Raw genomic sequence first — 107,076 nt, 5'->3', positions numbered from 1 at the left:
GACACGCCGGCGCCGCCGATGCTCTCCAGCGTGCGCTCCTGCCGGGCGGCGGGCACGGCCGCCTTGGGGGCGTTCGCGCCGAAGGTGAGGATGAGCGGGATGGTGGCGCCGAAGTCCTGCTCGGCCAGCGCCGTCACGTCGAACAGCGCGGGGTCGAGCCGGCCCGGCACCAGGCTCGCGACGTCGTCGGGGATGACGGTGACGCCGCGCTCGGTCTCCATCACCTGGAAGGTGGGCACGGAGCCGTCGGCGCGCCGGGCGGGCGTGACGGTGACCGCGTGGTGCCCGCCGTCCACGTCGCGCACCTGCACCCGGTCGCCGGTGATCAGGGTGATCTCGTCGCTCGCCGCCGCGGCCGTGAAGGGCCCGGCGCTTTCGGCGTACGCGGCGGGCGCCGCGAGCAGCGCGGCCGCCATGACCGTGGGGAGCGCGAGCGCCGACCCCCACTTCAACCGGCTTAAGCCACGCAGCATGGGACGACCTCCAGAGAATCGGTAAGCACGAATACCGGATTTCTAATGGTCCCGAACTGCGGTGTCTATGAAATGGGAGTGGCCACATCCTGACTTGTCGTGAATCCGCCAGCTACCCCTTCGTCGCGCCGCCGAGGTTGAACGACCCCGCGAGGTACTTGTTGACCGCCACGTAGAGGATCACCGCGGGCGCCGTGTAGAGGATCGAGAACGCGGCCAGCTGCCCGTAGGCGACCTGCCCGTACTGCGAGAAGAACGTGTAGATGGTCACCGCGGCCGGCTGCTTCTCCGGCGCGTCCAGCAGCACGAACGGGGCGAAGAAGTTGCCCCACTGCCCGACGAAGACGAAGATCGCCACCACCGCGATGCCCGGCGCCATGAGCGGCCCCACCACGGCGCGCAGCGACTGCACCCACCCGGCGCCGTCCACCCAGGCGGCCTCCTCCAGGCTGACCGGCACGCCGTCCATGAAGTTCTTCATCATCCAGATGGAGAACGGCAGCGAGCTGGCGGTCAGGAACAACACCATCGCCGGCACCGAGCCGTACAGGTTGAACCGGAAGAACATGGCGTAGACCGGCACCAGGATCGCCGTCATCGGCAGGCCCGTGGTGAACAGCAGCGTCAGCATGAAGTGGCGGCGGTAGCGCAGCTGGTAGCGCGAGAGCGGATAGGCCGCGAGCCCGGCCACCACCACCGTCAGCAGCGCCGTCGAGCCCGAGATGACGACCGAGTTGATCAGCGGGAGCACGATCGTCTCCCAGGTCAGCACGGCCTTGAAGTTGTCGAGGGAGAAGGTCAGGGTCGGCGCGGCGGCCAGCGTCGCCTCCGGCTGCACCGAGGCGATGAGCACCCAGATGAAAGGCCCCAGGAACGCCAGCACGATCACCAGCAGCGACAGCGTGGCCGCGCCCCTCGCGGCGAGTCTGGTCATGCGTCCTCCACCTTGATCAGACGCAGGTAGATCAGCGAGAACAGGGCTCCGATGACCAGCATGACCAGCGCGATGGCCGAGCCGTAGCCGATCTCGAAGTAGCGGAACGCCTGCTCGTACATGTAGAGCGGGGTCGTCTGGCTGGCCGTGCCAGGACCGCCGCCGGTCAGGGCGTAGATCAGCCCGAAGCTGGCCAGCGTCTGCAGCGTGATCAGCATGAGGTTCGCCATGATCGAGCGCCGGATCAGCGGCAGCGTGATGTGCAGCAGCCGCTTGCCGGGACCCGCGCCGTCCACCGCCGCCGCCTCCACGAGGTCCTTCGGCACCTCCGACAGCGCCGCCGAGTAGACCAGCATCGAGAACGCGGTGCCGCGCCAGACGTTGGCCAGGATCACCGCCAGCATCGGCGCGGTGTAGAGCCACTCCTGCGAGACGCCGAGCACGGTGTTGAGCGTGCCCTCCTCGGCGAGGAAGGAGAACCAGCAGGCCGCCGCCACGATCTCGGGCATCACCCAGGCCGCGATGACCACGCCGTTGACCGTGCTGCGCGTCACCCTGCCGCGCCCGCGCATCAGCAGCGCGATGATCAGGCCCAGCGTGTTCTGGCCGATGACGGCCGAGCCGATCACGAAGACGAACGTGAGCAGGAACGAGTTGATGAAGTCCGGGTCGTCGAAGAGCTTGACGAAGTTGTCCAGCCCGACGAACTGCGAGTTCACCGAGGCCGAGCCGGTCAGGGTCTCGTTGGTGAACGCGATGTAGACGCTCCACAGGATGGGCCCCGCGAGGAACAGCGCCAGCAGCACCAGCGCCGGGCCCAGGGGCAGCAGCCAGCGCATGACCCGCCGCCGTGACGGGCCGCCCGCGGGCGTGCCCGTCACGGGCGGGGACGGCGCCGTGGCGACCGTCATTTGGCGACGACCTTGTCGGGGCCTCCGACCGCGCCGGGCAGCGCCTTGGCGTAGGCCGCGGTGGCCTCCTCAGGCGTCTGCGAGCCGGTGGTGACGGCCTCCATGGCCTCCTGGATCTGCGCCGACACCTTCGGGTACGCCTCGTAGGCGGGCCGGTAGTGCGTCACCTCGGCGAGCTCGGTGAAGAACTTCACCGACGGGTTGTCGGCGGTGTACTTCGGGTCGGCCGCGACGTCCTTGCGGACGGCCAGGTCACCGGTGCTCACGGAGTACGTCATCGCGTTCTCCTTGTTCATCGCCACCGTGATGAAGTCGAACGCCTCCTGCTTGAGCTTGGTGTAGGAGCTCATCGCCATGACCCAGCCGCCCGACATGCTGACCGCGCCGGGCTCCTCGCCGTTCTGCGTCGGCATGGCCGTCCAGCCGATCTTCTCCTGCCAGGCGGGCCACGGCTTGGTGCTGGTCTCCTTCCAGGCCGACGGCGTCCAGGCGCCGTCGAGGGAGATGCCGATCTTGCCGGACGGGAACCACTCGTGGTTGACCTTGTCGGCGAGCTTGGCGTTGTGGGCGTCGGCCTGCTTGGGGCCGAGCTCCTCGCGGTAGATCGTGTTGATGAAGGTCAGCGCGTCGGTGAAGTTCTTGCCGCCGCTCACCCACTTCTGCTGGGCGCTGTCGTACAGGGTGCCGCCGGGGGTGCCGTACAGGAGCATCTCGAAGCCCTGCATGGTGGACGCCTCGCCGTGGATCTTCGTGGAGTACATGCTGAAGGGGACGGCATCCGGCACCTTCTGCTTGATCGTGCGGGCCGCGGTCAGCACGTCGTTCCAGGTCTTCGGCTCCCACGGCACGGGCAGTCCCGCCTTGGCGAAGACGTCCTTGTGGTACCAGAGGCCGCGCGTGTCGGTGCTGATCGGCACGCCGTAGATCTTGCCGTCGGCGCCCTTGGCGGCCTCCTTGACCGAGTCGGGGAACTGGGAGCTCCAGTCGGGCCACTTGGTCAGGTATTCGTCGAGCGGGGCCAGCTTGCCCGCGGCGACGTCGGCGTTCACCTGGAAGGTGTCGTGGTAGTAGATGTCGGGCGCCGAGTCCGCCGAGCGGTTCAGCAGCGCCAGCTTCGTGTAGTAGGCCTCGTTGTTGCCCTGCACCCCGGTCAGCTTGATCGTGACGCCGGGATGGCTGGATTCGTACTGCTTCTTCGCGTCCGTGAGCATCTTCTCCAGGTGCGGCCACGTGGGCTCGACCTTGTAGAGGACCTCGAGCTCCTTGGTTCCTGAGGCTTCTTCGGCGGCGCCACCGCCGCAACCGGCTGCTGTCAGCGCTGTCAACAGCAGGAGGGAACCGGCCAGCCTACGTGTCATCACGGCCTCCCCTTGTTTCCTTTGGGTTGCGGAGAACGTAAGTCTTTTTGATTTACTAAGTCAACACTTTGTGGTGATATGACTCACATGCAGCAGGGCACCAACCTGCCCAAGGTCGGCAGCTACAACCGGGCCGTGGTGCTGGAGGCCATCCAGGCCTCCGACGGGATCAGCCGCGTCCAGGTAGCGTCCGTGACGGGGCTGACGGCGCAGACGGTGTCGGTGATCGTACGCAGGCTGCTGGAGGAGGGCCTGGTCGTCGAGGACGGCTCGGCGCCGTCGCGCGGCGGCAAGCCGGCCACCATCCTGCGGGTCGACGCCGGCGCCGGCTACGCGGTCGGCGTGCACTTCGACCCCAAGGCGCTGTCGTGCGTGCTGGCGGACCTGGCGGGCCGCCCGGTCGCCCGGCTTCACCTGCCCGTGCGCCCGCGGGCCAGGCCCGACGCGGTGGTCAGGCAGATGGCGCGGGCGGCCAGGCGCATCCTGCGCGAGGTGGGGGTGCCGGACGGCAAGGTGCTCGGGGTGGGGCTGGCCTGCCCGGGGCCGCTCGACGGCGACGGCGTGATGGTGAGCCCGCCCCGGCTGCCGGCGTGGGCCGGCACGCCGATCAGGGAGTTACTCCAGGAGTACACCCGCTTCCCGGTGACCGTCGACAACGACGCCACGGCGGCGGCGATCGGCGAGAGGTGGGCCGGCATCGCGCGCTCCGCGCCCAGCTTCGCCTACCTCTATCTCGGCACCGGCATCGGCGGCGGGCTGTTCCTCGACAACCAGGTCTACCGCGGTCGCTCGCTCAACGCCGGCGAGTTCGGGCACATCACCGTCGAGCCCGACGGGCCCGAGTGCTACTGCGGCAACCGGGGCTGCGTGGAGGCGGTGTGCTGCCCGAGCGCGATCGAGGCGGCCTCGGGCGGCGCCGACCACGCCGACGTCTGCGCGGCCGCGGCGCGCGGGGAGCCGGCGGCGCGCGCGGTGATCGAGCGGGTGGCCGACCGCCTCGCCGTGGCCGCCGTCAGCGTGGTGAACATGCTGGACATCGACCTGCTCGTGCTGGGCGGGCCCGCGCTGCGCGACGTCGGCGGCATCTACCGGGAGGCGATCGCGGCGGCCGTGGCGGGGCGGACGATGGCCAGGCGGCTGCACGCCGTACGGGTGGAGACCTCACCGATCGCGGCCGACGCCGCCGCGATCGGTGCGGCCTCCCTTGTCTTCCACGCCACCTACGCCCCCCGCCTCGGCACGCTGCTCAGCGGCTGAACCCGCCGGACGCTCAGGCCCGCCTCACGCGCGGCCGGGCCCCGGCGCGCGGTTTCCCGGCGCCGGGCTCTGCCAGTGCGGGCTCAGGCCCGCTTCATGCGCAGCGTGACCAGCTCGAACGGGCGCAGGCCCACGGCGATCTCGTCGCCGGGCCGCTCGGGCTCGCCCGTCGGCCGCTCCAGCAGGTCGGTCGTGACGACCTCCGCGACGGGGAAGCCGGGACGCAGCGTGGCGCGGGCCCGGCCGCCGCGCGACTCGTGGAAGCGGACCACCACGTCGCCGCTGCCGTCGTCGGCCAGCTTCACCGCGGTCACCACCACGGCGTCGTCGTCCACCGTGACCAGCGGCTCGACCGGCGCCGAACCGGGCACGCGGCGCTCGGGCTGGTTGATGAAGTGGCCCTCGCGCACGGCGTCGCCGATCGCCGCGCCCGGCACCAGCGCATGACGGAAGCGGTGCGCGCCCTGGTCGGTCTCGGGGTCGGGGAAGCGCGGCGCGCGCAGCAGCGAGACGCGCAGCGTGGTCGTGGTGCCGTGCTCGTCCACGTCGCGGGTGACGTCGTGGCCGTAGGTCGAGTCGGTCACCATGGCCACGCCCCAGCCGGGCTCCTCCAGGTGCACGAAGCGGTGGTTGCAGGCCTCGAACTTGGCGGCCTCCCAGCTCGTGTTGGTGTGGGTGGGGCGGAAGGTGTGGCCGTACTGGCTCTCGGAGGCGTACCGGTCGGCGCGTACGTCGAGGGGGAAGGCCAGCTTGAGGAACTTCTCGCTCTCGTGCCAGTCGACCTCGGTGTCGATCTCCAGCCGCCCCTCGGCGAGCGTGAGCCGCTGCACCATCGACGAGGCCCCGAACGAGCGCTCGACCACCACCGTGACCCCGTCGAGGCGCACGTCGTCCGCCTCCGTCAGGTCGGTCACCGTGTTGCGGTAGAACTCATCCACGTCCCAGGCGTCCCACTTGTTCGGGAAGTCCGGGTGCAGCTGCGGCAGGCAGGCCGCCCGCCCGGGCGCGACGCTCTCGCGCCCGGCCCGCAGGTCGCGGGCCGACACGACCAGCCCGCGCCCGTCGATCTCGACCCTGAGCAGCCCGTCGTCGAGCACGAACCCGCCCTCGGGCCGCGGCGCCGCCTGCACGGCGGCGGCCGGGCTCTCGGGGGCGGCACCGCCCGCGGGCACGCCGCGGCGGGCGTGCGGGGCGCCGTTGAAGACCAGCGTGCCGCCGGACGGCTCGCCCGCCAGCGCGCGCTGCGCGGTGCCGATGATGCCGTCCAGCTCCTCGGTCACCAGCTCGTACGTCCTGCGCGCCTCCCGGTGCACCCACGCGATCGAGGAGCCGGGCAGGATGTCGTGGAACTGGTGCAGCAGCACCGTCTTCCACAGCCGGTCGAGCGCCTCGTACGGATAGTCCGCCCCCGCCCGCACGGCCGCCGTCGCCGCCCACAGCTCGGCCTCCCGCAGCAGCGCCTCGCTGCGCCGGTTGCCCTGCTTGGTCTTGGCCTGACTGGTCAGCGTGGCCCGGTGCAGCTCCAGGTAGAGCTCGCCCACCCAGACGGGCGGGGCGGGGTACTCGGCCTCGGCCTTGTCGAAGAACTCGGCGGGCGTCTCCCACGTCACGGTGGGCGAGCCCTCCAGGTCGCGGACGCGGAGCGCCCTGGCCACCATCTCGCGGGTGGTGCCGCCGCCGCCGTCGCCGTGCCCGGTCGGGGCCAGCGAGTGCCTGGCCACGCCCTTGTCCTTGAAGTTGCGGGCCGCGTGCGCCAGCTCGCCGCCGCGCAGGGAGGCGTTGTAGGTGTCGATGGGCGGGAAGTGGGTGAAGATCCTGGTCCCGTCGATGCCCTCCCACAGGAAGGTGTGGTGCGGGAACGTGTTGGTCTGGCTCCACGAGATCTTCTGGGTGAGCAGCCGCTTCGACCCGGCCGCCTTGATGATCTGCGGCAGCCCGGCCGCGAACCCGAACGTGTCGGGCAGCCACACCTCCTCGTTGTCCACCCCGAACTCGTCGATGAAGAAGCGCTTGCCGTGCACGAACTGCCGGGCCATCGCCTCGGAGCCCGGCATGTTCGTGTCGGACTCCACCCACATGCCGCCCGCGGGCACGAACCGGCCGGTCGCCACCGCCTTGACGACCTTGGCCCACACCTCCGGCCTGTGCTCCTTCAGCCAGGCCCACTGCTGGGCCTGCGACATCGCGAAGACGAAGTCGGGGTCCTCCTCCAGCAGCGTGGTCATGTTGGAGGCGGTGCGGGCCACCTTGCGCACGGTCTCGCGCAACGGCCACAGCCACGCCGAGTCGATGTGGGCGTGCCCGACGGCGCTGATCCGGTGCGCCGACGGCACGGCCGGCGCGGCCAGGACACCGGTCAGCTCGGCCCTGGCCGCGGCGGCGGTGCCGTTCACGTCCTGCAGATCGACGGCGTCCAGCGCGCGCTCGATCGCCCGGAGGATCTCCCAGCGGCGGGCGCCCTCGACGGGCAGCTCCTGCATCAGCTCGCCGAGCACCTCCAGGTCCATCACCAGGTCCCACACCGTCTTGTCGAAGACGGCGAGGTCCATGCGGGCCAGGCGGTAGAGCGGCTCGGTGCCGGCCGTCTCCTTGTCGCCCAGCCGCGTCGGCAGGAAGGGGTGGTAGTCGAGGATGACCGGGTTGGAGGCGGCCTCGATGTGCAGGCGCACCTCCTCGCCGCCCTCGGCGGGGCCGGCGATGCGGACCCACTGCTGGCGGGGGTTGAGGCTCTTCACGGGGGTGCCGTCGGGCCGGTAGACCAGCCCCTCGCACTGGAAGCCCGTCTTGTCCGGGTTGAACCCGAGGTCGAGCACCGCTTCGACGATCTTGCCCGTCCACTCCATGGGGACGGTGCCGCTCACGGTGAACCAGCTCGTGCCCCACGGCGGCCCCCACGGCGTGCCGACCGCGATCGGCTCGCGCGGCGCGGCCAGGCCCTTGGCCACCGGTACCGGCTCGCCCGGCGCGTGCCACACGCCCACCTCCAGCGGCACCGACTCGGGATAGACCGCGGGGCGGATCCGCTCGGTCAGTACGCGCTTGAGACGGGCTTCGACCAGGGTGCGGTCGTCATGCATCAGGCAGGCTCCTCAGCAGATGGAGAACGGCGGGCCGCTGGCAGGGCGGGCACCAACAGCACGTTATGCATCCCCATCATTTCCGGCAAAGCCACCCCCTCTTCTCAAAAGGGGAGAGAATCCCCTGGGGCGGTTACCGGTGCCGGGCGGGCAGTCGGGCAGGCCCCAGGGGATCCCCGATCAGGCGCAGGTGTAGCCGGAAGGCGTCTGCGTGTTCCCGTTCGGACGGTTCACCTGGAAGCCGAACGTGGTGCCGGCGTTCGGCGCCAGGTTGCCGTTGTAGCCGGCGTTCCTGGCCGTGACGGTCTGCCCGCTGACGGTCACGGACGCGTTCCACGAGCCGGCCAGCGTGTGCCCGGAGGGGAGCGTGAAGGTGACGGTCCAGCCGTTGATGGCCGAGGTGCCGGTGTTGGTGACGGTCACCGGCTGGACGACGTAACCGTTCTGCCACTGGGTCTGCACGGTGCCGGTGGCGGTGCAGCCACCGCCGCCGACGGGACCCTCGGACGTCGTGAACGTGGCGGTCGGCGAGTTGCCGGACAGGTTCCCGGCGCCGTCACGGGCGCGCACGTAGACCTGGTACTGCGTCTCCGGCGTCAGCCCGGTCAGGTTGATCGAGGCGGTCGTGCTCTGCCCGAGCAGCGTGTCCGTGGCGCCCTGCTCGCGGTAGACGTTGTAGCCGGCCAGGCCGCTGCCGCCGCTGTCGGTCGAGGCGCTCCAGGACAGCGTCGCCGAGTTGGAGGTGACGTTGCTCGACGTCGGCGTGCCCGGCGTGGTCGGCGGCGTGGTGTCGTTGCCGCCCGTGCCGGCCGCCAGCGCGTCGTGCACGGCGGTGTAGGAGCCCTTCTTCTGGTAGTTCTCGTCGTAGATGAGCGCCGCGCCCTGGCCGCTGAAGGTGTCCGGCACCCACGAGTACTTGTCGGTGAAGCCCCAGATCGTCACGCCGGCGCAGGCCGTGACCGCCAGGCAGGCGTTGACCACGTTGCGGTAGTAGGTGGCCTGGGTGGCGTCCTTGGAGGAGTCGCGCGGCATCTGCATGCGGATGTCGAGCTCGGTGATGCGCACCTGGACGCCGAGCGCGGCGAAGCGCTCCAGGTTCTGCTGGAGGTCGTTCGGGAAGCCGTACTGGATGGCGAGGTGGCCCTGGAAGCCGACGCAGTCGACCGGCACGCCCTGCTGGCGCAGCGAGGAGACCAGGTTGTACATCGCGGTGCTCTTGGCGTTGATGCCCTCGACGTTGTAGTCGTTGATGCACAGCCGGGCGTCGGGGTCGGCGGCGCGGGCGGCCCTGAAGGCGTCGGCGATGTAGCTCTGGCCGAGCGTGTTGTACCAGAACGAGCTCCGCATGCTGCCGTTCTCTTCGAACACCTCGTTGACCACGTCCCACGAGACCACGGCCGGGTTGTCGGCGTAGCGGCCGACGACCTGCGAGATGTGGTTCTGGATCGCGCTGCGCATGGCGCCGGCGCCGAGACCCTGCACCCAGCCGGGAGTCTGCTGGTGCCAGATCAGCGTGTGGCCGTGGACCTGCTGGTTGTTCTGCGTGGCGAAGTCGACGATCGCGTCGGCGCCGGAGAAGTTGAACTGGTTCTGGCTGGGCTCGGTGGCGTCCCACTTCATCGCGTTCTCGGCGGTGATCTGGTTGAACTCCGTGGCCGCGATGTTGCGGTAGGCGGTCTCGTTCGACAGAGGGCTGGTGGCGAGCGCCGCACCGATGAACTTGCCCTTGGAGGCCGCGTGCGTACGCAGCGGCGCCGATGCTTCCGCCGGGACGGTGGGTAGGAGGAAGGTCGCGAGTAACCCCACTAACGCGAGAGGTCTGAGGAGCGAGGACGAACGCACGGGCATCTACCTCCGGAGGCAGGCACTCGATTCCGAAAGTTTCGGCCCCGATGGGACCATGGAGCAGACGGTATTGACATGCGCGCGAGCGGGTCAACCAGGCGCTCGGGCCGGGGCCAAATGAGCAGTTGGCGGGCAGAAAGTATCGGTACATCCGTGAAACTTTCATCCACGTAGCGCCGGAGATCGGGCGTCTAGCGCACGTACCGGCCGGTCGGTACTGTGATTGTCCGGAACAATCGTCCACTGCGGGAGTACTGCGGATGACTCTTTCGCACGCCCAGGTCCAGGCCCAGCTCACCGGTCCCGGCCAGCTCTTCGAGATGGAGGAGATCGGCGAGACCGGCGTACGCACGTGGAAGCACGCCCCGCCGCACTACCGGGCCCTGCTGGAGATGAGCAGATTCCACGGCGACAAGGTCTTCCTCGTCTACGAGGACGAGCACATCACCTTCGAGGACCACTTCCGCCGCGTCGCCGCCCTCGCCCGCCGGCTGGTCGAGGACTACGGCGTGAGCAAGGGCGACCGGGTGGCCGTGGCCATGCGCAACTACCCGGAATGGGTGATCTCCTTCTCGGCCGTGCTGGCCGCCGGGGCCATCGCCGTACCGCTCAACGCCTGGTGGACGGAGGCCGAGCTGGCCTACGGCGTGACCGACTCGGGAGCCAAGGTGCTGATCGCGGACGGTGAGCGCGCGGTCAGGCTGGCCTCGACCGGCGTGCCGATGATCGTCACCAGGGGCGACGTGCCGGACGGGGCGCGCGCGTTCGACGACGTGCTCGGCGAGATCCGGGCGGACGTCTCCCTCCCCGAGGTCGAGCCGGCACCCGACGACCCCGCGACGATCTTCTACACCTCCGGCACGACGGGCAACCCCAAGGGCGCGCTCGGCAGCCACCGCAACATCGGCCAGTCCCCCATGACCGTCGCCTACGGCCTCATGCGCGCCGTCGCCCTGGCCGGCAAGGACGTCGGCACGGCGGCGGGCACCCGCAGGATCACCCTGCTGACCGTGCCGCTCTTCCACGTCACCGGCTGCTTCTCGGCGATGACGACCACGATGTTCAGCGGCGGCGGCCTGGTGCTGATGTACAAGTGGGACCCGGAGAAGGCGCTGCAGCTCATCGAGCGCGAGCGGGTCACCGCCATGATCGGCGTGCCCACCAACGCCTGGCAGCTCATGTCGCACCCCGACTTCGGCAAGTACGACCTGTCCTCGCTGTCCACCCTCGGCTACGGCGGCGCCCCCGCCCCGCCCAAGCTGCTGGAGCGCATCAGGACGAACCTGCCCGACCGCGCGCCCTCCAACGGCTACGGCATGACCGAGACCAGCGCCCTGGCCATCGGCAACGGCGGCGCCGACTACCACGCCAGGCCCGACAGCATCGGCCTGCCCTCGCCCGTGGTGGACGTGCGGGTCGTCGACCCCCTGGGCGACGAGCTGCCCCGCGGCGAGGTCGGCGAGCTGTGCGTACGCGGCCCCAACGTCATCCTCGGCTACTGGAACAAGCCGGAGGCGACCGCGCAGACGTTCGTCGGCGGCTGGCTGCACACCGGCGACCTGGCCAAGATCGACGAGGACGGCTTCGTCTACATCGTGGACCGCGCCAAGGACATGGTGATCAGGGGCGGCGAGAACGTCTACTGCGCCGAGGTCGAGGCCGCCCTGTTCGAGCATCCGGCGGTGGACGACGCTGCCGTGATCGGCGTACCGCACGACGAGCTGGGCGAGGAGGTCGGCGCCGTGCTCCGCCTGGCGCCCGGCGCCTCGCTCACGCCGGACGAGCTGCGCGAGTTCCTGTCCTCCAGGATCGCCAAGTTCAAGATCCCGGTGCACGTCTGGTTCCGCGAGGGCGAGCTGCCGCGCAACCCCGGCGGCAAGATCCTCAAGACCCACCTGCGCCGCGAGATCCTCGGCACCTGACCCGCTCCCGCGACGGCTCCCCGGTGTGCTTCCGGGGAGCCGTCGTCGTGTGACGGCCTTCACACCATCCGCGTTCCCCCTGCTCGGACGGCCCTTCCGGGCTCCCGCTTACCCGCCGGGTAATCGCGGCACCTACCCGCGTCCTGACATCGTTCCCGGTGTCAGCACGACGTGGTCGCCGCGAAGGAGCCCGACATGACCGCCCTGCCCATCACCACCGACCGTACGAAGTTCCTGCGCCTGACGCTGGCCGCGGACGCCGCCGTGACGGGCGTCAACGGGCTGGCCTACCTCGCCTTCGCCGGCCCCGTCGCCGCGCTGCTCGGCCCGGACGCCGCCGCGCTGCGCGGCATCGGCGCCTTCCTCCTGGCGTACGGCGCCGCCGTCGCCGTCCTCGCCACCCGCCGCGACATCAGCCGCACCGGCACCAGGGCCGTCATCGCCCTGAACGTCGCCTGGACCCTGGGCAGCGTCGCCGCCGTCGTCACCGGCGCACTCGGATTCACCACGATCGGCGCGGTCTGGGCCGTCGCCCAGGCCCTCGTGGTGGCCGTCTTCGCCGAACTCCAGCTCACCGGCCTGCGCAAGAGCCGCTGACCCTTCCCCGCTGACCCTGCGATAAGGAGACAAAGATCATGACCCTCATCGACCGCTACCTCGCCTGCTGGAACGAGACCGACCCCGAGGCGCGCGCCAAGGCCGTGGCCGAGCTGTGGACCGAGGACGGCACCTACACCGACCCCCTCGCCGACGTCACAGGACACGCCGCCATCGCCGCCGTGATCGAGGGCGCGCAGTCCATGTTCCCCGGCCTCGTCTTCACCCCGGGCGACCTGTACGACAGCCACCACCACGTCGCCCGCTTCACCTGGCACCTCGGCCCGGAGGGCGGCGACCCCGTCGCCACCGGCTTCGACGCGGTGGAGCTGGACGAGGACGGCCGCATCCGCAGCGTCCTGGGCTTCCTGGACAAGATCCCGTCCTGACCACCCTCGCGACGACCTCCGGGAGCCTCCCGGAGGTCGTCGAGTCGTCGCCGGGGGCCTTGCCGCATCGACGGTCAAATTGATTTGCCCACGCCGGCCGCCATCACGGACAATTGCCACTCGTGCCATCAGCATTGAAGCGCCTGCTCCGCCACCTCGCGCTCGACCTCAGCCCGCTCCGCGACTCCCGCGACTACCGGTTGCTCTTCGGGTCCGGCGTCATCACCATGTTCGGCACGCTGATCACGATGGTCGCGGTGCCGTACCAGATGAAGCAGCTCACCGACTCCTACCTCGCGGTGGGCCTGGTGAGCCTGGCGGAGTTCGTGCCGATGGTGGTGTGCGGGCTGTGGGGCGGCGCGATCGCCGACGCGCTCGACCGCCGCAAGATCATCGTGATGAGCGAGCTGGGCCTGCTGGTCACCTCCGCCGCGCTCATGCTCAACGCGATGCTGCCGAGCCCGCAGATCTGGGTCCTGTACGTCGTGGGCGCGGTCTCCACCGGCATCGGCTCGCTCCAGCGCCCCAGCCTTGAGGCGGTGATGCAGCAGGTCGTCAGGCACGACCAGCAGGCCGCCGCCGCCGTGCTGTCGAGCCTGCGCTGGAACTTCGGCGCCATCGTGGCCCCCGCCCTGGGCGGCCTGATGATCGCGTCGTGGGGCGTCACCTCCGCGTACGTCCTCGACACGCTGACCTTCCTGCTGTCGATGTTCCTGCTCTGGCGGGTCAGGTCGCTGCCCCCCGCCGAGAACGCGGCGCCCGCCTCGATCAAGTCGCTGGTCGAGGGCATGCGGTACGCGATGAGCCGCAAGGACCTGGTGGGCACGTACCTGGTGGACATGGCCGCCATGGTGTTCGCGATGGCGAACGCGCTGTTCCCGTTCCTCGCCGAGGAGCTGCGGGCGCCGCAGGCGCTCGGGCTGCTCTACTCGGCCTCCGCGGTCGGCGCGCTGATCGCCTCGCTCACCGGCCGCTGGACGGCCCGCGTACGCCGCCACGGCCTCGGCGTGATCGTGGCCGCCGCCTTGTGGGGCGTCGCCGTGGCGCTGACCGCCGTGGCCCCGAACATCTGGCTCATCGTCGTCTGCATCGCGTTCGCGGGCGCCGCCGACATGATCAGCGGCATCTTCCGCATGACCATGTGGAACCAGACCATCCCGCCCGAGCTGCGCGGCCGCCTGGCCGGCATCGAGCTCCTCTCGTACGCCAGCGGCCCCATGCTGGGCAACGCGCGGGCCGGCATGATGGCCCAGCTCGGCGGCACCCGCTTCGCACTCGGCGCGGGCGGCGTGCTGTGCGTGGCCGCCGTCCTGAGCCTGGCCGCCGCGCTGCCGAAGTTCCGCCGCTACGACGCCACGACCGACGAACACGCCCTGGCGGAGAAGGCCCGCCGCGAAGCCGCCACCTTCGCCTGACCACTGAGGCCGGCTGACGAGGCGGGCCGGCCCTGCGGTCAGCCCGCCTCCCGCCACCCGTCGTACCGCTCGACCAGCTCATCGACCTTGCCCAAGGCCGCGCCGTCGAGCCCTTCGACCACGACCACCCACTGAGCGTCCTCGGCATCGTCCTCCCCCGCCAAGGTCTCCCGCACCACCCGCGGCACCCCCACCTCCGGAAACCACTCCCCCAGCGTCTCCGCCACCTCCTCGGCATCCTCCCGCTCGCCGAACACCAACAGCTCCACCATTCCATCCCTCTCAGGCGCTTAACCGTGTCTTGACTTTCACCTAGCGTGATCACAATAGGTTGGTAGCGTTCAACCATGACTGCTGAAGCGGTGATCGAAACGATGACACCTTCCCCGCTGCCCGACTGGGTCTTTCCGCCACCGCAGGGCTTCACAGCAGAAGATCTCGATCACATTGCGGATTTGCCCGCGCACACAGAGCTGATCGATGGAAGCTTGGTCTTCGTGAGTCCCCAAGCCGCCTTCCACATGCGGGCCGTGTCGCTGCTCGAAGCCGAGCTCCGGCGCGCCGCACCGCATGACGTGCGCGTTCGCCGCGAGATGAGCGTGATCCTCGCCAAGGACCAGCGGCCCGAGCCGGACCTCTGCGTCGTGGTGGCGGAGGCGGTGCGCAGCGGTAAGGAGACCTACTACCGGGCCCAGGACGTCCTGCTCGCCGTCGAGGTGGTCTCGCCCGAATCCGTCACCCGTGACCGGCAGCGCAAACCGGAGCTCTACGCCCAGGCCGGCATCCCGCACTTCTGGCGGGTCGAGGAGGATGCGGGCAAGCCGATCGTCTACGCCTACGAGCTCGACCCGGCGATGCGCTCCTACGCGCGTATGGGCGTGCACCGCGACAGGCTGAAGGTGACGGCCCCCTTCGACCTCGACGCCGATCTCGCCGCGATCGACCGCATCTGATGCCGAAAGGGCCGGTGCGGCGTCGCACCGGCCCCCTGGAAAGACGGGTCAGCCGCGGAGCTGGGCGCCCACGCGGTCGGCGGCCATGGCCACCGCCGCGTCGCGGGCCGCCGTCGTCTCCTCGACGGTCAGCGTACGGTCGGGCGCACGGAACCGCATCGAGTAGGCGAGCGACTTGTTCCCCTCACCCACCTGCTCACCCGCGTAGACGTCGAACAGCCTGATCGACTCCAGCAGCTCCCCCGCCCCGTCGCGCAGCGCCGCCTCGACGTCGGCGACCGGCGTGAAGTCGGGCACGATCAGCGCGACGTCCTGGGTGGCCACCGGGTAGGCGGACACGGCGGGCGTATCGACAGGACCCGGCATGGCCGCCTCCAGCCGCGACAGCTCCAGCTCCATCGCCGCGGTGCGGGCCGGCAGCCCGTACGCCTCGATGACCCGCGGGTGCAGCTCACCGGCGTGCCCCACCAGCGTGTCGCCCACGTAGAGGGCGGCGCACCGGCCGGGATGCCACGGCTCGTGCTGGTCGGCGCTGATGGACAGCTCAAGCCGCGCCTCGGCGGCGACCAGCCGGGCCGCCTGCACGGCGTCGGCCCACGAGGCCGCCCGCCCCGCGCCCCACCAGCCGGACCGCTCGAACTCGCCGGCCAGCACGACCGCGACCCGCAGCGGCTGGTCGGGCAGCGCCGACTCGATGGTGGCCAGCTCGTCGGCGGTGGGCCGCCGCTCGACGCCGAGCACGGGAGCGGCCTCGGGCGCGTCCTCGCGGGGCCGGTAGACGGCGCCGGACTCGAACAGCGCGACGTCGGTGAAGCCGCGCCCGACGTTGCGTACGAGGGTCTTCAGCAGCCCCGGCAGCAGCGTCGTCCGCATCAGCGGCTCGTCCTCCGACAGCGGGTTGGCCAGCCGCGCGGCGCGGCGGCGCGCGTCCTCGGCGGGCAGCTGCATGCGGTCGAAGTCGTCCGGGCTGATGAACGGGTAGCTGAGCACCTCGACGTAGCCGCCTTCGGCCAGCGCCCGCCCGGCCCGCCGGCGCAGCCGCTGGCCCTCGGTGAGCCCGGCGCCGGCCGGGGCGGAGGGCAGCACCGACGGGAGGTTCTCGTAGCCCTCCAGCCGGATGACCTCTTCCGCCAGGTCGTTGGGGTCGGTCAGGTCGGGCCGCCAGGACGGCGGGGTCACGGTGATCATGTCATCGCCGGAGACGGCCAGCCTGGCGGCCAGCTCGCCGCCGGTCACCACGCCGGTCGGGGCGACGCCGCCCTGCCGCACGGCCGGGTCGGCGCCGTCGGTGACGACGCAGCCGACCTGCCGCAGGCGGGTGACCACCGTCTCCTTGGAGTAGGGGACGCCGGCCACCCGGCCCGGGTAGCCGGCCGGGATCGCGATGCGCGCCGGCGACACCTCGACCTCGGCGTGCGTGACGCCGGGCGGCACGGTGGCGCCGCCCAGCTCGGCCAGCAGCCGCACGGCCCGCCACGAGGCGACGAGCGGCAGCTCGCGGTCGACGCCGCGCTCGAACCGCTTGGACGCCTCGGAGACCAGCCCGTGCCGCCGGGACTCGCGGGAGATGCCGGTGGCGGAGAAGTGGGCGGCCTCGATGACGATGTCGGTGGAGGAGCCGGAGATCTCGGTCTCCAGGCCGCCCATGGTGCCGGCCATGGAGATCGGCCCCGACTGGTCGGTGATGAGGATGTCGTCGGGGTCGAGGTCGCGTACGACGTGGTCGAGCGTCTCCAGCCGCTCGCCCGCCGCGGCCCTGCGGACGACGATCTCGCCGGTGAGCTTGCCGCGGTCGAAGGCGTGCAGCGGCTGCCCGAGCTCCAGCATCAGGTAGTTGGTGATGTCGACGGCCAGCGAGACCGGGCGCATGCCGGCCCGGTGCAGGCGTACGCGCATCCACAGCGGCGTCTGCGCCTCCGGGTCGAAGCCGTGCGCCTCGCGCAGCACGAACCGGTCGCAGGCGGTCGGGTCGGCGATCGAGGCCGGCCACGAGGGCCCGGTCTCGGCGGGCACCTCGACGTCGGCGGGGTCGCGGAAGGCCACCCCGAACGCCGTGGCCACCTCGCGCGCCACGCCGCGGATCGACAGCGCGTAGCCGATGTCGGGGGTGATCTCCAGCTCGATGACGTCGTCGCGCAGGCCGAGCAGCTCGACCACGTCGGTGCCGATGGGCGTGCCCTCGGGCAGCACCATGATGCCGCTGTGGTCGTCGCCCAGGCCCAGCTCGCGCTCGGAGCAGATCATGCCCTCGGACATCCGCCCGTACGTCTTGCGCGCCCCGACCTCGAACCCGCCGGGCAGCACGCCGCCGGGCAGCACGACGGGCACCCGGTCGCCGGCGGCGAAGTTCGTGGCGCCGCAGACGATCTCGCGCGGCGTCGCCTCGCCCACCTCGACCTTGCAGTGCCTGATCGGCTTCTTGAAGCCGGTCAGCTCTTCGACCTCGAGCACCTCGCCGACGACGACGTTCTTGACGTCGTGGCCGTGGGAGGTGATCGACTCGAGCTTGAGCCCGGCGGCCGTGAGCTTGTCGGCCACCTCGTGGGCGGTGACCGCCGGGAGATCGACATACTCCCGCAACCAGGAAAGCGGGACCCTCATCAGATCTCCATTCCGAACGGGAGCGTGAAGCGCACGTCTCCCTCGACCATGTCACGCATGTCCTCGGCGTTGTGGCGGAACATCAGCGTCCGCTCGATGCCCATGCCGAAGGCGAACCCGGAGTAACGCGCCGGGTCGACGCCGCACGCGATGAGCACGCGCGGGTTGACCATGCCGCAGCCGCCCCACTCGATCCAGCCCTCCGACTTGCAGGTGCGGCAGGGCGGGTTGCCGGGCACCGCGGAGGCGCCGCGGCAGACGAAGCACTTGAGGTCCATCTCCGCGGACGGCTCGGTGAACGGGAAGTAGTTGGGCCGGAACCGCGTCGTGATGCCCTTGCCGAACATGACCTCGGCGAACCGGTCGAGCGTGCCCTTGAGGTGGGCCATGGTCAGGCCCTCGTCGACGGCCAGGCCCTCGGTCTGGTGGAAGACCGGGGTGTGGGTGGCGTCGAGCTCGTCGGTGCGGAACGTCTTGCCCGGCGAGATGACGTAGACCGGCAGCTCGCGCTGGAGCAGCGCCCTGATCTGCACCGGCGAGGTCTGCGTGCGCAGCACCATGCCGGAGTCGGTGGAGCCGACGAAGAACGTGTCGTGGTCGGAGCGCGCCGGGTGGTCCTTGGCGATGTTGAGAGCGTCGAAGTTGAACCACTCGCCTTCGAGCTCGGGCCCCTCGGCCACTTCGTAGCCCATGGCGACGAAGGCGTCGGCGATGCGCTCCTGCAGCGTGGTGAGCGGGTGGCGGGCGCCGCGCGGCCGGCGGTCCCACGGCAGGGTGACGTCGACGGCCTCCTCGATGAGGACGCGGGCGTCGCGTTCGGCCTCCAGCTCGGCCTGGCGGGCGGCGAGCGCCTCGTTGATGGCCTTGCGGGCCGCGCCGACGCGCTTGCCGGCCTCGGCGCGGGCGGCCGGCGGCAGGGCGCCGATCTCGCGGTTGGCCAGGGCGATGGGCGAGCGGTCACCCGCGTGCGCCAGCCTGGCCTGCTTGAGTGCGTCGAGGTCGCCGGCCGCCTTGATCGCCTCGATGGCGTCGGCCTCCATCCGGGACACCTCGTCGGCATGCAACGGTGTCACCTCGACGGGATCGTAGTCAGACAAGAGTGAGCTCCGTATCCAGGGCTTGAGCGGAAAAGAGTCTAGTGGGACCCGCCCACCGGGCCCGAACGCGGCGACTAGACGCCGGCGAAGTCGGGGGTGCCGGTGGGCAAGGTAAATCGGAACTCAGCCCCGCCCTCGGGCGCGCGCTGCACCGTGATCGTGCCGCCGTGCGCCTCGACCAGGCCCTTGACGATGAACAGGCCGAGCCCCGTGCCGCCCCGGCGGCGGCTGTTGCCGCCCCGCCAGAACTGCCTGAAGACGCGCGGAGCCAGCGCGGGCTCGATGCCCTCGCCCTCGTCGCGCACCGACACGGCCACTCCCCATTCGATGGACTCGATCTCGATCGTCACAGTGCCGCGCCCGTGGCGCAGCGCGTTTTCCACCAGGTTACCCAGGATCTGGTCGATCTTGTCCTGGTCGAGCCACATCTCGGGCAGCTCGTCGTCGGCGATCAGCCGGAAGCGGTTCTCCGCCTCGCCAGCCGCGACCCGGCCCGCGATGAGGCGGCGCGCCCTGGCGGGCAGATCGACGACCTGGCGGCGCACCTCGAGGCGCCCCGACTCGATGCGGGAGACGTCGAGCAGCTCGGTGATGAGCCGCGTGACGCGGTCGGCGTCGTTGTTGACCGTCTCGAGCATGACGAGCTTCTGCTCGTCGGTGAAGCGGGTCCACTTCGCCAGCAGCGTGGCGGTGAACCCCTTGACGCTGGTCAGCGGCGAGCGCAGCTCGTGGGCGACGGTGGAGACCAGGTCGGCGCGGCTGCGCTCCAGCCGGGAGCGGGCGCCACCGTCACGCAGCGTGATCGCGACGCGCTCGACCTCGCCGCCGCGCTCCGGCTCGCGGACGAGCCTGGCCGCGACGTAGAGCTCCTGCCCGCCCGGCAGGTGCAGCGGCCGCTCCGGCACGCGGGTGCGGATGCGCAGCCCGCCCTCGGGGTCGAGCGCCTTCCACCAGTCGCGCCCGTCGTGGTCGCGGAACGGGTAGACGTCGTTCATGTGGCGGCCCACAGCGCGCTCGGCCGGGATGCTCGTGAGCCGCGCGGCGGCCCGGTTGACGGCCAGCACGCGCCCATATCGGTCGGTCACGATGAGGCCGTCGGGGAGATCGTCGATGGCTATCGTGCACGCGGCCGCGACTACTCGCCCGTCGGTGTCTGCGCCGTGCACGCCTCGCCTCCTCCGCCTACAACGCCGACAATAGCGGGTTTCCCGTCGCCTAGGGCACCCGCTGCGCCCTGGCCGAGGAGTAAAGGCATACCGCCGCGGCGGTGGCCAGGTTCAGACTTTCAGCCTGTCCGTAGATGGGCACTCTGACCACATCATCCGCTTCGGCGAGTATTTCCTCCGGCAGTCCCCAGGCCTCGTTTCCGAAGATCCACGCCGTCGGTCCCGAGAGATCGACGTCATCGAGCGTGTGCTTGCCCGCGCCGTCGGCCGCCAGCACGCGCAGGCCCCGCTCCCTGAGTTGACGCACGGCGGAGCCCACCGGTGCACCGATCGTGACGGGAAGATGGAAAAGGCTGCCGACGCTGGCGCGTACGCACTTGCCGTTGTACGGGTCGACCGACGCGTCCGTGAACACCACCGCGTCCGCTCCCGCCGCGTCGGCCGCCCGCATGACGGTCCCCGCGTTGCCCGGATCGCGGACGTGCGCCAGCACCGCCACCAGCCGCGGCTCGCCCGCCAGCGCCTCCTCCAGCGGCACGTGCACCAGCCGGCAGACGGCGACCAGCCCCTGCGGCGTCACGGTCTGTGACAGCTCGGACATGACCTCGCCGCTCGCCCGGTGGACGGGGACGCCCTTGAGCGTGGCCTCGGTGATCAGCTCGGGGTGGCGCAGCTCGGCCTCGGCCGTGCTGAACAGCTCCAGGGTCACGCCGTCGAGCTTGAGCGCCTCGCGCACCGCCTGCGGCCCCTCGGCCAGGAACTTCCTGTCCTGCTCGCGGAAGGCCCGCTTGGTGAGCCGCCGCGCGGCCTTGACCCGCGGCGATCTCACGTTGGTCAGCTCGGACCCGGCCATCGTCTCCCCCAGTCGTACGGACGCCTGCGGCCCACCGGTTCGCGTGTCCGGCCGGTGCAGACAGCAAAGGGCCCACCGTCATCGGTGGGCCCCTCGTTCAAATCAAGCGCTTCAGCTCGCGGCCGGAGCGTTCACGTTCGCCGGGAGCGCCTTCTTGGCGGCCTCGACGAGCGTGGCGAAGGTCTGGCCGTCGTTGACCGCGAGGTCGGCCAGGATCTTCCTGTCGACCTCGATGTTGGCCAGGCGCAGACCCTGGATCAGGCGGTTGTAGGTGATGCCGTTCTGCCGGGCCGCGGCATTGATGCGCTGGATCCACAGACGACGGAACGCGCCCTTGCGGTCCTTACGGTCCCGGTAGGCGTACGTCATCGAGTGGAGCATCTGCTCCTTGGCCTTGCGGTAGAGCCGCGACCGCTGGCCACGGTAACCGCTCGCCCTATCGAGGACGACCTTGCGCTTCTTCTTGGCGTTGAGCGCCCGCTTCACGCGTGCCATGTTTCTTCTCCCCGGGGGTTCGCGCTACTTGGCGAGCAGCTTCTTGATCTTCTTGGAATCGGCGTCGGAAAGGACGACCTCGTTCTTGAGACGGCGCGTCAGCGTGGACGACTTCCACTCGTTGTAGTGCGCGCGGTTGGCACGGCGACGCTTGATCTTGCCGGTGCCGGTGAGCCGGAACCGCTTCTTCGCACCGCTGTGCGTCTTCATCTTCGGCATGTCGCCGTCTCTCCTCGTTTCGGTCGTGCCGGTGGCCGGGCCGGTGCGTGTCCGGCCCGGTCGCGGCGTCTTCGTCTGCCGGTGGCTGCTGGGGTGCTGTAAGGCTAACCCCAACTGCGGGTCACTCTTCCGGTGGGGAAGGCTCCTCGCCGCCACGCTGCGCCTTGGCTGCGGCCTTTTCGGCCTTTGCCTCGGCCTTCTTCTTGTGCGGACCGATCACCATGATCATGTTACGGCCGTCCTGCTTGGCGTGGGACTCCACGAAGCCGAGCTCCTGGACGTCGTCCGCCAGCCGCTGCAGCAGCCGGAAGCCGAGCTCCGGCCGGGACTGCTCGCGTCCGCGGAACATGATCGTGACTTTGACCTTGTCCCCCGCCTTGAGGAACCGCACCACGTGACCCTTCTTGGTCTCGTAGTCGTGCGGGTCGATCTTCGGCCGGAGCTTGATCTCCTTGATGATCGTGTGCGCCTGATTCTTGCGCGCCTCGCGCGCCTTCATCGCGGACTCGTACTTGAACTTGCCGTAGTCCATGAGCTTGCACACGGGCGGTCGAGCCGTGGCCGCGACCTCGACGAGGTCGAGGTCGGCCTCCTGGGCGAGCTTCAGCGCGTCATGAATGGAGACGATGCCTACCTGCTCGCCGTTCGGGCCCACGAGGCGAACCTCGGGAACTCGGATACGCTCGTTGATGCGGGGCTCAGTGCTGATGGGGCCTCCTAGGTTTGCGATCCCTACGTGCTCGTCGTATCGGGGCTTCTCACATGAACGCGAAAAGCCCCGCACGTCGCGCATGCGGGGCCACTGAGCTCTTTGGCTTTCGTGGCCTCGAGCTCCCCGGAGTAGTCCGGCGTGATCCTGGACCCGGCCACCTCGCGGCGACTCAGGTGGGAGGGAGACCTCCGCTTGCGCGTCCAGCAAGGCATGCCGGACCGATCAGAGAGCTACATTACCACAACACCGAAGCCTGCTCGAATCTTCCCCGTAGCGCGCAGGTTCGGCGGCGGAGCAACCCGCCTCGCCTGCAGCGGGCATCAACCCATGATGCGGAGATTCAGCGCCGGAGCAGCTCACCTCGCCTGCAGCGGGCATCAATCCCATGGCGCCGAGATTCAGCGGCGGAGAAGTTCCGCCTCGCCGGCGGCGCGCATGGCCTCGACGGGTACGTCCGTCACGCCGGTCATCAGCTGCACCTGGCGTACCGCCTGGTGCAGCAGCATCTCGAACCCGCCGACCACGATGCCGCCCGCGGCCCGCACGGCCGTCGCCGCGGCGGTCGGCCAGGGCGCGTAGACCACCTCGAACAGGGCCGGCACGCGCGCCAGCCGGCCGGCGAAGGCGTCGGCGGCGCCGCTCGGCAGCGTGGAGATCACCAGGTCGACGTCGATGCGGGCGTCGAGCTTGGCGAACGTCTCCACCGCCAGCGCCACGCCCAGCCGCTCGGCCACCGCGGCCGTCTCCCCCGCTCTGGCGGGGTCGCGGACCAGCAGCGTCGCGGAGTAAAGCCCGAGGCCGCGCAGCGCCGCCAGCGCGGAGGCCGCCGTAGCGCCGCCGCCCAGCACGGTCGCCGAGCGCGGCGCGGGCACCCCCGCCTCGGCCAGAGCCCGCTCGATGCCGTAGACGTCGGTGTTGTCGCCGTGGCGCCGCCCGTCGCGGAAGACCACCGTGTTGGCGCCGCCGACCTCGACGGCCAGGTCGGAGACCGTGTCGAGCAGGGGCAGCACGGCCCGCTTGAGCGGCATCGTGAGCGACAGCCCCGCCCAGGCGCGGCCGTCGTCGCCGCCCTGCCCGCGTACGGGGGTCAGCTCGGCCAGCAGGCCGGGCAGCCGGGCCTCGTCACACTCGAACGCCTCGTAGCTCCACCCGTCGAGCCCCATCGCCCGGTAGGCGGCCCGGTGCAGGTGGGGCGAGAGCGAATGGCCGATGGGCGACCCCATCACGGCAGCTCGCATCACGCATGTCCTTTCCAACCACGCAGCACCTTACCGCCGCCCGCCACACAACCCGGACGCGCCACGGCGCGCGGGGAAAACGTCCACCAGCCCCACCGGCTCGCGGCCCACCGGCTCGCGGCCCACCGGCTTGCGGCGCCCGCGCAGCGCGTTGCGGGCGCGGGCGCCTTGGACGGTCAGCCGCCGCAGCCGCCGTTCGCCTTGCACTTGGCCACGAGCGCGTTGTGCTGGGCTTCCGTGGTGGCGAACTCGGTGACCTGGCTCTTGGGGTCGGTGGCGACGAAGAACAGCCACGGCCCCTTGGCGGGGTTGAGCGCCGCCTCGATGGCGTGGTCGCCGGGGTTGGCGATGGGCCCCGGCGGCAGCCCCGGGTATTTGTACGTGTTGTACCGGGACTTGGTGTTCCGCGTCTCGGCGAAGGTTGCGTACGTGCCCTTCTTCTTCAGCGCGTACATGACCGTGCTGTCCATCGACAGGTTCATCGGCAGCTCGAGCCGGTTGTAGATGACACGGGCGATCTTCGGCATGTCCTCCTGCCGGCCCGCCTCCGCCTGCACGATGCTCGCGATGGTGATGAGCTCGTGCGGCGTGAAGCCGAGGTCCTTGGCGCCCGACTCGATGTCGTACTTCTCGGCCGTCTGGTTGTAGCGCTTGACCATGGCCGCCAGGATCTGCTTCGGCGTCGAGTTGGGCTGGAACTCGTACGTGGCCGGGAAGGCGTACCCCTCCAGCTTGCCCTTGGCATACTTCGGCAACTCCAGGCTCTCGACGTCCTTGGCCGCCGCGTTGAACTGCTCAAGCGGCTTGCCGGTCTTCTCCGCGAGCTGCGAGAGCGTCTGGGACAGCCGCAGGCCCTCGGCGATGGTGAAGGTGTCGCGCAGCCGCTTGTCGTGGTCGAGCATCTCGACGGCGCTGGCGGCGGACATCCTCTTGCGCAGCTTGTACTCGCCGGGCTGCAGTGAGCCGCTCTTCTTCGCGTTGGCGATGGCGTTGGTGAACGCTCTGGCGCTGGCCACGACCCCCTGCCGCTCCAGCTCCTGCGCGACGTCGGAGGCGCTCTGGCCGTCCTTGATCTCGATGACGACCTCGCCGGAGCCGGCGCCGGTGTAGTCATCGGGAGTGAGCGCGTCGTTGGCCCATCGGTAGCCGAAGTAGCCGCCGCCGCCGAGGATGCCGGCCAGGACGATGAAGGCGAGCATCGGCGCGAGGAAGCCACCCCGGTTGCGGCGCCGGCGACGGCGGCGTCCGCCGCCGCGTCTGCTGCCGCCACGGGAGCGGCGCCGAGGCGAACCTTCGTCGTCCTCGGGGCCGAGCAGAGTGTTCAGATCGAGATCGTTCATAGCTGCGCTGGCCAATCTCCCGGCACTGCCCGCCAGGCGTCAAGCGGAACTGCCCAACCGGCTGGAGTCACCGAGCGAAACGGGGGAATCCGCCGGACGCACCACTCCGACCGACGGGGATCACTCTGGGTAGCCATGCTAGGGGACGGAAAGAGGACGCATGCCCCGTTTTGGGGCTTTTGCGCGGGGACAGTGCGGGTCCCAACGAACATCAGCGTGTCCCGAGGTTCTTGTTCAACTCTTCCCGGTATCTCACGAACTCGCTCTCTTTGTTGGTGAATTTGGTGATTCTATGCGCGGGATCCGTGGTAACAAACCAGTGCCAATCGCCTTCAGCCGGGTTCAGGGCCGCCATCAGTGCCTTCTCGCCCGGATTGGCGATGGGGCCTGGGGGCAGCCCTTTGTGCCGGTAGGTGTTGTAGGGAGAGTTCACCTTGGTGTCGCTCTCCGTGACTGCCAGCGTCCGCCGGTTCTGCGCGTACAGCACCGTGCTGTCGATCTCCAACGGGGTGCCCTTCGCCAACCGGTTGTAGATCACCCTAGCGATCTTCGGGTAGTCCTCGTCAGTGCCGCCCTCGGCCTGGATCATGCTCGCCACCGTGACCACTTCGAGCGGCGTCAGGTTCACCTGCGCGGCCTGCTCCTCCAGGCCCACGTGACGGGCCGCGGCCTCGAACCGCTCGGCCATCGCCGCCAGCACGTCCACGGCGGTGTCGCCGGGCTCGATCTCGTACGTGGCGGGGAACAGGAAGCCCTCGAGCCCGGGAGCGTACTTGGGCAGGCCGACGAGGGCCTTGTCCACCTTGCGCAGTTCCTCGACCGGCAGCCCGGCCAGCTTGGCCAGCCGGCTGAACACCTCCTGCACCCGCAGTCCCTCGGGCACGGTCACCCGCCGCACCACCCGCGAGGCGGGCTTGAGCAGCAGGTCGAGCGCCGCCGCCGCGGCCATGCCCTTGCGCAGCCGGTAGTGTCCCGGCCGCAGCCGGTCGCTCACCGCGCGCTGCTCGGTCACGTTCACGAACGACTGCGCGCTCGCCACCACCCCTGCCTCGGCCAGCGCCGCCCCGATCGCGTACGCGCTCGACCCCGGCGTGATCCGCACCGTCACCGCGCCGTTGCCCGGCCCCTCGAAGTCATCAGGACTCAGGTACGGCTTGACGACCGTGATGGCCCCCACACCCATCGCCAGAACCCCGGCCAGCAACCCAGCGGACAGCACCCCCACCTTCCGCAAAGCCCTCCGCCGCCCCGCAGCCACACCGTCCCCAGCGGCCTCCTCGGAAGGGGAATGGGAAGGAGGCCGGGAAGGGGGCTGCTCATCGGAGGCGCTCCCCCGCTCGGCCCCCGCCTCCGCTCCCGCAGCCGCCCGCCGCTCAGACCCCGGCTCCGCCCCAGCGGCAACCCGCTCCTCGGGGCCCGGCTGCGCAGCGGCTGCAGCCTGCCGATCGGGCTCGGCCAGCCCGTCTCGACCGGCCTCGGGCGCGGGCCGCTCCTCGTGGCCGGGCCGGGCCCCGGGCGCGGTTCGGGCCTCGGGCTCGGGCTCTGGCTCTGTGCTGCCGGGCAGGTCATCGCCGTCCTGGAAGGGGATCATGTCGCCGAGGTCGTCCTCGTCGCCCGGTGTCCTGTTCATGCGACCACCTCATCGGACACCCGATCGGAACGCTCCAAAGAGCTGCGGACAGCGGCCTCGGGACGGCACGTCCCGGCAGAGTCACTCGCCACGCGGCGCCGCGCGTTCCCGGAGGACCGGTGTGCGTCTCGGAAAAAGTGGCGGGCGTGCTCGGAAGAGGGCAGCGTGAAAGTGGTGGCCCGAGCAGCGGGCCACCCGTCACGGGATGTGGGCGTGGGCGCGTTCATGAGGCAGGTCCGTCGGCCGCGCGGGGCGGTTCGACGGGCCTGCCTGGTGGTCTCTCCGTGGCGCGCTCGGAGTCGAGCGCGTCCTGCAGCAGCACGACGGCCGCCGCCTGGTCGACGACGCCGCGCTGCTTCTTGGCCCGCACGCCGCTGGCCCGCAGGCCCTGCTGCGCGGTGACCGTGGTCAGCCGCTCGTCGAACAGGCGGACGGGCGTGGGAGCCAGCCGCACGGCGAGCCTGGCGGCGAACTCGCGCGCCAGCCCCGCGGCCTGCCCCTCACGCCCGGACAGCGAGGTGGGCAACCCCACCACGACCTCGATCGCCTCGTGCTCGGCGGCGATCGCGGCGATGCGGTCGAGGTCGCCCTTGCCCCGCCGCACGGTTTCGACCGGCGTGGCCAGCAACCCGGACGGGTCGCTGCGCGCCACGCCGATACGTACAGAACCGACGTCGACGCCGATCCGTGAACCGAACCTCATGTCAGCCGAGCTGCCCCACGATCGCGTCGTCAACCAGGCGCAGCGCGTCGCCGATCGCCTCCGGTCGTGTGCCGCCGCCCTGCGCGACATCGTCCTTGCCGCCACCGCCACCCCCAAGAGCCTTGGCGGCGACGCCGACCAGCCGTCCGGCCTTGAGCCCCCGCTCGCGTCCCGCCTCGTTGACCGCGGCAACCACCACGGGCCGGTCGGAGGGGACGCCGACGATCACCATGACCGCCGGCCGGTCGGCCGGGAACCTGCCGCGTACATCAAGCGCGAGCTTACGCAGGTCATCGGCGCCGGTGCCATCAGGCGCGCGGTGTGTCACGACGGAGACGCCGCCCAGGTCACGGGCCTGCGACACCAGCTCGCCCGCCACCTGGAGCACCTGGGCGGAGCGCAGCCGCTCCAGCTCCTTCTCGGCGGTGCGCAGCCGGGTGACGATGCCCTCGATGCGCTCGGGCAGCTCTTCGCGGCGCGCCTTGAGCTGCTCGCTGAGCTGGTTGACCAGCACGCTCTCGCGGGCGAGGAAGCGGAAGGCGTCGATGCCGACGAGCGCCTCGACGCGGCGCACGCCCGCGCCGACCGACTGCTCGCCCAGCACCTTGACCAGGCCGAGCTGGCCGGAGCTGTGGACGTGGGTGCCGCCGCACAGCTCGCGGGAGTAGTCGCCGATCTCGACCACGCGGACCTCGTCGCCGTACTTCTCGCCGAACATGGCCAGCGCGCCCATCGCCCGCGCCTCCGCCTGGGAGGTGTAGAAGGCGTTGACCTTGAGGTCGTTGATGAGCACGGCGTTGACTTCGTCCTCGACGTCGCGCAGCACGCTCGGCGGCACCGCGCCCGCCGCGGTGAAGTCGAAGCGGAAGCGGCCGGGGGAGTTCTCCGAGCCGGCCTGCGCCGCCGTCTCGCCGAGCGCGTTCTTGAAGCCGCGGTGGACGAGGTGGGTGGCGCTGTGGCTGCGCGAGATCGCGCGGCGCCGCTCGATGTCGATCTCCGCCTGCGCCTCGTCGCCTACCCGCAGCTCACCGCTGCGGATCTTGCCGCGGTGCACGATGAGGCCCTTGAGCGGCGACTGCACGTCGACGACCTCGACCTCGGCCCCACCCGTACGGATGACGCCCTGGTCGGCGAGCTGGCCACCGCCCTCGGCGTAGAACGGGGTGCGCTGCAGCACGACCTCGACCGTGCTGCCCGCGCCCGCCGCGGGGACGGGCAGGCCGTCGACGAGGACGCCGACGATGCGGGTGTCGGCCTCGGTCTCGTCATAGCCGAGGAAGTCGACCTTGCCGGCGGACTCCAGCATCTGCCCGAACACGGAGATGTCGGCGTTTCCGGTCTTCTTCGCCGCCGCGTCGGCCTTGGCCGCCGCCCGCTGCTCCTTCATGAGCCGGCGGAAGCCCTCTTCGTCGACCTTGAGGCCGTGCTCGGCCGCCATCTCCAGCGTCAGGTCGATGGGGAAGCCGTAGGTGTCGTGGAGCTTGAACGCCTGGTCGCCGGGGATCGTGGTGCCCGACTTGCGCTTGGTCTCCTCGACGGCGACGTCGAAGATCGCGGTGCCGGTGCGCAGCGTGCCGAGGAACGACGCCTCCTCGGCGTCGATGACCGCGTGGATCTGCGGCGCGTCGGCCTTGAGCTGGTCGTACTGCTCGCCCATCACGTTGATCGCGACGTCGGTCAGCTCGTGCATGTAGCGCTCGTCGCCGGAGCCGAGCAGGCGCAGGTTGCGGATCGAGCGGCGCAGGATGCGGCGCAGGACGTAGCCGCGGCCCTCGTTGCCGGGCAGCACGCCGTCGGCGACCAGCATGGTGCCGGTGCGCACGTGGTCGGCGATGACCCGCAGGCTGACGTCGGCGCGCTGGTCGCGCCCGTAGCGGGTCTTGGTGAGCTCGGCCGCCTTGTCGAGGATCTTGTAGGTGGTGTCGATCTCGTAGATGTTGTCGACGCCCTGCAGGATCGCCGCCATGCGCTCGAGGCCCATGCCGGTGTCGATGTTCTTGCTCGGCAGCTCGCCGGAGATGTCGAAGTCGGTCTTGGCCCGGACCGCGCTCAGCTGGTATTGCATGAACACGAGGTTCCAGACCTCGAGGTAGCGGTCCTCGTCGGCGACGGGGCCGCCCTCCTTGCCGTATTCGGGGCCGCGGTCGTAGTAGATCTCGGAGCAGGGGCCGCCCGGGCCGGGCACGCCCATGTGCCAGTAGTTGTCCTCGAGGTCGCGGCGCTGGATGCGGTGCTCGGGCAGGCCGACCTTGTTGCGCCAGATGTCGTACGCCTCGTCGTCCTCGAGGTAGACCGTCGCCCACAGCTTGTCCTCGGGGAAGCCGAAGCCGCCGTCGGACTCGGACCTGGTGAGCAGCTCCCACGCGTAGGGGATCACCTCGGCCTTGAAGTAGTCGCCGAAGGAGAAGTTGCCCAGCATCTGGAAGAACGTCGCGTGCCTGGTGGTCTTGCCGACCTCGTCGATGTCGGGCGTGCGGACGCACTTCTGGGCGGTGGCGAGCCGTGACCCCGGAGGCCTGCGCTGCCCCAGGAAGTACGGCTTGAACGGCACCATACCCGCGTTGACCAGGAGAAGCGTCGGGTCCTCAGCGATCAGGCTGGCCGAGGGCACTATGGTGTGCCCACGCTCCTCGAAGAAGCGCAGGAAGCGGCGCGCGATCTCTGCCGACTCCATGGTGGCCATCCTTTGCTGTAGTCAGTCGTGTTGTCGTGTTCGTCGAGCCGCCCGCCGTCGGCGGGCGAGCGTCATCCGGCGTTTTCAGCCTTGTCGAGGCCGAACCGGGCGCGCAACTCGGTTTCGCGCTCCGCGGCCTCGCCGAGCGCGTCGTGAGTAAAGTCTCTCACCTGCCGGAGCATGCCCGCGGCGCCGTCGGCCGTCCGCCGGGCGACGTGGTCGGGGTGGAGGGCCTGCAGGCGGCGCATCACCCAGAAGGCGAGGAACGCGCCCAGCGAGACGTAGAACATGCGTCTGATCATCGTGCGCGCTCCTGAACGCGGCGCCCGTTCGTGCGCACGGGGCGGCGCGGCCGGCGGGCCTCGATGGCCCTGCGCAGGCCGTAGCTCAGTGAGGACACCTTGATCAGCGGGCCGGTGAAGATCGTCTGCGTGACCGCGCTCAGCTTGGCCGCGTGGCCGCTGACCTGCTTGACGTCCTTGGCGATGGCCTCGACGGCGACGAGCTGCCTGTTGGTCTCGTTGACCGTCACGCTCACGTCGTCGAGCAGCGGCGCCAGGCGCTTGTTCAGGTCGGAGACCGCCTTGGTGGTCTCGTTGAGCAGCCGGGCGAGCTTGACGAGCACCATGGCCATGACGCACACCAGGACCACCCAGCCCGTGGCGGCGATCAGCCCGGCGACCTCTCCAGCGGTAAGCATCCGCGCATCTCCCTACGTACGCTGGGCCGGAACGTCAAGACCCTATCGCGTTCGGGTGACAACGTTAGTGCGGACAGCTCCCCCGATCAGGCAGCCACGTCGGCTCCCCGGGTCCGCGCCGCCGCTCGCATGAGGGCGCGCGCGGCCCGGATCTCGGGCGCCACCAGCCGTTCCGGCATCGCCATGGCCGCCGCGCGCAGCGCCTTGAGCGCCGCGCCCGCCGCGTATCCGGCCGCCGCGTCGCCCGGGCAGCCGTACATGCTCCTGGCCCAGCCGGGCAGCGTGGCGAACGCGAGCGCGCCGACGGCGGGCAGGGTGCCCGGCCGGAGCGAGGGCGGTGGGGTGACGACGAGGCGCAGCAGCTCGCGTGCCTCGTCGGTGGCGTACAGGTGGGCGCGCATCCCGGTGAGGTGGTCGTCCAGCTCGCCTGCGGTGCCCGGCACGTCGGTGAGGCCGGCGAGGGACGCGGCGCGGCGCTGCTCGGCCACGTACGCGTCCCGCTCCCCCGCCGTCAGCGCCACCCCCGACAGCCGGGCGACCTCCAGGTGGGACGCCACTTCGGCGCAGTGCACCCAGCGCAGGTTCTCCGGCTCGTCCAGCCGGAACAGCGTGCCCGTCGCGGTGTCGAGCCCGATGAGGCGGGCGTGCACCTCGCGGGCCCGCTCGTACGCCTCCTCGGCCTGCTCACGCGTCCCGAACGTGCGCAGGGCGACGAAGCCGAGCCGCCGCCGCAGCCGCTCCCTGACCGCCTCGGCGTCGTCGAGCAGGTGATTCTGGACGATGCCGCGGATCGTGCGCGGGTGGAGGGCCTGGAGCTGGAAGGCGCGTACGGCCGCCGGCCAGGCGGGCGTCTCGGTGTGGACGCGCCAGGTGATCGATCGGGGCCCGAACAGGCCGCCGCCGGGGGTCACGGTCGGCTTCACAACGATCGTCATTCCCCGTGATCGCGGGACTTAGTACCACTTTGGACGATTCGCCGGCGAAGGTGTCATGACCCCCTGAGGAAGTCGCGGATCTTCGCCCACCGCTCGGCCACCGGCGCCTCGGCCCCATGGCGGGTCGGCTGGTAGTAGCGCCGCTCGCGCACCTGATCGGGCGCGTAGTCCTGGCGCACGAGCCCGTGGTCGTAGTCGTGGGGGTATCGGTAGCCGTCGCCATGGCCCAGCTTGGCGGCCCCGGCGTAGTGGGCGTCGCGCAGGTGGCCGGGCACCTGGCCGATCAGCCCCTTGCGGACGTCGCCGATCGCCGCCCCGATGGCCTTGACGACGGCGTTGGACTTGGGCGCGGTGGCGCAGTGGATGACCGCGTGGGCCAGATTGATCTGCCCTTCGGGCAGCCCGATGAGCTGCACCGCCTGCGCGGCGGCCACGGCGGTCTGCAAACAGGTCGGGTCGGCCAGGCCGACGTCCTCGGAGGCGAAGATGACGATGCGGCGGGCGATGAAGCGCGGGTCCTCGCCGGCCTCGATCATGCGGGCGAGGTAGTGGAGCGCCGCGTCGGCGTCGGAGCCGCGCATCGACTTGATGAACGCGCTGATGACGTCGTAGTGCTGGTCGCCCTGCCGGTCATAGCGTACGGCGGCCTTGTCGACGGCCTTCTCCACCACCTCCACGGTGATGTCGTCGGCCAGCAGCGCCGCCGCCTCCAGGTAGGTGAGCGAGCGCCGCGCGTCGCCGCCCGCCAGGCGCACGAGGTGGTCGAGCGCCTCGGGCGCGAGCGTGTTGCGCCCGCCGAGCCCGCGCGGGTCGGACACGGCCCGCTCCAGCACCGCCCGCACGTCGTCGTCGGTCAGCGACTCGAGCGTGAGCAGCAGCGAGCGGGACAGCAGCGGCGAGATGACCGAGAAGAACGGGTTCTCCGTGGTGGCGCCGATGAAGGTGACCCAGCGGTTCTCCACGGCCGGCAGCAGGGCGTCCTGCTGGGCCTTGTTGAAGCGGTGCACCTCGTCGACGAACAGCACGGTCTGGCGGCCGGTCATGCCGAGCTCGCGGCGCGCCGAGTCGATGGCGGCGCGGACGTCCTTCACCCCGGCGGAGACGGCCGAGACCTCGACGAAGCGGCGCTTGGTGACATTGGAGACCACGTAGGCGAGCGTGGTCTTGCCGGTGCCTGGCGGCCCCCACAGGAACAGCGACATGGGAGCCTCGCTCTCGACCAGGCGCCGCAGCGGGGTGCCCGACCCGAGCAGATGCCGCTGGCCGATCACCTCGTCGAGTGTGCGCGGACGCATGCGCACGGCGAGCGGCTGCGGGGTGGCCGCCTCGGCCGCCGAATCGAACAGGCTATCCACAACGCGAGATTACACGCTGCGGCGGGCCCGCTAGGACCACACGGCCCTGGCTCCCGAGTCCCCGGCCAGGAAGACGTAGGAAGCGGCCACGGCGGCCAGCACGACCGTCAGCGCCGCGAGGACGACCGTGACGGGCCGGCCGAAGCGGTCGCCCGGCAGGGAGTCGCGGGCGGGGCGGGAGGCGTACACGAGGAGCAGCGCGGACGCGCCGAGCCCGAGCACGGACAGCAGCAGCGGCAGGGCGAAGCCCTCGTGCGCGGAGATGCGCGCCGCCATCTCGCCCTCGACCTCGCCGAACCTGGCCTCCTTGAGGCTCTCGCCGCTCTGCCTGGCGACGAACACGGCCGCGGGCGCCGCCAGGGAGAGCAGCACGACGGCCCACGCGGTGGAGGGGCGCCAGCGGGGCACGAGCGCGTACGCGAGCGCCACGACGACGAGCAGCGGCGTGAGCACGACGGCGAAGTGGACGATCAGGGGGTGGGCCGGAAGGCCGAGGATCTCGTCGAACATGGGGACTCCTTGGTTCTCCTTCACTTACGGTCCGCGCCGCCTGCTGGTTCGCGGCCTCAGCGGTCGCTTCGCTCGGCTTTCGCCACTTACGTCCGTCACATATCGAAGGCCGGTAGCATTCGCGGAGTTGTTTGGTCATACCTTGGCAAAGACGAGAGGACATAGCGGTGAGCGGCGACGACCGCCAGAGCGAAGAGGACCGCCAGAAAGAGCTGGCGCGGGAGCACAAGGAACGGCAGGCGAAGCGCGCCGCCGCGCAGACCGCCAAGGCGAGGCGGAACACCTTCATCGGCGCGGCCGTGGCTGTCGTCGTGGTCGCGGGCGGCGTCTTCGCGGCGACCACCTTGGTCGACAACGAGCCCGACGAGGCTTCGGCGCAGGCGAGCCCCTCGGCCAGCGCCAGCACCCCGGCGACGCCCCAGACGCCCACGCCGACCAGGACCGGCCCCGTGACGTGCAACTACAAGCGGGACAAGTCGGTGCCCAACAAGTTCGTGGGCCTGCCGCCCAAGAAGCCGAACTTGAAGCTCAAGAAGATGACGATCGAGCTGAACCGCGGCAACGTCGTCGTCGACCTGATGACGAACGAGGCGCCGTGCGCGGTCAACTCGCTGAACTTCCTGTCGCGCAAGAAGTTCTACAACGACATGAAGTGCCACCGCCTGGTGACGCCCGAGGTGTCCGGCGTGCACATGCTGCAGTGCGGTGACCCGCTGGCCAAGGCCGACGGCAAGAACCCGACCGACGGCCAGGGCACCGCGGGCTACGTCTACGGCGACGAGAACTTCGAGATCCCGGTCGGCAAGGGCGTGGTGTTCATGACCCAGCCGGGTGAGTCGGCCGGGCAGAACAACAGTCAGTTCGCGATCTCGCTGTCCAACGAGAACATGCAGATCGGCGCGGGCTACTCGGTCGTCGGCATGGTCAGCGAGGGCATGGAGATGCTGGAGGGCCTGGCCACCAGCCCCAAGGACCTCATCGTCAACGAGGCCGACATCACCGGCGACGGCGGCACCACCGCGCCGCGCAAGCCGGTCGTCATCAAGCGCATCACCTTCTCCTGACACGCGGCCCTCGCCGGTATGTGAAAACGGCCCGGGCGCCCCTTCGCGGGGCGCTCGGGCCGTCCTCGTTCGCGGGACTACGCCTGCTTGGGCGCGGCGTCCACGCCCGCCTCCTTGCGCTGCTCCGTCGTGATCGGCGTGGGCGCGCCGGTCAGCGGGTCGAAGCCGGAGGCCGTCTTCGGGAACGCGATCACGTCGCGGATCGAGTCGCCGCCCGACAGCAGCATGCAGATGCGGTCCCAGCCGTAGGCGATGCCGCCGTGCGGGGGCGGGCCGTACTTGAACGCCTCGAGCAGGAAGCCGAACTTGCTCTCCGCCTCCTCCTTGGAGATGCCGAGCACGTCGAAGACGCGCTGCTGCATCTCGGCCCGGTGGATACGGATCGAGCCGCCGCCGATCTCCATGCCGTTGCAGACCATGTCGTAGGCGTAGGCCAGCGCCTCGCCCGGGTGGTCCTGGAAGTTGTCGGCCCACTCCGGCTTCGGCCCGGTGAACGGGTGGTGCACGGCCGTCCAGCCGCCCTCGCCGTCCTCCTCGAACATGGGCGCGTCGACGACCCACAGGAACGACCACTGCGACTCGTCGATCAGGTCGCAGCGCCGGCCGATCTCCAGCCGGGCCGCGCCGAGCAGGTCGCGGGCGGCGCTCTTGGCGCCGGCGGCGAAGAAGACGGCGTCGCCCGGCTGCGCGCCGACCTTGCCGGCCAGCCCGGACAGCTCCTGCTCCGACAGGTTCTTCGCGACCGGGCCGCCGAGCGTGCCGTCCTCCTGGACGAGCACGTAGGCCAGGCCCTTGGCGCCGCGCGAGCGGGCCCACTCCTGCCAGCCGTCGAGCTCCTTGCGGGTCTGCGAGGCCCCGCCTGGCATGACGACGGCGCCGACGTAGTCGGCCTGGAAGACGCGGAACGAGGTGCCCGAGAAGTAGTCGGTCATCTCGACGAGCTCCTGGCCGAAGCGCAGGTCGGGCTTGTCGGAGCCGAAGCGGGCCATCGCGTCGGCGTACGTCATGCGCGGCAGCGGGGTCGGCAGCTCGTAGCCGGCGATCTCCTTCCACAGCCGGCCGATCAGCTTCTCGCCGACCTCGATGACGTCCTCCTGGTCGACGAACGACATCTCGACGTCGATCTGGGTGAACTCCGGCTGCCGGTCGGCCCGCAGGTCCTCGTCGCGGTAGCACTTGGCCAGCTGGTAGTAGCGCTCCAGGCCGGCCACCTGCAGCAGCTGCTTGAACAGCTGCGGCGACTGCGGCAGGGCGTACCAGTTGCCCGGCTGCAGGCGCACCGGCACCAGGAAGTCGCGCGCGCCCTCTGGCGTGGAGCGGGTCAGGGTGGGCGTCTCGACGTAGACGAAGCCGAGCTCGTGCATCACCTCGTTGGCGAGGTAGGTCGCCTTGGAGCGGGTGCGCATCGCGTTGGCCACCTGCTGCCGGCGGATGTCGAGGTAGCGGTATTTGAGCCGCGCCTCCTCCGACACCCCCACGTTGCCCTCGATCGGGAACGGCAGCGGCGCCGACTCGCTCAGCACCTCGACCGTGTCGGCCACCACCTCGATGGCGCCGGTGGGCAGCTCGGGGTTCTCGTTGCCCTCTGGCCGCACCCTGACCTTGCCGACGACCTGCACGCAGTATTCGGCGCGCAGGTCGTGGGCGTGGTCCTCCTCGCGGAAGACCACCTGCGCCGAGCCGGAGGCGTCGCGCAGGTCGATGAAGACGACACCGCCGTGGTCACGGCGGCGCGCCACCCATCCTGCGAGCGTCACCTGCTGCCCGGCGTGCTCCTCGCGGAGCGACCCGGCGGTATGCGTGCGGATCACTGCACTTTCCCTTCATGCGGATGAGTGAGGGGAGGCAGCGGCCCTGGCTCGCCGGTCACTGCACCTTCCCCTTCAAGACGTCGACGACCTTGGCCAGCGGCACCTCGGTCTGCTCGGCGGTGGCCAGGTCCTTCACTTGCACGGCCTCGGCGGCCAGGTCACGCTCGCCCAGGATCAGCGCGAACGCGGCGCCCGAGCGGCCGGCGCCCTTCATCGCGCCCTTGAGCCCCTTGCCGCCGAAGGCCATGTCGGCGCTGAGCCCCGCCGCGCGCAGCTCGTCGATGAGCAGGAACATGCGGCGCCGGGCGTCGTCACCCAGCGGGACACCGTACACCTGCACGCGCTCGTGTGCCGCGTCGTCGCCGAGCAGGCCCTCGGCCTCCATGGCCAGGAACGTGCGGTCGACGCCGAGCGCCCAGCCGACGCTGGGCAGCGGCGGCCCGTCGAGCATCTCGCTGAGCCCGTCGTAGCGGCCGCCGCCGCCGACGGCCGACTGCGAGCCGAGCCCGTCGTGGACGAACTCGAACGTGGTGCGGGTGTAGTAGTCGAGGCCGCGCACCAGGCGCGGGTCGTCCTCGAAGGCGACGCCGGAGGCGTTCAGCAGGGCGCGCACCTCCTCGTGGTAGGCCCGGCACTCGGCGCACAGGTGGTCGACCACCAGCGGCGCATCGGCGAGCTGGGCCTGCACCTCGGGCCGCTTGTCGTCGAGCACCCGCAGCGGGTTGATCTCGATGCGGGCCCTGGTGTCGGCGTCGAGGTCGAGCCCGCGCAGGAACTCCTGCAGCGCGGCGCGGTAGGCGGGCCGGCAGTTCTTGTCGCCGAGCGAGTTGAGCAGCAGCCGCACGTCGCGCAGCCCGAGGGAGGCGAAGCCGCGCGCGCCGAGCACGATCAGCTCGGCGTCGAGCGCGGGGTCCTCGGCGCCCAGCGCCTCCGCGCCGACCTGCCAGAAGTGGCGGTAGCGGCCCTTCTGGGCGCGCTCGTAGCGGAACTGGCTGCCGGAGTACCACAACTTCACCGGCAGCTGCCCGATGTGCAGGTTGTGCTGGAGCACCGCACGGACCACCGAGGCGGTGCCCTCGGGGCGCAGCGTCAGCGAGCGGCCCGCCTTGTCGGGAAAGGTGTACATCTCCTTGGAGACGATGTCGGTCGACTCGCCTACGCCCCTGGCGAACAGCTGGGTGTCTTCGAAGACCGGCGTCTCGATGTAGCCGTAGCCGGCGAGGCGCAGCGGCGCGGCCAGCGCCTCGCGTACGGCGAGGACCCGCTCGGAGCGGGGTGGCAGCCAGTCGAAGGTGCCTTTCGGTGCTTGGAAGCTCATTAGATCCCTCGTGTGGGACCGGCGTGCGGCGCTGCTTCCTTGAGATATGGGTTGGTCGCGCGCTCGCGGCCGATCGTGGTCTGTGGTCCGTGGCCCGGCAGGACGACCGTATCGTCCGGCAGCGGCAGACACTTGGTAGCCAGGCTGCTCAGGATGGTCGCGTAGTCGCCGCCGGGAAGATCGGTGCGGCCGATGGAGCTGGCGAACAGCAGGTCGCCCGAGAACATGATCTCGTCGTCGGGCAGCCGGAAGCTCACCGACCCCCTGGTATGGCCTGGCGTGTGATCGACCACGAGCTCCAGCCCCGCGAGCGGCAGCACGGCGCCGTCGGACAGCTCGCGCACGTCGTCGGGCTCGCTCAGCGTGAGGCCGCCGAACAGCGACGCGCTGGTGTCGGACCAGCCCGCGGCCGGGTCGCTCAGCAGGTGGCGGTCGTCGGGGTGGATCCAGGCGGGCACGTCGCGCGCGCCGCAGACGGGGGCCACCGACCAGACGTGATCGAGGTGGCCGTGGGTGAGCAGGACGGCGACGGGCTTGAGCCGGTGCTCGCGCAGCAGCTCGTCGACGCCCTCGACGGCGTCCTGACCAGGATCGACGATGACGCACTCCTCGCCGGCCGCGGGCGCGACTACGTAACAATTGGTCTGGAAGGCCCCTGCGGGGAAGCCGGCGATGAGCATCTGCCTCAGGTGATCTCGTCGAAAAGCCAATGGGAATGTAACCGAAGGGTACCGGTGCGGGTCGCCGGGCTGCGAATCATTACCCGTTGGCCGATACGATTCGCCCACCTCAGTTGATTGACTATGGGAGGCAAAGCGGTGGCCACGGGGAAGGACCGGCAGAAGCAGCTGGCACGCGAGCACTACGAGCGGCAGATGCAGCGCCGCATCGAGCGTGAGCAGAAGGCCAAGCGCACGGCGATCATCGGCTCCACCGCGGGCGTGGTGGTCGTGGTCGGCGGCATCGTGGCCGCGGTCGCGCTGCTCGGGGGCAACGACCCGGGCACGGAGGCGGCCGCCTCGCCCTCCGCGACGGCCGCGCAGACCGCTCCGGCGTCGCAGAACACGGGGCCGAAGCCCTACGACGCGGCGACGGGCACGTGCGACTACGTCAAGGACACCTCAGGCGGTCAGGTCAAGGACGTCGGCATGCCGCCGGCCAAGGTCAAGACCGAGCCCGCCACGAAGAAGATGACGATCGACACCAACCTCGGTGAGATCGTCGTCGAGCTGAACAACGCCAAGGCTCCCTGCACCACCAACTCGCTGGAGTTCCTGGCGAAGAAGAAGTACTACGACGGCAGCAAGTGCCACCGGCTCGGCAGCGAGAAGTTCCCCATGCTGCAGTGCGGCGACCCGACCGCCAAGGCCGACGGCAAGAGCCAGGACGGCTCGGGCGGCCCCGGTTACGTCATGGCCGAGGAGAACCTCCAGGGCGCCCAGTACAAGCGCGGCGTGATGGCGATGGCCAAAACCTCCGCGCCGGGCAGCACGGGCAGCCAGTTCTTCCTCGTTTACGGCGACATCGGCCTCACCCCGGATTACACGCCGGTGGGTACGATCACCAAGGGGCTCGACATCCTGGACAAGGTGAACAAAGCAGGCGTGATCGCCGACGCGGGAGATGGGACAGGAGCACCTAAGCAAACCGTCGAAATCAAAGACGTGACAATCGCCGGCAAGAGCTGACGTAATACAAACTAGGGACGAAGTAGTCCCGAAGGGTCTGATGGATAGTGCGGGAGGACACGGTGAGCACCGACCCGTGGGGCCGGGTAGACGACGACGGCACCGTCTACGTGCGTACGGCTGAGGGAGAGCGGGCCGTCGGCTCCTGGCAGGCCGGTGAACCCGAAGAGGCACTGGCCTACTTCCATCGCAAGTACGACGAGCTGGCCGGTCAGGTCCAGCTCCTCGAACAGCGCGTCAGGGGCACCGACCTCGCTCCGGCCCAGGCCGAGGCCGGCATCGCCAAGCTGCGCGAAGCCGTGGCCGAGGCCCACGCCGTCGGCGACCTGGCCGCGCTGACGGCCAGGCTCGACGGGCTGACCGAGCTGGTGGCCCAGCGCCGCGAGGAGGTCAAGGCCGCGCGCGAGCAGGCGCGGGCCGAGGCCAGGACGGTCAAGGAGCGGATCGTCGGGGAGGCCGAGCGCATCGCCGAGGAGACCACCCACTGGAAGTCGGGCGGCGAACGGCTGCGCCAGCTCGTGGAGGAGTGGAAGGCGGCCGACCGCATCGACCGCGCCACCGAGGCCACGCTGTGGAAGCGGCTGTCCGCCGCCCGCACGGCGTTCGCCAAGCGGCGCAAGGCGTACTTCGCGGGGCTCGACGAGCAGCGCGAGGGCGTGCGCGCGGAGAAGGAGCGCATCGTCGCCGAGGCCGAGTCGCTGGCCGGCTCCACCGACTGGGGCCCCACGGCGGCCGTCTACCGCGAGCTCATGCAGCAGTGGAAGAACGCGGGGCGGGCCTCGCGCGAGGCCGAGGACGAGCTGTGGGGCCGCTTCAAGGCCGCCCAGGACCAGTTCTTCCAGGCGCGCTCGGCGGTGTTCGCCGAGCGTGACGCCTCGCTGGCGGCCAACGCGGTGGTCAAGGAGGAGTTGCTGGCCGAGGCCGAGAAGATCCTGCCGGTCACCGACGTGCGCACGGCCAGGGCCGCGCTGCGCAGCATCCTCGAGCGCTGGGAGGCCGCGGGCCCCGTGCCGCGCGACCAGCGCGACCGCCTGGAGGGCGGGCTGCGCCGGGTGGACGAGGCCGTGCGCAAGGCCGAGGACGCCGAGTGGAAGCGCTCCAACCCCGAGGCCAGGGCGCGCGCCCAGAGCACCGTCGACCAGCTGCGCACCTCCATCGAGCAGCTGGAGAAGCGTCTGGACAAGGCGCAGGCCGCGGGCCGGGCGAAGGACGTCAAGGAGGCCGAGGAGGCGCTCACCGCCCGCCGTTCCTGGCTGGCGGAGGCGGAGCGCACGCTGGCCGAGTTCAGCTGATCCGGCGCGGGGTCCCTTCTCACGAGGGCCCCCTCGCCGGTCGCCATGCGGGCCGCCGTCGCCGAATCGGGCGGCGTGCGGCGGGGCCCGCGATCTAGGCTGTGCGGCATGGATCCCGTCACCGCCGCGCGCGCCTTCGTCGAAGAGACGTTCCCGGGAGCCCTGTACGCCTTCGTCGGCGGCAGCGTGCTCACCGAGCGCCGCACCAGCACCTCCGATCTCGACATCATCGTGGTGCTCGACGGTCTCGACCGCCCCTACCGCGAGAGCCTGCGCTGGCGTGACTGGCCGATCGAGCTGTTCGCGCACAGCGAGACCAGCCTGGCGGCCTACATCGAGCGCGACTTCGCGGCCCGCAGGCCGACGCTGGCCCGCATCTGCTCCGAGGGCGCGGTGCTGACCGACAGGACCGGCGGCCGGGCCAGCGACCTGCAGGCGGCCCTGGGCGAGCGGGTCTCGGCCGGTCCCGGGGGTCAGCCCGCCGGGCAGTCGGAGCGGGCCCGCTACGTGCTGTCCGACCTGCTCGACGACCTCGCCGGCGCCACCGACCCGGGCGAGGCGGCGTTCATCGGCTGGGAGGTCGTGCAGGCCACCGCGAGAGCGGCGCTCGGCGCGGGCGGCAGGTGGCAGGGCACCGGCAAGTGGCTGCTGCGCGAGCTGCGCGCCCACGACCCCGAGCTGGCCGACGAGCTGCTGAAGGTGCACGACGACCCCGTACGCCTCACCGCCGTCGCCACGCGCGTGCTCGAACGGGCCGGAGGACGCCTCTGGGAGGGCTACCGGGATCAGGGTGACCCCTTCCACCAGACCCTGCGTCACGTGGCCGCAGGAGAGCTCTCCGGCGAGACGGCGCAGAGCTCCGGCATGCGCCGCCTGGCCGCCGTCAGCGGCGCCACCACCGGCTCGTCACGGCTGTGGATGGGCCAGACGCACGTCGCGCCCGCCACCCGCTCCTCCGACCACCACCACGGCGCCTCGGAGACAGCCATCTACGTCGTCAGCGGCACGCCGTCTTTCGTGTTCCTGGAGGACGACAGGGAGACCCGCATCGACGCGCGGCCCGGCGACTACGTGTTCGTGCCCCCGTACGTGCCGCACAGGGAGGAGAACCCCGACCCCTCGCAGGAGGCGGTCGTGGTGATCGCGCGCAGCACGCAGGAGGCCATCGTGGTCAACCTGCCGACCCTGCGCCGCTGAACCGTCAGCGCTGAACCGTCAGCGCTGAACCGTCAGCGCTGAACCGTCAGTTGCCCGCGCCGCTGACCCGGTAGACGTCGAAGACGCCCTGGATGCTGCGCACGGCCCTGAGCACGTGGCCGAGGTGCTTGGGGTCGCCCATCTCGAAGGTGAACTTGCTGATCGCCACCCGGTCGCGCGAGGTCGTGACCGACGCGCTCAGGATGTTGACGTGCTGGTCGGACAGCGTGCGGGTGACGTCGGACAGCAGCCGCGGCCGGTCGAGCGCCTCGACCTGGATCGCCACCAGGAACACGCTGTCGTCGCTCGGCGACCAGCTCACCTCGACCAGCCGGTCGGGCTGCTCGCGCAGCTGCTGCACGTTCGTGCAGTCGGCCCGGTGCACCGACACGCCGTGGCCGCGGGTGACGAAACCGACGATCTCGTCACCCGGCACGGGGGTGCAGCACTTCGACAGGCGCACCCAGACGTCGGCGTCGCCCGCCACCACCACGCCCGCGCCGCCACCGCCGCGCGGGCGGCCGCGCAGCCGGGTGGGCAACGAGGTCTCGGCGATGTCCTCCTCGGCACTGTCGACACCGCCGATCGAGGCCACCAGCTTCTGCACCACCGACTGGGCCGCGATGTGGCCCTCGCCGACCGCCGCGTAGAGCGCGGAGACGTCGGGATAGCGCAGGTCGCGGGCCAGCGCCAGCAGCGCCTCGCCGGACATCAGGCGCTGCAGCGGCAGGCCCTGCTTGCGCATCGCCCGGCCGATGGCCTCCTTGCCCGCCTCGATCGCCGTCTCACGGCGCTCCTTCGAGAACCACTGCCGGATCTTGTTGCGGGCCCTGCCCGACTTGACGAACTTCAGCCAGTCGCGCGACGGCCCCGCGTCGGGCGACTTGGAGGTGAAGATCTCCACCGTGTCGCCGTTGCCGAGCCGCGACTCCAGCGGCACCAGCCGGCCGTTGACCCGGGCGCCGATGCAGCGGTGACCCACCTCGGTGTGCACCGCGTAGGCGAAGTCGACCGGCGTGGCGCCCTCGGGCAGCGCGATGACCTGGCCCTTGGGGGTGAAGACGTAGACCTCGGAGACCGACAGGTCGAAGCGCAGCGACTCGAGGAACTCGCCCGGGTCGGAGGTCTCCTTCTGCCAGTCGAGGAGCTGGCGCAGCCAGGCCATGTCGCTGCCCGGCTTGACCTTGCCCGTGGGGCCCGGGCTGCCGACCTCCTCTTTGTACTTCCAGTGCGCGGCGACGCCGTACTCGGCCCTGTGGTGCATCGCGTGGGTGCGGATCTGCAGCTCCACCGGCTTGCCCTCAGGACCGATCACCGTGGTGTGCAGCGACTGGTACATGTTGAACTTGGGCATCGCTATGTAGTCTTTGAACCGCCCTGGCACCGGGTTCCACCTCGCGTGGATGGTGCCGAGCGCGGCATAGCAGTCGCGTACGGAGTCGACCAGCACGCGGATGCCCACCAGGTCGTAGATGTCGTCGAACGCGACGTCACGGGCGATCATCTTCTGATAGACCGAGTAGTAGTGCTTCGGCCGGCCCTTGACCACCGCGCGGATCTTCGCCTCGCGCAGGTCGCCCGAGACCTTCTCGATGACCTCCTGCAGGAACAGGTCGCGGCGCGGCGCCCGCTCCGACACCATGCGCGCGATCTCGTCGTAGCGCTTGGGGTAGAGCATGGCGAACGCGAGGTCCTCAAGCTCCCACTTGATCGTGTTCATGCCCAGGCGGTGGGCCAGCGGGGCGAAGATCTCCAGCGTCTCGCGCGACTTCTGGTGGCGCTTGTGCTCGGGGAGGTAGCGCATCGTGCGCATGTTGTGCAGCCGGTCGGCCAGCTTGATGATCAGCACCCGGATGTCGCGCGACATCGCCACGACCATCTTGCGCACGGTCTCGGCCTGCGCCGCGTCGCCGAACTTCACCTTGTCGAGCTTGGTGACGCCGTCGACCAGCGACGCGATCGTGTCGCCGAAGTCGCCCCGCAGCTCGTCGAGGGAGTAGGCGGTGTCCTCGACCGTGTCGTGCAGCAGCGCCGCGCACAGCGTCTCGTCGTCGGTGCCGAGCTCGGCCAGGATCGTCGCGACGGCCAGCGGGTGGGTGATGTAGGGGTCGCCCGACTTCCGCTTCTGGTCGCGGTGGTGGTAGGCGGCCACGTCGTAGGCGCGCTCGATCACCCGCAGGTCGGCCTTGGGGTGGGTGGCGCGGACCGTACGGAACAGCGGCTCCAGCACCGGATTCATCGCCCCACCCCCGAAACGCCTGCGGCGCACCGACGGCACACCGGGCGTCTCCGCATTGCCGGAGTCGGTTACGTCGGGCGCGACCACATCACGGGGCACACAGACTCCTCACGCAGTGGCTCCTCACGTTCGAGTCCAGATCCCCCCAGTGTATCCAGGCAGGAAACCTGGGCCGCCGCGGGCGGGCTCAGACGGTCACAAGGGAGTGCAACCGCTCTCCCCCGAGGCGCTCACGTCCCTTCAGGAAGGCCAGCTCCATCAGCACGGCGATGCCGACGACCTCGGCGCCCGCCCTCCTCACCAGCTCCACGGCCGCCTTCGCGGTGCCGCCCGTGGCCAGCACGTCGTCGACCACGAGCACCCGGTCGCCGGGCGCGAACGCGTCGCGGTGCACCTCGATCGTCGCGGAGCCGTACTCCAGATCGTAGGACTCCTCCAGCGTGGCGGCGGGCAGTTTCCCCTTCTTGCGCACCGGTACGAACCCCGCGCCCGCCCGGTAGGCCACCGGCGCCGCCAGAATGAAGCCGCGCGCCTCGATGCCCACGATCTTGTCCACCTGGTGCAGCCCGGCCAGCTCGTCCACCACGGCGGCCATCGCCACCGGGTCGGCCAGCAGCGGGGTGATGTCCTTGAACATGACCCCCGGCTTGGGGTAGTCGGGCACGTCCCTGATCCGGTCGAGGATCGTCGTGCTCAGCTCGCTCATGGTCATCCCTTCTCCGCCGGCGTGTGCCGGGCTCCATGATGGTGCATGCCGGGCCCTGACCCGTACCCGGAGCTCTCAGCGCCTCTCTGAGGCCCACGCGACCTCGGGGCGCACACAGGCAGGCGCCCCCGCCCCTTCCCGGGACGAGGGCGCCTGTTGAGCCCGCCGTACGAGCGGGTCAGCCCTTGGCTACGGCCGCGCTTTTGGGGCCTTTCTTGCCGCCGCCTCCGGTGGAGGCCAGCCTCTTGGCGATGGCCTGGTACTTCGGCTCGCGCTCCTTCAGCGTCACCAGCAGCGGCGTGGCGACGCACAGCGAGGAGTACGTACCGACGATCATGCCGACGAACAAAGCCAGCGACAGGTCCTTCAGCGTGCCCGCGCCGAGCAGCGTGGTGCCGATGAACAGGATCGCCGCCACCGGCAGGATCGCGACGAGCGAGGTGTTCAGCGACCTGATCAGCGTGTGGTTGAGGGCGTTGTTGGCCGCCATCGAGTACGTCTGCTTCGAGGTGTGGCCCAGCTTGGCCGTGACCTCCTTGATCATGTCGAACACCACGACCGCGTCGTAGAGCGAATAACCGAGGATGGTCAGGAAGCCCAGCAGCGTGGCCGGCGTGACCTCGAAGCCCGACCAGGCGTAGATGCCGGCCGTGATGACGAGGTCGTGGATGAGCGCGACGATCGCCGCCAGCGCCATCTTCGGCTCGAACGCCATCGACAGGTACAGGATGATCGCCAGCATGAACACGCCCAGGCCGATCCACGCCTTCTGCGACACCTCACCGCCCCAGGACGGGCCGATGGCCTGGATGCTCACCTGGTCGGCCGGGACGCTGAAGTCCTTCGCGATGGCGCTCTGCACCTGCGACCTGGTGTCCTCCGGCAGGCTCTCGGTGGTCGCCCGCCAGCCGTCGGTGCCGGCCTGCTGGACGATCACCTGGTGCACGCCCTCCTCCTGGACGGACGTACGCACCTGCTCGACGGTGGCGTGCTGGGCCTTGAACGAGAAGATCGTGCCGCCCTTGAACTCGACACCGAGGTTGAGCCCGTGGATGATCAGCCCGGCCAGCGACACCAGCAGCAGCAGGCCGGACAGGCTGTACCACAGCCGCCATTTGCCGACGAAGTCGACGTCGATCTCGCCGCGATAGAGGCGACGCCCCAGTCCCATCTCAGGCCTCCTGCGGAGTGGTCTTGTGGCCGGCCGTCTCGCTCATGCGCTCGGAGTCGAGCCCCGACAGCGGATGCCCCTTGGCGAAGAACTTGAGCTTCGCCAGCATGGCGATGAACGGCTTGGTGAACAGGAACACCACCACGACGTCGATCAGCGTGGTCAGGCCCATCGCGAACGCGAAGCCGGCGACACCGCCCACCGCCAGGAAGTACAGCACGATGGCGGCGATAAACATGACGGCGTCGGCGATCAGGATCGTGCGCCGGGCGCGGACCCAGGCCACCTCGACGGCCGCCCGCAGCGAGCGCCTGCCCTCCTTCATCTCGTCACGTATGCGTTCGAAGTAGACGATGAAGGAGTCGGCGGTGATGCCGATCGAGACCACCAGGCCGATGATGTGCGGCAGCGAGAGCCGGAAGTTGGCGTTGTGGCCGAGCACGACCACCGCGGTGTACGTCAGGACCGTCGCCACCACGAGGCTCAGCACCGCGACGATGCCGAGGCCCCGGTAGTAGAGCATGCAGTAGACGACCACCAGCGCCAGGCCGATGAGGCCGGCGATGAGACCGCCCTGCAGCTGGTCCTGGCCGAGCGTCGAGGAGACCGTGTCGACCGAGCTGCGGTTGAACTTCAGCGGCAGCGCGCCGTACTTGAGCTGGTCGGCCAGGTTGGTGGCGCTGATCTGGTCGAAGCCGCCGGTGATCTCGGCCCGCCCGCCGGGGATCGGGCTGATGATGTTGGGGGCGGTGATGACGACGCCGTCGAGCACGACCGCGACCTTGTTGCGCGGCTCGGGCGAGTTGTAGGCGGCGGTGGTGAGCTTGCTCCACTCGCCGGCGCCCTTGCTCTTGAAGTCGAGCTGGACGATCCACTCGGTGGTGCCCTGGCGGACACCGGCCGAGGCGGTGTCGATGTCGGTGCCGACGACCTTGGCGACGTCGAGGACGTACTTGAAGCTGCCGTCGGTCTCGCAGGCGGCATACTGCTTGTTCGGGTCGTCCTGGACGCCCTGGCCACGGTTGGACGGGTCGGCGCAGTCGAGCTTGTTGAACTGCTCGAGCACCTTGGGGTCGATGCCGGCGGTGTTGATGTCGGGGTTCTGCTGCGGGGGCTGCGCGGGCGGCGTGCCGGCCGTGGGCGCGCCCGACGGCGACGCCTTGGCGTTCTGGCCCTTGGTGTTGTCCTGGTTGTTCTGGCCGGTCTGGTTGTTCTGGCCGGTCTGGTTGTTCTGGGTGCCGGTGCGGGCCTTGCCGTCACCGTCGCCTTGCCCGTCGGGGTCCTGTTGCCGGGCCTGTCCGTCGCCCTGGCTCTTCTGCCCGTCACCGGTCTCGGTGGCCGACCGCGGCGCGCCCGCGGAGGGCGGGGTCGTCGGGGAGGTCAGCGCGGACGAGAGCGCCTTACCGGTCGGGGACGCGCTCGGCGTCGCGGCCGACTGGGAGGGCCGGGTGGACGGCTGGGCCGACGGGCTGCCCGACGGGCCGGGCGTCGGCGCGTTGGTGGCCAGGTCGGCGGGGGCCTGCGTGGCCTCCATGGCAAGCACCTGACGGAAACGCAGCTCCGCGGTGGTCGCGACCAGCTTGATGGCCTCGTTCTGGCCCACGCCCGGGATGGAGATGATGATGTTGTCGCCGGACTTGGCGACCTCGGCGTCGGAGATGCCCGTGCCGTTGACCCGGTCGCGGATGATGTTGACCGCCCGGTCGAGGATCTCCTCGGGCGGCGCCGCGTTGTTCTGGGTCACCGGGGACAACGTCACCGTCGTGCCGCCCGCTAGGTCGAGGCCCAGCTTGGGCGTGTACGCCTTTTGCAGGAACATCGTCCCGCCCAGGGCGAGGATGAGCGCCAGCAGCACCAGGAGCGTACGCCCCGGTCGGCTGTGGCGGCTGGTCGGTCGGGCCACTGGTCGTCAGTTCTTTCAGATAGAGGTTTGTGGCAGAGCTTAGTCAGGACTTCTTCGTGCTGGAGTCCTGGTCGCCGTTGCGCTCCACGGTGGCCTCGGACTCCGTCTTGCCCTCCTCGCCGAGCTCGGCCTGGTCAGCGGCCGGCTCGTCACTCGCCGGAGCGTCGCCGGGGGTGACGACGCGGCCGATGGCGGCCTTCACCCAGCGGGTCTCGATCCCTGGCGCGATCTCGAGGACGACGTCCTCATTGTCTATCGCGACGACGGTGGCGAACAGCCCGGTCGTGGTCATGACCCGGGTGCCCGGCGTCAGGGAGTTCTGCATCTGGATCGCCTCTTGCTGGCGCTTGCGCTGGGGGCGGATCAGCAGGAAGTAGAACACCACCACCAGAAGAATCAGCGGCAGGATGCTTCCGAGTTGTCCCATGTCCATAAGGGGCGACCTTCCATAGTCGTACAAGGAGTTGACACCGGCCTCGCGCCGGAGATTCCGTGCGTTGCTCCGGGCCGCGCCGCTCAGCCCGTCAGCCTACACAGCCAGCCAAGCCACGGAGTGTAGGCGCTTGTTGCGAAACGCGGCAACGAAGCAGCGTTTCGGCGCGCGGGGAAGTTCCCATATTGAAATGGTTGCAACCGATCTGTGATCAGTCGAAAAGTGACGCTCCGAACGCATCCGGCGGTGGTGTCATCCCGAGGTGGGTCCACGCCGCCGCGGTCGCCACCCGGCCGCGCGGGGTCCTGGCCAGCAGTCCTTGGCGTACGAGGAAGGGCTCGGCCACCACCTCGACCGTCTCGGGCTCCTCCCCCACGGCCACCGCGAGCGTGGACAGCCCCACCGGGCCGCCGCCGAACTTGCGCAGCAGCACGCCGAGCACCGCCCGGTCGAGCCGGTCGAGCCCCTCGCCGTCGACCTCGTAGAGGTTGAGCGCCGCCGAGGCGACGTCGCGGTCGATCACGCCGCCCGCACGCACGTCGGCGAAGTCGCGCACCCGGCGCAGCAGCCGGTTCGCGATGCGCGGGGTGCCCCTGGAGCGGCGGGCGATCTCATGGGCGCCCTCATCCGGCAGCCCGACGCCGAGCAGCTGCGCCGACCTGTGCAGCACCTGCTCCAGCTCGGGGACCTCGTAGAAGTCCATGTGGGCGGTGAAGCCGAACCTGTCGCGCAGCGGCGCGGGCAGCAGCCCCGCCCTGGTGGTGGCGCCCACCAGCGTGAACGGGGCGATCTCCAGCGGAATCGCGGTCGCCCCCGGCCCCTTGCCGACGACGATGTCGACCCGGAAGTCCTCCATCGCGAGGTAGAGCATCTCCTCGGCGGGCCTGGCCATCCGGTGGATCTCGTCGATGAACAGCACCTCGCCCTCGGTCAGCGTCGACAGGATCGCCGCCAGGTCGCCCGCCCGCTCCAGCGCCGGCCCCGACGTGATGCGCAGCGGCGCGTTCAGCTCCGCCGCGATGATCATCGCCAGCGTCGTCTTGCCCAGGCCGGGTGAGCCGCTCATCAGCACGTGATCGGGCGGCCGCTGCCGCCGCAACGCGCTCTCCAGCACCAGCGACAGCTGCTCGCGGACGCGTCCCTGGCCGATGAACTCGCTGAGGCGCTTGGGCCTGAGTGCGGCCTCGATCTGCAGCTCGTCGCCACCGGCGGCGGCCGACAGAATCTCGTCCCGCTCAAATCCCATTCCAGCGCCTCCTCTCCTCAGTCACCGAACGCCCGCCTGGGCGGCCGTCATGGCCCACCACGCCCTCACGTATCACGCCACCCCTCTCCCCCGCCACCACACACCCTCGCTCGACCCCGGGACACTCTTCGACGCCCTCGCCCCTCGCCCGACCCCGGGACGCTCTTCGGCATCCTCGCCCCTTGCCCCTCGCCCGGAGCTCAGCCGAACCCCACCTTCCCTGCTCCGCGCGGTGCGCGGGCGCGCCATGCGCCCGCGCACCGCGCGCGGCGCCGAGATGTGCGGCACGCGGCGGCTTGAGGGGGTCGGGGTGGTGGGTCATCGGATGCTCAGGGAGCGGAGTGCGGCCTTCAGGAGGGCGGCGACCTGGGGCCGGCGGCCGGCGGCGAGGTCGGCCTCCGCCTCGGGCTCGACGACGGCGATGGCCTCGTCGGCGTCCTTGCTGGAGTAGCCGAGCCCCACGAGGCCCGAGTGGACCTGCTCGCGCCACACGGCCGCGCGGCGGTCGCCGTTGAGCGCGGCGTTGACGGTCTCCTCAGGGGTGCCGAGCCGGTCCTTCAGCTCCAGGACGATGCGCTGGGCGCCCTTCTGGCCGATGCCCGGCACCTGGGTGAGCGCCTTGAGGTCGGCCGAGGCCACGGCCATGCGGAGCGCGTTGGGCGTGTGGACGGCGAGCATCGCCAGCGCCAGCTTGGGGCCGACGCCGCTGGCCGTCTGGAGCAGCTCGAAGACGGCCCGCTCGTCGTCGGTGGCGAAGCCGTACAGGGTGAGCGACTCCTCGCGCACCACGAGGGACGTGGCCAGCCTGGCCTCCTCGCCCAGCCGCAGCGTGGCGAGCGTGCCCGGCGTGCAGTGGGTGAGGATGCCGACACCGCCGACCTCGATCACGGCCCCGTCAGGGGCGATCGCCGTCACCTTGCCCTTCACCGACGCGATCACGCTCGGCCTCCCGTCTCCGTCATCACTGTCACACCCGGTCCCCTGTCATAGCGCAGATCCACCCCAGCACCCACCACCGCCACGCCCGGCAACCCCGAGCTCCGCATGCGGTCACCGCGGCCGGCGACGGGCTGAGAACGGGAGCATGTGACCTTCGCCGCGGCTGCCGCCGAGATCGAACACAAACGCCTCCCCACACCCGGCCCCACCGCGCTCGGCCCCACCGCGCTCGGCCCCACCACGCTCGGGGCCGCCGCGCCACTCAGCCCCGGGGCCGGGCTGTGGCCGTCTCGCGTGCGGACGGGCCGCGGGCCGGGGGCGTGGGGTGGGGTCGGGGTCATCGGTGGGGGTTTCTGGCTTTGGCCAGGGCGGTGGCGAGGCGGTGTTGGGCGCCGCCGCGCCAGACGTGGCAGATGGCCAGGGCGAGGGCGTCGGCGGCGTCGGCGGGCTTGGGCATCTCGGTGAGGCGCAGGAGGCGGGTGACCATGGCGCCGATCTGTTTCTTGTCGGCCGTGCCGCTGCCCGTGATGGCGGCCTTGACCTCGGACGGCGTGTGCAGCGCCACCGGGAGGCCGCGCCGGGCGGCGCACAGGACGGCGATGCCGGCGGCCTGCGCCGTGCCCATCACCGTGCGGACGTTGTGCTGGCTGAAGACGCGCTCGACGGCCACCGCGTCGGGGCGCACCTCGTCGATCCAGCGCTCGATGCCGGCCTCGATGCCGACGAGCCGGGCGCCGAGCTCTTCGTCGGCCCCCGTGCGCACCACCCCGACGGCCACGAGTGACAGCGGCGCTCCTGGGCGCCCTTCGACCGCGCCCACCCCGCACCGGGTCAGCCCCGGATCGACGCCCATCACCCGCACCGGCATGCCCTCCCGAGACCGCGCCGCCGAACATCTGTTCGGCACGAGACTTTACCGTGGCCGGGGAGGGCGCGCACCGGGAAGCGGAGGCTAGAAGTAGTCGAGCATGTACGGCTTGGCGGCGAAGGCGGCGTCGAGTGCCTCGTCGTACCGGTCATCTCCGGACATGAGACCGCTGAGCCGCAGCGTCGAGGTAGGAATCCCGGCGTACAAGGCGGACAGGCCGTTCACCGAGAGCGTGACGCCGGCTCCGGAGGCGGGGGTCGCTGTGCCCGTTCCGCCGGAGATGTCCACGCGCCACGTGCCCCCGCCCCTGACCGGGTCGTCCACGGTCACGACGGCCTGGCAGCTCGCGTGCGCCGGATAGCCCCTGCGCTCGACGGCGGCGGCCACGTCCAGCACCCGGAACATCCACCGCACCCGCGTGAGCTGCTCCTTCGTACGCTCGCGCAGCATCCACAGCACCGGGTCGTCGGGCGCCACGGCGGCGACGAGCTCGCGGGCCACCGAGGAGGCGCTGCCGACCAGTCCCCACAGCGCCCGCAGGGTGTCGGAGGAGGCGGCGACGACGTTCTCGACCTCCATGTCGTCACCCCGCCAGCGATAGACCGCGTAGCCGTCGTCGGCCAGGTAGAGGAAGTCGTCCTCGTTGTCCAGCCACAGGTTCCAGGTGTCCTCGTCGTACGAGATCGGGCCGCTGGCGCGGGCCGCGCCGTGCACGCGGTGCAGCACGGAGATCAGCTCGGCGGCGTCACCCGGGCCCATCCTGCGCAGCTTGACCTGGGCGGGCGGGCGGATGCCGCGCAGCGACTCGGCGGGCAGGCGGATGATGTGCTGCGCGCCCGCGTGCTCGTAGCCGAGGTTGCGGTAGATGGCCGTGGTGGCCGGATAGAGCGCGGAGACCGCGTCGCCCAGCTCGGTGGCGCGGTCGAGGACGGCCCGCATGATGCCGGTGCCGACGCCGCGCCCGCGGTCCTCGGGGCTGACGGTCACGCCCGCGACCGCCGCCATCGGCTGCGGGCGGCCGTGCCACCACTGGGTGAAGCGGCGCAGCCGGGCGGCCGCCGCGATCCTGCCGCCGTCGAACATCCCTAGGTAGCGCCCCTCCGCCAGCGCGGGCAGCACGGCCTTGCGCCACTTCTCCTTGCTGCTCGGGCTCATCGGGCCGAACGCCCGCCGGCGCAGGTCGAGGACGTCGTCGAGGTCGTCGGGCGTTATGTCGCGTATTTCCACAAGCAGCAAACCTATGAAACCGGTGTACGTACCCGCGAATCCTTTGTCGTGATGGCGAGCCTGTCGAGGTAGAGGAGCTGGGCCGTCACCAGGACGGCCAGCGCGACGGCCACCACGGCCAGCGGCGTCGCGGCGCCGACGTCGGCGGCGGCCCTGGAGAAGCCGCCCACCTGGGCCATCTGGGCGACCGGGGCGGTGAACAGGTCGGTGTGCTGGACGACCAGGAGCGGCCACTGGACGTCGTGGGCGTTCACCAGCGTGACGGCGCCGGCCAGGATGCCCGCCATGGGCAGCGACGGCAGGAACACCCCCGAGTAGAAGTCCCTGTCGGTGCGTTCTGCCAGGCCCTTGCACAGGAGGGTCAGCACCAGCAGCGCGGGGACGCTCACCAGCAGCGGCGGGATGAGGGCGGGGAAGGTGTCGATGAGGCCGAGGTTGCGGACGTTCTGCCAGTTGGCGACGCTGAACGGGCCCGCGCCGACGAACAGCCAGGGGGCGAAGATCAGCAGCAGCCACTCGCTGGCGCGGCCGAGCGGGCGCAGGCCGCCGATGCCCAGGGCGGCCAGGTACGCCACGCCCACCGAGACCAGGGCGCCGACGACGGCCGGGACCCACGTGTTGACCTGGGCTCTGAGGCTGCTCGCCGCGCCCGCCCTGGAGGCCAGCACGCCGTCCATCCACGGCCAGGCGAGCATGAACGCGGCCACCACGACCACCGCTAACGCGGCGATCCCGATCGCGGCGCCCGCCGGTGTGGCCGCGCGCCTCGCGGGGGCCTGCCGCGCCTTCTCGGGCTGCCCGCTCCCAGGCAGGTACGGGGACGTCACCCCACCCGCCCCACCGGGGTGAGCCGCGGGGGCGCTCTCCTGGGCGCGCCCAGAGGGCGACTGAGAGCCGTGGGCGCCGCCGGTGCCCGATGCGCCCGCCGGCCCTAAGGCGGCGGAGCCCTGCGTACCGAAGGCCGCCGGGCCTTGCCGGCCGAAGGCGGTCTGCCCCTGCGCGCCGTACGTGAGCGCGCCTCGCGAGCAGGAGGCGGGCGGTCCGTGTCGGGCGGGCGCGTCTCCCGGGGCGAAGGTCGGTGGGGTCCGGGGGTCGGTGAGGTCGGTCTTGGGGGTGAGGGTGATGCGGAGGCCGGAGGCGGCGGCGATGATCGTGGCGGCGATGCCCAGCACGCCCAGGACCGCCCCCGTGAGCGTCGCCACGGCCGCACCGAGGCCGAACTCGGCCGTTCTGAAGGCGTAGTCGTACTGGAGGCCCGCGAGCGTCTGTGTGGCGCGCTGAGGGCCGCCGCCGGTGAGCACCTGGCTCAGCGCGAACGTCTGCAGCCCTGCCGCCACGACGGCGAACGCGACGAGGACGCCCACCACGACGGTCGCCGGCCCCGGGGTGTGACCGCGCAGGGCGGGCAGGAACGCGATGACGGCCAGCGCGCACACCAGCCCGAACGTGGCGGCGGCCACGACGAGCCGGAGCGTTCCAGGCGCGGTGGCCGGGTCGCGCAGCCCCTCGGCGAGGGCGACCAGGCCCGACTCCTCGGGCATCAGGCCGCGCAGCCAGGACGCCGCCACGGCCACCGGCGAGAACGTGACGACGGCCAGCGACAGCAGGACGCGCCCGGCCCGCCGCGGCCACGGGCCCGCCCGGTGGAGTGCGAGGGCCAGCAGCGGGCCCACCACCAACGCCACCAGCAGCGGGAACCCGACCAGCGACACCGTGAACCCCAGCGCCCGCCAGGAGGCGTCGTCGCCGAGCAGCTCGGCGTAGTTCTCGGTCCCCGCGTACGCGCTCTTCCGCAGCACGCCGCCGCTCTGGAAGCTGAGCCAGATCGTCTGCGCGGTCGGCAGCACCAGCGTAATGAGGGCGCCGACCAGCGCCGGTACGGCGAGCAACAGCCCGACCAGCCGAGTGCCGGATCCTTGGGGGTTGGGGGAAGTCACGTCGCCCGACCCTACGCGGACCGCCCCCTCCCCCGCACGCCGACAGACCGTCCCCCGGACGATTCGCCGTGAACGGCCCGTCGCCGCCATGCGACGCGAGGGAGCGCGGTGGTGGGCGTCTCGCCTGAACGATCCCGAAGCCGGAGGACGAGTGCGGGATCGCCGGCACACCCCTGCTAGCCGCGTGAACCTGAGAACAAGGGACCCGCGAACAACGGACTCGCGGGCAAGGGACTCGCGAGCAAGGGAAAAGGACAGGGCCCGGACACGAGGCCCGAGCCCTGGAAAGGTCAGTCGAGGGCGGCGAGGACGTCGTCGGAGACGTCGAAGTTGGCGAAGACGTTCTGGACGTCGTCGCTGTCCTCCAGCGCCTCGATGAGCCGGAACACCTTCTTCGCCCCCTCCTCGTCGAGGGGCACGCTCATCGTCGGCAGGAAGCTGGACTCGGCCGAGTCGTAGTCGATGCCGGCGTCCTGGAGGGCCTTGCGGACCGGCACCAGGTCACCGGCCTCGGAGACGACCTCGAAGGAGTCGCCGAGGTCGTTGACCTCCTCGGCGCCGGCGTCGAGGACGGCCATGAGCACGGTGTCCTCGTCGAGCCCGTTCTTGGGCACGATCACGACGCCCTTGCGGTTGAACATGTAGGAGACGGACCCGGGGTCGGCCAGGGAGCCGCCGTTGCGGGTGAGCGCGACCCTGACCTCGGAGGCGGCGCGGTTGCGGTTGTCGGTGAGGCACTCGATGAGCACCGCGACGCCGCCGGGCGCGTAGCCCTCGTACATGATCGTCTGGTAGTCGGCGCCGCCGGCTTCGAGGCCGCCGCCGCGCTTGCGCGCCCGCTCGATGTTGTCGTTGGGCACGGAGTTCTTCTTCGCCTTGAAGATGGCGTCGAAGAGCGTGGGGTTGGCGTCCGGGTCAGGGCCACCGGTCCGTGCCGCCACCTCGATGTTCTTGATGAGCTTGGCGAACAGCTTGCCGCGCTTGGCGTCGAGTGCGGCCTTCTTGTGCTTCGTCGTCGCCCATTTGGAGTGGCCGGACATTACCTAGAGCTCCCTCACCATGTCTACGAAGTAACGGTGCACGCGTACGTCCCCGGTGAGCTCGGGGTGGAACGACGTAGCGAGCAAAGGACCTTGACGGACCGCGACGATCCTATCCCCAGGCTCGCACCTGCCCAGCACTTCGACGTCCGCGCCGACGGATTCGACCCAGGGAGCGCGGATGAACACCGCGTGCACCTGCTGCCCGGCGAAGTCGAGGTCGGATTCGAAGGAGTCGACCTGGCGGCCGAACGCGTTGCGCCTGACCACCATGTCGATGCCGCCGATGGTCTGCTGGCCGGCGATGCCGTCCTCTATGCGGTCGGCCAGCATGATCATGCCGGCGCACGAGCCGTAGGCGGGCATGCCTTCCTTGACGCGGACGCGCAGCGGTTGCAGCAGGTCGAAGGTGTCGGCGAGCTTCCACATGGTGGTCGATTCGCCGCCGGGGATGACCAGGGCGTCGACCGCGTCCAGCTCGGCGGGGCGGCGTACGGCGACGGCCGTCGCGCCCGCCTCCTGAAGCATGCGCTGATGTTCGCGCACGTCTCCCTGGAGGGCGAGTACACCGATCGTGGGCACGGGCGATCCTTCCGTCCGAGTACGGGTTTCCGACCATTCAACACCAGAACACCCCATCGTCTTCCGACGGGGGCCCGTCGATCAGGCCCTGACCGCGACGAGCCCGGCCCCCCATCGGGGGCCGGGCTCGCGGAGAAGGGCTGCGAAGAGAGCCGTTACGGGCGTTCCGTCTCCAGGCGGACGGTGTCCTCGACCGTGATCTGCTGGAGCCGGCGCGCCGGGTCGAGCGGCCGCAGGTACGTCTGCTGCACCCCCGGCACCCGGTCCTCGACGACGAACGTGGCCCGGGTGTAGACCTCGGCATCGGGCGTCTGGACCCGGGGCACGACCTTGAAGTCGGCCGTCAGCCGGTCGCGCTCGATCGTGGTGAGCACATATCCACGCTGGTTGTTGTAGAACTTCAGGTGCGGGTTGATCTGCAGGAACGGGTGCTGCGCGGGGTCGGAGTCGCCCCCGTCGCCGCCCGTCGAGATCGACGTGGTCACCAGCTCGGAGCCCACGCTGGGCCCTGTCGGGTCGTCGTAGTCGAGCTTGAGGTCGCCGGCCCAGTGGGCGTGCACGTCGCCGGTCAGCACCACGGGGTTGCGCACCCCGGCGTCGATCCAGCCCTGGGTGATGCGGCGGCGGGAGGCGGCGTAGCCGTCCCAGGCGTCCTGCGAAGTGATCTTGGCGGGTCCCGGGTTGTTGTCGCGCTGGCCGAAGAAGACCTGCTGGCCCAGGACGTCCCACTGCGCGCGCGACTGGTGGAAGCCGCGCAGCAGCCACTCCTCCTGCTCGGCGCCGGTGATCGAGCGGGCGGGGTCGACGGCGGCGGGGCAGTCCTTGTAGCCGTCGCCGCAGCCCTGGTCGTCGCGGTACTGGCGGGTGTCGAGCATGTGGAAGGTGGCCATCCTGCCCCAGCGGATGCGCCGGTAGAGCTGCATGTCGATGCCGCGCGGGATCGAGGTGCGGCGCAGCGGCATGTTCTCGTAGTACGCGCGGAAGGCCGCGGCGCGCCGCTCGCGGAAGTTCGGCTGCGGCACCTCGGGCTTCTCGGGCACCTCGTCGGCCCAGTTGTTGTCCAGCTCGTGGTCGTCCCACACGACCAGCCAGGGCGCGGCGGCGTGCGCGGCCTGCAGGTCGGGGTCGGCCTTGTACTGGGCGTGGCGCTGGCGGTAGTTCGCGAGGGTCTCGGTCTCGGGGCCCTCGTGGTGGCGGACGTTGCCGCCGGGGATCGTGTAGGTGTCCCTGGTGTACTCGTACTGGTAGTCGCCGAGGTGCAGCACCAGGTCGGGGTGCTCCTCGGCGAGCCGGCGGTAGGCGGTGAAGTGGCCGTGCTCGTACTGGGCGCAGGAGACGAACGCCATGGCCAGGGCGCCGCCGTACGACAGCGGGTGCGGGGCGGTGCGGGCGCGGCCGAGCGGCGAGACGTACGAGCCGACGCGGAAGCGGTACCAGTAGTCCCGGTCGGAGCTCAGCCCCTGCACCTCGACGTGCACGCTGTGGCCCCACTCGGGGGCGGCGACGGTGACGCCGGAGCGCACGACGCGGCGGGCCCGCTCGTCGGCGTAGATCTGCCACCGCACGGGGAAGGGCCGCTGCGGCATGCCGCCGAGACCGTCCTCGGCCAGCGGCTGCTGGGCGAGCCTGGTCCACAGCACGAACCCCTCGTGGTCGGGGTCGCCGCACGCGACGCCGAGCGTGAAGGGGTCGGTACGCAGCCCGCGCGAGGCCGTTTCAGGGTCGGCGTGCGCGGCTGCCGGGACGACGGCGGGGATGGCCGATGCGGCGCCTGCCGCTAACCCTGTGACGAGGAAGTGCCTGCGGTTGAGCTTGGACACCTGGGAGCTCCCTGTGACGATCAAGGGCGAGGACCCCCGTAGCCTGACTCAGCAGCATGACTTCGCGGTGAACGCCAGACATGAAAAAGGCGACATCCTTCACGGATGTCGCCTTTTCCGGAAATCTCCGTCGTCGCGTGACGTTCACCCGGAAGTGATCGTTTCACGCCCGCAGGCCACTGACCTGCGCCGACACGCCGACGCTTACCAGCCGCGCTCGGCCAGGCGGTGCGGCTGCGGGATCTCGTCGACGTTGAGGCCGACCATGGCCTCGCCCAGGCCACGGGAGACCTTGGCGATGACGTCGGGGTCGTCGTAGAACGTGGTGGCCTTGACGATGGCCGCCGCGCGCTTGGCAGGGTCGCCCGACTTGAAGATGCCGGAGCCCACGAACACGCCCTCGGCGCCGAGCTGCATCATCATCGCGGCGTCGGCCGGGGTGGCGATGCCGCCCGCGGTGAACAGCACGACCGGCAGCTTGCCGGTGCGGGCGACCTCGGCGACCAGCTCGTACGGCGCCTGCAGCTCTTTGGCGGCGACGTAGAGCTCGTCCTCCGGCAGGGAGGTGAGCCGCTTGATCTCGGCGCGGATCGTGCGCATGTGAGTGACGGCGTTGGAGACGTCGCCGGTGCCGGCCTCGCCCTTGGAGCGGATCATGGCCGCGCCCTCGGTGATGCGGCGCAGGGCCTCGCCGAGGTTGGTGGCGCCGCACACGAACGGCACGGTGAACTGCCACTTGTCGATGTGGTTGGCGTAGTCGGCCGGGGTCAGCACCTCGGACTCGTCGACGTAGTCGACGCCGAGCGCCTGCAGCACCCTGGCCTCGACGAAGTGGCCGATGCGGGCCTTGGCCATGACGGGGATCGAGACGGCGTCGATGATGCCGTCGATCATGTCGGGGTCGCTCATCCTGGAGACGCCACCCTGCGCGCGGATGTCGGCGGGCACGCGCTCGAGGGCCATGACGGCGACCGCGCCGGCGTCCTCAGCGATCTTGGCCTGCTCGGGGGTGACGACGTCCATGATGACGCCGCCCTTGAGCATCTCGGCCATGCCGCGCTTGACGCGGGCGGTTCCGGTGACGGGGGTGCTTTCTGGCGTGCTGCTGGACACGGTCATCCTCACGGGCTCTCAACGGCGATTCTGTAAGTTATCAAGCCCATCGTAGGTCCTGAACGACCCCTCCCCCGACATGCCAAGATGTCAGGATTTAGCACCGCACCTATACAGGTTTGTCAAGCTACGGCGGCTACGGAATGACGGGCTTGCGGCTGGCGAGGGCCACCCAGACCTGGCCGGGGGCGAAGTTCATCGGCTCGCCGCTCTCCGTGGTGAACGTCGTGCCACTGTCCTCTGATTCCCGCTCCCACTTCGCCTTGAACGCCTTGCCGTCCCGCAGCACGATCGCCGAGCCCTTGCCCGTGGTGTGCACGAGCGGCGTGTAGCTCTGGTTCTTGTCGTGGAACTGCGAGCGCTCGGTCTTGGTGTACTGCACGACGATCGTGGGCGCGCCGAGCTGGCCGCCCTCGGCCGCCATGTCCTTCTTGCCGTCCTGCCAGATCAGCCACTGCCGCTTGGCCTCGGACCAGGCGAAGGTGAAGCGCGCGGCGGGCCACTTGACCGTGTACGACTTGCGCGGCGTCCCGCCCTCGGGGGCGTCGCCGAAGGTGAAGCCGATGTCCTTGGCCTTGCTCGCCTTGGGTGCCTTGGCCAGCAGCTGCTTGGTGTTGGCGAACAGGTTGTAGGGGGCGAAGCGGCCCGGCTGGCGGAAGTACGCGCCCGGGTTGTGCGAGTCGCCCACGTCGAACAGCGACGCCTCGGCGATGAGCGGCAGCATCTTGGTCTGCGCGCCCGAGTAGGAGAAGGCCGGCTTGCCGAACTGCGGGGCGATGTGCAGGTCGGAGATGCGCGCGCTGCGCACCGGGCCCACCTTGGCCGGCAGCTTCGAGGAGAAGATCGCCATGAGCCGGGTCAGCCCGGCCTCGACCTGCTCGATGTAGACGATGTCGGCGCTCTTGAGCCCGAGCTGCGGCTTGCCCGCCGCGGTGTTCTCGATCTTCACCGCGAGCACCGGCCTGAGCTTCTCGTACGGCTTGCCGGTGAAGGGGTGGGCGTTGACCTCCTCCTCCTGCGGCGCCTCGGCCGGCGCGTCCGTCGTGGCCTGCGGCGCGGAACCGGCCGCCGGCTCGTCGGATGAACAGGCCGCGACGGGCAGCAGGACGGCCGCTCCCGCCAGCCAGAGAGTGATCAACCGGGGTAGCCGCACGTGCACTTCTCCTCGCTTCAGCCCGAAAACGGGATGAAGCTTACTGGCTTCCCCAAATCAGGTCATTCGGTTGCCATGGCTGCGGGCGGATTGTCATCAATCTCGAAGAATTGCGGGTAGTCGGTGTGCCCGGCCAGCCGCAGGGTCCTGGCCAGCCAGCGGCGCTGCGCCGTACGGGTGACCCCGACCGCGTTGTTGTAGAACCGGCGCGAGTAGACGACCTTCGCCACCGCCGCGTCGAGCTCCTCCAGCAGCTCGCGGCCACCGGGCGACTCCGCCAGCTTCTCCCTGAAGCGCTCCTGGTCCACCACCGCGCGCAACGTCCGCGACAGGTCGCTCTCGGCGTGCTCGCGCTCGTCGGGGCCCGCGGAGCGCGCCTCGTGCGCCGCCGCGGCCAGCACCAGCGACGTCGCCGGATCGAGCAGGCGGGAGCCCGCCAGCTCCAGCACCACCGCGCGGCGCCGCATGAGCGCGGCGTCCAGCGACTCCTGGGCCAGCTCCAGGCGGATGTGCAGCCGGTCGAGGCGACCGGCCCGCCACGAGATGTAGACGGCCGTGAGCACCACCACGATGCCCACGATCAGCACGATCATGGTGGACGTCACAGGTCCTCCTCCACCCGCGCCGCATCACCCGCGATGCGCCTCACAGGTCCTCCTCCACGCGGCCCGCGCCGCTCGTGGTGACGGTCTCGTAGACGCGTACGACGTCGCGCGCCACGGTCGACCAGTCGTACTTCCTGACCGCCACCAGCGCCTCGGCCGCCAGCTTGGCGCGCCGCTCGGGCGCGTCGAGCAGCGCGGCGGCCTCGCGCGCCAGCGAGGCGGGGTCGCCGTTGGCGAACAGCGCGCCCGCCTGCCCGTCGCCCAGCACCCTGCGGAAGGCCGGGATGTCGCTGGCCAGCACCGTCGCCCCCGACGCCATGGCCTCGGCCAGCACGATGCCGAAGCTCTCGCCGCGGGTGTTGGGCGCGCAGAACACGTCGACCGAGTGGTACGCGCGGATCTTGTCGGCCTCGCTCACCATGCCGAGCACCGTCACGCGGTCCCTGAACTGCTTCGGCACCCGCTCGTAGACGTCCTTCTCGTCGCCTGGACCGGCGATCAGCAGCTTCACGTCGGGCCGCTGCGCCGCCAGCACGGCGAACGCGTCGAGCAGGATCGGCAGGCCCTTGCGCTCTTCGTCCATGCGGCCGAGGAAGCCGATCGTGGCGCCGTCGGGGCCCCAGCCGTCGAGCGGCTCGGCCTCGGTGTAGCGGGCGACGGTGACGCCGTTGGGAATGAGCACGGTGTCGCCGCCGAACTGCTCGACCAGGCTCTTGCGGGCCGCGTCGGAGACCGCGATGCGGCCGCTCAGCTTCTCCAGCGCGCTGCGCAGCAGGGGCTCGGCCACCGCGATCGCCCGCGATCGGGTGAAGGAGGCGTGGAAGGTGGCCACGATCGGCCCCTTGGCGGCCCAGCAGGCCAGCACGCCGAGGCTCGGAATCAGCGGCTCGTGGATGTGCAGCACGTCGAAGCCGCCCGTACGCACCCAGCGCCGCACCCGGGCGGCCGACAGGAACCCGAACGACATCCTCGCCACCGACCCGTTGTACGGCACGGGGACGGCCCGGCCCGCGCCCGTCACGTAGGGGGGCAGCTCGTCGTCGTCGGCCGCCGGCGCGATCACGGAGACGTCGTGGCCCTGCGCCATGAGCGCCTGGGCCAGGTCGTCGATGTGCTGTTTGACCCCGCCCGGCATGTCCCAGGAGTAGGGGCAGACGATGCCGACCCTCATCGGGGGTCCAGGTCGTCCAGCCAGAGCCGCTGCATCATGTGCCAGTCCTCGGGATGCTCGGAGATGCCCTTCTCGAACACGTCGGCCAGGCCCTGGGCCAGCGCCGCGACCTTCTCCTGCCGGGTGCCCTCGGCGGGCACGGGCAGCTCTTCGTGGATGTGGATGCCCCAGTCGTCGCCCACGAAGTAGACGGTGGCCGGCAGCAGCGCCGCCCCGGTCTGCACGGCCAGCAGCGGCGGCCCCGCGGGCATCTTGGTGGCGGCGCCGAAGAAGCGCACCTCCACGCCGCTCTTGGTGAGGTCGCGCTCGGCCGGCAGGCAGACCACGCCGCCCTTGCGCACCCGCGTGGCGAGGGTGCCGAAGTTGTGGCCGTCACCGCCGGTCAGCGGCAGCACCTCCATGCCGAGGCCCTCGCGGAAGGCGACGTAGCGGCGGAACAGCGACTCGGGACGCAGCCTTTCCGCGACGGTGGTGAACGGGTGGCCGACGCCCACCAGCCAGGCGCCCGCCTGGTCCCAGTTGCCCATGTGCGGCAGCGCCAGCACCACGCCGCGCCCGGCCGCCACGTTGCCGTGGATGTGCTCGGCGCCGATGACGTGGGTGCGCCGCACCACCTCGGCGCGGTCCATCCTGGGCAGGCGGAAGATCTCGTGGAAGTAGCGGAAGTAGGAGCGCATGCCGGCCCTGGTCAGCTCGCGCAGCTCGCGGTTGCCGGGGTCGAGGCCGGTCACCCTGGCCAGGTTGGACTCCAGCCGGCGTACGGACTTGCCGCGCCTGGCGTGGACCCGGTCGGCCAGGAACCGGAAGACCGCGGCCGTCGGGCGTTCGGGCAGCAGCGGCACGAGCTTCCACCCGGCCGCGAACCCGGCGGCCACGACCCGGTCGGCGAACGATGCCTTGTCGCTCATTTCTCCCCAGTCTGATGGCCCGTCTGATGGCCGGTCTGATGGCCGGTCTGATGGCCCGTCCGGTGTCCGGCCTGTTGTCTCGTCTGCTGGTACACGATCATCACGCGCTGGCCCACCGTGATCAGGCTGGCCAGGGCGAGCAGCCACATGCCGGCCGGCAGGACGTAGGGGACGCCGAGCCCGGCGAGGAAGGCCGCGACCAGCGCCACCACCAGCCGCTCGGGCCGCTCGGCGAGCCCGACGTCGGCCGTCAGCCCGAGCCCCTCGGCCCTGGCCTTGGCGTAGGACACCAGGGTGCCGAGGATCAGGCAGGCGAGCGTCACCGAGGCCGACACGATGTCGTCGCGGCCGGCGAAGTAGAGGATCAGGCCGGCGAAGATGGCGGCGTCGGCGACCCGGTCGAAGGTGGAGTCGAGGAAGGCCCCCCAGGTGCTGCCCCCCTTTCCGCCGAGCCGGGCGACCACGCCGTCGAGCAGGTCGAACAGCACGAAAACGGTGATCACGAGTGCCCCCCAGGCAAGCTGGCCCAGGGGGAAGAAGAGCAGGGCCGACACGACCGTGCCGAGGGTGCCGACCGCCGTGACGGCGTTCGGGCCGATCCCGCGGCCGGCGAGTGCCCTGCCCAGCGGGGTGAGTATCCGGGTCATGGCCGGGCGCAGGAGTTTGAGCATCGCGGTCCGATCGTAGGCCATGAAAGGCCTGACAACTTTCTTTGCCCCGGACCCCTTGTGATATCCGCCACAGGGGTATTTGGTGAACACACCGCGTCCATGCGGTTTCCGACACCCTCCGCGCGGGCGCGGCGTTGGCGAACGGACCAACGCGAAGGGAGCGACGCCGCCTGGGCCGAGGAGCGACGGGAGCGAGCTGCCGGACGCGGCTGGACGGCGTCCCCCCATCGACCGAGCCGTCTCACGCGATGAGACGGGAAGCGTAGCGGGAGGCGATGTGGCGGAAAGGAACTCTGGCGGCGCCGTAGGAGCCGCGGGCAGGGCACCCGCGGCCGACAGGTGCGACGCGATACGTAATGTCGTGCTGGTCGGCCACTCAGGAGCGGGTAAGACGACCCTCGTCGAACAGCTGCTGGCCACGACGGGCACCATCCAGCGCCCTGGACGGGTCGAGGACGGCAACACGGTCAGCGACTTCGACGAGGTCGAGGTCCGGCAGCAGCGGTCCGTCAACCTCGCCGTGGCGCCGCTGGTGCACAACGGCATCAAGATCAACCTTCTCGACACCCCCGGGTACGCCGACTTCGTGGGCGACCTGCGCGCCGGGCTGCGCGCGGCCGACGCGGCGCTCTTCGTGGTCTCGGCGTCCGAAGGCGTGGACGGGCTCACCCAGATGCTCTGGGAGGAGTGCTCGCAGGTGGGCATGCCGCGGGCGGTCGTCATCACCAAGATCGACCACCAGCGCGCGGACTTCGACGAGGTGCTGACCACCTGCCAGGACGTCTTCGGCGACGGCGTGGCACCGCTCTACCTCCCGGTCATCACCAACGGCCACGTCAACGGACTCATCGGGCTGCTCACCCAGAAGTACTACAACTACGCCACCGGCACCCGCGCGGAGAAGGACCCGGGCGCCGAGTACGAGACGCAGATCGAGGAGTACCGCGGCACCCTGATCGAGGGCATCATCCAGGAGAGCGAGGACGAGTCGCTCATGGAGCGCTACCTCGAGGGTGAGCCCATCGACACCAAGGTCCTCATCGAGGACCTGGAGAAGGCCGTCGCGCGCGGCAGCTTCTACCCGGTGCTGTGCAGCGGGCTGGGCGTGGGCGCCCAGGAGATCCTGGAGCTGATGACGCAGGGCTTCCCCTCGCCGCTCGAACACCCGATGCCGGAGATCACCGACCTGTCGGGCAAGCCGGTCAAGGGCATCACGTGCGACCCCGACGGTCCGCTCGTGGCGGAGGTCGTCAAGACCACCAGCGACCCGTACGTGGGCCGCATCAGCCTCGTCCGCGTCTTCTCCGGCACGCTGCGCCCCGACATGACCGTGCACGTCTCCGGCCACGGCCTGGCCGACCGCGGGCACGAGGACCACGACGTGGACGAGCGCATCGGCACCCTGACCTGTCCGCTGGGCAAGCACCAGCGCGCCGCCGCCAAGGCGATGGCGGGCGACATCGTGGCCGTGGCGAAGCTGTCGCGCGCCGAGACCGGCGACACGCTGTCCGAGGTCGGCAACCCGCTGCTGATGACGTCCTGGAGCATGCCGGAGCCGCTGCTGCCGGTGGCGATCAGGGCCAAGTCGAAGGCCGACGAGGACAAGCTGTCGCAGGCCCTCGGCAGGCTGGTGGCCGAGGACCCGACGCTGCGCCTGGAGAACAACGCCGAGACCCGCCAGCTCGTCCTGTGGTGCATGGGCGAGGCTCACACCGACGTGCTGCTCGACCGGCTGTCCAAGCGGCACGGCGTCGAGGTCGAGCGCGTCGAGCTGCGGGTGCCGCTGCGCGAGACGTTCGGCGGCAGGTGCCAGGCGATGGGCCGCAACGTCAAGCAGACCGGCGGCCACGGCCAGTACGCCATCTGCCACCTGGAGGTGGAGCCGCTGCCGTCGGGCGGGGGCTTCGAGTTCGTCGACAAGATCGTGGGCGGCGTGGTGCCGCGGCAGTTCATCCCGTCGGTGGAGAAGGGCGTGCGCGCGCAGATGGAGCGCGGCGTCGTCGCCGGCTATCCGATGGTGGACGTGCGCGTCACCCTGTACGACGGCAAGGCCCACTCGGTCGACTCCTCCGACATGGCCTTCCAGATCGCGGGCCAGCTCGCGCTGAAGGAGGCCGCGTCCAAGGTGCCGACGCTGCTGCTGGAGCCGGTGGACGAGATCTCGGTGCTGGTGGCCGACGACTACGTGGGCTCGGTGATGTCGGACCTGTCGTCGCGGCGCGGGCGCGTGCTCGGCACCGAGCCGGTGGGCACCGGACGCACGCTCGTCAAGGCCGAGGTGCCCCAGCTGGAGATCACGCGGTACGCCATCGACCTGCGATCCATGTCACACGGCACGGGCTCGTTCACGAGGACGTTCCTGCGCTACGAACCGCTGCCGCCGAACCTCGCGAGCAAGGTGGCCGCCGCGGATTGAGCCGTTGGCCGGGCCGGGAGGGCGTTCGTCCCTCCCGACCCAGCTTTTTACTTTCATCACGAATGCATCACGCTTTGATGTCGTTTTCCGTCCCGAGCATGCCCCCGAAGCTGTCACACTGGGTGGCACTATGCGAACTGGACGCCCACTCCTGGCCGCCGCCGCCCTCGCGATCGCCACCACCGGCGCCGCCTACGCCTTCGGCCCCGACGCCAAGCCGGGCAACGCGGCGAGCTCGAAGAAGACGGCCACCGCCGCCGCGCCCGCGGCCGCCTGCAAGCCCGACGCCCGCTACCCCAAGCGCGAACTGCGCGGGGTGTGGATCGCCACGACGACCAACATCGACTGGCCGTCCAAGACCGGGCTGAGCAAGGCCAGGCAGCAGGCCGAATACGTGAAGATCCTCGACAGCGCCGCCAAGCGCAACTTCAACGCGGTCTTCGTGCAGGTGCGGCCCGCCTCCGACGCGCTCTACAAGTCCTCGCTGGAGCCCTGGTCGCAATACCTGACCGGCACCGCGGGCAAGGACCCCGGCTGGGACCCGCTGCCGTTCCTCATCGACGAGGCGCACAAGCGCGGCATGGAGTTCCACGCCTGGTTCAACCCCTACCGCGCCTCCTACGACGACAGCATCGCCAAGCTGCCCGCCGGGCACCCGGCGAAGAAGCACCCCGCCTGGACGGTCAAATACGGCGGCCGCCTCTACTACAACCCCGGCCTGCCCGCCGTGCGCGACCACGTGACCAAGGTCATCACCGACGTGGCCGGCCGCTACGACATCGACGGCGTGCACTTCGACGACTACTTCTACCCCTACCCGGTGGCGGGCGCGACGTTCGACGACGCCGCCGCGTTCAAGAAGTACGGCAAGGGCCAGAAGCTCGCCGACTGGCGGCGGGGCAACGTCGACAAGCTCGTCGAGCAGGTCGACCAGGCCGTGCACGAGGCGAAGAGCCACGTCAAGTTCGGCATCAGCCCGTTCGGCATCTGGCGTAACACCTCCAACGACCCCAGCGGGTCCAAGACGTCCGGCATGTCCGCCTACGACGCGATCTACGCCGACGCGCGCTCCTGGATCAAGTCCGGCACCGTCGACTACGTCCTGCCGCAGCTCTACTGGCCGCGCGGGCACAAGGCCGCCGACTACCGCACGCTGGTGCGCTGGTGGTCCGACGCGGTCAAGGGCAGCGACGTGCAGCTCTGGATCGGCCAGGGCCTCTACCGCGTCGGCACCAAGGACGACAGGGCCTGGACCAAGGCCGGCGAGCTGCCCGCCCAGATCGGCCTCAACCGCGACAGCAAGCAGGTCAGCGGCGCCGTCTACTTCAGCGCCAAGCAGTTGCTGACCAACCCGCTCGGCGCGATGGACCGGGTCGCCAAGACCCACTACAGCCGTCCGGCGCTGCAGCCGCTGATGAAGGAGCGCGGCGGCCAGGCTCCCGCCGCGCCCGCGGGCGTCAAGGCGTCCGGCGCCCAGCTGTCGTGGAAGCCGTCCGACGGGGCCCGCGCCTACGCCGTCTACCAGGTGCCGAAGTCCGGCAAGGACTGCCGCACCACCGACGCGCGCAACCTGGTGGCCGTGGTGAGCGACCCCTCCTACGCGGCCAAGTCGGCCGGCACCTACCTGGTGACCGCGCTCGACCGGCTGCACAACGAGAGCAAGGCGGTCAAGGTGAAGGTGGACGCGACCTGACGCTTCGCCTGCTGAGCCTTCGAGGGCCGGTCCCCGTGACGGGGACCGGCCCTTTCCCCGTTCTCCCGCGTACGTGAGTGACGCGTGAGAGGGTGGTCACGTCCTGTGACGCGGCCGGGACCGTAGCCGTGCCACAGTGCCTCAGCAGGCGAGCGCGGGAGGTCATCGGCGTGAGGCGCGCTTTGGTCGTACTGGCCGTTCTGGCCGGTCAGGTGCTGGCCGCGCAGGCGGCGTCCGCCGCGGAGCCGCCTGCCGGGCGGGTGGCGCTCATCGGGGTTCCCGGGCTGCACTGGAACGATCTCACCCCGGAGGACACGCCCAACCTGTGGGAGCTGGCCAGGACGAGCGCCATCGGCTCGCTGTCGGTCCGTACCGTCGGCAGCGTCACCTGCCCCTACGACGGCTGGCTGACGGTCTCGGCGGGCGCCAGGTCCGCCAGCGGCTACGCGTGCGGCGCTCCCCCGCTCCCGCGGGCCGCCGGTGAGGGCGCCGTCATCCCCGGCTACCGCTACCTCGTCGACGTGGCGGGCCAGCGGGCCGCCGGCACGCTCGGCGAGACGCTCAGGGCGGCCGGCCGGTGCTCGATCGCGATCGGCCCCGGCGCCGCGCTGGCCTTGGCCGACCGGCACGGCGCGGTGGCCCGCTACCACGACTCCCCGCTCCGCGTCGGCACCGCGGACCTGGCACGCTGCCCGCTGGTCGCGATGGACGTCGACGATCTCATCCGCCCCTACCTGACCGGCGAAAGCGCTGGAGCGGGCGCCGGGGCTGCCGCGGGGGCGGGGAGCGGCGCGGAGGCGGGGGCGGGGACCGGCACAGGGGCGGGGGCAGGGACCGGCACAGGGGCGGGGGCAGGGGGCGGCACAGGGGCCGGCGTCGAGGTCGGTGAGGGTGGCCGGCTCCCCCGGGTGCCGGACAGACTCTCCGCCGCTGAGCGGCGTGACGCGCTGCAGCTCGCCGATGCCAAGGCGGGCGCCCTGCTGTCGGTGCTGCCCGCCGGCACGACGGTGATGCTGGCCGGGCTGTCGGACCACGGGTCCGTGCCGCACCTGCGAGTGGCCGCGTTGCGCGCGCCCGGCGCGGAGGGGCACCTGCTGGGCGCGGCCTCCACCCACCGCGAGGACATCTCGATCCTCACCGACCTGACCGCCACCATGCTGAGCGAGCTAGGCGTGCCGGTGCCCGCCACGGTCGTGGGCACGCCGCTGCGCGTCGGCCCGGCCGGCGCCACGATCACGGACCTGCGCAGGGACGACGCCACCGCCCAGTCCATCAGGTCCGTCAAGGGCGTCTACTTCACCGTGGTGGCCGTGCTGCAGGTGACGTTCTATCTGGCGGCGTTCCTGCTGCTGCGCCGCCTCAGGGGCCTGTCGCCGGTACGCGTGGCCGCCGTCGCGCTGGCCGCCCTGCCCGTCTCCAGCTACCTGGTCAACCTGCTGCCGTGGACGGGCCTGCCGCAGCTCGTCGGCGGCGTGCTGGCGTGGGCGGCGGCGGTGACGGTGGTGGCGTTCGCCGGCCCGTGGCGGCGAAGGCCGCTCGGCCCGCCGGCCGTGGTGGCCGGGGTGACCGCGCTGACGCTCGCCGGCGACCTGCTGACCGGCACGACGCTGCAGCTCAACAGCGTCATGGGGTACGGCGCCGACGTCGGAGCCCGCTACTACGGGCTGGGCAACATCCCGTTCGCGCTGCTGGCGACCGGCACGCTGCTGGCCGCCACCGTCATCGCGCACCGCTGGCCGGGCCGGGCGGGCGTCGGCGCGACCGTCGCGCTGGGCGCGTTCGCGATGGTGCTGGGCGGCTCGGGGCTGGGCAGCGACTTCGGCGGCGTGATCGCGTTCGTGCCCGGCGTCGCGGTGACCGCGCTCATCCTGTCCGGCCGCCGGGTCTCCCTGGTGAACCTGGGTGCCTTCTGCGCGGCCGGCGGCGTGATCGTGATGGGTTTCGCCTGGCTCAACCACCTGCGGCCGCCGAGCGAGCAGTCGCACCTCGGCAGGTTCGTGGGGCAGGTGCTGACCGGGGAGGGGTTCGACGTCATCTGGCGCAAGCTGCACGCCATGCTGGCCACCCTGCTCAGCCCCAACCTGATGCCGATCGTGATCGCCGCCGCGGCGTTCCTCGTCTACGCGATCCTGCGGCCCGGGCAGGCGTCGGCGGGGGTGGTGCCGGCCGCGTTCGAGCACTCCCCCGCGCTGCGCGCCGGCCTCATCGGCACGCTCGTCAGCGGCGTCGTCGGCATGCTGGTCAACGACTCCGGCGCGGCGGTGCTGTCGATGGCGCTCGCGCTGGCCGTACCGCTGCTGCTGGCCACCGGCATCGGCGCGCTGCCCGCGGCCGGGCGGTCGCGCCCGTCAGTCCCAGGCGTCGGCGAGCAGCTGGCGGGTGTCGCGAAGTAGCTGCGGCAGCACCTTCGTCTGCGCGACGACCGGCATGAAGTTGGTGTCGCCGCCCCAGCGGGGCACGACGTGCTGGTGCAGGTGCGCCGCGATGCCGGCGCCCGCGACGTGGCCGAGGTTCATGCCGACGTTGAAGCCCTGCGCGCCGCTCGCCTTGCGCAGCGCCCGCAGCGAGCGCTGCGTGAAGTCGCCCAGCTCCGCCACCTCCGCCGCGTCCAGCTCGTCGTAGTCGGACACGTGACGGTAGGGCACCACCATCAGATGGCCCGAGTTGTACGGGTAGAGGTTGAGCACGGCGTACACCACCTGCCCGCGCTTGACGATCAGGCCCTCCTCGTCGGTCATCTTCGGGATGGCGTCGAACGGGCACCCGTCGCCGGGGCCGGTGCCGGTCGGTTTGTTCTCGCCCTTGATGTAGGCCATCCGATGCGGGGTCCACAGCCGTTCGAAGTTGTCGGGGGACCCTGCCCCTGCCTGATCCTGCATATCTAGCAGCATAGGACCCCGGACAAACCGGGTCTTCTTCCGGCACAATCCTGTGCACCCCCAACAGGAGGACGCGATGAGTGAAGCCCTGGCCGAACAGGTGACCGAACAGGTGACCGAACAGACCGCCCCGCCCGCCGACCCGCCCGCCGAAGGCTCCCGAGGCGGCGAGCCGTCGTACATCGAGGCCGCGACCGCCGACGCCGCCGTCAAGGGGCAGATCAAGGTGGCCGACGAGGTCGTGGAGAAGGTCGCCGCGCTGGCGGCCCTGGAGGTGCCGGGCGTCGCCGACCTGGGCGGGGATCTGGTGCGGGCCTTCGAGTCCGTACGCGACCGCATCGGCATCGGGTCCCGCCGCAGCAACCAGGGTGTCAGCGCGCAGATCCAGGACCGCCAGGTGGCGGTCAGCCTGACGATCGTGGTCGAGTACGGTCACGTGGTCATGGACGTCGCCTCCGAGGTCAAGACGAACGTGGCGCGGACCGTCAGCCGGATGCTCGGCATGCGCGTCACCGAGGTCAACGTCACGGTGGACGACGTCCGCCTCCCCGGCGAGGGCCGCCCCGTTCCCCGCGAGACCCCTGAGGACGACGCCTCCTCGGAGTCCTGACGCCTTCCCGGCGGGCGGCTGCCAGGATGGCGGGTATGACCGATCAGCTTGAACCCATGCCCGAGGACTGGCAGCGCGCCCTGGCCATCGTGGCGCACCCCGACGACCTCGAATACGGCTGCGCGGCGGCGGTGGCGACCTGGACCGACGCGGGGCGCGACGTCGCGTACGTGATGGTGACCAGGGGCGAGGCGGGCATCGACACGCTCGCCCCCGCTGAGGCGGGGCCGCTGCGGGAGCGCGAGGAGCGGGCGAGCGCGGCGGTCGTCGGCGTGAGCAGCGTGGAGTTCCTCGGCCACGCCGACGGGGTGATCGAGTACGGCACCCGGCTCCGCCGCGACCTCGCCGCCGCCATCCGCCGGCACCGCCCCGAACTCGTTATCACGCTGAACTTCGACGACACCTGGGGCGGCACGATCTGGAACACCCCCGACCACCGCGCCGTCGGCCGCGCCACGATGGACGCCGTCGGCGACGCGGGCAACCGCTGGATCTTCCCCGACGCGGGTCCCGAGCCCTGGAACGGCGTCCGCTGGATCGCCGTGGCAGGCTCCAACACCCCCACCCACGCCGTGGACGTCACCCAGGGCCTGGAGCGCGGCGTCCGCTCCCTCGCGGAACACCGCACCTACATCGAGGCCCTCCAGCCCGGTACCGACCCGGAGAAATACGCCCGCGACTTCCTCGAAGGCTCGGCGCACGACGAGGCCTCCCGCTTCGGCGGCACCCCCGCCGTCTCCTTCCGCCTCTACCCCTGCTGAGGCTTCGGAGCCCGAGAGCGAACGTCGCCCTGCCGGGAGAAGCGTCAGCCTCCCTCTGGGAGGGAGGCTGAGGCTTCGGCGGGTCAGACCTGGATGTGGCGCTCCACGGCGCTGACGATCTCGGCGATGGCGTCTTCGATCGGGACGCCGTTCTTCTGCTCGCCGCTACGGTAGCGGAACGAGACCGCGCCGTTGGCGATGTCGTCGTCGCCGGCCAGGAGCATGAACGGCACCTTGGCCTTCTGCGCGTTGCGGATCTTCTTCTGCATGCGGTCGTCGGCCGCGTCGACCTCGACCCGGACGCCGCTGGCGCGCAGCCGCTTGGCGACGTCGTGCAGGTAGGGGACGTGGGCCTCGGCGATCGGGATGCCGACCACCTGGACGGGGGCGAGCCAGGGCGGGAAGGCGCCGGCGTAGTGCTCGGTGAGCACGCCCAGGAAGCGCTCGACGGAGCCGAACAGCGCCCGGTGGATCATCACGGGGGTCTGCCGGGAGCCGTCGGCGGCCTGGTATTCGAGGCCGAAGCGCTTGGGCTGGTTGAGGTCGAGCTGGATGGTGGACAGCTGCCAGGTGCGGCCGATGGCGTCTCTGGCCTGGACGGAGATCTTGGGGCCGTAGAAGGCCGCGCCGCCCGGGTCGTCGACGAGCTCCAGGCCGGACTCGGTGGCCACCTGGCGCAGCGCGTCGGTGGCCTCCTGCCACTCGGCGGGGTCGCCGATGAACTTCTCGGAGTCGTCGCGGGTGGACAGCTCGAGGTAGAAGTCGTTGAGCCCGAAGTCGCGCAGCACGCTGAGCACGAACCGCAGCAGCGACTTGATCTCGTCGGCCATCTGCTCGCGGGTGGTGTAGATGTGGGCGTCGTCCTGCGTCATGCCGCGCACGCGGGTGAGGCCGTGGACGACGCCGGACTTCTCGTAGCGGTAGACCGAGCCGAACTCGCACAGCCGCAGGGGCAGCTCGCGGTAGGAGCGCCCGCGCGCCCTGAAGATCAGGTTGTGCATCGGGCAGTTCATCGGCTTGACGCGGTATTCGGTGCCCTCGAGCTCGAAGGCGGGGAACATGTCGTCGGCGTACCACGGCAGGTGACCGGAGGTTTCGAACAGCGACGACTTGGTGATGTGGGGCGTGTTGACGAACTCGTAGCCCGCCTCGGCCTGCCGCCTGCGCATGTAGTCTTCCATCTCCTTGCGGATGATCCCGCCCTTGGGATGGAAGATCGGCAGGCCGCTGCCCAGCTCGGGTGGGAAGCTGAACAGGTCGAGCTCGGCGCCCAGCTTGCGGTGGTCGCGCTTTTCGGCCTCTTCGAGCAGCTTGAGGTATTCGTCCTGCTTGTCGCGGGACTCCCACGCGGTGCCGTAGATGCGCTGCAACTGCGGGTTCTTCTCGCTGCCCCGCCAGTAGGCGCCGCCGGAGCGCATGAGCTTGAACGCCGGGATGGACCGGGTGGAGGGCACGTGGGGCCCGCGGCACAGGTCCTTCCAGCGCAGGTCGCCGCTCTTGGGGTCGAGGTTGTCGTAGATGGTGAGCTGACCCGCCCCCACCTCGACCGACTCCTCCTGGTCGGCGCCGCCCTTGAGCCCGATCAGCTCCAGCTTGTAGGGCTCGGCCGCCAGCTCGGCCCGCGCCTCGTCGTCGGAGACGGGCCGGCGGGAGAACAGCTGCCCCTGCTTGACGATCTCGCGCATGCGCTTTTCGATGCGCTTGAGGTCGTCGGGGTTGAACGCCTGGGCGACGTCGAAGTCGTAGTAGAAGCCGTTGTCGACGGGCGGCCCGATGCCCAGCTTGGCCTCGGGGAACAGCTCCTGCACCGCCTGCGCCATGACGTGGGCGGTGGAGTGGCGGACGATGGACCGGCCGATCTCGCTGGAGATGTCGACGGGCTCGACCGCGTCGCCGTCGGACAGCGGGTGGGCGAGGTCGCGGGGCTCGCCGTTGACCAGGGCGGCGATGACGGTGCGGCCGTCGGCCTCGAGCGCCTCACCGGCCGTCGTGCCGGCCGCGACCACACGCTCGGCTCCGGCGAGGGTGATGCGTAGCTCGGCTGACACGGTGACTCCTCGTGGATCGCGCTCGATGCCCGGCACCGAGGCAGGGTTCGGTGATGAGGACACCGATGCTATCGCGGGTGAAACCCCAGCTTTGTCAGCTCCTGCCGTGATCCGTGGAAGACGTTGCGGTCGACGGGGCTGCTGGCGTACTGGTGGATGGTCCAGTCGCGCCAGGGCCTGGGCACGGAAGGACGGCCTCGGGGGCTGTGCGGGCTGGCGATCCACAGGGGGTATTCGGCCAGCCCGGCGCAGTGTCCGCCGCGCGCGAACGCGTTGAAGGTGTAGATGAACGGCCGCACGCCGCCGTGCCGTTCGACGTAGTGGCACCAGCGGCGCGCGAAGCGGGCCACCCGCTCGGGCCGCGCGCCGTCGTTGGTCTCCAGGTCGAGCGCCACCAGGTCGCCGCGGCGAAACCCGCCGGCCGACTGGATCACCCGCAGGAAGTGGCGGGCCTGCTCGATGGGGTCGCCCTTGGGCCTGGCGAAGTGGTACGCGCCGCAGACGATCCAGCTCTCCCGCATGCCGTTCCAGTTGCGGGCGAACCACTTGTCGGTGAAGTCGCCGCCCTCGCTCGCCTTGGCGAAGGCGAAGGCGACCCCGGCCTCGGCATGACCTGCCCAGTCGACGGTGCCCTGCCAGTTGGACACATCAATGCCATGCAGCACGCTCTTCACCTTGTCGGATCTTATGGGGACTCCGGGCGCTCAGCCCTTCGCCGCGCCGGTCAGCAGGTCGAGTGTGCGCTGGCGGCCGGCGAACGGCGAGGCCACGAAGTCGGTCACCCCGGCCTGCCTGAGCTGGTCGAGCCTGGCGAGCACGGTGTCCTCGTCGCCGACGATGGCGACGTCGCCGGGCGTCGCCGCGCCCTCCCTGTCGAGCATGGCGCGGTAGCTGGGCAGCGTCCCGTACACCGAGAAGATCTCGTTGGCGCGGGCGACGGCGCCCTCGGGGTCGTCGGTGACGCTGATGGGCAGGGAGCAGACGATGCGCGGCTCGGGACGTCCGGCCTCGGCCGCGGCGGCCCTGATGGTCGGCGCGATGTGCTCGGCGATCGTCTTCGGCCCCGTCATCCAGAGCACGGTGCCGTCGGCGACGGTGCCCGCGAGCTTGAGCATGCGGGGGCCGAGCGCGGCCACGAGCACGGGCAGGCCCGCGCCAGGCGTGCCGAGCTTCAGCTCGGCCTTGAGCGTCTCGCCCTGGTACGACACCTTCTCGCCGCGCGAAAGCGGCAGCAGGATGTCCAAGTACTCCTTCATGTGCCTGCCGGGCCGCTCGAAGCTGTAGCCGTAGACGCCCTCGATGACGACCTGGTGCGACAGGCCGATGCCGAGTGTGAACCGGCCGCCCAGCGCGGCGCTGGCGGTCATGGCCTGCTGGGCGAGCACGGCCGGGTGGCGCGGGTACGTGGGCACGACCGCGGTGCCGAGCTCCAGAGGCGGGGCCTGGACGCCGGCCGCGGTCAGGGCGGTGATGGCGTCGAGGCCGAAGATGTTGGACAGCCAGGCCGAGGTGAAGCCGCGCTCGGCGGCGCCGGCGATCTGGTCGCGCAGGCCGGTGATGGGGTCACCGTCTTTGGCGGACTCCGAGAGCAGGATGCCGTATCGCATGGAACAGAACTCCGTTCTAGTGGCTGAGGCGAATGTATCTCCCCACGCCGCCACGCGGTCACCCGCCGGGCCGCTCCCCGTTTGTAAAGTGACCTACATGACCCACGAACGCGCAGGACAGCCCGCCCGGCCCTCCGATCTGGTCGACGTCGCCAGGCTGGTGACGTCCTATTACGCGCTGCATCCCGACGCGGGCGAGGTGGGGCAGCGGGTCGCGTTCGGCACCTCGGGGCATCGGGGCTCGTCGCTGCGGACGGCCTTCAACGAGGACCACATCCTGGCCACCAGCCAGGCGATCTGCGAATACCGGCGCGACCAGGGCACCGACGGCCCCTTGTTCCTGGGCATCGACACCCACGCGCTCTCGGAGCCCGCGCGCGTGTCGGCCCTTGAGGTCTTCGCGGCCAACGGCGTCGACGTGCTGATCGACTCGCGCGACGGCTACACGCCGACGCCCGCCGTCTCCCACGCCATCCTGCGCCACAACCAGGGCCGCACGGCCGGACTTGCCGACGGCGTGGTGGTGACGCCGTCGCACAACCCGCCGGGCGACGGCGGGTTCAAGTACAACCCGCCGCACGGCGGCCCGGCCGGCACCGAGGCCACCTCCTGGATCCAGGACCGCGCCAACCAGCTGCTGCAGGACGGTCTCAAGGGCGTGCGCCGGGTCCCCTACGCCACGGCGCTGCAGCGGGCGGGCCGCTACGACTTCCTCGGCACGTACGCCGACGACCTGCCGAGCGTCGTCGACCTCGACGCGATCAGATCGGCCGGGGTGCGCATCGGGGCCGACCCGCTGGGCGGGGCGAGCGTGGCCTACTGGGGGGAGATCGCCGAGCGGCACGGGCTGTCGCTGACCGTGGTCAATCCGCTGGTCGATCCGACGTGGCGGTTCATGACGCTCGACTGGGACGGCAAGATCCGCATGGACTGCTCGTCACCGTACGCGATGGCCTCCCTCATCTCCGCCCGCGACACCTACGACATCGCCACCGGCAACGACGCCGACGCCGACCGGCACGGCATCGTCACCCCCGACGGCGGCCTGATGAACCCCAACCACTACCTCGCCGTCGCCGTCTCCTACCTCTACTCCCACCGCGACGGCTGGCCGGCCGACGCCGGCGTGGGCAAGACGATGGTGAGCAGCGGCATCATCGACCGCGTGGCGCAGTCGCTGGGGCGGCGGCTGTACGAGGTGCCGGTCGGCTTCAAGTGGTTCGTGCCCGGCCTGCTCGACGGGTCGCTCGGGTTCGGCGGCGAAGAGAGCGCGGGTGCGTCGTTCCTGCGGCGCGACGGGTCGGTGTGGACGACCGACAAGGACGGCATCATCCTCGCCCTGCTGGCCTCCGAGATCCTCGCGGTCACCGGGGAGTCGCCGAGCGCCCACTACCGCACGCTGACCGAGCGGTTCGGCGAGCCCGCGTACGCCCGCGTCGACGCGCCCGCCACCCGCGAGGAGAAGGCCGTGCTCGGCAAGCTGTCGGCCGCGCAGGTGACGGCCACGTCGCTGGCCGGCGAGCCGATCACGGCCGTGCAGACGTCGGCGCCCGGCAACGACGCCGCGCTCGGCGGCGTGAAGGTCTCGACGGAGAACGCCTGGTTCGCGGCCCGGCCGTCGGGCACCGAGGACGTCTACAAGATCTACGCCGAGTCCTTCAAGGGCCCCGACCACCTGGCCAAGGTCCAGGAGGAGGCCCGCTCCCTGGTCTCCGCCGCCCTCGCCTGAAGGCCCGCCCCAAGCGGGGCGGGCCCCATCCGGGAGCGGGCCTCGGGCGAGGGCCCGCCGGTCGGAGGCCCGCCGCCCGAACACCTGCCGGACGGTCAGTAGCCGAGGTGGCGGCCGCCGTCGCCGATCAGGACCTCGCCTGTCACCAGGTCCGCTTCCAGCAGACCAGTGACCATCTGGGCGATGTGGCCGGGCTGGGCGGTGCGGCGGAGCGGGGCCTTGAGCTCCTCCTTCGCCGCCATCTCCGAGAACACCTGCTCCCCCACCCGGTCGATGTGCCATCGGGTGGCCACGATGCCGGGCGCGACGGCGTTCACCCTGACCTCGGGGCCGAGCGCCACCGCCAGGTCGCGGGTGAGGTGGATGAGCGCCGCCTTGCTCACCCCGTACGCGATGGACGAGCCCGTGGCCTGCAGCCCCGCGATGGAGGCGACGTTGACGACGGCGCCCCGCGACGCGCGCAGGGCGGGGGCGAAGGCGCGGGCGCAGTAGAACGGCCCCATGAGGTTGACGCCGAGCAGCCGCCGCCACACCTCGTCGGTCAGCCCCTCCAGGTCGGGGAACGGCACCCAGGTGGTGGTGCCCGCGTTGCACACCAGCGCGTCCACCCGCCCGTGGTCGGCGAGCACGCGCTCGGCCATCCGGCGTACGGCGGCGTCGTCGGACACGTCGGCCGCCACCGCCGACGCCTTGCAGCCCATGCTCTCCAGCCGCGAGACGGTGGCGCGGGCCTCGTCGGCCGAGCGGGAGTAGTTGACGACCACCGCCGCCGCGCCCTTGGCGGCCAGCCGCTCCGCCACCGCCGCGCCGATGCCGGTGCCGCCGCCGGTGATCACGGCGACGCTGCCGTTGATGTCCATGCCGGTCACTCCTTGAGTGGGTCGAAGGCCGCGATGTCGATGTCCTTGGATTCGCGTGAGGCGTAGAAGGCCGCGAACGAGATGACCGCCGTGCCGATGAGGAAGGCCGCCACCAGCCAGGGGGCGCCGCCCATGCGCTCGGCCAGCGCCGCGCCGATGAGCGGCGAGAACCCGGCCACCGCCGCGCCCAGCTCGCGCGAGGCGGCGAAGCCGGTGTAGCGCACGCGGGCGCCGAACAGCTCGGCGTAGAACACCGGCTGCACGGCGACCTGCGGCGCGAAGCCGAAGGCGCCCATGACCATCATGGCCAGGTGCACCAGCCAGGGCACGCCGGTGTCGACGAGCAGGAAGTACGGATAGACGTACAGGGCCACGAACACGACGCTGAACAGGTTGAGCGGGCGCCGCCCCACCCGGTCCGACAGGTGCCCGTACACCGGCTGCAGCACGATGACGGTCAGCCCGAACAGGATCACGCCGAGCAGCGCGGTGTGGCTGCTCAGTCCGAGCCGGCCGGTGGCGTACGCGACGCTGAAGGTGGCGAGCGTGTAGACCACGGCCGTGTCGCAGATGTGCGCGCCGACGCCGACGAGGAAGTTGCGCGGGTAGCGGACGATCGCGTCTCTGATCGGCAGCTTGACGATCTCCCTGGTCTCGGCCATGCGCTGGAAGACGGGGGATTCCGTGACACGCAGCCGCACGTACAGGGCGACGCCGATGAGCAGGAAGCTGACCAGGAACGGCACCCGCCAGCCCCACGCCAGGAACTCCTCCTCGGGCAGCAGCTGGACCAGCAGGAACGCCGAGGTGCCGAGCACGAGGCCGATCTGCACGCCGGTCTGGGCGAAAGAGGCGTAGTAGCCGCGCCGCCCCTGCGGCGCGTGCTCGGCGAGCAGCGTGGCGGCGCCGCCGAACTCGGCGCCCGCGCCGAGCCCCTGGCAGACGCGCAGCAGCGTGAGCAGGATGGGCGCGAGCACCCCGATCGCCGGGTACGTGGGCAGCAGGCCGATCAGCCCGGTCGACACGCCCATGATCAGGGTGGTGACGATCAGCGTGGAGCGGCGGCCGATCCGGTCGCCGAGATGGCCGAAGAGCACCCCGCCGAACGGCCGCACCACGAACCCCACCCCGAAGGTGGCGAAGGCCACGATGGTGCCGGTGGCGGGGTCGGCGTCGGTGAAGAACAGGCGGTTGAAGACAAGGGCGGCGGCGGTGCCGTAGATGAAGAAGTCGTACCACTCCAGGGCGGTGCCCACGAGGGCGCCCAGGACGACGCGCCGTAATTCGGGTGTGGCGGACATCTAACCTCCAGGGGGCGTGTCGGGCCACGGAACGCCGAGCCGCGCGGCGACCTCCCCCAGCTCCGCCCACACCGGCGCGGGCACCGGCACGCCCTTCCCGAGCCGCTCGGCGCGCGTCCTGGCCTCGGGCTCCCCCGGAACGACCACCTCGGGGCCTGAGGCGCGCAGCGCGGCGCAGAAGGATTCGACCTGGGCGACATAGTCGTCCAGGGGGACGAAGGCGGCGATGTCCACGGCGGTGACGACCGTGCCGAACGTGCCGTCGTACGCGGGCGAGCAGGCCGTTCCCGTGCCGGTGAGCAGGCCGCCGACCAGCTCGATGAGCACGCTCAGCCCGTAGCCCTTGTGACCGCCGAACGGCAGCAGCGCCCCGCCCCGGTAGAAGTCGGCCGGGTCGGTGGACGGCCGTCCGCCGGGATCGACGAGCACCCCTGGGGGCGCCGGAGACCCGGCGGCGAGCAGCAGGCCCAGCTTGCCCTCGGCGATGGCGGCGGTCGCCCAGTCCATGACCACGGCCGCGCCGTTCGCACGGGGCACGGCCCAGGCCATCGGGTTGGTGCCGAGCATCCTGCGGTGCCCGCCGTACGGCGCCACGGTGGGGTCGGCGTTGCCCACGATCTGCGCCGCGAGGCCGCGCAGCGCGAGCGTCCCGGCGTACTCGCCGAGCCGGCCCACGTGGTTGCACTCCCCGACGGCGACCACGCCGACGCCGTGGGCGGCGGCCAGTTCCCCCGCCTCGGCGGCGGCCAGGCGGGCGGCCGCCTGGCCGAAGCCGCGCCGCCCCGACACGACCGCCGTCGCCCCGCGACGCGAGACCACCTCGGGGACGGCTCCCGGGACGATCTCCCCGGTCTGGATGCGGTCGAGGTAGGGCTTGACGCGGCGCACGCCGTGCGAGCCGTGGCCGGCCAAGTCGGCTTCGACCAGCGACTCGGCGACGACGGCCGCCGTGTCGTGCGGTACGGAAGCGGCGGCCAGGAGGTCGCGGGCGAGGGTGCGGAGGTGGTCGGCGGCGAGGACACGTACGGATGCGTTCACGGTGACCGGTCTCGCTTCGGCAGGACTGCGTTCCGTGTGCGCGCTTATGCCCGAATCGCCAGGGGGTCAAACGGCCGTCCGGAAAGGGCTTACCGCCCGAGTTCGGGGGCCGTGGCGGTGCTCATCCCCGTACGTCCGAGGTCGGCCCTGCGGCCCGCGGCGACGCCCGCGCGGTAGCCGGTGCCGCTCGTCCGCGGGACGCTCATGCGGACGTGCGGATAGTGCGCGGCGACCACCCGGTCGACCTCCGCCCTGCGGTCGGCCAGGACGATCGCGGTGCCGGTGGGGGCCGCCTCGGCCTCCGCCTGCTTCTCGGCCGCGCACAGCAGCCGGTAGACCTCGTCGGTGAAGCCGAGCAGCCAGGAGCGCCGGTAGGCGCGGACGGCGCCGGCCGGCGGCTCGGTCCTGGCCAGGCCGGAGGCCATCTGCAGCAGCAGCGAGGTGGCGAGCACGTCGGCCCGCTCCAGGTCGGCGGCGAAGCCGAACACGTGCACCCGCTGCCCGCCGTCGCCGCGCCCGATGAGCAGCGGCCGGCACCGTACGGCCTGCGCCACCAGGCTCACCAGCCTGGCCTTCTCCCCGGCCCACGGGGGCGGCAGGGTGACGATGCGGTCGGCGGGGGTCTGGCGGGTGCCGGCGGGCGGCAGCGAGTCGATGCCGTGCTTGGCCATCAGCGCCGACGCGGCGGCCATGAAGGTGGCCCGCTCGTGCTCGTTGTCGGTGCGCTCGGCCTTGGCCAGCAGCTTCCTGACGCGGTCGAGCGTGCGCTCCCGCAACCGAGGCCCCCTCCCGTGCCCGCCTGTCTGCGGGAACGATGCTAGCCGGGGCTAGGACTTGCTCGTCAGGACCCGCCCGTCGTCGGCGATGGCGGGGAAGGCGCCGGTGTCGACGATGCCGTGCTGCTGGTAGAGCGCCTCGATGAGGGCGTGCGCGCGGGGCTCCAGCTTCCACAGGGCGCGGTACTCGCGCGCGGTGGCCAGCGAGATGCCGATCTCCTGGGCGATGTCCACCGTGCGCGGGACGATGCCCTTGGCGATCTGCCGGTCCCAGAACTCGCGGGCGGCCCGCATGAGGGCGGCGCGCTCGGCGGTGCTGACCACCTGCGGGGTGGCGTCTAGCACGGTGACGTCCTCGTCCTCCTCGCGGACCAGCTCGGCCAGGGCCGGCGGCAGCGCGGGGCGGGCGGGCACGGGGCGCTGCTCGGCGTCCTGCTCCCACGGCACGCGGGGGTCGGCGTCGATGAGCGCGGAGGTGTTGTAGAGCGCGGCGATCTGGGCCAGCAGGGCCTCCTGGCGCTGCGGATCGACGGCCAGCCCGGTGTGCTCGACGGCCTGGTCCATCGCCTTGTCGAGCTTGGCGAGCGCGGCGCGCATCTTGCGCTCGGACGCGCCGCCCTCGCGCAGCGCCTTGGCCTTCTTGGCGGCCAGCGCCACCCTGGTCAGCCTGCGGTGGGCGTCGACCTCGCTGGCGGTACGGTCGCTGACCTCGGCCAGGCCCATCCTGACCAGCAGCCGCTCGGGGGTGAGCCGCCAGTTGATGCGGCCGGTGCCGCGGATGCGGTGGCGCTCGATGGCCATGCCGCGCTCCCACAGCCAGGCGGCCACGAGCGGGGCGGCGAGGCGGAAGACGGCCTCGGGCAGGCTGCGCGCGTCCATGCTGGACAGCACGGCGGTCAGGCACGTCAGAGCCCACACGGCGATGCCGTCGATGCCGGCGGAGAAGTTCTCGCGCATGTTGCGGCGGGCGCGTACGGCGCTGGTGATGATCGCGACCTCGATGAACGCGAACAGCAGTAACCGCAGCGGGCCGTCGAGCCCCAGCACGTCGCCGGAGAAGCGCCACATGCCCTGCGCGGACACGCCGGTGGCGATGGAGGCGGCCACGATGGTCAGCACGTCCTCGATGGGGCGCGGGGCGACGTACCTGGACCACAACCAGGCGACGACGCGCCAGACGACCCTGAGCACCAGGAAGGCCAGGACCAGCCCGGCCAGGCTCAGCAGCGCGATGACGGCGGTGGCGAGCGGCTTCTCGGTGATGAAGGCTGTTATTTCCTCAAATGTCGGCATCTGTCACTATCCGTGAGGGCTCAAACTCCGGCTCTATGCGACGAGATCATCGCAGAATGTCGCCATCTTGTACGCCAAACGCCGTCTGCTGCCCCAGTTTGCCCCGGTTTCACGGCAGTTCTGTGACCTTGACGCAACGTACACGCCTGGAACGCGCCATCCCGCGCGCCTAAGGGGTGGCACCGGCTCGCGCGGCCCGCGCACAATGAGACCCGGAAGAGGCAGTTCAGCCGGTGACCCTGCCGCCGCCGTCGGCCAGTCGGAGGGGTAAATTCCTCCTTTCGGAGGGCAACACCCGTCCATCCGGATGGGACCATCGATGCAGGGATTTATCCCAACTTGGTGTGATGCATCCCAGCAGGACGGATATCGATGTCAGAGACAGAAGAGTTCCCGCTCGTCCAGTTCATGCGTGAGGGGTTCGACCCGGTGGGCGAGCTCGGCCGCATCAGGAGCGAGCACCCGGTCTTCCCGATGGAGATCCCCGGAGGGCAGACCGTCTACCTCGTCACCCGCTGGGAGGACGTCCGCGCGGTGCTCGGCGACCACGAGCGCTTCAGCAACGACTTCGCCGGCGTGATCGGGCTCGGCTCCAACCAGGAGGACCCGGGCGGCCTGGGCTTCCGCGACCCGCCCGAGCACACGCGGCTGCGCAAGTTCCTCACACCCGAGTTCACCATGCGGCGGCTGCGCCGCCTGGAGCCGCGCATCGAGGCCATGGTCGAGGAGCACCTCGACCGCATCGAGGCCAAGGGCGCCGAGGGCATGCCGGTGGACCTCATGGAGGAGTTCTGCCTGCCGATCCCCTCGCTGGTGGTGTGCGAGCTGCTCGGCGTCCCCTACGAGGAGCGGGCCGGCTTCGTCAAGATCAGCAAGGACCGGTTCGACTTCACCGCGGGGCCCGAGGCGTCGCTGCAGGCCATCAACGACGCGATGACGTACCTCGTGGACCTGGTCGCCCGCGAGCGGCAGAACCCCGGCGACGGCCTGCTGGGCCAGCTGCTGCGCGAGCACGGCGACGAGCTGGACGACCGCACGCTCGCCAGCATGGCCGACGGCCTGCTCACCGGCGGCCACGACACCAGCACCAGCATGCTCGCGCTCGGCACCCTGTGGCTGATCCAGAACCCCGAGCAGGCGGCCAAGGTGCGCGAGGTCGACGGCTACATCGTGGACGTGGTCGAGGAGCTGCTGCGCTACATGACGGTCGTGCAGGTCGCCTTCCCCCGCTTCGCCCGCGACGACCTGGAGCTGCACGGGGTGCCGATCAAGAAGGGCGAGATGGTGCTGTGCTCGCTCACCGGCGCCAACCGCGACCCCGCGCTCGGCGAGGGCATGGACGAGGTGCGCCCTGGCCGCGAGACCGCGGGCTCGCACATGGCGTTCGGCCACGGCATCCACCGCTGCGTCGGCGCGCCGCTCGCCCAGATGGAGATGCGCATCGCCTTCCCGGCGCTGCTGCGCCGCTTCCCCGGCCTGCGGGTGGCGGGCGAGGTGCCGTTCAGGGAACTGGCCATCGTCTACGGCGTCAAAGAGCTACCCGTCGCCTGGTAGAGCGGTTACGTTCGCCATGTGGACGAGCACGTCATCGACCTGACCGTGATCAGCGCCGTCGTCTTCGACACCGACGGCGTGGTCACCGACACCGCTCGGGGACACGCGGCCGCCTGGAAACACGTCTTCGACGCCTTCCTGCGCGGCCGCTCGGAGCCGTTCGACATCCGCGACGACTACCTGCGGCACGTGGACGGCCGGCCGCGGCTCGACGGCATCCGCACCTTCCTGGGCGCGCGCGGCATCACCGTGCCCGAGGGCTCGCCGGCCGACGAGCCCGGCGCCCCCACCGTGCACGGGCTGGGCCTGGCCAAGGACCGCTCCTTCCTGGAGCAGGTCGGCAAGTACGGCGTGGCCGCCTTCCCGCCCACGGTGGCGCTGCTGCACGAGCTGCGCAGGCGCGGCGCCCGTACGGCGGCCGTCTCCGCCGGCCTGCACGGCCGCAGGCTGGTCACATCGGCGGGGGTGATGCACCTGTTCGACCTCATGGTGGACGGCAACGACGCCGCGCTGATGAACCTGCCGGGCACGCCTGACCCGGCGCTCTTCCTGGAGGCCGCGCGCCGGCTCGACCTGCCGGCCGCCGGGATCGCCGTGGTGGCCTCCGCGCTGCCGGCCGTCGAGGCGGGCAGGAAGGGCGGCTTCGGCACGGTGGTCGCGGTCGGCGCGAAGGCGGAAGACGCGGCCGGGGACGCGGCGGGGGACGCTGCGGGGGACGCTGCGGGGGACGCTGCGGGCGGGCTCGTCGTCGTGGGTGATCTGAGTGAGCTGGGGGTGCGTGGGCGGGTCCTACCCTTGAGAGGGTGACCGTACTGATCGATCCGCCCGACTGGCCGGGACCGCGCGGCCTGATGTGGTCGCACCTCGTCAGCGACACCTCCCTTGACGAGCTGCACGACTTCGCGGGACGGCTGGGCGTGCCGCCGCGGGCGTTCGACCGTGACCACTACGACGTGCCGGAGACCGTGCACGCGCGGGCGGTGGAGCTGGGCGCAGAGGCGGTCAGCTCGCGCGAGCTGCTACAGCGGCTGATCGCGGCCGGTCTGCGCCGCCGCAAGCGCCGCTAGCTCGGCGGTCATGTTGGCCCGCGCGGGCTCCTCCCAGAGCTCCCGCGCGCGTGGCGTGCGGAACAGGACGGGCGTGGCGAGCAGCCGGCGCAGCACCTCGCTCCGCCCGGCGGCGAACAGGTCGTCAGGCACGTGGGCGTACTCCTGGCGGACGGCGCGGGCGTAGGCGTCGTAGCCGGGGCCGCCCAGCACCGCGAGGTCGGCGTCGCAGAGCACGGCGCCGTCGCGGTCGCCGGGGGCGAGCGTGTCGTGGGCCGCCGTGATGCGTACCAGCCTGGCCACCTCCGACACCCGGCGCGCCGGCACGCCGCAGCGCGGGAGCCTCGACTGGGCGAGCTGGGCGCTGCGCTCCTCGTCCCAGCCCGGCCTGCCGTCGTAGACGGCGTCGTGGAACCAGGCGGCCAGGCGTACCGCGGCCTCGTCGCCGGCCTCGCCGGGCAGCAGGTCGATCGCGGCGAGTACGGCGGCCAGGTGGTCGCGGGTGTGGTAGCGGCGGTGCGGCTCGGACCAGCGGGCCAGCAGCTCGGCGTGCACGGCGCGCGAGGCGCGCGACTCCCCCGCCGGCTCCGCCCACCGCGGGAAGGACGTCGCACCCTCGATCATGTCTCCACCGTAGTGGTAGCGTTCCGGGCATCGGTACGACAGGCGGAGACGCTCGGCGCCTGCCCCGGTGGCGGGAGCTGCGGGCCGTCATGCCACGAGGCCCCCGCTGGTCGCGCGCGGCCCGGGTGGCGGCCGCGGCCGACGTGGCCGATCTGCGGCGGCTGGCCGCGCGGCGGGCTCCGCGCATGGTGTTCGACTACGTCGACGGCGCCGCCGAGTCCGAGCTGTCGCTGGCCAGGTCGGTGGCGGCGTTCGAGCGGGTGGAGTTCGCGCCCCGGGTGCTGCGTGACGTCTCCGACGCGCCCACCTCGGTGGAGATCCTGGGCCGGCGCGTCTCGATGCCGGTCGTGCTCGGGCCGACCGGGTTCACCCGCATGATGCACCGGTCCGGCGAGCGGGCGGTGGCGCGGGCGGCGCAGCGCGCGGGCGTCCCGTACACGCTGTCCACCATGGGCACCACGACGGCGGCCGGCGTGGCCGCGGCCGCGCCCGCCGGCTGGAACTGGTTCCAGCTGTACGTGGTCCGCGACCGCGCCCGCACCCTGGAGACGCTGGCGATGGCCTCGGAGGCCGGCATGGACGTGCTGGTGGTGACCGTGGACGTGCCGGTGGCGGGGGCGCGGCTGCGCGACGTGCGCCACGGCCTGACGGTCCCGCCCACGCTGCGCTGGCGCGGCGTGCTGGAGGCGGTGCGGCATCCGGCGTGGTGGTTCGACTTCCTGACCGGTGAGCCGCTCAGGTTCGCCACCGTGGACGGCGCTCCAGAGGACCTCGCGGGGCTGACGAACCTGATGTTCGACCCTTCTGTGACGTTCGCCGACCTGGAGTGGATCAGGTCGGCGTGGCGGGGGCGGCTGCTGGTCAAGGGCGTGCAGCGGGCCGACGACGCCAAGGAGCTGGCCGCGCTGGGCGTGGACGGCGTCGTGGTGTCCAACCACGGCGGGCGCCAGCTCGACCGGTCGGCCACCCCGCTGGAGCTGCTGCCCGCCGTGGTGGCGGCGGCCGGTGACCGCACCGAGGTCTTCCTCGACGGCGGCGTGCGCAGCGGGGCCGACGTGGCGGCCGCGGTGGCGCTGGGCGCCCGCGCCTGCTTCGTCGGCAGGGCCTACCTCTATGGCCTGATGGCCGGTGGTGAGGCGGGCGTGGACCGGGTGCTCGCACTGCTGCGGGCCGAGCTCGTGCGGACGCTGCAACTGCTCGGCGCGGGCGGCGTCGAGGGGCTGGGCCCCGACCTCGTCAAGCTCAGGGACCGCTGACCCCCGATCCCAGGGGCCGCCAGAAGAAACGGCGCCATGTCAGAGGCGGAAAGCTCGTATTTCGCCGCCGCCGTCGTCGCTCTGCTCCTTCGCACGGGGACCCGTCCCGCGGAGAGGAGATCGCAATGGCGACCGGAGAATTCCAGGTGATGAAAGTGCCGGCCGAGCAGCTGGCGGGCATTCTCCATGGCCAGGTGGTCGATCCCGGGGCGCAGCCCACGAACGTCGTCCACTGTGGCGAGGGCTGGACCGTGGACGTGAGCTGGGAGGTCACCGGTGAGCTTGTCGACTGGCTGGTGGGCCGCTGGCAGTTGGAGATCATCGCCGACCGGATCGGCGGCGGCGAGTCGCGGCATCCCGCGCCGCCGGTTGAGATGACGTTCACCCCGGGCTCCGGGCGATACACGGCCTCCATACCGATGCGGGGGCAGCTGTCCCCCGGCACCTATGACCTCGTGGTCAACCTCACCACCACCACGGCCGCCGGCAGCTCGGGGGCGCTCGGCGGATTCGTGGTGATCAGCAAGATCGCCGTCAAGGAGTGAGCGGCACCCGCCCCGGGCGGTCCTGGGGACGGGCCGATGAACGAACCCAGCACCAAGGCCGAAAAGCATGGCGATGCTAGTGCAAGCCCCCCGCAAGCGGACACTCCTATGCTCCAGCCCTGGCGGCCACGGGGCAAAGCAGGCCGCCGACTGTATCTGACGCTCCTGGGAGCGCTCTTTACTCCATGAGCATGCCTCGGGGGCGACGGGACCGGCATAACGGGAGACTTGATGTCCGACACTCCGATGACCGCCGACGACGTGCTGCGCATCGCGGCGTACAAGGACCGGAGCGCGGCACTCGAAGCGATGGTCATCGCCTACAGCTACCACCGCGTGGCCTCCGACCTCGCGGCCCACCTGGGCCGGGAGGCGAACAACTGGTACTGCTACGCCACCTGGACCTCCAAGGCCGTCGGGGCGAGCCTCGACCTCGGCCCCGGCTCGCCGTTCATCGACGATTTCGGCCGCCGCCTGCGCGTGCCGCAGCGCTTCCGCCGGCTGTTCAGGGCCGCGCTGCTGACCCTGCTCGGGCCGAGCTACCAGCTGGGGCTGGCGCTGGCCAACCGGGCCATCTTCCTGGAGACCGCCAGCCTGGCGGTCAACCTGTGGAACGACACCCCCGACCGCTTCCTCAAGGTCAGCCCCGAGTCCGAGGTGACGCCGACGCCGCCGGAGTTCCTCACCGACCTGCTGTCACCGGCCGACCCGCGCTACCTGAAGGACGCCGCGCAGCTCATGGTGGCGGCCGCGGCGACGCCGGACCCGGCCGAGCGGGCCGAGCTGATGCTGGGGGCGAACATCGCGCTGTCGGCGTACGAGCAGGCGCGCGCGCAGGCGGCGCTCGAACTCGTGCTGTACCGTCCGGTGCGCTGGCTGACCCGGGTGTCGTGGCGCTCGCTGCGCTCCCTGGTGACGCGCCGCCCGTTCCCCCGCTTCCGCCTGTACGCCGCCGCGCACGCCGACCAGCCCTGGCTGACGCGCACGCTGGAGGGCCTGTGGTCCTCGCTCTACACCCGCCACCTGTTCGCCGTGGCGACCCCGCTGAGCGACGTCAAGGTCGGCGGGCCGCTGACGCCACCGCCCGGCGTGGACCTCGACGAGGCGTGGGCGCCCATCCAGAACGAGAAGGTGCGCAAGCTGGCCGAGGAGTTCATCACCGAGGACCGCGAGGCATCGCTGGCCGGGGTGCGCGACTGGGTGTCCTATCCCGACCGGATGCGCTTCATCGTCAGCTATTTCCGCGTCTACCAGAAGGTGGACGCCCTCTACCGGGTGCCCTTCGACAAGGAGGTCGCCGACGGGCTGGCCGAGGAGATGCGCAAGGGGCTCGTCCCCGAGGCGATCAACCAGATGTTCGTCGACCGGCCGGGGCTGCGGCCACGCAAGCTCTACCGGTACCCGTCGGAGACCGACCCCGACGCGTACGAGATGGCGCACTTCGACTTCGAGCCGTTCCTGGAGGCGATCCCGCTTGACCCGCCCGACACGTCCGCTCAGTCAGGCAAGCCCGGTGACTAGGTCAGTCGAGGAAGTCGCGGGTGATCTCGCGCGCCTGCAGCAGGCCGCGTAGCTTCGCGAAACAGCGGGCTCGGGTGGGCCCGATGCTGCCGACCGGCCTGCCCAGCCTGCGCGCCACGTCCACGTAGTGGGGCTCGGAGGTTTCCGTGAGCGCTCTGAACAGCACCCGCTGGGCCGCGGGCAGCTCCTCGACGAGCTCTTCGAGGGTGCCGGCCAGCCAGATCCTGGCCAGTTCCCTGTCGACGTCGTCGGTGCTGCCCAGCGAGTCGAGGTCGGGGGTGCAGATCTCCTTCGTCCTGCGGGTGAGCTTGAGGCACTCGCGGAAGGCGATCGTGGCGAGCCAGCCCGCCATGCGCTGGCCGTCCTCGACGCTCCTGAGGTTCTGCCAGGCCAGCAGCCAGGTGGTCTGCAGGACGTCCTGGGCGTCCTCGTGGCTCAGCCGGAACCTGCGGATGCGGGCCTTGAGCATGGGGCTGAACTCCTCGACCAGCCGCTCCCAGGCCGGCGCGTCGCCCTCCTGGGCGGCGGCCACCAAGGCTCCGGTGTCAGGACGCGGGTCGGGACGGGTGCCGGGTCGGGTTTCAGGGCGGGTGTCGAGGCGTTCCATGGTGTCCACGTGCATGTCGTTCTCCCTGCCGGTCCGGGCACTCGGGGGGTCGGCTCCGGCCGGCTCACCCACCGTGCGCCGGTTGCTCCGGAAAGACTGTTCCGGACGTGACAGCCTGGGTGTGTCGCTGGTCACAATTCAAAGATCGCTTTCCGGAAGCTGTCCCCCGGCGGAATGCGGCCTAGAGTTCTTACATGAACGGGCGCAGCGGCCTTCCCCACGACGTCGAGCCGGTCGCCGCGGTGCTGGCGGAGATCCCGTTGTTCCAGGTGCTAGGAGAGAGCGGCATCCGCAGCACGGCGCGGGCGGGCCTGACCCGGCGCTACCGGTCGGGGCAGATCATCTTCCATCAGGGCGACCCGGGAGAGTCGCTCTACGTCCTGCTGGACGGTCTGGTGAAGGTGGTGTTCACCACCGAGCACGGCGACGAGATCGTCCTCAACATGCTGGGCCGCGGCGACACCTTCGGCGAGATGGCGCTGCTGGACGACTCGCCGCGCTCGGCCTCCATCGTGACCGCACGGCCCGCCTGGGTGTTCGCGCTGCCCAGGGCGCGGCTGCTGGAGCTCATGCGCGAGCATCCTGGGCTGGCCGACGAGTTCCTGCGGCTGCTCGGCCGCATGGTGCGCAGGCTCACCGACCAGGCGGCCGACCTGGCCTTCCTCGACCTCGGCGGGCGGCTGGCCAAGCTGCTGCTGCAGCTGGCCGACAAGCACGGCCAGGCCGGCGGGGTGGTGGACCTGCCAGGGCTGACCCAGTCCGACCTGGCCGCGCTGATCGGCGCCTCCCGCCCGGCCGTCAACCGGGCGTTGCAGTCGCTGGTGGCGCGCGACCTCATCGCCGTCGAAGGCCGGACGATCCGGCTGCTGGACGTCGCCGCCCTGCGGAAACGGGGCGGCCTCTGACCGAATCTGGAGTACGGGGCACATGAACGATCGTGAGGGGCGCTGGCCGGAGGAGAGATTCCGGCAGCTACGGCAGCAGGCCGATCCCGACGTCGACAAGGTGGTCGCCGAATACCTGCAGGAGCAGCCCCCGGGGCGGGGCGCGCTGGAGCTGGTCAAGGCGGTGGTCGCGGAGCTGGGGGCGGCCAAGCGGGAGGCCAGGGAGCCATCGGGGGAGCCGCCGGCGTCGCGGATCTTCGACGCGCTCGACTTCGCCAAGGAGCTGCCTGAGTGGGGTGACGACCGGGAGCTGCTGGCCAGGGGGCAGGCGGTGTTCGCCGACCACGGGCTCTACCAGTCGGCGGCGCTGTTCTTCGCCTGCCTGCCGATGGCGTACGCGGAGGTGTCCAGCGCCAAGGTGCTGGCCGGCGTCTCCAACCTCGCCACGCACGGGATGACCCGCAGGGTCGCGGAGACCGGGCAGATGCTCGTGGACGTGATGGGGCTGAAGAGCACCGACAGCCTCCAGCCCGGCCGGCCGGGCCACACGACGGCGATCGGGCTGCGCATCCTGCACTCGTTCGTCCGCGCCCTGGTGGACGAGCGCTACGCCGGCCGCTGGGACACCGAGCGGCTGGGCGCGCCGGTCAACCAGGAGCTGCTGCTCGCCACGCTCTTCGACTTCTCCGTGGTGACGTGGGAGGCCATGGAGACGATGGGCGTGGTGCTGAGCGACGAGGAACGCGCCGCCAACCTCTACACGTGGAGCGTCTTCGGCCACCTCATGGGCATCGAGGTCTGCCGCGAGGGGCCGCTCACCCTGCGCGACGTCGAGCCGGTCAGCGCGCGCCTCGGCCGGCTGCTGGAGACCAGCGACGAGGGCCGCCTGCTGATGGCGGTGATGCTGAAGGAGATGGAGGCGTTCATGCCGCTGGGCTGGCGCAAGATGCCGCGCAGCCTGGTCCACTGGATCTTCCGGCACGCCTCCCACGGCGCCGGCCGGGTGCCCGGGCTGCTCGCCGTGCCCGCGCCCGCCTGGTGGTTCACCGCACTGTTCGCCGCCGCGAAGGCCGCGCACGGCTCCTCTTGGCTGGCCCGGCCGGTGGACGGTGTGATTCGCTGGCTGGTACGCAAGGCCGGGCGGCAGATCGTGGTCGCCCTGATCGACCGCCACTCCGACGGGCAGGCGGCGTTCAGGATCCCCGACGAGCTGGCCCGCGCCTGGCGCATCAGGCAGTCGCGCGCGGCCGTACAGGCCCGCGCGATCCGCAGGAACGTACGCACGAGGCTACGAGCGCCCGCCCGCGGGCGGAAAGGGCCGCACAGTGACAGCCCCACATGAGCCGGGCACGCTCACCACCGCGACCATCCTGTTCACCGACGTCGTCAGCTCCACCGCGCTGCGCATCAGGCTCGGCGAGGAGCGGGCCAACGTCGTCTTCCGCCGCCTGTACGAGCTGCTGCGCTCGGTCGTGACGGCGAGCGGCTCGTCGTTCACCAAGAGCCTGGGCGACGGGCTGATGGCGGTGTTCGACTCGGCCACGGCGGGGCTCGACGCGATCATCGCGGTCCAGCAGGCGGTGGCCGACGAGAACGAGCGCGCCATGGACAAGATCTCCATCAGGGCGGCGCTGGCCGCCGGCGACGTGTGCTGGGGGCACGACGACGTGAGCGGGCTGCCCACGGTGGAGGCGGCCCGCCTGGTGGCGATCGCGGAGGGCGGTCAGGTGCTCTGCACCGACCTGGTCAGGCGGCTGGCCCAGGGGCGCAGCAGGCACGAGTTCAAGGACCTCGGGCGGCTGCCCGGCAAGGGGCTGCGCGAGCCGCTGCACACGTACGAGCTGCACTGGCAGAGCGCCGACCACCACCTCGGCGGCGGGCTCGCGCCGTGGCTGGACGACGGGGGCGCGCTGCCGTTCGTGGGCCGCGAGGAGGAGCTGCGGGCGCTGGACGGCGAGCTGGCGGCGGCCGAGTTCGGCGGCAGACTGGCGATCCTCGAAGGCGAGCCGGGCGTGGGCAAGACCCGGCTCGCCTCCGAGGCGGCCAGGCGGGCGCTCAAGCGGCAGTTCACGGTGCTGGCGGGGCGCTGCACCGATCCGGCGCGCAAGGCGTACGAGCCGATCGCGGGCGCCGTCGAGCGGCTGGCCCGCACCTCGCCCGCGCTGCTGCTGCGGGCCGGCATCGACCAGCAGTGCGGGCAGCTCGTCCGGCTGGCGCCCTCGCTGGCCGCGCCGCCGCTGTCGCTGGAGGTGCCGCCGGCCACCGAGCCGGTCTCCGAGCGCTACCAGCTGATGGCCGCGGCCCGCACGCTGATCGAGCGCCTGGCCACCGTACGCCCGGTGCTGCTGATCATCGACGACCTGCAGTGGGCGACGCTGGAGTCGCTGCAGATGCTGAGCGCCCTGATGTGGGACTCCGACGCGCTGCCGCTGCTCGTCCTCGCCATGTCGCGGCCGGTGCCGGTCGAGTCCGCGCCCTCACAGACGCTGCCCGAGCTGCACAAGCTCACCGCCGACGCCCGGGTGATCCCGGTGCCGGCGTTCGGGCCCGACGAGGTGAGCGACGCGCTCGCGCAGTCGCGGGCCCGCGCCGACGCCGAGCGGCTGCACCGCATCACCGGCGGCAACGCGTTCCTCGTCAGCGAGGTCATCAGGGAACTGGGCGCGGGCAAGGACCTCGACGCGCTGGCCGTGCCCGACTCCGTCACCCGCATGGTGACGGCCCGCGTCGCGCAGCTCCACCCCGACGCCCGCGACCTGGTCAGTCTGCTGGCCGTGGGCGAGCGGATGGACTCCGCCGAGCTGCGCGGCGGCCTCGATCTCGATGAGCCGCGCTTCGTGGCCGCCGTCGAGGAGGCCATGGGCACGGGCCTGGTGACCATGCTGGACAACGGGTCCTGCCAGTTCTCCCACGAGCTGACCAGGACCGCGCTCTGCACCACGCTCTCGGCGCCGCGCGCCGCGCTGCTGCACGGGCGGGTCGCCGACGCGCTGCTCGCCACCGACCCCCACGCGATGCGGACCAGGCCGTACGTGGTGGCCGCCCACCTGCTGGCCGCCGCCGAGCAGGGCCGCGACCCGGCACGGGTGAGCGCGGCGGCCGACGCGGCCGTGCACGCCGCCCAGCACGCGCTGGCCGGGCTCGCCCACCGCGAGGCGGTCACCTGGTACCAGCGGGCGCTCGCCCTGCTCCCCGACTCCCCCGGCGCGTCCCGCGAACGCCGCGCCGAGCTGCTGGTCGAGTGCGGCAGGGCGATGTGGCTGGCCGGGCACCCCGACGCCCGCCGCACCCTGCTGGACGCGGCCGACCTGGCCAGGGAGTGCGAGCGCCACGACCTGATCGTCACCGCCGCGCTCGGCGGCGACCGGGGCTCCTCCATCTCGGCGGCCCCCGACCGTGAGCGCATCGCGCTGCTCACCGAGGCGCGCAAGGTGGTCGACTCCACCGACGTCAGCACCCGCGCGCTGCTGGCCGCGCAGCTCGCCTCCGAGCTGATCTGGGCGCCCGACGGCGAGCGGCGCTTCGCGCTCAGCGACGAGGCGGTGGCGCTGGCCCGCAAGTCGGGCGACCCGCGCACGCTGGCCGGCGTGCTGGGCATGCGCAGCCTGACCATCATCCCGGCCGACCCGCTGCACCAGCGCCACCGCGACGGTGACGAGATGCTGGAGGCGGCCCGCCGCACGGGTGACGACCTGGCGCTGTTCCACGCGTACGTGCAGCGCACGCCTCCCGTGCTGGACAGCGGCGACGCCACCAAGGCGGCCGACCTGCTCGACCGGGCCGACGAGCTGGCACACCGGCTCGGGCAGCCGCACCTCAACTGGCTGATCGGCTACTCCAAGGCCGGGCTCACCCTCATGCAGGGCGACCTCGCGCAGGCCGAGGCGGAGGCGGAGGCGGCGCTGCGGCTCGGCTCCGAGATCGGCCGGCGGCTGGAGGCGGTGGCCATCTTCTCCGAGCAGATCGCGGAGATCCGGCGGCTGCAGGGGCGGCTGTGGGAGCTGCGCGACCGGCTGCGCCGTGCCGGGCAGGCGCCCCGGGTCGATCCGGTGCACGCGGTGCTGCGTTATCTGTGCGAGCTGGCCGACGAGGAGGCGGGGCCGCTGCTCGACCGCATACTCGCCGACGGCGGCGAGACCCCGCCGCGCAACATGGCGCACCGGCCCGCGCTGGACAACCTGGCCGTGGCCGCCGCCCGGCTGGGCCGTGCCGAGCTGGCCGGGCGCCTGTACGACGCGCTCTCCGGCGGCGGCGAGACGTTCGGCCACGGCACGGTCGCCCACCACTGCGGCCACCACTACCTCGCCCACCTGTGCGTGGCGATGGGTGACGAGCAGCGCGCCGCCGGCCACTTCGAGGCGGCCGCCGAGGTCCACGAGCGCCGCGGCGTCCCCCTGATGCTCGCCGAGTCGCTCCTCGACTGGGCCGACCTGCTCGACGAGAGCGACCTGGACGGCCCCAAATCCTCGGACCTGCGCAACTGGTGCCGCACCCTGCTCTCCGGCCGCGGCGCCCTGCTGCTGGACCGCCGCGCCGCCATCTAGCCCCACGTGCGGCGTCTTGACGCCGGCTCGCCTGGCGGCGTTCTGATGAAGACGGCCGGCCCGATCGGGATGAGCAGCACCGTGTAGAGCGGCCCGATGTCGCCGAACGCGCCGTGCAGGAGGAGGGCGGCGAGCACGATCGCGACGCAGATCGCCAGCGATGACCACGCGTACCCGCGGCGACCGGCCACACCGACCCCCTCACGAACGAACGAGTCCCGAGGCGTCCTGAGAGTTCACCATAGCCCTGGAATGCCGGCAGATCACGAGATCCCCGGCAGACGGGCATCAGCGCAGGTAAGAGGCCCCGTTGAGGTCCAGGACGGCCCCGCTGGCCCATTCGGCCTCGGGCGAGGCCAGGTACACGACGGCCGCGGCGATCTCCTCGGGCCGCGCCACCCGTCCGAACGGGCTCTGCGCCCTGATCGCGTCGCCACGCGGCGCCTTGAGGTGCTCGTTGGTCATGTCGGTCTCGACGAACCCGGGCGCGACCGTGGCCACCGCGATGCCGCGCGGCGCGAGGGCGATGGCCAGCGACTGGCCGAGCGCGTTCAGCCCGGCCTTGCTCGCGCCGTACGCCGGGCTGTCGGGCTCGCCCCTGAAGGCGCCGCGCGAGGAGACGTTGACGATCCTGCCGCCCTCGCCCATGTGCCGCAGCGCGCACCAGGCGGCGTTGGCCGCGCCCATCAGGTTGACGCCGAGGGTGCGCTGCCAGGCGTCCTGCCACTCCTCGTACGTCAGCTCCGTGATCGGGTGGTGCAGGAAGACGCCCGCGTTGTTGACCAGTACGTCGATCCGGCCGCCCAGCGCCCCGGCCGCCGCGTCCACCATCGACCTGACCGCCTCGGGGTCGGCCAGGTCCGCCTGGACCACCGCGTGCCCTTCGCCCGGCAGCGCGCCGAGCAGGCTCGCGGCGTCGCCGGCCGAGTCGCGGTGATGGATGGCGACCCGGTCTCCCCGCTCGGCGAAGGCCGCCGCGACGGCCCTGCCGATGCCTCTCGACGCTCCCGTGACAAGTACTCCACGTCCGCTCATCCCCCGCACGATAGGGGATGCTCGGCAAGCGCCTTCCGGCGGCCTAGGATGGACAGCGCCCCCGGAAACCGATCAAGGACAACCGGATGGCCGGGTGGAACGTCCCAACACTCCCGTCCCCTACCAGGAGTCACCCGTGGGATACCCGCCCCCGACGTACCACCGGCCGGCCTACGGGCCGCCGCCCGCCACGCGCGACGACAACCTTCCCCTGATCGTGCTGTTCGTGGTCGGCCTGCCGATGCTGCTGTTCGGCGGCGGCGCGGCCCTCGCGCTGGTGCTGACCGACACCGGCGGCGGGCCTTCACCAAGCTCCGCGACCATGGTGATGCCGTCCAGGGAGCCGCTGGCCGACGCCCAGGAGACCACCCCAGCCCAAACCGGCCCGGCCCAGACCGACCCGGCCCAGACCGACCCGGCCCAGACCGACCCGGCCCGACCTGACCCCGCCCAGACGCAAGCCGGCCAGCCCCTTCAGCAACAGACCGGGCCGGCGGGGCTCGGCGGGTCGATCACGCTCCAGTCCATCGACCCCGCCCTGCAGCTCAGCGCGACCGTCAGCCGCGTCATCGACCCGGCCACGCCCGCCACCGAGTTCGTGAAGCCGGCGGCGGGCAGCAAGCTCGTCGCCGTGGAGATGACCTTCACCAACACCGGCCAGGCCCAGTTCACCGACTCCCCGCTGCTGAGCGCCTGGCTCATCGACCACGAGAACCGGCAATACCGCCCCAGCGTCAAGCAGATCGGCGAGGGGCAGGACTTCGGCGCGACGGTGTCGATCAGCGGCGGCGACTCGCGCATGGGCGTGGTGGTGTTCGAGGTGCCGCAGGCGGCACGGGCCGCCAAGCTCCAATACGCGATCAACGCCGGCCTCGGCTCGCAGAAGGCCGAGTGGACGCTGGCCTAGCACGTCCCCCTGTGGCTCGATCAGCACCATGCCGCGCCTGTGGCGGCTGCTGGAGCCGGCCGATGAGACCGACCTGAGTGATCAAGGTCAACGCGATCGTCAGGTACGCCGGCCCGATCGAGCGGGTCCCCGCCGGCCACCTCGACGTGGACGAGGCGTACGCGGTCGGTGCCCCCGACGAGCGGACCGGCACCGGACAGGCGAGCCCGGCCCGGCACGGCGGCCGCCCGCTCTGAGCATTCTCTGAGAATTGCTTGCCAAAAATGTCGATCGTCCTGTCAAGCACTTTGTCGTGACGGAGGCGTACATGGCGGACAACCCCCTCGACTATGTGGTGATCGGCGCCGGCCCCGCGGGCCTGCAGCTCGGTCACTTCCTCCACAAGTCCGGCCGCAGCTACGTGATCCTCGAGGCGGGCGCGGCGCCTGGCCTGTTCTTCCGCACGTTCCCGCGCCACCGCACGCTCATCTCGATCAACAAGAAGCACACCGGCTGGGACGACCCCGAGCTCAACCTGCGGATGGATTGGAACTCCCTGCTGTCGGACGATCCGGAGCTGCTGTTCACCCGCTACAGCGACCGGTATTTCCCGCATGCCGATGACATGGTCCGCTATCTCGGCGACTTCGCGCGGGCCTGCGGGTTGCGGATCGAGTACGGCGCCCAGGTGGCCAGGGTGGAGCGGCCAGGTCACTTCGTGGTGACGGCCGAGGACGGCCGGACGTTCGAGGCGCGGCGGGTCGTCGTGGCGACCGGGGTGAGCAAGCCGAACATCCCGCCCATCCCGGGCATCGAGACGGCCGACCTGTACGCCGACGCGTCCATCGACCCCGCCGGCTACACCAACCAGCGGGTGCTCATCATCGGCAAGGGCAACTCCGCCTTCGAGACGGCCGACAACCTGGTCGAGACCGCCGCCGTCATCCACGTCGCGGGGCCGCGCTCAGTGCGGCTGGCCTGGCGCACCCACTACGTGGGCCACCTGCGCGCGATCAACAACAGCATGCTGGACACCTACCAGCTCAAGTCCCAGAACGCGGTGCTCGACGGGCACGTCAGGAACATCGAGCGGCAGCCGGACGGCACGTACCTGGTGAGCGTGGCCTTCGTCCGGGCGGACGAGATCACCAAGGACATCCCGTACGACCGCGTCATCGTGTGCACCGGGTTCCGCTTCGACGACTCGATCTTCGCGCCCGGGTGCCGGCCGGCGCTCGCGTGCGACGGCAGGTTCCCGGCGCTGACGCCCGCGTACGAGTCGGTGGACGTCCCCGGCCTGTACTTCGCCGGCACCATCACCCAGTCGCGCGACTTCAAGCGCGGCACGAGCGGCTTCCTCCACGGCTTCCGGTACGGCGTGCGGGCCCTGCACCGCGTGCTGGAGTGGCGAGACCACGGGGTGCCGTGGCCGGCCACTGAGCTGCCCGCCGACCCGGCGGCGATGGCGGCGGCGGTGGTCGCCAGGATCAACCGCACCTCGGCCCTGTGGCAGCAGTTCGGGCTGCTGGCCGACGTGATCACGCTCGACGGCGGCACCGCCCGCTACTACGAGGAGGTGCCGTACGACCTGCGCGAACACCCGATCGGCGAGCACGGCCACTTCTCGATCACCCTGGAGTACGGCCCCGGCCACGACAAGGTGGACCCGTTCGACATCGAGGTCGCCCGGCCGGGCCAGGGCGACGTGGCCCGCGCGCACGAGGGCCACTACCTGCATCCGGTCGTCCGCCACCATCTTCCCGGGCAGCCGGTCGCCGTGCATCACGTGACGGAGAACCTGGAGAACGAGTGGGACTCCCCCGAGGTGCATGTGGAGCCGCTGCGGGCGTTCTTCGCCCGGCGCACCGCCGCGGTCCCCGCGTGATGCGCCCGACGATGAGCAGCCCCGTCCACGACCCGGCCCGCACCTCGCCGCGCGACCCGGCCCGCACCTCGGCGCCCGTCCCGGCGAACGGCCCGCCACCCGTCTCGCCGCCCGTCTCGCCGCCCGTCTCGCCGCCCGTCCCGCTGAGCGATCCCCGCTACGGCCCGACGCACGGCCCGGTCCGCGACCTCAAGGCCAACGCCCCGCGCGGCCCGATGAGCGGCTGGCGGCTGCGGGACTTCGAGGACGCCGCCCGCGAGCGCCTCGCCCCCGCGCACTACGACTACTTCGCGGGCGGTGCGGGCGGGGAGATCACGCTGCGCGCCAACGAGGCCGCCTTCGACCGGCTCGCTCTGGTGCCGAGGGTGCTGCGCGGCGCGGGCAGGCCGGAGACCGGCGTGACCCTGCTGAACAGCCGCGCGTCCATGCCGGTGCTGGTGGCGCCGACCGCGTTCCACCGCCTGGCCGACCCGCAGGGCGAGCGGGCGACCGCGCGGGCCGCGGCGGCGGCCGAGACCATCATGATCGTCAGCATGGCCGCCACGGTCGCCGTCGAGGAGGTGGCGGCGGCAGCGCCGGGCGCCGAGCTGTGGTTCCAGCTCTACGTCCAGCCCGACCTGGCCTTCACCGAGCGCGTCGTGCGCCGCGCGAAGTCGGCGGGCTGCACGGCGCTGGTGGTCACGGCCGACTCGCCGGTCATGGGCGTACGCGAGCGCGACGTCCGCAACGGCTTCCACGACCTGCCCGCCCACCTGCACTGCGAGAACCTGCGCGACGGCCCCGGAGGCCCGGTGCGGCCGATCGTGATGTGGCCCGAGCTGTCGTGGGAGCACCTCGCCGTGCTGCGCCGCATGACGGACCTGCCTCTCGTGGTCAAGGGCGTCACGCACCCGGCCGACGCCAGGCTCGCGATCGGCCACGGCGCCGCGGCGATCCTGGTGTCGAACCACGGCGGCCGGCAGCTCGACGGCATGCCCGCCGCGATCGACCTGCTGCCGGACGTCGTGGCCGAGGTCGCGGGCGCGGTGCCGGTGCTGATGGACGGCGGGGTGCGGCGCGGCGCCGACGTGGTCAAGGCCCTGGCGCTGGGCGCCGCCGCGGTCGGGGTCGGCCGTCCGGTGCTGTGGGGTCTCGCCGCCGGCGGCGAGGCGGGCGTGGCCGGCGTGCTCGGCCTGCTGCGGGCGCAGTTCGAGGAGGCCATGACGCTGTGCGGCTGCGCCGGTGTGGGCGGCCTGAGCCGGGACATGGTCCGGGACACGGTCCGGGACACGGTCCGGGACACGGTCCGGGACACGGTGCGGGACACGGTGCGGGACGCGGTGCGGCCATGCTGATCGCCGTCGTGCTGCTGGTGGTGGCCGTACTGGTGAGCTCGCCGTGGTGGCTGCCGCGCCGGGTGGTGGCGCTGCGCGAGCGGGTGTTCGCCCGGATCAACGGCGACGAGGGCGTGCCGGTGCCCGGCGAGCTGGTAGGCGTCGAGCGCTTCCGCGAGTTGTACGCCCACCCGGCCGCGAACGGCCGCAGCAAGGGCGCGGCGCTGTCGGACCTGTTCTGGTACTGGCTGGCCCCCGGCCCCGAGATGCACCAGGAGCACCTGGAGCGGGGCGAGCGGTACGACGCCGTGGCCCGCACCACCCGTGCCCTGCTCGCGGTGCCGAAGGGCGAGGTGGAGGAGGTGGCCCGCCGGTGCGCCGTGCGCGGCCTGGAGGGCGTGCGCGGGCTGGTCAGGCTGCGGGACCTGATGATGCCGGTGTGGGCGGAGTTCGCGTACGAGCTGGTCTTCGCCGAGCGCTGCCCGCGCGAGGCCCGCGACCTGATCGCGGCAAACGCCGACGACGTGGTCACCTCGCTCAAGTGCACGGGGCTGCGGCACATGGGCCGCCGCGACCGCCTGACCCGCTACCTGCTGCCCCGCCTGGACGAGGTACGGGTGCCGCTGCCCGGCGGCCTGACCCCGCTGGAGCAGGCGTACTACCTGCAGGGCGCGTTCTTCAACACCGCCGTGGTGCAGCTCAGTGAGGCCATGGCGCATCTGCTGCTCGTCCTCGCCCAGCACCCCGAGGAGCAGGAACGCGCGTGGACGTCCGATGACCGCCACTTCGACCGGGTGATCAACGAGACGCTGCGGCTCTACCCGCTGTTCGGCATCGCCCACCGGGTCACCAGCGGCGACATCCCGCTGGACGAGCACACCACGATCCCGGCCGGTTCCGTGCTGTGCTTCAACTATCCCGAGTTCCACCGGGCGGGGTTCGCCGACCCCGGCCGCTTCGACCCCGGCCGTTTCGATCGGCCCGCGAAGGAGCTGAACCACGTCCCGTTCGGCGTCGCGGCCAACCGGCCGTGCCCGGCCTGGCGGCTGGCGCCGATCGCGATGCGCGCGGTGGCGCGGGAGGTGCTCGACCGCTACGTCCTCGACTCCTCCGTCAGCCACACCAGATCCCTGCCCAGCCGCGGGCCCTGCCTGCTCACCCCGCGCGGGGCCGCGCACCGGCCCCGGCCCGCGCTGACGTACCTGCGGGTGCGCGACCGCTGGGAGGACGTCTGGCGCAGCCTCGTCCAGCTCGTCCTCGGCACGTACATGGTGTGGGACGCGCACCGACAACGGCTGTGCGAGCGTCACTTCGCCGAGGCCGCCTCCAACCCCCCTGACGCTTCCGATGCGGAGGACCGGTATGCCCACCCTGGTCATGAACCTGGCGCACGTCGCTCCCTCTGACCCGAACCTCTCCCTGGTGCTCAAGGTCCTGCCCGCCCTCGTCGTCATCCTGATCACGGCGGCGATCTGCGGCAGGCTGGCCCAGCTCGTGATGCAGCCGCGCGTGCTCGGCGAGATGGTCGCCGGCGTGCTGCTCGGGCCCACGTTGTTCGGCTGGTTGTTCCCCGAGGCGCAGGCCGGCCTGTTCCCGCCTGAGGTCCGGCCGGTCCTGTACGTGCTGAGCACCATCGGCCTGACCCTCTACATGTTCCTGGTCGGCGCCGGACTCGACCACAGCGCCGGCACGCCGGGCGAGGCACGCAAGGCGTCGGTGCTGGCCGCGTCGGGCATCCTGCCGTCGCTGCTGCTCGGCGCGGGCGCCGGCCTCGTGCTGTACGACCTGCTGTCCCGCCCGGAGGTGCCGCCGCTGCAGTTCGCCCTGTTCGTCGGGGGCGCGCTGTCGCTGACCGCCTTCCCCATGCTGGCCAGGATCCTGTACGAGCGCGGCCTGGAGAACTCCCCGCTCGGCCGCCTGTCCCTGCTGGGCGCCTCCATCGACGACGCGCTGGCGTGGTGCCTGCTCGCCGTGCTGACGGCCATGCACCTCGGCGACGGCCCTGCGGGGGCGCTGCCGACGGTCGCGCTGACCGCGCTGTTCGCCATCGTCATGCTCAAGGTCGTGGCCCCGCTGCTGCGGCCGATGGGCGACAGCGTCGCGCGCACCGGGCGGCTCGGCCCGACCGGCATGTACGTGGTGATCCTCGTCCCGCTGGCGGCCGGCTGGATGACGGACTGGATCGGCGTCTACTCCGTCTTCGGCGGCTTCTTCGCCGGCCTCGCCATGCCGCGGAACCCCGAGTTCCGCCAGGTTTTGCACGGCCGCATGATGGAGGTCGTCTCGACCCTGCTGCTGCCGGTCTTCTTCACCTTCTCCGGGCTGAACACCCAGCTCGGCGGCATCACCGGCGGCGCCATGGTGCTGGCGTTCCTGCTGATCCTGGCGGCCGGGTTCGCCGGGAAGTACTTCGGGTGCTCGCTGGCGATGCGCTGGCTCGGGTTCTCGTGGCGGGAGTCGTACGCGGTGGGCGGGCTGATGAACGCCCGCGGCCTGATGATCCTCATCTTCATCAACATCGGGCTCGCCCAGCAGATGATCACCACGGAGCTGTTCTCGATGCTGGTGCTGGTGGCCGTGCTGACCACCGCGGGCGCGCTGCCGCTGTACAAGCTCGCCCTGCCCGAGCGGCTGGAGCTGACGACCAAGGCCGAGGCGCCGGCCGAGCGGCCCGTGGAAGTTCCATCCAGTTCCCCGTGATCGCCCAGGTGGGCGGGTGCGGGCACTTCTTCTGGGAGGCCAATGAGACGGGTGGATCTGGTTTTTCCGCCACAGTGGTGTAACCGTGGTGCCGTGGCTGGGACTTCAGGCACGGCCGACCCGCCCTCCCGTCGGCTGCTGCTCGTCGAGGACGACCGCGAACTGGGGCCGATGCTGGTCGACCTGTTCACCGAACAGGGATACACGGTCGATCTGGCGCTGGAGGGACAGCGAGGGCTGCACCTTGGGCTGAGCCGCGCGTACGACGTGCTCATCGTCGATCGCGGCCTGCCCTCGATGGACGGCATCGACCTGCTGCGGCGGCTGCGGCGGCAGGCGGTCACCACTCCGGTGCTGCTGCTGACGGCGTTCGGCTCGGTGGCCGACCGGGTCACCGGGCTCGACGCCGGCGCGGAGGACTATCTCGTCAAGCCCTTCGACATCGAAGAGCTCCTGGCCAGGGTACGGGCGCTGCACCGCCGCAACCTCGACATGGCCACGCTGCTGCCGCTGGGCGAGGGCTGGCTGGACGCGGAGTCGCACATCGTCCGGCTGCCCAGCGGCGAGCAGGTGATGCTGTCGGGGCAGGAGTGCCGGCTGCTCAGCGCGCTGGCCGCGCGCCCGAGCCAGGTGCACACCCGCAGGGCGTTGCGCCAGCAGGTCTTCGACGGGGCGAAGAAGGAGTCGATCGTGGATACCTACGTGTACTACCTGCGCAGCAAGCTGGGCGCGGGCGTGGTGAGCACCGTACGCGGCGTGGGCTACCGCCTGGGTGCGCTGTGAGCGTCATCGCGCCGCACCGCCCGGCCGACCCTGGCCCGCGTCCTGAGCCGGAGCCCGATCCTGGCCGCCGCCTGCTGAAACGGGCCCGCCGCCGGGTCACCGTGCAGGTGGCGGGCGCGTTCTCGGTGGTGCTGGCGCTGGTCGGCGTGCTGGTGTGGTGCGCGATGGTGCACAGCCAGGGCACCGCCGCGATGCGCGACCTGGCGGTCACGGCCGCGCGCTCGCCGGTGGCGTACCCGCCGCCCTGCGTCTGGCTGTACCAGCTGCGCTCCGACGGCACCATCGCCGCCTCGCCCGGCGCGCCCGCCGAGCTGCCCCTGCGCAGCTCCATCAACCACGTCTCCGGCGGCGTGCCCGAGGAGACCGTGCAGGTCACGGTGGCCGGCCAGGAGTATCTCGTGCATACCCGCCGCCGGGGCGACACCATCGTGCAGGCCGCGCTCGACCTGCGTTACCAGGTGTCGGAGCGGCAGCGGCTGCTGCAGACGCTGCTCGGCGCCGAGGTGGCCGGGCTGCTGGCCGCGCTGGTCGTCGGCCAGGTCGTCGCCCGCCGCGCCATCGCGCCGCTGGGCGAGGCGCTGGCCCGGCAGCGGCGCTTCGCCGCCGACGTCAGCCACGAGCTGCGCACTCCGCTGACCCGGCTGAACACCCGCGCCCAGCTGCTGTCCAGGCGGCTGCGCGGCGGCACCGACCCGATCCTGCTCATCGACGAGGCCGATCACCTCGTCACCGGCACCAGGCAGCTCGGCGAGGTGGTGGAGGACCTGCTGTGCTCCGCCCAGTTCCAGCATCTGCGGCGGCCGTTCGGGCCGGTGGACCTCGCCGTGCTGGCCGCCGAGCTGGCCGCGGCCGACGGCGCGCGGGCCGCCGCCCGCGGGGTGGACGTGCAGGTGCGCTGCGACGGGCCCGGCGACCACGTCGTACGCGGCGTCGAGTCGGCCCTGCGCAGGGTGGTCTCCGCGTTGCTCGACAACGCGCTCGGCCACACCGGGCCGGGCGGCCACATCAGGATGCGGCTGTCGTGCGAGCCCGGCGTCGTGCTGCTCACCGTCGAGGACGACGGGGTCGGCCTCGACCCGGAGGACACCGAGCGGTTGTTCGGCAGGTTCGAGGGGACCGGGTTCGGGCTGGGGCTGGCGCTCGTGCGCGAGGTCGTGGAGGGCCATCACGGCACGATCACCGCGGACGGGCGGCCGGGCGAAGGCGCGGCCTTCACCGTACGCCTGCCCGCCCACCACCCCGGGCTCACCCCCGGACCCCGCCCGGAACCGGCCTCGAAACCCTGAACACCGGGGGGCCCTGCCGGGCCCCACCGGCTACCGCTCCCCTCCGGTGTCAGGCCGGGCCTCTCCCTTCCGGCCCGGCCTGACGATGCCGGCTCAGGCGCCGGACTCCTCCTGCACGGCCTTGAGCACCGCGTCCGCGATCGAGCGCGGGTCCACACCGAAGTGCTCACGCACCGACTCGCGGGTGCCCGACAGGCCGAAGCCGTCGGTGCCGAGCGAGGTCCACGGCTGACGTACCCAGGGGGCGATCTGGTCGGGCACCGCCCGCATCCAGTCGCTGACCGCGATCACCGGCCCGCGCGCCCCGGCCAGGGCCTCCTGGACGTACGGCACGCCGGTCGCCGTCATGGCGTTCCTGCGCAGCTCGCTCCAGGAGGTGACCGACCAGACGTCCACGCCGATGCCGTACTCCTCGCGCAGCAGCTCCTGCGCCGCCAGCGCCCAGTGGATGGCGGTGCCGCTGGCCAGCAGCTGCGCCTGCCCGCCGCCCTCGGAGAAGCGGTACATGCCCTTGACGATGCCCTCCTCGACGCCCTCCGGCATGGCGGGCTGCGGCTTGGGCTCGTTGTAGACGGTCAGGTAGTAGAACACGTCCTCGCCGGCCTCGCCGTACATGCGCCGCAGGCCGTCGCGGACGATCACGCCCACCTCGTACGCGAACGCCGGGTCGTACGCCAGGCACGCCGGGTTGGTCGAGGCGATGAGCTGGGAGTGCCCGTCGGCGTGCTGCAGCCCCTCACCCGTCATGGTGGTGCGGCCCGCCGTGGCGCCCACGAGGAAGCCCCGGCCGAGCTGGTCGGCCAGCGCCCACATCTGGTCGCCGGTCCGCTGCCAGCCGAACATCGAGTAGAAGATGTAGAACGGGATCATCGGCTCGCCGTGGGTGGCGTAGCTGGAGGCGGCGGCGGTGAACGACGCCATCGAGCCCGCCTCGGTGATGCCCTCCAGCAGGATCTGCCCCTCGGTGGACTCGGTGTAGGCGAGCAGCAGGTCCCGGTCGACGGATTCGTAGCGCTGGCCGAGCGGCGAGTAGATCTTCGCCGACGGGAAGAGCGACTCCATGCCGAACGTCCTGGCCTCGTCGGGCACGATCGGCACCCAGCGGCGGCCCGTCTCCGGCTCCCGCATGAGGTCCTTCACCAGCCGCACGAACGCCATCGTGGTCGCCACCGGCTGCGCCGAGCCCTTGGCCAGCCTGTCGAAGGGACGCGCGTCGGGGGCCGCCAGCGGGTGGTACGACACCTTCCGCGACGGCACGGGGCCGCCCAGCGCTTCGCGCCGCTCGGCCACGTAGCGGGCCTCGGGCGAGTCGGGGCCGGGGTGCGCGTACGGGGGCAGGTCGCCGTCGAGCGCGGCGTCGCTGATCGGCAGACCCAGGCGGTCGCGCAGGCCGCGGAACTCGTCCTGGGAGAGCTTCTTCATCTGGTGGTTGGCGTTGCGCGCCTCCACACCGGCGCCGAGCGTCCAGCCCTTGACCGTCTGGACGAGGATCACCGTCGGGCCGCCCCGGTGGTCGAGCGCGCGGCGGTAGGCGGCGTACACCTTGCGCGGCTCGTGGCCCGCCCGCGACCCGCCGACGATCTGACGCAGCTCCTCGTCGGAGTGGGGCACCTCGATGCCGTGGAACAGCTTCTCGCGGATGTAGTCGCCCGAGGAGGCGGCGAACGTCTGGAACTGGCCGTCGGGCGTCTCCGACAGCCGCGCCACCAGCTCGTCGTTCTGGAGCAGCGGGTCCCAGTCGCGGCCCCACAGCGCCTTGACCACGTTCCAGCCCGCGCCCCTGAAGACGCCCTCCAGCTCCTGCACGATGCGGGTGTTGCCGCGTACGGGGCCGTCGAGCCGCTGCAGGTTGCAGTTGATGACGAACGTGAGGTTGTCGAGGCCCTCGCGCGCGGCCAGCGTCAGCGCCGCCGTGGCCTCGGGCTCGTCCATCTCGCCGTCGCCCAGGAACGCCCACACGTGGGAGGCCGAGGTGTCCTTGATGCCGCGGTTGAGCAGGTAGCGGTTGAACCGGGCCTGATAGACCGCGTTGAGCGGCCCCAGCCCCATCGACACGGTCGGGAACTGCCAGAACCCCGGCATCGCCCTCGGGTGCGGGTAGGACGGCAGGCCGCCCTGCGGCTCCCGCCTGAACA

The 107,076-nt window shown here is 71.4% G+C and carries 93 protein-coding genes and 1 pseudogene (1 of these 94 only partly in view); 33 read left to right on the top strand and 61 right to left on the bottom strand.

All coding sequences use genetic code 11. The features are described 5' to 3' along the window. The 4 genes and pseudogenes from ABZW11_RS09475 to ABZW11_RS09460 all read right to left on the bottom strand — a co-directional run. Positions 1–473: pseudogene (locus ABZW11_RS09475) on the bottom strand (serine protease); the annotation flags it as partial. Positions 474–585: 112 nt separating this feature from the next. Then, positions 586–1,407: a carbohydrate ABC transporter permease gene (locus ABZW11_RS09470; RefSeq protein ID WP_355414451.1), complete on the bottom strand. Its 822-nt coding sequence runs from the start codon at positions 1,405–1,407 to the stop codon at positions 586–588. Further along, complete coding sequence (locus tag ABZW11_RS09465) at positions 1,404–2,318, bottom strand: sugar ABC transporter permease (RefSeq protein WP_355414449.1); 915 nt, start codon at positions 2,316–2,318, stop codon at positions 1,404–1,406. The genes ABZW11_RS09470 and ABZW11_RS09465 overlap by 4 nt, the downstream gene beginning before the upstream one ends. Then, positions 2,315–3,676 carry an extracellular solute-binding protein gene (locus tag ABZW11_RS09460; protein WP_355414447.1) on the bottom strand — a complete coding sequence of 454 codons (1,362 nt, stop codon included), beginning with the start codon at positions 3,674–3,676 and terminating at the stop codon, positions 2,315–2,317. The genes ABZW11_RS09465 and ABZW11_RS09460 overlap by 4 nt, the downstream gene beginning before the upstream one ends. Positions 3,677–3,754: 78 nt before the next feature. Between ABZW11_RS09460 and ABZW11_RS09455 the strand changes: the two genes are divergently transcribed. Beyond that, the gene (locus ABZW11_RS09455) at positions 3,755–4,933 is read left to right on the top strand and encodes an ROK family transcriptional regulator (RefSeq protein ID WP_355414445.1); all 1,179 of its coding nucleotides are present in this window, start codon (positions 3,755–3,757) and stop codon (positions 4,931–4,933) included. An 83-nt stretch (positions 4,934–5,016) separates the two neighbouring features. Here ABZW11_RS09455 and ABZW11_RS09450 read toward each other — a convergent pair whose 3' ends face one another. Both ABZW11_RS09450 and ABZW11_RS09445 read right to left on the bottom strand, forming a co-directional pair. Next, positions 5,017–8,010: a glycoside hydrolase family 38 C-terminal domain-containing protein gene (locus ABZW11_RS09450; RefSeq protein ID WP_355414443.1), complete on the bottom strand. Its 2,994-nt coding sequence runs from the start codon at positions 8,008–8,010 to the stop codon at positions 5,017–5,019. 180 nt (positions 8,011–8,190) lie between these two features. Next, positions 8,191–9,816: an endo-1,4-beta-xylanase gene (locus tag ABZW11_RS09445; RefSeq protein WP_355414441.1), complete on the bottom strand. Its 1,626-nt coding sequence runs from the start codon at positions 9,814–9,816 to the stop codon at positions 8,191–8,193. A gap of 299 nt (positions 9,817–10,115) precedes the next feature. Here ABZW11_RS09445 and ABZW11_RS09440 point away from each other — a divergent pair, with 299 nt between their 5' ends. From ABZW11_RS09440 to ABZW11_RS09425, 4 genes are all read left to right on the top strand, one after another. Next, positions 10,116–11,777 (top strand): class I adenylate-forming enzyme family protein, encoded by a 1,662-nt coding sequence (locus ABZW11_RS09440; RefSeq protein WP_355414439.1) that lies wholly within the window; start codon positions 10,116–10,118, stop codon positions 11,775–11,777. Positions 11,778–11,972: 195 nt separating this feature from the next. Next, positions 11,973–12,374, top strand: coding sequence for a hypothetical protein (locus ABZW11_RS09435; RefSeq protein ID WP_355414437.1), 402 nt, complete (start codon positions 11,973–11,975; stop codon positions 12,372–12,374). A 38-nt stretch (positions 12,375–12,412) separates the two neighbouring features. After that, complete coding sequence (locus ABZW11_RS09430) at positions 12,413–12,763, top strand: nuclear transport factor 2 family protein (RefSeq protein WP_355414435.1); 351 nt, start codon at positions 12,413–12,415, stop codon at positions 12,761–12,763. 122 nt (positions 12,764–12,885) lie between these two features. Next, positions 12,886–14,178 carry an MFS transporter gene (locus ABZW11_RS09425; RefSeq protein WP_355414433.1) on the top strand — a complete coding sequence of 431 codons (1,293 nt, stop codon included), beginning with the start codon at positions 12,886–12,888 and terminating at the stop codon, positions 14,176–14,178. A gap of 38 nt (positions 14,179–14,216) precedes the next feature. Here ABZW11_RS09425 and ABZW11_RS09420 read toward each other — a convergent pair whose 3' ends face one another. Next, entirely contained in the window at positions 14,217–14,450 is a 234-nt protein-coding gene (locus ABZW11_RS09420) for a hypothetical protein (RefSeq protein ID WP_355414431.1), read from the bottom strand. Positions 14,451–14,525: 75 nt separating this feature from the next. On the opposite strand from ABZW11_RS09420, the gene ABZW11_RS09415 reads away from it, so the two are divergent. Beyond that, a complete protein-coding gene (locus ABZW11_RS09415; protein ID WP_355414429.1) occupies positions 14,526–15,131 on the top strand; it encodes a Uma2 family endonuclease in 606 nt (201 codons plus the stop codon). Between the two features lie 48 nt (positions 15,132–15,179). Here the strand turns inward: ABZW11_RS09415 and ABZW11_RS09410 are convergent, their stop codons facing one another. From ABZW11_RS09410 to ABZW11_RS09325, 18 genes are all read right to left on the bottom strand, one after another. Then, positions 15,180–17,732, bottom strand: coding sequence for a phenylalanine--tRNA ligase subunit beta (locus ABZW11_RS09410; RefSeq protein WP_355414427.1), 2,553 nt, complete (start codon positions 17,730–17,732; stop codon positions 15,180–15,182). Continuing rightward, positions 17,732–18,772, bottom strand: a complete 1,041-nt coding sequence (gene pheS / locus ABZW11_RS09405; protein ID WP_355414464.1) for a phenylalanine--tRNA ligase subunit alpha — start codon at positions 18,770–18,772, stop codon at positions 17,732–17,734. Before pheS ends, ABZW11_RS09410 begins: the two co-directional genes overlap by 1 nt. Before the next feature lie 131 nt (positions 18,773–18,903). Beyond that, a complete protein-coding gene (locus ABZW11_RS09400; protein ID WP_355414425.1) occupies positions 18,904–19,995 on the bottom strand; it encodes an ATP-binding protein in 1,092 nt (363 codons plus the stop codon). Positions 19,996–20,044: 49 nt separating this feature from the next. Further along, on the bottom strand, positions 20,045–20,848 hold the full coding sequence (locus ABZW11_RS09395; protein ID WP_355414423.1) for an RNA methyltransferase: 804 nt from the start codon (positions 20,846–20,848) through the stop codon (positions 20,045–20,047). 111 nt (positions 20,849–20,959) lie between these two features. Then, complete coding sequence (rplT, locus tag ABZW11_RS09390) at positions 20,960–21,343, bottom strand: 50S ribosomal protein L20 (RefSeq protein ID WP_355414421.1); 384 nt, start codon at positions 21,341–21,343, stop codon at positions 20,960–20,962. 24 nt (positions 21,344–21,367) lie between these two features. After that, positions 21,368–21,562, bottom strand: a complete 195-nt coding sequence (gene rpmI / locus ABZW11_RS09385) for a 50S ribosomal protein L35 (RefSeq protein ID WP_043622108.1) — start codon at positions 21,560–21,562, stop codon at positions 21,368–21,370. Positions 21,563–21,683: 121 nt separating this feature from the next. Beyond that, a complete protein-coding gene (gene infC / locus ABZW11_RS09380) occupies positions 21,684–22,271 on the bottom strand; it encodes a translation initiation factor IF-3 (protein ID WP_219912217.1) in 588 nt (195 codons plus the stop codon). 401 nt (positions 22,272–22,672) lie between these two features. Then, positions 22,673–23,512, bottom strand: coding sequence for a shikimate dehydrogenase (locus tag ABZW11_RS09375; RefSeq protein WP_355414419.1), 840 nt, complete (start codon positions 23,510–23,512; stop codon positions 22,673–22,675). Positions 23,513–23,542: 30 nt separating this feature from the next. Further along, positions 23,543–23,719, bottom strand: coding sequence for a hypothetical protein (locus ABZW11_RS09370; protein ID WP_355414417.1), 177 nt, complete (start codon positions 23,717–23,719; stop codon positions 23,543–23,545). Further along, positions 23,689–24,711 carry an endolytic transglycosylase MltG gene (mltG, locus tag ABZW11_RS09365; RefSeq protein WP_355414415.1) on the bottom strand — a complete coding sequence of 341 codons (1,023 nt, stop codon included), beginning with the start codon at positions 24,709–24,711 and terminating at the stop codon, positions 23,689–23,691. Before mltG (ABZW11_RS09365) ends, ABZW11_RS09370 begins: the two co-directional genes overlap by 31 nt. A gap of 352 nt (positions 24,712–25,063) precedes the next feature. Continuing rightward, positions 25,064–26,482, bottom strand: coding sequence for an endolytic transglycosylase MltG (mltG, locus tag ABZW11_RS09360; RefSeq protein ID WP_355414413.1), 1,419 nt, complete (start codon positions 26,480–26,482; stop codon positions 25,064–25,066). 223 nt (positions 26,483–26,705) lie between these two features. Beyond that, the gene (gene ruvX, locus ABZW11_RS09355; RefSeq protein ID WP_355414411.1) at positions 26,706–27,185 is read right to left on the bottom strand and encodes a Holliday junction resolvase RuvX; all 480 of its coding nucleotides are present in this window, start codon (positions 27,183–27,185) and stop codon (positions 26,706–26,708) included. Position 27,186: 1 nt separating this feature from the next. After that, positions 27,187–29,859, bottom strand: coding sequence for an alanine--tRNA ligase (alaS, locus tag ABZW11_RS09350; protein ID WP_355414409.1), 2,673 nt, complete (start codon positions 29,857–29,859; stop codon positions 27,187–27,189). A gap of 71 nt (positions 29,860–29,930) precedes the next feature. Further along, positions 29,931–30,149 carry a hypothetical protein gene (locus ABZW11_RS09345; RefSeq protein WP_355414407.1) on the bottom strand — a complete coding sequence of 73 codons (219 nt, stop codon included), beginning with the start codon at positions 30,147–30,149 and terminating at the stop codon, positions 29,931–29,933. 8 nt (positions 30,150–30,157) lie between these two features. Next, entirely contained in the window at positions 30,158–30,559 is a 402-nt protein-coding gene (locus ABZW11_RS09340; protein WP_355414405.1) for a DUF948 domain-containing protein, read from the bottom strand. Between the two features lie 86 nt (positions 30,560–30,645). Then, entirely contained in the window at positions 30,646–31,494 is an 849-nt protein-coding gene (locus ABZW11_RS09335) for an oxygenase MpaB family protein (RefSeq protein WP_355414403.1), read from the bottom strand. Between the two features lie 53 nt (positions 31,495–31,547). Continuing rightward, positions 31,548–32,849: a replication-associated recombination protein A gene (locus ABZW11_RS09330; RefSeq protein WP_355414401.1), complete on the bottom strand. Its 1,302-nt coding sequence runs from the start codon at positions 32,847–32,849 to the stop codon at positions 31,548–31,550. A 30-nt stretch (positions 32,850–32,879) separates the two neighbouring features. Further along, on the bottom strand, positions 32,880–33,359 hold the full coding sequence (locus ABZW11_RS09325) for a DUF2231 domain-containing protein (protein WP_355414399.1): 480 nt from the start codon (positions 33,357–33,359) through the stop codon (positions 32,880–32,882). Between the two features lie 167 nt (positions 33,360–33,526). Here ABZW11_RS09325 and ABZW11_RS09320 point away from each other — a divergent pair, with 167 nt between their 5' ends. Then, the gene (locus ABZW11_RS09320) at positions 33,527–34,423 is read left to right on the top strand and encodes a peptidylprolyl isomerase (RefSeq protein WP_355414397.1); all 897 of its coding nucleotides are present in this window, start codon (positions 33,527–33,529) and stop codon (positions 34,421–34,423) included. Positions 34,424–34,500: 77 nt separating this feature from the next. On the opposite strand, the gene aspS is transcribed toward ABZW11_RS09320, so the two are convergent. The 3 genes from aspS to ABZW11_RS09305 are packed head-to-tail and all read right to left on the bottom strand — an operon-like array spanning position 34,501 to position 38,232. Continuing rightward, entirely contained in the window at positions 34,501–36,234 is a 1,734-nt protein-coding gene (aspS, locus tag ABZW11_RS09315) for an aspartate--tRNA ligase (RefSeq protein ID WP_355414395.1), read from the bottom strand. Between the two features lie 55 nt (positions 36,235–36,289). Beyond that, entirely contained in the window at positions 36,290–37,552 is a 1,263-nt protein-coding gene (gene hisS, locus ABZW11_RS09310; RefSeq protein ID WP_355414393.1) for a histidine--tRNA ligase, read from the bottom strand. Beyond that, a complete protein-coding gene (locus ABZW11_RS09305; protein WP_355414391.1) occupies positions 37,552–38,232 on the bottom strand; it encodes an MBL fold metallo-hydrolase in 681 nt (226 codons plus the stop codon). The genes hisS and ABZW11_RS09305 overlap by 1 nt, the downstream gene beginning before the upstream one ends. Before the next feature lie 138 nt (positions 38,233–38,370). Here ABZW11_RS09305 and ABZW11_RS09300 point away from each other — a divergent pair, with 138 nt between their 5' ends. The 3 genes from ABZW11_RS09300 (at position 38,371) to ABZW11_RS09290 (ending at position 41,729) form a co-directional block, all read left to right on the top strand. Then, entirely contained in the window at positions 38,371–39,240 is an 870-nt protein-coding gene (locus ABZW11_RS09300; RefSeq protein WP_355414389.1) for a peptidylprolyl isomerase, read from the top strand. Between the two features lie 62 nt (positions 39,241–39,302). Then, positions 39,303–40,532: a DUF349 domain-containing protein gene (locus ABZW11_RS09295; protein WP_355414387.1), complete on the top strand. Its 1,230-nt coding sequence runs from the start codon at positions 39,303–39,305 to the stop codon at positions 40,530–40,532. Between the two features lie 108 nt (positions 40,533–40,640). Further along, the gene (locus tag ABZW11_RS09290; protein ID WP_355414385.1) at positions 40,641–41,729 is read left to right on the top strand and encodes a cupin domain-containing protein; all 1,089 of its coding nucleotides are present in this window, start codon (positions 40,641–40,643) and stop codon (positions 41,727–41,729) included. A gap of 46 nt (positions 41,730–41,775) precedes the next feature. On the opposite strand, the gene ABZW11_RS09285 is transcribed toward ABZW11_RS09290, so the two are convergent. The 19 genes from ABZW11_RS09285 to pgsA form a co-directional block, all read right to left on the bottom strand. Then, complete coding sequence (locus tag ABZW11_RS09285; protein ID WP_355414383.1) at positions 41,776–43,968, bottom strand: bifunctional (p)ppGpp synthetase/guanosine-3',5'-bis(diphosphate) 3'-pyrophosphohydrolase; 2,193 nt, start codon at positions 43,966–43,968, stop codon at positions 41,776–41,778. A gap of 187 nt (positions 43,969–44,155) precedes the next feature. After that, positions 44,156–44,674 carry an adenine phosphoribosyltransferase gene (locus ABZW11_RS09280; protein WP_355414381.1) on the bottom strand — a complete coding sequence of 173 codons (519 nt, stop codon included), beginning with the start codon at positions 44,672–44,674 and terminating at the stop codon, positions 44,156–44,158. A 178-nt stretch (positions 44,675–44,852) separates the two neighbouring features. Continuing rightward, entirely contained in the window at positions 44,853–45,845 is a 993-nt protein-coding gene (secF, locus tag ABZW11_RS09275) for a protein translocase subunit SecF (RefSeq protein ID WP_355414379.1), read from the bottom strand. Between the two features lies 1 nt (position 45,846). Beyond that, positions 45,847–47,748: a protein translocase subunit SecD gene (gene secD, locus ABZW11_RS09270; RefSeq protein WP_355414377.1), complete on the bottom strand. Its 1,902-nt coding sequence runs from the start codon at positions 47,746–47,748 to the stop codon at positions 45,847–45,849. A gap of 43 nt (positions 47,749–47,791) precedes the next feature. Beyond that, a complete protein-coding gene (yajC, locus tag ABZW11_RS09265) occupies positions 47,792–48,175 on the bottom strand; it encodes a preprotein translocase subunit YajC (protein WP_355414374.1) in 384 nt (127 codons plus the stop codon). A 217-nt stretch (positions 48,176–48,392) separates the two neighbouring features. Continuing rightward, a complete protein-coding gene (gene ruvB, locus ABZW11_RS09260; protein WP_355414372.1) occupies positions 48,393–49,427 on the bottom strand; it encodes a Holliday junction branch migration DNA helicase RuvB in 1,035 nt (344 codons plus the stop codon). Between the two features lie 318 nt (positions 49,428–49,745). Next, a complete protein-coding gene (ruvA, locus tag ABZW11_RS09255; protein WP_355414370.1) occupies positions 49,746–50,366 on the bottom strand; it encodes a Holliday junction branch migration protein RuvA in 621 nt (206 codons plus the stop codon). Between the two features lie 337 nt (positions 50,367–50,703). Then, positions 50,704–51,228 (bottom strand): crossover junction endodeoxyribonuclease RuvC, encoded by a 525-nt coding sequence (gene ruvC / locus ABZW11_RS09250; RefSeq protein WP_355414462.1) that lies wholly within the window; start codon positions 51,226–51,228, stop codon positions 50,704–50,706. Between the two features lie 90 nt (positions 51,229–51,318). After that, positions 51,319–52,461 carry a GNAT family N-acetyltransferase gene (locus tag ABZW11_RS09245; protein WP_355414368.1) on the bottom strand — a complete coding sequence of 381 codons (1,143 nt, stop codon included), beginning with the start codon at positions 52,459–52,461 and terminating at the stop codon, positions 51,319–51,321. Between the two features lie 11 nt (positions 52,462–52,472). Further along, positions 52,473–54,398, bottom strand: a complete 1,926-nt coding sequence (locus ABZW11_RS09240) for a sugar ABC transporter permease (RefSeq protein ID WP_355414366.1) — start codon at positions 54,396–54,398, stop codon at positions 52,473–52,475. Positions 54,399–54,688: 290 nt separating this feature from the next. Beyond that, the gene (locus ABZW11_RS09235) at positions 54,689–55,438 is read right to left on the bottom strand and encodes a YebC/PmpR family DNA-binding transcriptional regulator (RefSeq protein ID WP_355414364.1); all 750 of its coding nucleotides are present in this window, start codon (positions 55,436–55,438) and stop codon (positions 54,689–54,691) included. Between the two features lie 3 nt (positions 55,439–55,441). Continuing rightward, on the bottom strand, positions 55,442–56,077 hold the full coding sequence (gene pdxT / locus ABZW11_RS09230; RefSeq protein WP_355414362.1) for a pyridoxal 5'-phosphate synthase glutaminase subunit PdxT: 636 nt from the start codon (positions 56,075–56,077) through the stop codon (positions 55,442–55,444). Positions 56,078–56,175: 98 nt separating this feature from the next. Further along, on the bottom strand, positions 56,176–57,840 hold the full coding sequence (locus ABZW11_RS09225) for an alkaline phosphatase D family protein (RefSeq protein WP_355414360.1): 1,665 nt from the start codon (positions 57,838–57,840) through the stop codon (positions 56,176–56,178). Positions 57,841–58,044: 204 nt separating this feature from the next. Continuing rightward, entirely contained in the window at positions 58,045–58,959 is a 915-nt protein-coding gene (gene pdxS, locus ABZW11_RS09220) for a pyridoxal 5'-phosphate synthase lyase subunit PdxS (RefSeq protein ID WP_355414460.1), read from the bottom strand. Between the two features lie 130 nt (positions 58,960–59,089). Continuing rightward, positions 59,090–60,106, bottom strand: a complete 1,017-nt coding sequence (locus ABZW11_RS09215) for a DUF3048 domain-containing protein (RefSeq protein WP_355414358.1) — start codon at positions 60,104–60,106, stop codon at positions 59,090–59,092. Positions 60,107–60,168: 62 nt separating this feature from the next. Continuing rightward, positions 60,169–60,711, bottom strand: a complete 543-nt coding sequence (locus ABZW11_RS09210) for a hypothetical protein (protein ID WP_355414356.1) — start codon at positions 60,709–60,711, stop codon at positions 60,169–60,171. A gap of 40 nt (positions 60,712–60,751) precedes the next feature. Next, positions 60,752–61,882, bottom strand: coding sequence for a glycosyltransferase family 4 protein (locus ABZW11_RS09205; RefSeq protein WP_355414354.1), 1,131 nt, complete (start codon positions 61,880–61,882; stop codon positions 60,752–60,754). Beyond that, positions 61,879–62,790, bottom strand: coding sequence for a phosphatidylinositol mannoside acyltransferase (locus ABZW11_RS09200; RefSeq protein WP_355414352.1), 912 nt, complete (start codon positions 62,788–62,790; stop codon positions 61,879–61,881). The genes ABZW11_RS09205 and ABZW11_RS09200 overlap by 4 nt, the downstream gene beginning before the upstream one ends. Then, a complete protein-coding gene (pgsA, locus tag ABZW11_RS09195) occupies positions 62,787–63,482 on the bottom strand; it encodes a phosphatidylinositol phosphate synthase (RefSeq protein WP_355414350.1) in 696 nt (231 codons plus the stop codon). Before pgsA ends, ABZW11_RS09200 begins: the two co-directional genes overlap by 4 nt. 256 nt (positions 63,483–63,738) lie before the next feature. On the opposite strand from pgsA, the gene ABZW11_RS09190 reads away from it, so the two are divergent. The 3 genes from ABZW11_RS09190 to ABZW11_RS09180 all read left to right on the top strand — a co-directional run bounded on the left by ABZW11_RS09190 (position 63,739) and on the right by ABZW11_RS09180 (position 69,963). Continuing rightward, positions 63,739–65,877: an elongation factor G-like protein EF-G2 gene (locus ABZW11_RS09190; RefSeq protein ID WP_355414348.1), complete on the top strand. Its 2,139-nt coding sequence runs from the start codon at positions 63,739–63,741 to the stop codon at positions 65,875–65,877. A 130-nt stretch (positions 65,878–66,007) separates the two neighbouring features. Further along, positions 66,008–67,570: a family 10 glycosylhydrolase gene (locus ABZW11_RS09185; RefSeq protein ID WP_355414346.1), complete on the top strand. Its 1,563-nt coding sequence runs from the start codon at positions 66,008–66,010 to the stop codon at positions 67,568–67,570. Positions 67,571–67,740: 170 nt separating this feature from the next. After that, a complete protein-coding gene (locus tag ABZW11_RS09180; RefSeq protein WP_355414344.1) occupies positions 67,741–69,963 on the top strand; it encodes a hypothetical protein in 2,223 nt (740 codons plus the stop codon). On the opposite strand, the gene ABZW11_RS09175 is transcribed toward ABZW11_RS09180, so the two are convergent. Beyond that, positions 69,919–70,449: an HIT domain-containing protein gene (locus tag ABZW11_RS09175; RefSeq protein ID WP_355414342.1), complete on the bottom strand. Its 531-nt coding sequence runs from the start codon at positions 70,447–70,449 to the stop codon at positions 69,919–69,921. The two genes, ABZW11_RS09180 and ABZW11_RS09175, sit on opposite strands and share 45 nt — an antisense overlap. Positions 70,450–70,525: 76 nt before the next feature. Here ABZW11_RS09175 and ABZW11_RS09170 point away from each other — a divergent pair, with 76 nt between their 5' ends. Next, entirely contained in the window at positions 70,526–71,059 is a 534-nt protein-coding gene (locus ABZW11_RS09170; protein ID WP_355414340.1) for an Asp23/Gls24 family envelope stress response protein, read from the top strand. 35 nt (positions 71,060–71,094) lie between these two features. After that, positions 71,095–71,820 (top strand): PIG-L deacetylase family protein, encoded by a 726-nt coding sequence (locus ABZW11_RS09165; RefSeq protein WP_355414338.1) that lies wholly within the window; start codon positions 71,095–71,097, stop codon positions 71,818–71,820. 83 nt (positions 71,821–71,903) lie between these two features. On the opposite strand, the gene thrS is transcribed toward ABZW11_RS09165, so the two are convergent. The 3 genes from thrS to ABZW11_RS09150 are packed head-to-tail and all read right to left on the bottom strand — an operon-like array spanning position 71,904 to position 75,475. Continuing rightward, positions 71,904–73,895: a threonine--tRNA ligase gene (gene thrS / locus ABZW11_RS09160; RefSeq protein ID WP_355414458.1), complete on the bottom strand. Its 1,992-nt coding sequence runs from the start codon at positions 73,893–73,895 to the stop codon at positions 71,904–71,906. Between the two features lie 41 nt (positions 73,896–73,936). Further along, positions 73,937–74,533 carry a GH25 family lysozyme gene (locus ABZW11_RS09155; protein WP_355414336.1) on the bottom strand — a complete coding sequence of 199 codons (597 nt, stop codon included), beginning with the start codon at positions 74,531–74,533 and terminating at the stop codon, positions 73,937–73,939. Between the two features lie 39 nt (positions 74,534–74,572). After that, positions 74,573–75,475 carry an LLM class F420-dependent oxidoreductase gene (locus ABZW11_RS09150; protein ID WP_355414334.1) on the bottom strand — a complete coding sequence of 301 codons (903 nt, stop codon included), beginning with the start codon at positions 75,473–75,475 and terminating at the stop codon, positions 74,573–74,575. 97 nt (positions 75,476–75,572) lie between these two features. Between ABZW11_RS09150 and pgm the strand changes: the two genes are divergently transcribed. Continuing rightward, the gene (gene pgm, locus ABZW11_RS09145) at positions 75,573–77,204 is read left to right on the top strand and encodes a phosphoglucomutase (alpha-D-glucose-1,6-bisphosphate-dependent) (protein ID WP_355414332.1); all 1,632 of its coding nucleotides are present in this window, start codon (positions 75,573–75,575) and stop codon (positions 77,202–77,204) included. Positions 77,205–77,299: 95 nt separating this feature from the next. Here the strand turns inward: pgm and ABZW11_RS09140 are convergent, their stop codons facing one another. From ABZW11_RS09140 to ABZW11_RS09120, 5 genes are all read right to left on the bottom strand, one after another. Further along, complete coding sequence (locus ABZW11_RS09140; protein WP_355414330.1) at positions 77,300–78,064, bottom strand: SDR family oxidoreductase; 765 nt, start codon at positions 78,062–78,064, stop codon at positions 77,300–77,302. A 5-nt stretch (positions 78,065–78,069) separates the two neighbouring features. Further along, the gene (locus ABZW11_RS09135) at positions 78,070–79,365 is read right to left on the bottom strand and encodes an MFS transporter (RefSeq protein WP_355414328.1); all 1,296 of its coding nucleotides are present in this window, start codon (positions 79,363–79,365) and stop codon (positions 78,070–78,072) included. Further along, positions 79,366–80,403, bottom strand: coding sequence for an Ldh family oxidoreductase (locus ABZW11_RS09130; protein ID WP_355414326.1), 1,038 nt, complete (start codon positions 80,401–80,403; stop codon positions 79,366–79,368). A gap of 89 nt (positions 80,404–80,492) precedes the next feature. Further along, the gene (locus tag ABZW11_RS09125) at positions 80,493–81,179 is read right to left on the bottom strand and encodes a DUF2786 domain-containing protein (protein WP_355414324.1); all 687 of its coding nucleotides are present in this window, start codon (positions 81,177–81,179) and stop codon (positions 80,493–80,495) included. Positions 81,180–81,230: 51 nt separating this feature from the next. Beyond that, a complete protein-coding gene (locus tag ABZW11_RS09120; RefSeq protein ID WP_355414322.1) occupies positions 81,231–82,472 on the bottom strand; it encodes a hypothetical protein in 1,242 nt (413 codons plus the stop codon). A gap of 372 nt (positions 82,473–82,844) precedes the next feature. Here ABZW11_RS09120 and ABZW11_RS09115 point away from each other — a divergent pair, with 372 nt between their 5' ends. The 3 genes from ABZW11_RS09115 to ABZW11_RS09105 are packed head-to-tail and all read left to right on the top strand — an operon-like array spanning position 82,845 to position 85,093. Then, positions 82,845–84,026: a cytochrome P450 gene (locus ABZW11_RS09115; protein WP_355414320.1), complete on the top strand. Its 1,182-nt coding sequence runs from the start codon at positions 82,845–82,847 to the stop codon at positions 84,024–84,026. A gap of 18 nt (positions 84,027–84,044) precedes the next feature. Continuing rightward, positions 84,045–84,833 carry an HAD family hydrolase gene (locus ABZW11_RS09110; protein WP_355414318.1) on the top strand — a complete coding sequence of 263 codons (789 nt, stop codon included), beginning with the start codon at positions 84,045–84,047 and terminating at the stop codon, positions 84,831–84,833. Further along, entirely contained in the window at positions 84,830–85,093 is a 264-nt protein-coding gene (locus ABZW11_RS09105; RefSeq protein ID WP_355414316.1) for a DUF4031 domain-containing protein, read from the top strand. The genes ABZW11_RS09110 and ABZW11_RS09105 overlap by 4 nt, the downstream gene beginning before the upstream one ends. Here the strand turns inward: ABZW11_RS09105 and ABZW11_RS09100 are convergent. Then, positions 85,046–85,696 (bottom strand): metal-dependent phosphohydrolase, encoded by a 651-nt coding sequence (locus ABZW11_RS09100; protein ID WP_355414314.1) that lies wholly within the window; start codon positions 85,694–85,696, stop codon positions 85,046–85,048. The genes ABZW11_RS09105 and ABZW11_RS09100 overlap by 48 nt on opposite strands. 89 nt (positions 85,697–85,785) lie before the next feature. Between ABZW11_RS09100 and ABZW11_RS09095 the strand changes: the two genes are divergently transcribed. From ABZW11_RS09095 to ABZW11_RS09085, 3 genes are all read left to right on the top strand, one after another. After that, positions 85,786–86,952: an alpha-hydroxy acid oxidase gene (locus tag ABZW11_RS09095; protein ID WP_355414312.1), complete on the top strand. Its 1,167-nt coding sequence runs from the start codon at positions 85,786–85,788 to the stop codon at positions 86,950–86,952. Between the two features lie 125 nt (positions 86,953–87,077). After that, on the top strand, positions 87,078–87,497 hold the full coding sequence (locus ABZW11_RS09090) for a hypothetical protein (protein ID WP_355414310.1): 420 nt from the start codon (positions 87,078–87,080) through the stop codon (positions 87,495–87,497). A 231-nt stretch (positions 87,498–87,728) separates the two neighbouring features. After that, complete coding sequence (locus ABZW11_RS09085; protein WP_355414308.1) at positions 87,729–89,018, top strand: hypothetical protein; 1,290 nt, start codon at positions 87,729–87,731, stop codon at positions 89,016–89,018. A 1-nt stretch (position 89,019) separates the two neighbouring features. On the opposite strand, the gene ABZW11_RS09080 is transcribed toward ABZW11_RS09085, so the two are convergent. Continuing rightward, positions 89,020–89,640 (bottom strand): sigma-70 family RNA polymerase sigma factor, encoded by a 621-nt coding sequence (locus tag ABZW11_RS09080; RefSeq protein WP_355414306.1) that lies wholly within the window; start codon positions 89,638–89,640, stop codon positions 89,020–89,022. A gap of 179 nt (positions 89,641–89,819) precedes the next feature. Between ABZW11_RS09080 and ABZW11_RS09075 the strand changes: the two genes are divergently transcribed. The 3 genes from ABZW11_RS09075 to ABZW11_RS09065 are packed head-to-tail and all read left to right on the top strand — an operon-like array spanning position 89,820 to position 95,053. Then, positions 89,820–90,530, top strand: coding sequence for a Crp/Fnr family transcriptional regulator (locus tag ABZW11_RS09075; RefSeq protein WP_355414304.1), 711 nt, complete (start codon positions 89,820–89,822; stop codon positions 90,528–90,530). Between the two features lie 22 nt (positions 90,531–90,552). Continuing rightward, complete coding sequence (locus ABZW11_RS09070) at positions 90,553–91,851, top strand: oxygenase MpaB family protein (protein ID WP_355414302.1); 1,299 nt, start codon at positions 90,553–90,555, stop codon at positions 91,849–91,851. Beyond that, a complete protein-coding gene (locus ABZW11_RS09065; RefSeq protein ID WP_355414300.1) occupies positions 91,835–95,053 on the top strand; it encodes an AAA family ATPase in 3,219 nt (1,072 codons plus the stop codon). The genes ABZW11_RS09070 and ABZW11_RS09065 overlap by 17 nt, the downstream gene beginning before the upstream one ends. Here ABZW11_RS09065 and ABZW11_RS09060 read toward each other — a convergent pair. Together ABZW11_RS09060 and ABZW11_RS09055 are read right to left on the bottom strand one after the other, a co-directional pair. Next, positions 95,050–95,244 carry a hypothetical protein gene (locus ABZW11_RS09060; RefSeq protein ID WP_355414298.1) on the bottom strand — a complete coding sequence of 65 codons (195 nt, stop codon included), beginning with the start codon at positions 95,242–95,244 and terminating at the stop codon, positions 95,050–95,052. The genes ABZW11_RS09065 and ABZW11_RS09060 overlap by 4 nt on opposite strands. A 97-nt stretch (positions 95,245–95,341) precedes the next feature. After that, entirely contained in the window at positions 95,342–96,088 is a 747-nt protein-coding gene (locus ABZW11_RS09055) for an SDR family oxidoreductase (protein WP_355414296.1), read from the bottom strand. A 136-nt stretch (positions 96,089–96,224) separates the two neighbouring features. On the opposite strand from ABZW11_RS09055, the gene ABZW11_RS09050 reads away from it, so the two are divergent. The 8 genes from ABZW11_RS09050 to ABZW11_RS09015 all read left to right on the top strand — a co-directional run bounded on the left by ABZW11_RS09050 (position 96,225) and on the right by ABZW11_RS09015 (position 104,941). Further along, the gene (locus ABZW11_RS09050; RefSeq protein ID WP_355414294.1) at positions 96,225–96,995 is read left to right on the top strand and encodes a DUF4352 domain-containing protein; all 771 of its coding nucleotides are present in this window, start codon (positions 96,225–96,227) and stop codon (positions 96,993–96,995) included. Between the two features lie 77 nt (positions 96,996–97,072). Beyond that, positions 97,073–97,231, top strand: coding sequence for a hypothetical protein (locus tag ABZW11_RS09045; protein WP_355414292.1), 159 nt, complete (start codon positions 97,073–97,075; stop codon positions 97,229–97,231). A 71-nt stretch (positions 97,232–97,302) separates the two neighbouring features. After that, positions 97,303–98,859, top strand: a complete 1,557-nt coding sequence (locus ABZW11_RS09040; protein WP_355414290.1) for an NAD(P)-binding domain-containing protein — start codon at positions 97,303–97,305, stop codon at positions 98,857–98,859. A gap of 11 nt (positions 98,860–98,870) precedes the next feature. After that, a complete protein-coding gene (locus ABZW11_RS09035; protein WP_355414288.1) occupies positions 98,871–100,193 on the top strand; it encodes an alpha-hydroxy acid oxidase in 1,323 nt (440 codons plus the stop codon). Next, positions 100,187–101,578 (top strand): cytochrome P450, encoded by a 1,392-nt coding sequence (locus ABZW11_RS09030; RefSeq protein WP_355414286.1) that lies wholly within the window; start codon positions 100,187–100,189, stop codon positions 101,576–101,578. The genes ABZW11_RS09035 and ABZW11_RS09030 overlap by 7 nt, the downstream gene beginning before the upstream one ends. Next, complete coding sequence (locus tag ABZW11_RS09025; RefSeq protein WP_355414284.1) at positions 101,535–102,872, top strand: cation:proton antiporter; 1,338 nt, start codon at positions 101,535–101,537, stop codon at positions 102,870–102,872. Before ABZW11_RS09030 ends, ABZW11_RS09025 begins: the two co-directional genes overlap by 44 nt. A gap of 93 nt (positions 102,873–102,965) precedes the next feature. After that, positions 102,966–103,655, top strand: a complete 690-nt coding sequence (locus ABZW11_RS09020; protein WP_355414282.1) for a response regulator transcription factor — start codon at positions 102,966–102,968, stop codon at positions 103,653–103,655. Continuing rightward, on the top strand, positions 103,652–104,941 hold the full coding sequence (locus ABZW11_RS09015; protein ID WP_355414280.1) for a HAMP domain-containing sensor histidine kinase: 1,290 nt from the start codon (positions 103,652–103,654) through the stop codon (positions 104,939–104,941). Before ABZW11_RS09020 ends, ABZW11_RS09015 begins: the two co-directional genes overlap by 4 nt. A 93-nt stretch (positions 104,942–105,034) precedes the next feature. On the opposite strand, the gene aceE is transcribed toward ABZW11_RS09015, so the two are convergent. Further along, a protein-coding gene (gene aceE / locus ABZW11_RS09010) for a pyruvate dehydrogenase (acetyl-transferring), homodimeric type (protein WP_355414278.1) crosses the window boundary here: on the bottom strand, positions 105,035–107,076 show its 3' portion. Its footprint extends 418 nt past the window's final position; the window shows 2,042 of its 2,460 coding nt (coding positions 419–2,460); its start codon lies beyond the right edge, outside the window — the gene reads right to left on this strand; it ends in the stop codon at positions 105,035–105,037.

The sequence above is a fragment of the Nonomuraea sp. NPDC004580 genome, assembly GCF_040609855.1.
Taxonomy (GTDB): domain Bacteria; phylum Actinomycetota; class Actinomycetes; order Streptosporangiales; family Streptosporangiaceae; genus Nonomuraea; species Nonomuraea salmonea.
Note: the sequence above shows the minus strand (reverse complement) of the source record. Positions and strands in the feature narration are given on the sequence as shown.

Bases quoted from the DNA above. Each gene is read 5' to 3' on its own strand.
- ABZW11_RS09470 (WP_355414451.1), bottom strand. From the start codon at position 1,407: ATGACCAGACTCGCCGCGAGGGGCGCGGCCACGCTGTCGCTGCTGGTG.
- ABZW11_RS09465 (WP_355414449.1), bottom strand. From the start codon at position 2,318: ATGACGGTCGCCACGGCGCCGTCCCCGCCCGTGACGGGCACGCCCGCG.
- ABZW11_RS09460 (WP_355414447.1), bottom strand. From the start codon at position 3,676: ATGACACGTAGGCTGGCCGGTTCCCTCCTGCTGTTGACAGCGCTGACA.
- ABZW11_RS09455 (WP_355414445.1), top strand. From the start codon at position 3,755: ATGACTCACATGCAGCAGGGCACCAACCTGCCCAAGGTCGGCAGCTAC.
- ABZW11_RS09450 (WP_355414443.1), bottom strand. From the start codon at position 8,010: ATGCATGACGACCGCACCCTGGTCGAAGCCCGTCTCAAGCGCGTACTG.
- ABZW11_RS09440 (WP_355414439.1), top strand. From the start codon at position 10,116: ATGACTCTTTCGCACGCCCAGGTCCAGGCCCAGCTCACCGGTCCCGGC.
- ABZW11_RS09435 (WP_355414437.1), top strand. From the start codon at position 11,973: ATGACCGCCCTGCCCATCACCACCGACCGTACGAAGTTCCTGCGCCTG.
- ABZW11_RS09430 (WP_355414435.1), top strand. From the start codon at position 12,413: ATGACCCTCATCGACCGCTACCTCGCCTGCTGGAACGAGACCGACCCC.
- ABZW11_RS09420 (WP_355414431.1), bottom strand. From the start codon at position 14,450: ATGGTGGAGCTGTTGGTGTTCGGCGAGCGGGAGGATGCCGAGGAGGTG.
- ABZW11_RS09415 (WP_355414429.1), top strand. From the start codon at position 14,526: ATGACTGCTGAAGCGGTGATCGAAACGATGACACCTTCCCCGCTGCCC.
- ABZW11_RS09410 (WP_355414427.1), bottom strand. From the start codon at position 17,732: ATGAGGGTCCCGCTTTCCTGGTTGCGGGAGTATGTCGATCTCCCGGCG.
- pheS (WP_355414464.1), bottom strand. From the start codon at position 18,772: ATGGAGGCCGACGCCATCGAGGCGATCAAGGCGGCCGGCGACCTCGAC.
- ABZW11_RS09395 (WP_355414423.1), bottom strand. From the start codon at position 20,848: ATGGCCGGGTCCGAGCTGACCAACGTGAGATCGCCGCGGGTCAAGGCC.
- rplT (WP_355414421.1), bottom strand. From the start codon at position 21,343: ATGGCACGCGTGAAGCGGGCGCTCAACGCCAAGAAGAAGCGCAAGGTC.
- rpmI (WP_043622108.1), bottom strand. From the start codon at position 21,562: ATGCCGAAGATGAAGACGCACAGCGGTGCGAAGAAGCGGTTCCGGCTC.
- ABZW11_RS09375 (WP_355414419.1), bottom strand. From the start codon at position 23,512: ATGCGAGCTGCCGTGATGGGGTCGCCCATCGGCCATTCGCTCTCGCCC.
- mltG (WP_355414415.1), bottom strand. From the start codon at position 24,711: ATGCTCGCCTTCATCGTCCTGGCCGGCATCCTCGGCGGCGGCGGCTAC.
- mltG (WP_355414413.1), bottom strand. From the start codon at position 26,482: ATGAACAGGACACCGGGCGACGAGGACGACCTCGGCGACATGATCCCC.
- ruvX (WP_355414411.1), bottom strand. From the start codon at position 27,185: ATGAGGTTCGGTTCACGGATCGGCGTCGACGTCGGTTCTGTACGTATC.
- alaS (WP_355414409.1), bottom strand. From the start codon at position 29,859: ATGGAGTCGGCAGAGATCGCGCGCCGCTTCCTGCGCTTCTTCGAGGAG.
- ABZW11_RS09345 (WP_355414407.1), bottom strand. From the start codon at position 30,149: ATGTTCTACGTCTCGCTGGGCGCGTTCCTCGCCTTCTGGGTGATGCGC.
- ABZW11_RS09340 (WP_355414405.1), bottom strand. From the start codon at position 30,559: ATGCTTACCGCTGGAGAGGTCGCCGGGCTGATCGCCGCCACGGGCTGG.
- ABZW11_RS09335 (WP_355414403.1), bottom strand. From the start codon at position 31,494: ATGACGATCGTTGTGAAGCCGACCGTGACCCCCGGCGGCGGCCTGTTC.
- ABZW11_RS09325 (WP_355414399.1), bottom strand. From the start codon at position 33,359: ATGTTCGACGAGATCCTCGGCCTTCCGGCCCACCCCCTGATCGTCCAC.
- hisS (WP_355414393.1), bottom strand. From the start codon at position 37,552: ATGAGCTTCCAAGCACCGAAAGGCACCTTCGACTGGCTGCCACCCCGC.
- ABZW11_RS09305 (WP_355414391.1), bottom strand. From the start codon at position 38,232: ATGCTCATCGCCGGCTTCCCCGCAGGGGCCTTCCAGACCAATTGTTAC.
- ABZW11_RS09290 (WP_355414385.1), top strand. From the start codon at position 40,641: ATGGATCCCGTCACCGCCGCGCGCGCCTTCGTCGAAGAGACGTTCCCG.
- ABZW11_RS09285 (WP_355414383.1), bottom strand. From the start codon at position 43,968: ATGAATCCGGTGCTGGAGCCGCTGTTCCGTACGGTCCGCGCCACCCAC.
- ABZW11_RS09280 (WP_355414381.1), bottom strand. From the start codon at position 44,674: ATGAGCGAGCTGAGCACGACGATCCTCGACCGGATCAGGGACGTGCCC.
- secF (WP_355414379.1), bottom strand. From the start codon at position 45,845: ATGGGACTGGGGCGTCGCCTCTATCGCGGCGAGATCGACGTCGACTTC.
- yajC (WP_355414374.1), bottom strand. From the start codon at position 48,175: ATGGGACAACTCGGAAGCATCCTGCCGCTGATTCTTCTGGTGGTGGTG.
- ruvB (WP_355414372.1), bottom strand. From the start codon at position 49,427: ATGGGATTTGAGCGGGACGAGATTCTGTCGGCCGCCGCCGGTGGCGAC.
- ABZW11_RS09235 (WP_355414364.1), bottom strand. From the start codon at position 55,438: ATGTCCGGCCACTCCAAATGGGCGACGACGAAGCACAAGAAGGCCGCA.
- pdxT (WP_355414362.1), bottom strand. From the start codon at position 56,077: ATGGGGTGTTCTGGTGTTGAATGGTCGGAAACCCGTACTCGGACGGAA.
- pdxS (WP_355414460.1), bottom strand. From the start codon at position 58,959: ATGACCGTGTCCAGCAGCACGCCAGAAAGCACCCCCGTCACCGGAACC.
- ABZW11_RS09205 (WP_355414354.1), bottom strand. From the start codon at position 61,882: ATGAGGGTCGGCATCGTCTGCCCCTACTCCTGGGACATGCCGGGCGGG.
- ABZW11_RS09200 (WP_355414352.1), bottom strand. From the start codon at position 62,790: ATGAGCGACAAGGCATCGTTCGCCGACCGGGTCGTGGCCGCCGGGTTC.
- pgsA (WP_355414350.1), bottom strand. From the start codon at position 63,482: ATGGCCTACGATCGGACCGCGATGCTCAAACTCCTGCGCCCGGCCATG.
- ABZW11_RS09185 (WP_355414346.1), top strand. From the start codon at position 66,008: ATGCGAACTGGACGCCCACTCCTGGCCGCCGCCGCCCTCGCGATCGCC.
- ABZW11_RS09175 (WP_355414342.1), bottom strand. From the start codon at position 70,449: ATGCAGGATCAGGCAGGGGCAGGGTCCCCCGACAACTTCGAACGGCTG.
- ABZW11_RS09170 (WP_355414340.1), top strand. From the start codon at position 70,526: ATGAGTGAAGCCCTGGCCGAACAGGTGACCGAACAGGTGACCGAACAG.
- ABZW11_RS09165 (WP_355414338.1), top strand. From the start codon at position 71,095: ATGACCGATCAGCTTGAACCCATGCCCGAGGACTGGCAGCGCGCCCTG.
- ABZW11_RS09150 (WP_355414334.1), bottom strand. From the start codon at position 75,475: ATGCGATACGGCATCCTGCTCTCGGAGTCCGCCAAAGACGGTGACCCC.
- pgm (WP_355414332.1), top strand. From the start codon at position 75,573: ATGACCCACGAACGCGCAGGACAGCCCGCCCGGCCCTCCGATCTGGTC.
- ABZW11_RS09140 (WP_355414330.1), bottom strand. From the start codon at position 78,064: ATGGACATCAACGGCAGCGTCGCCGTGATCACCGGCGGCGGCACCGGC.
- ABZW11_RS09135 (WP_355414328.1), bottom strand. From the start codon at position 79,365: ATGTCCGCCACACCCGAATTACGGCGCGTCGTCCTGGGCGCCCTCGTG.
- ABZW11_RS09120 (WP_355414322.1), bottom strand. From the start codon at position 82,472: ATGCCGACATTTGAGGAAATAACAGCCTTCATCACCGAGAAGCCGCTC.
- ABZW11_RS09115 (WP_355414320.1), top strand. From the start codon at position 82,845: ATGTCAGAGACAGAAGAGTTCCCGCTCGTCCAGTTCATGCGTGAGGGG.
- ABZW11_RS09100 (WP_355414314.1), bottom strand. From the start codon at position 85,696: ATGATCGAGGGTGCGACGTCCTTCCCGCGGTGGGCGGAGCCGGCGGGG.
- ABZW11_RS09095 (WP_355414312.1), top strand. From the start codon at position 85,786: ATGCCACGAGGCCCCCGCTGGTCGCGCGCGGCCCGGGTGGCGGCCGCG.
- ABZW11_RS09090 (WP_355414310.1), top strand. From the start codon at position 87,078: ATGGCGACCGGAGAATTCCAGGTGATGAAAGTGCCGGCCGAGCAGCTG.
- ABZW11_RS09085 (WP_355414308.1), top strand. From the start codon at position 87,729: ATGTCCGACACTCCGATGACCGCCGACGACGTGCTGCGCATCGCGGCG.
- ABZW11_RS09080 (WP_355414306.1), bottom strand. From the start codon at position 89,640: ATGCACGTGGACACCATGGAACGCCTCGACACCCGCCCTGAAACCCGA.
- ABZW11_RS09075 (WP_355414304.1), top strand. From the start codon at position 89,820: ATGAACGGGCGCAGCGGCCTTCCCCACGACGTCGAGCCGGTCGCCGCG.
- ABZW11_RS09070 (WP_355414302.1), top strand. From the start codon at position 90,553: ATGAACGATCGTGAGGGGCGCTGGCCGGAGGAGAGATTCCGGCAGCTA.
- ABZW11_RS09055 (WP_355414296.1), bottom strand. From the start codon at position 96,088: ATGAGCGGACGTGGAGTACTTGTCACGGGAGCGTCGAGAGGCATCGGC.
- ABZW11_RS09040 (WP_355414290.1), top strand. From the start codon at position 97,303: ATGGCGGACAACCCCCTCGACTATGTGGTGATCGGCGCCGGCCCCGCG.
- ABZW11_RS09035 (WP_355414288.1), top strand. From the start codon at position 98,871: ATGAGCAGCCCCGTCCACGACCCGGCCCGCACCTCGCCGCGCGACCCG.
- ABZW11_RS09030 (WP_355414286.1), top strand. From the start codon at position 100,187: ATGCTGATCGCCGTCGTGCTGCTGGTGGTGGCCGTACTGGTGAGCTCG.
- ABZW11_RS09025 (WP_355414284.1), top strand. From the start codon at position 101,535: ATGCCCACCCTGGTCATGAACCTGGCGCACGTCGCTCCCTCTGACCCG.